Here is a 115,343-nt window from a genome sequence, read left to right as displayed (position 1 = left end):
CGCCGGCTGCTGATGGACACCGACTCGGTGGCCGGCGAGATCATCTTCACCTTCGACGGCGACGCCGCCGGGCAGAAGGCGGCGCTGCGGGCCTTCGAGGACGACCAGCGGTTCGTCGGGCGTACCTTCATCGCGATCAGCCCGGACAACATGGACCCGTGCGAGCTGCGGCTGGCAAAGGGCGACCTGGCGGTGCGGGACCTGGTCGCCCGCCGCGAACCGCTCGTCGACTTCGCGCTGCGCCAGATCCTCGACCGGTACGACCTGGACACCGTCGACGGCCGGGTGGAGGCGATGCGCCGGGCCGCGCCGTTGGTGGCCCGGCTCAAGGACCGGGAGAAGCGCCCGGAGTACGTCCGCAAGCTCGCCGGTGACCTCGGCATGGAGATCGAGCCGGTGCAGCGGGCGGTGCTGAACGCCGCCGCCGCAGGGCAGGGGACCGGGCAGTCCCGTCGGGGCACCGAGCCGACCCGGCCGCAGCGACCGGTCGCCGAGCCGGTGATCGACAACCCGCAGTCGCTCGTGGAACGGGAGGCGCTCAAACTCGCCCTCCAGGTGCCGGTGCTGGCCGGCCCGATGTTCGACGCGCTGGCCGCCGAGGTCTACCTGCACCCCGTACACCGGGTGGTGCGGGCCGCGGTCGAGGAGGCCGGCGGCGCGGCGTCGGCGACCGGCGGCGCGGTCTGGATCGAACGGGTCCGGGACGCCTGCGGCGACCTGGCCGCGGCGGCGCTCGTCGGCGAGCTGGCCGTGGAGCCGCTGCGACTGGACGGCGAACCCGATCCCCGGTACGTCTCGATCACCCTGGCCCGGCTGGAGTGGGGGTCGGTGACCAGCCGGATCCGGGACCTGAAGTCGAAGGTGCAGCGGGTCAACCCGACCGCCAACAAGGACGAGTACTTCGCGCTCTTCGGCGAGTTGCTCTCCCTGGAACAGCACGCGCGAGCCCTGCGGGAGCAGGCGATGGGGGGTCTGTGACCGTGCAGGGGTTCAACCTGTTCCGGCGGGGCCGGAAGCTGCCGCCCGATCGGCGTCCCCGGCTGGAGCCCGCCGAGCGGGTGCTCGACTGGGCCCGGGCGGCCGACGGCGAGGAAATCGTGGTGGTCACCGACCGTGGGCTCTGGCTGCCCGGCGAGGTGGCCCGGCTCGGCTGGCACGACGTGCACAAGGCGGTCTGGTCGGGGCGGGATCTGGCGGTCACCCCGGCCGAGCTGGTCGAGGAACGCGCCGACTACCGGGTGGTGGCGGACGGCGCGGTCCGGACGTACCTGCTCCTCGATCCGGGTGACGTGCCGCACCAGGTGCGGGCCAGGGTGACCCGGTCGGTGGGGTACACGGCGCACCACCGGTTGCCCGGTGGCGGCCTGCGGATAGCGGCCCGGCAGGTGCGCGGCGTCGACGGGCTGACCTGGACGGTCCGCTACGACCCGGGTACCCCGGCCGACGATCCCGCCGTGCTGGCCGAGACCGACCGCCTGGTGGCGGCGGCCCGCTCCGGGACCGACCCGGACCTCTGAGCCGGCGCGGTCGCATCGCTCCCGGCCGCCGTCGGTGGCCCGACGAGCCGGCGCGGTCGGACCGCGACCTCCGGGCTGCCGTCGGTGATCCGACCCGGGGTGCGCCCGCCGCTGGTGGCCGGGTGACCTGGGCCGCTGTGTGGCCGAAACTCGGTGGGGCATGTCGGACCCGGCGGTTATGGTCGAGCCCGTGGCTAGGGACGGGATTCTCATCCAGGCGCGAGGACTGGTCAAACGGTTCGGGGACTTCACCGCCGTCGATGGGATCGACGTCGAGGTGCGGTCGGGGGAGGCGTTCGGCTTCCTCGGTCCGAACGGTGCCGGCAAGAGCTCGACGATGCGGATGATCGGCTGTGTCTCGCCGCCGACCGACGGCGAGTTGCAGATCATGGGGATGGACCCCCGGCGGAACGGGCCGGAGATCCGGGCCCGGCTCGGCGTCTGCCCGCAGTCGGACAACCTCGACCAGGAGCTGACCGTCCGGGAAAACCTGACCACCTATGCCCGCTACTTCGGCATCCCGCGCCGGGTGGCCCGGGAGCGCGCCGCCGAGCTGCTCGACTTCGTGCAGCTCGCCGAGCGGGCCGGCAGCAAGGTGGAGCCGCTCTCCGGCGGCATGAAGCGGCGGTTGACGATCGCCCGCGCGCTTGTCAACGAGCCGGACATCGTGCTGCTGGACGAGCCGACCACCGGGCTGGACCCGCAGGCCCGGCACCTGGTCTGGGAGCGGCTGTTCCGGCTCAAGCAGCAGGGGGTCACGCTCGTGCTGACCACCCACTACATGGACGAGGCCGAGCAGCTCTGCGACCGGCTGGTGGTGATGGACGGCGGCCGGATCGTCGCCGAGGGTTCGCCCCGGGCGCTGATCGAGCGCTACTCGACCCGTGAGGTGGTCGAGCTGCGGTTCGCCGGTGAGAGCCAGGAGGCCTTCGCCGGCAAGCTGGACGGGCTCGCCGAGCGGATCGAGGTGCTGCCGGACCGGATCCTGCTCTACGTCACCGACGGCGATGCCGCGGTGGCCGAGGTGCACGCCCGGGCGCTGTCCCCGGCCAGCGTGCTGGTCCGGCGAAGCAGCCTGGAGGACGTCTTCCTGCACCTGACCGGCCGGACGTTGGTGGACTGAGATGGCCCTGCTGGAGACCCCGCCGGTGACCCGGCCGCCGGCCGGTGTGGTCGGCCGGTTCCGCGCGCTGGCGGTGCTCGAATACCACCTGGTGGCATACCGGCGCACCTGGCGGGCCGGCGTCTTCTCGTCGTTCCTGCTGCCGCTGCTCACCATGCTCGGCTTCGGGGTGGGCGTCGGGGCGTACGTCGAGGCGCCGGTGGCCGGGGTGAGCTACCTCGACTTCCTGGTGCCGGGCCTGATCGCCTCGACAGTGCTCCAGGTGGCGATCGGCGAGTCCACCTGGCCGGTGCTCGGCAACTTCGAGTGGATCAGGATCTACTTCGCGCAGGCGGCCACCCCGCTGCGGGTCGCGGACATCCTCGGCGGCCAGCTCAGCTTCGTGCTCTTCCGGGTGCTCAGCAGCAGCCTCGGCTTCCTGCTGGTGGCGGCGGCGTTCGGCACGCTGCACTCGCCGTGGGCGCTGGCGACCCTGCCGCTGGTGGCGCTGGTCGGGGCGGCGGTGGCGGCACCGGTCTTCGCGTACAGTTCCTCGATCCGCAGCGACAGCTACCTGGCGCTGCTGTTCCGGTTCGCGGTGATCCCGATGACCCTCTTCGCCGGGGTGTTCTTCCCGGTCGAGTCGCTGCCGGCGGTGCTGCGCTGGCTGGCGTACGCCTCGCCGCTCTGGCACGGCGTCGACCTGTGCCGGGCCGCCACCCTCGGCGTCGCGCCGGCCTGGTCGGTCGCCGGTCACCTGCTCTACCTCGCCGCCTGGGCCGCCGTCGGCTGGTGGCTGGCGCACGCGGCGTTCCGTCGTCGGCTGGTGGTCTGAGTCGTCGTCGGCCGCCGTCCGCCCCGTCCGGTCTTCCGGCCGTTCCGAGCAGCAGAGAGGCTTGTCGTGGTCAGCATCGTCCTGCCCCGGCTGATCAGTTTCGAGGGTGCGCCCCGGCGGGCGGCCTCGGTGACCGAACGCAACGTCGCCGCACTGAAGTCCGCGTACTGGGTGGTGCTGATCTCGGGCTTCTTCGAGCCGCTGCTCTATCTGCTCTCCATCGGCGTCGGGGTGGGGGAGCTGGTCGGCGACCTGACGCTGCCGGGCGGCACCGTGGTGTCGTACGCGGCCTTCGTGGCGCCGGCGATGCTGGCAGCCTCGGCGATGAGCGGGGCGCTGGCCGAAACGACGTTCAACTTCTTCGGCAAGATGAAGTACATGAAGCTGTACGACGGGATCCTCGCCACCCCGGTGCAGCCGTTCGAGATCGCCCTCGGCGAGCTGGGCTGGGCGATGCTCCGGGGCAGCCTCTACTCGGCGGCGTTCCTGGCCGTGATGGTGGGGCTGGACCTGACCAGCCCGGTACGCGCACTCGTCGCCTTCCCGGCCGCCGTGCTCGTCGGCTTCGCGTTCGGCGGGCTGGGCATGGCGCTCTCCACCTTCATGCGCAGCTGGCAGGACTTCGACCTGATGGGCTCGGCCCAGTTCGCCCTCTTCCTCTTCTCCGGGACGTTCGTGCCGGCCGAGGCGTACCCGGCGGTGCTGCGCTGGCTGGTGGAGGTGACGCCGCTCTACCGCGCGGTGCACCTGGTCCGGGGCATCACGGTGCAGGGCGGCGGCTGGGCCGAACTCCTCGACGTCGGCTACCTGCTCGGAGTGACCGCGCTCGGCCTCTTCGTCGCCGGCCGCCGGATGGGCCGGCTGCTCTGCAAGTGAACCCGGGCGGCGGTCGGGACGGGGAAAGGGCGCGCCGGGGCGGGACGGGACAGGGCGTGCCGGCCCGAGCCTGACCGATAAGCCGGACGCGACCATCCCGGATGACTACTTTGAGTAGTTAGGCGACAGCGCCGACTGCCGGAGTGGTCGGCGGCGGGGTGCCGGCGAGGAGGGCGGGATGACCGGCAAGCGGACGTCCGGGTCGCCGTGGCGGCTGCCCCGGGGCGCCTGGGCCGCGGTGCTGCGCCGGACCCTCCGGGAGGCGCAGGCGGACAACCTCACCGACTGGGCGGCGGCGCTCACCTACTACGGCGTGCTCTCGCTCTTTCCGGTCCTGCTGGTCCTGGTGGCGGTGCTGGGCCTGCTCGGCGACGCGGCGGTGCGCGGGGTGCGCAACGTGGTCCGGGACGTCGTACCGGCAGCGTCGGCCCGGGACATCCTGCTGACCGGGATCGACCAGGTGCAGGGGAGCACCGGGACCGCCGGTGTGGTGGCGGTGCTCGGCATCCTCGGTGCGTTCTGGACCGCCTCGGGTTATCTCGGCGCCTTCACCCGGGCGGCCAACGTGATCTACGACGTGCCGGAGGGTCGTCCGCTGGCCCGGACCCTGCTGCTGCGGGTCGGCCTGACCGCCCTGGTCGGGCTGCTGGTGCTGGTCAGCCTGGTGCTGCTGGTGTTCAGCGGGCGGCTCTCCGCGCAGCTGGGCCGGCGGCTGGGCGTCGGCGAGGCCGGCGTGACGGCCTGGGACATCGGCAAGTGGCCGGTACTCGTGCTGCTGGTCAGTCTGATCTTCGCCGTGCTCTACTGGGCCGCGCCCAACGTGCGCCAGCGGTTCCGCTGGATCAGTCCCGGCGGCGTCTTCGCGGTGCTGGTCTGGGCGGTGGTCTCGGCCGGCTTCGCGCTCTACGTGAGCTACTTCGCCTCGTACAACCGGACCTACGGCTCGCTGGCCGGTGTGATCGTCTTCCTGGTCTGGCTCTGGCTCTCCAACGTCGCCATCCTGCTCGGTGCCGAACTCAGCGCGGAACTGGAACGGGAGCGGACGATCCGGTCGGGCGGGCCGGCGGACCGCGAACCGTACGTCTCGCTCCGGGACGACCGCAAGCTCAGGAAACGGGATCGCGACTGATCGGCGAGAGCGCTCCCTCGGTCAGGCAGCCCTTCCCTTGATCAACAACTAACTTTCGTCCGTTAGGACAAAAGTTAGCGTCATCTTGGATGAAGCTCTAGACACGCCCTTCCGAAGACTCCTACTGTGTCGAGCACAACGCGCTGACGTTGCGTCGACGTGAACGGATGCCTGACGGAGGTGAGTCCCTGTGCGCACCCCCGAAGCGCTGCATCTGCGGCTGCTCAGGCTGTTGCGCGACGAGGGCGCGGTGTCCCGGGCCGAACTCGCCGACCGGTTGCAGATCCCCCGGCCCCGGTTGCTGGCCGAGCTGGAACGGCTGGTCGGCCTGGGCTACGTGGCGGAGGCCGGACTCGCCGCCTCCCGGGGCGGGCGCCGCTCCACACTCGTCGAACTCAGCCCCGACCTGCGGTTCGCCGCCGTCGACCTGGGCGCCAGCTCGATCGACGTCGAGGTGGTCAACGGCCGGCTCGAACCCGTCGCCGCGTACGCCGAGCCGACCGACATCCGGATCGGCCCCAAGGCGATCCTGCAACGGGTGAACGAGCTGCTGCACAAGGCCCAGGTCGACGGGGCGTACGAGCGGCTGCACGCCGTCGGCATCGGCGTACCCGGGCCGGTGAGCTTCCGGGACGGCGTACCGGTCTCGCCGCCGATCATGCCCGGCTGGGACCGGTTCCCCGTCCGGGAACTGCTGACCCGCGAGCACGGCTGCCCGGCGGTGGTGGACAACGACGTCAACATCATGGCCATCGGCGAGCGGCATGGCGGGGTGGCGCACTCGGTCGACGACTTCCTGTTCGTCAAGATCGGCACCGGCATCGGCTGCGGGATCTACCTCTCCGGCGAGGTCTACCGGGGCACCGACGGCTGTGCCGGCGACATCGGGCACATCCAGGTCGACTCGCACGGGCCGATGTGCTCGTGCGGCAACGTCGGCTGCCTGGAGGCGCTGTTCAGCGGTGCCGCGCTGGCCAAGGAGGCGACCACGGCGGCCCGCAGCGGCGCCTCGCCGGCGCTGGCCGAGCGGCTCACCGCCACCGGTACGGTCACCGCGCTGGACGTCGCCGAGGGCGCCATCGAGGGGGACGTCACCTGCATCCGGCTGATCCGCGACGGCGGTCGCCGGGTCGGCGGCGTACTGGCCGGCCTGGTCAGTTTCGCCAACCCGTCGATGATCGTCATCGGCGGCGGGCTGGCCCAGCTCGGCCACATCCTGCTGGCGGAGATCCGCAGCGTGGTCTACCGGCGCTCGTTGCCGCTGGCCACCGGCAACCTGCCGGTGGTGCTCTCCGAACTCGGTCCCCGGGCCGGGGTCGCCGGGGCGGCCGTGCTCGCCACCGACGTCGCGTTCGGGGAGGCGTCGTGACCGGCCGGAGCGCGGGCGACGGCCGGGGGTGGGGGCCGCGACACGCACCGGGCAGCCGAGCCGACGTCGTGACCGGCCGGAGCGCGGGCGACGGCCGGACCGGCCGGCACCGACCGGTGAAAGCCGCCGGGCGCGTCTTTCGACCCCGGCCACCGGCCCGGCCGGGGGGCCGGGCCGGCGACGAGCAGACCGAGGGGACGTCATGACCGCAGCCGACGAGCGACCCACCCCGGACGGGCGAGCCGCCGCCGAGCAGGCCGCCGACGAGCAGTCCGCCGCCGCCGGAGCCACCGTCCCCGCGCAGCGGACGGCTGCCGGCGAGCGGAGCGGACCCGCCGCGGAAGGCACGGCCGGCGCGGAGGGTGCGGACCCGACCGCCCCGGCCGGCGACCCGCCGCCGCTGGTGAGCGCGCCCGCCGACACCGTTCCCGGCGAGGTCGTGCTGAGGCTCACCGACGTGGTGAAGACCTTCCCCGGCGTACGCGCCCTGGACGGGGTGCAGCTGGAGGTGCGGGCCGGCGAGGTGCACTGCCTGCTCGGCCAGAACGGCGCCGGCAAGTCGACGCTGATCAAGGTGCTCTCCGGTGCCCACCAGCCCGACTCCGGTCAGGTGGAGTGGCTCGGCGAGCCGGCCTCCTTCGGCAACCCGCAGGCCGCGATGAAGGCCGGGATCGCCACCATCTACCAGGAACTCGACCTGGTCGACGACCTCTCGGTGGCGGAGAACGCCTTCCTCGGGCACGAGCCGCGCCAGCTCGGCTTCGTCCGCCGTGGCTACATGGCCCGGCAGACCCGGCAGATCCTGGCCCGGCTCGGGCACCCGGAGATCCCGCCCCGCCGGATGGTCCGCTCGCTGCCGTCGGCCGGCAAGCAGATCGTCAGCATGGCCCGGGCACTCTCGCACGAGGCACGACTGATCATCATGGACGAGCCGAGCGCGGTGCTGGCACACGACGAGGTCGGCAACCTGTTCCGGATCATCCGGGAGCTGACCGCACAGGGCATCGCGGTCATCTACATCTCGCACCGGCTGGAGGAGATCCGCGAGATCGGCGACCGGGTCACCGTACTCAAGGACGGCCGGACCACGGCGGCGAACCTGCCGGCCCGGACCACGCCGACCCGCGACCTGGTCAGCCGGATGACCGGCCGGACCATCGAGTACGTCTTCCCGGACCGCCCCGCCGAGGTGCCGGCCGCCGACGAGTTGCTCCAGGTGCGCGACCTCGGCCGCGAGGGCGAGTTCGCCGACGTGTCGCTCACCGTGCGGGCCGGCGAGATCGTCGGGATCGCCGGGCTTGTCGGCTCGGGCCGGTCCGAGCTGCTGGAGACCATCTTCGGGGCCCGCCGGCCCACCGCCGGCACGGTCACGATGGCCGGCCGGCCGGTCCGGCCGGGCAGTGTCGGCGCAGCCGTGCGGGCCGGGATGGGGATGGCACCGGAGGAGCGCAAGAGCCAGGCACTGCTGCTCGGCGAGCCGATCTACCGCAACGTCACGCTCGCCACCTTCAGCCGCTGGGCCCGGCTCGGCTTCACCGACGCGGGTCGGGAGCGGGCCGAGGCGGAGGAGGTCGCGCAGCGGCTGGAGCTGCGGCCCCGGGACGTGCGACGACCGGTACGCACCCTCTCCGGCGGCAACCAGCAGAAGGTCGTGGTCGGCCGCTGGCTGCTCGGCGGCACCCGGCTGCTGCTGCTCGACGAGCCGACCCGGGGCGTCGACGTCGGCGCCCGGGCCGAGCTGTACCAGGTGATCCGGGCGCTGGCCGCCCAGGGCGTCGGCGTACTGCTGGTCTCCAGCGAGGTGCCGGAGGTGCTCGGCCTGGCCGACCGCGTACTGGTGATGCGGGAGGGCCGGGTGGTGCACGAGGCACCGGCCGGAGAACTCGACGAAGACACCGTGCTCGACCTCGTGATGGCGGGGTCGCTTATGGAGGGGGCGCCAGCGTGACCGAACGTACCGAGACCGCCGCGCCGGCGGGAACGGCGCCGCCCGTGGACCGGCCCGCGCCGGTGTCACCGGCGCCGGCCGGAGCGCCGGCGCCACACGGAGCCGGTGCGGCCGCGAACGGGAACGGCCGGTGGGCCGGCGACGCGGGTGAGACGTTCCGGCGCAACCTGGGCCTGGTCGGGGTACTCGTGGTGCTGATCGTGATCGGCATCGTCACCCGGCCCGACCTCTACGGCGACCCGGCCTGGGTGCGGTCCAACATCTTCTCCATCCTCACCCTGGCCTCGGTGGTCGGCGTGGTGACGGTGGGCATGACCTTCGTGATCATCGGTGGTGGGATCGACCTCTCGGTCGGCGCGATCGTGGCGCTGGCCGGGGTCTGGAGCACCACCGTCGCGACCCAGAGCTACGGCGCCGGAGGGATGATCTTCACGGCGGTCGTGGTGGCGGTCTGCGTCGGGCTGGTGAACGGCTTCCTGATCTCGTACGGCCGGCTGGTGCCGTTCATCGCCACCCTGGCCATGCTGGTCGCCGCCCGGGGGCTCGCCGCGGAGATCTCCGACAAGCAGACCCAGGTCTCCAACAACGCCACGATCAACGGCATCGCGAGCACCGACGTCCTCGGCATCCCGGTGCTGGTCTTCATCCTCGCCGCGGTGGTCGCGGCCGGCTGGGTACTGCTCAACCGCACCACCTTCGGCCGGCGTACGGTCGCGGTCGGCGGCAACCCGGAGGCGGCCCGGCTGGCCGGCATCAACGTACGCCGGCACAGCATGCTGCTCTACGCCCTCTCCGGCCTCTGCTGCGGGATCGCCGCGATCATGCTCACCGCGCAGGCCAACTCCGCGCAGGCGGCGATGGCGAACCTCTACGAACTCGACGCGATCGCCGCGGCGATCATCGGTGGCACGCTGCTCAGCGGTGGCCGGGGCACCATCGTCGGCTCCCTGCTCGGCGTGATCATCTTTGCCACCATCACCAACCTGTTCGCGATCAACGGCCTCTCCACCGAGGCGCAGAACATGGTCAAGGGCGGCATCATCGTCGCCGCCGTACTGGTCCAGCAGTTCCGGTTCAAGTCGGTCACCCAGCTCCTCTCCCGCAACAAACTCACCTCGACGAACTGACACACCGCAACAGATCCGGTGGCGGACACCGCCGGTGGCCGTCCCCGGCCAGCGGCATGCACCCCCACCCATCCCTCACCCCACCCCGAGTCGACATAAACCAGGAGGTCGTCATGACCCAGCACGATCCGCTCCGGCCGGTGCGCGACCTGTCCCGCCGCCGGCTGCTGCTCGGCGGAGCGGCGGCGGGCGCCGGCGCCCTGCTGCTCAGCGCCTGCACCAGCAACGACACCGGCACCGGTGGCGGCGGGAACGAGCAGGTCAAGGAGGCGGACGACGCGGCCAACCCGAACAGCGCGCCGGGTCAGAAGGTGGTCATCGGCTTCTCCGCCCCGGCCGCCGACCACGGCTGGCTCGCCGCCATCACCAAGAACGCCGAGGCGCAGGCGAAGGTCTTCTCCGACGTGGAGTTCAAGACGGTGGCCGCCGGTGCGGACGCCGCCGCCCAGCGGGCCGCGCTGAGCACGCTGATCTCGCAGAAGCCGAACGTGATCGTCATGCTGCCGCACGACGGCAAGGAGCTGAACGCCGCCGGACTGGAGGCGATGAAGGCCGGCATCCCGGTGGTCAACCTGGACCGGGCCTTCCCGGACGCGCTGGCGTACCGGCTCCAGATCAAGGGCGACAACTACGGCATGGGTGTGGCGGCCGGCCGCTACATCGGCGAGCAGATGAAGGCCAAGGGCATCGCCAACCCGATCATCGGCGAGATCGCCGGCATGGACGAACTGGAGCTGACCAAGGAGCGGACCGCCGGCTTCAACGCCGAGCTCGCCGTCTACGGCTTCAAGGTCGCCAACCGGCGGGCCGCCCGGTTCACCGCCGACACCGGCCAGGCCGAAGCCTCCCAGCTGCTCCAGGCACTGCCCAAGATGGACGCGGTGTGGAACCACGACGACGACCAGGGCATCGGGGTACTGGCCGCGATCAAGCAGGCCAACCGCTCCGAGTTCATCATGGTCGGCGGCGCCGGCTCCCTGGCCGCCATCCAGGCCATCGCGGCCGACAACAGCGTCCTGAAGGCAACCGTCACCTACAGCCCGTCGATGGCCTCGTCCGCGATCTCGCTGGCCCGGCTCATCGGTCAGGGGAAGGGCATGTCCGACCTCGTCGAGCTGCAGGTGCCGAAGGAGATCACCTTGGCCTCCGAGACGATCACGAAAGAGAACGCGAGCGAGTACACCAAGCTCGGGTTCTGACACACCGGGGGGAGACCCACCTTGTCCACGAACGAGAAAGAACTGCGGGTCGGCATGGTCGGCTACGCGTTCATGGGCGCCGCGCACTCACAGGCGTGGCGCACCGTGAACCGCGTCTTCGACCTACCGGTACGCGCCCGGATGGCCCTGATCTGCGGCCGTGACGAGTCGAAGGTCGCCGACGCGGCCGGCCGGCTCGGCTGGGACGGGCACACCACCGACTGGCGCGAGCTGATCGCCCGGGACGACATCGACATCGTCGACGTCTGCACACCCGGGGACAGCCACGCCGAGATCACCATCGCGGCCCTGGAGGCGGGCAAGCACGTACTGTGCGAGAAGCCGCTCGCCAACACGGTCGAGGAGGCCCGGGCCATGGTCGCCGCGGCGGCCAAGGCCCAGACGGTGGGCGTACGGGCGATGTGCGGGTTCAACTACCGCCGGGTGCCCGCGGTCAGCCTGATGCGCGAACTGGTCGCATCCGGCCGGCTCGGCGCCATCCGGCACGTCCGCGCGGTCTACCTGCAGGACTGGATCACCGACCCGCAGTTCCCGCTGGTCTGGCGGCTCCAGAAGGACAAGGCCGGGTCAGGTGCGCTCGGCGACATCGGGGCGCACATCATCGACCTGACCCAGTTCGTGACCGGTCAGCGGATCAGCGGGGTCAGCGCGATCACCGAGACCTTCGTGAAGGAGCGGCCGCTGCCGGCCTCCTCCAGCGGGCTGGCGGCGTCGGCCGACGGTGCCGGTGCCACCATGGGCCAGGTCACCGTCGACGACGCGGCGGTCTTCGTGGCCCGGCTCGACGGCGGCGCGATCGCCACCTACGAGGCGACCCGGTTCGCCACCGGCCGGCGCAACGGGCTGCGGGTCGAGATCAACGGCTCGCTCGGCTCGGTGGCGTTCGACCTGGAGCGCCTCAACGAGCTGGAGTTCTACGACGCCTCCGAGCCCGGGGTCGAGCAGGGCTTCCGGCGGATCCTGGTGACCGAGGGCGACCACCCGTACATGGCGGCCTGGTGGCCGCCGGGGCACATCATCGGGTACGAGCACTCGTTCACGCACGAGCTGCGGGACTTCCTCGAGGCGATCGCCAGCGGCTCGGACCCGACCCCGTCCTTCGCCGACGCGCTCCAGGTCCAGCTCGTGCTGGACGCCGTGGAGCGCTCCTCGGAACAGGGTTCCTCCTGGACCGAGGTGGCGGCGGTGCCCGCCGCGGTCACCGCGTAACGCGTCCGTCCGGCGTACCCGGCCGCCCGCATGTCGTGGCGAGCGGCCGGCACCGCCGGAGACGAAGTCGTCCACCCCGTCGGGTGGGCCGGCCCGGCAGAGCGGGCCGGCGGACCCGACCCGAGAGCTTTCCGGAACGGCCGGCGAGGGTCCGGTCGCGGTTGCGCCCCGCGACCGGAGCAGGTCGAACCGGAAGGAGTACGCACACGCCCGGCGGAGTCCGCTCCACACCGGGGGTGTGCGGCAGGTGACACGGCCGTCCGGTGCGGCCGGACCGGGATTCCCCGGCCACACCGGACGCCGGAACCACCCCGGCCACCCGAGCCGGCGGCAGCAGCACACCGGCCACCCCCGGCTGGTGGTAAGACCGCACCGGCCACCCCCGGCCGGTAGGGCACCACCCCGCACCACCGCAGCAGCACACCGGACGGCCCCCGCCCGGTGGCACCACCACACCGGACGACCCCCGGCCGGTGGGCGGCGCCGCACCGTCGCGGCCCCCGCACCGTCGACCATGGACCGTCCCGCACCGTCGACCATGGACCGCACCGCACCGCACCGGACCGCACCGACCGCACCGCACCGCGACCACGCCCGCCGTCCGGGCTGGCCCGCGCCGACGACCTCACCCCGCCGTCGTTCCGGCGGGGCACCACAACTGCACAGGGAACTCGCGACCGGAGCCGGCAACCCCCGCCGCCCGGTCGCCTGGACCGGGGGAGGCAGGACCGCGACGCCGACCGGCCCTGCCTACCAAGCCCCGTCCGCCCGCACGGTCACGGACCCGAGCAGTGTCGTTGCCGCCGACTCCGGCGCTGCCGACGGGATGTTCCACCGCGACGGTCGGGCGGGCGGGGCGCTCTTTTCAGATCCGAGGCAAGATGTCCCGATAGGCGGACTCGGCGGCAACGTCGGGCATATGCACTGGTTCGTCGTCGTACGCCCCCGGTGGACCCAGGGTCGTGCCGGCACCGGAGGGAGGAGTACTGATGCGTACGGGTGTCTGGCTGGTGGGCGGGCGTGGTTCGGTCGCCGTCACCAGCACGATCGGGGCGTTGGCCCTGCGGGCCGGGCTGGCCGAGCCGACGGGCTGCGTGACCGAGCTGCCGGCGCTGCGCAGCGCAGCCCTGCCGGCCCTGGCCGACCTGGTCTTCGGTGGGCACGACGTGGCCACCACGCCACTGGTGAAGAAGGCCGAGGCACTGGCCGAGGCGGGCGTACTGCCGGCGCGGCTGGTGCCGGCGCTGACCGAGGAACTGGGCGGGGTCGAGGCGGAGCTGCGTCCGGCACCGACCGGTGACCCGCAGGCGGCGGTGATCGAGGCGGTCGTCGCCGACCTGACCGCATTCCGCGAGCGGAACCGGCTGGACCGGGTGGTGGTGGTGAACGTCTCCTCGACCGAGCCGGCCCCGGCGGCCCGTCCGGCGTACGCCCGGCTCGCCGACCTGGACGCCGCGCTCGCCGAGGGCAGCCCGCTGCCGGCCAGCTCCGCGTACGCGTACGCCGCCTTCGCCGCCGGCTGCTCCTATGTGGACTTCACCCCGTCGACGGGTGCCCGGCTGCCCGCCCTGGCCGAGCTGTCGGCGCGGGCCGGCGTGCCGTACGCCGGGCACGACGGCAAGACCGGGGAGACCCTGGTCAAGTCGGTCCTCGCCCCGATGTTCGCCATGCGCCACCTGCGGGTGCGCAGCTGGTCCGGGACGAATCTGCTCGGCGGCGGGGACGGCGCCAACCTGGCCGAGCCGGCGGCGAACGCGGCCAAGTCCGCCAGCAAGCAGCGGGTACTCGGCGAGACCCTGGGCTACGTCCCGCAGGGCAACACCCGGATCGAGTACGTCGACGACATCGGCGACTTCAAGACCGCCTGGGACCTGGTCACCTTCGCCGGCTTCCTCGGCACCCCGATGCGGATGGAGTTCACCTGGCACGGCTGCGACTCCTCGCTCGCCGCACCGCTGGTGCTGGACCTGGCCCGGCTGACCGCCGCCGCGCACGCCGCCGGCCGGACCGGTGCACTTCCCGAACTCGCCTTCTTCTTCAAGGACCCGCTCGGCGAGGTGCCGCACGCCCTCGCCGAACAGTGGGCCACGCTGCGCGCCTTCGTCCGCGAGTTGGACCGCCGGCCGACCTTGGGGGGCGCCGATGCCGTCCCTGCGTGACCTGGCCGAGCTGGTCCGGGCCCCGGCCGCGCTCTCGGTGCCCGGGGACGTGGTGGCCGGGGCGGCCGCTGCCGACGCGCTCGACGCCCGGGTACCCGGGCTGGCCGGCGCCTCGGTGCTGCTCTACTGGGCCGGGATGGCGGCCAACGACTGGGCCGACCGGGAACTCGACGCGCGGGAGCGGCCGGAGCGGCCGATCCCCAGTGGACGGGTCTCGCCGGGTCTCGCCCTCGGCCTCTCCGCCGGGCTGACCGCCGCCGGGATCGGGCTCGCCGGGCTGGCCGGTGGCCGCCGGGCGCTGGCCGTGGCGGTGCCGCTGGCCGGCGCGGTCTGGGCGTACGACCTGCGGGCCAAGAACACCGCCGCCGGGCCGGCGGTGATGGCCGCCTGCCGGGGGCTGGACGTGCTGCTCGGCGCCAGCCGGGGGCGGGTGGTCCGGGCGGTGCCGGCGGCGTTGACGGTGGCCGCGCACACGTACACGGTCACCGAGCTGTCCCGGCGGGAGGTCTCCGGCGCCACCCGGGCGCTGCCGGCGGCGACCCTGGCCGGTACCGCCGCGGTGGCCGCCGCCGCGGTTGCCCGGCCGAGGCGCCGGCCCTCGCCGCCGGCTGGCGGGTCGCTGCCGGCCGACGACGCCGCCGGGTCCGTCCGGCCCGGCTGGCGGGCCCTGGTCCCGGCCGCCCTCGTCGGCTGGTACGGCCTCCGCTACGGCGGTGCGCAGGCCCGGGTCGCGGCCGACCCGCAGGCGTCCCGGGTCCGGGCCGCCGTCGGCGCCGGCATCACCGGGCTGCCGGCGTTGCAGGGCGCGCTTGTCGCCCGGGCCGGCGCCGCGCCGCTCGGCGTCGCGGTGGCCGCCGCCGCCCCGCTGGCCCGCCGGCTCGCCCGCTGGGTGTCGCCGACATGACCGCCGCCCCGTCGTTGCGCTTCGGGTACGGCACGAACGGCTTCGCCAACCACCGACTCGACGACGCGCTGCGGGTGATCGCCGACCTCGGCTACCAGGGTGTGGCGCTGACCCTGGACCACGACCACCTGGACCCGTTCGGGCCGAACCTCGCGGCCCGGGTGGCGGCGGTCGGCCGCAGCCTCGCCGCGCACGGCCTCGGGGTGGTGGTCGAGACCGGCGCCCGCTACCTGCTCGATCCCTGGCACAAGCACGCCCCGACGCTGCTGCACGCCGACAACGCGCTGCGGGTCGAGTTCCTGCGCCGGGCCGTCGCGATCGGGGCCGACCTGGGTGCCGAGGCGGTCTCCTTCTGGTCCGGGGTACGACCGGCCGACGTCGACCCGGCGACCGCCTGGGACCGGCTCGTCGCCGGCTGCGCCGAGCTGGTCGAGGCCGCCGACGCGGCCGGGATGCCGCTCGGCTTCGAACCGGAGCCGGGGATGCTGGTCGCCGAGATCGCCGACTGGTGGCGGTTGCGGGACGCCCTCGGTGCTCCGCCCGGCCTCGGCATCACCCTCGACATCGGACACTGCCGGTGCCTGGAGCCGTCGCCGGTGCCGGACTGCGTGGCGCAGGTGGCACCGCACCTGGTCAACGTGCAGATCGACGACATGCGTCGGGGCGTGCACGAGCACCTGGAGTTCGGCACCGGCGAGATCGACTTCCCGCCCGTACTGCGGGCCCTGGCCGAGGCCGGGTACGCCGGGCTGGTCGCCGTGGAACTGCCCCGGCACTCGCACGCCGCACCGTCGGTGGCGGCGCACTCGATCGGCTTCCTCCGCACCGCCGCCGCCGAGGCGGGCCTCGGTACCGCCGGCCCGACCGGGTTCGGGGCGGCGGAGGGCCGGGGGACGCCGGTGCGGGCTACCGGCGGCGCACCGGACCGGGGCGGTGACCGGCAGGGCTGAGGAGAAACGCGCACGACCGGGGGGACGTCCGGGGGGACCGCGACCACCATCCACACCGGAAAGACTGGGGAGGACCGGATGGAACCGGAACCGGAACTGGAACGACTGCGGGCGGCGCTGCTGGCCGTACCCGACGGACCGCCGCCCGACCGGGACCGGCTGCCCGACCGGGACTGGCTGGCCGAGGCGGTCCGCCGGGTCGGCGCCGAACCGGCCGCGCTCGGCCGGCTCTTCGCGGCGGCCGGCCGCAGGTGCGGCCGGGCACCCCTGCCCGGCCTGCCGGACTGGACCGCCGACGACGCCGCCCGGGTGCTGCTGCTCGGTGCGCTGCCCCCGGCCGAGCTGCCCGGCCAGGTCGAGGCCCGCTACCGCGAAGGCGACGCGGCCGAGAAGCGGGCGGTGCTGCGGGCGCTGCCGCTGCTGCCGGTCAGCGACGCCGGGGTGCCGCTGCTGCACGACGCGATCCGGACCAACGACACCCGGCTGGTCGCCGCCGCCCTCGGCCGGTACGCCGACCGGCTCGACCAGGCCGGCTGGCGGCAGGCGGTGCTCAAGTGCGTCTTCACCGGCATCCCGCTGGCCGTGGTGCACCGGCTCGACGAGCGGGCCGACGTCGAGCTGGCGGTGATGCTGGCCGGCCTGGCCGACGAGCGGCGGGCGGCCGGCCGGGAGATGCCGGCGGACGCGACCGCGCTGCTGGACCGACTGAGCACGCCCGACCGGTCGGGGACCCCGAGCCGGTCCGGCGTGGAGGAGGCGTGATGAGGATCTTCGACCCGCACATCCACATGACCTCGCGGACCACCGACGACTACGAACGGATGGCCGCCGCCGGGGTACGCGCCCTGGTGGAGCCGGCGTTCTGGCTCGGCCAGCCGCGGACCAGCGCCGCCTCCTTCGTCGACTACTTCGACGCGCTGGTCGGCTGGGAGCCGTTCCGGGCCGGCCAGTTCGGCATCCGGCACCACGCCACGATCGCGCTGAACCCGAAGGAGGCCAACGACCCGCGCTGCCGGGAGGTGCTCGACCTGCTGCCCCGCTATCTGGACAAGGACGGCGTGGTGGCGGTCGGCGAGGTCGGCTACGACTCGATGACGCCGGAGGAGGACGAGGTCTTCGCCGCCCAGCTCGCCCTGGCGGTCGAGCACGAGCTGCCGGCGCTGGTGCACACCCCGCACCGGGACAAGGCCCGGGGCACCGAGCGGAGCCTGGCGGTGGTCGCCGAGTCCGGCCTCGACCCGGGGCGGGTGGTGATCGACCACCTGAACGAGGTGACCGTGCCGCTGGTCCGGGACAGCGGCTGCTGGCTCGGCTTCTCCATCTATCCGGAGACCAAGATGTCGCCGCCGCGGATGGTCGAGCTGCTCCGGAGGTACGGCACCGAGCGGATGCTCGTCAACTCGGCCGCCGACTGGGGCCGGTCGGATCCGCTGCTGACCCGGGCCACCGGGGAGGCGATGCTGGCCGCCGGCTTCGACGACGACGACGTCGACCGGGTGCTCTGGCGCAACCCGGTCGAGTTCTACGGCCAGTCCGGCCGGCTGGAACTCGACGCGGACGCCCCGGCCGACGGCGACGCCCCGGCCGGCGGGAACGGTCCGGCCGGCGGGGCGGCCGGCACCTTCGAGGGGAACTCGATCCTGCGGGGCGGCAGCTGATGCGGCTGCGGCACGCCGACGGGCAGACGGTGCACCTGAGCTACTGCACGAACGTGCACCCGGCCGAGGACCTGGCCGGGGTGCTGGGGCAGCTCGACACGTACGCGGTGCCGATCCGGGAGCGGTTGGGTGCCGGGGTACTCGGGTTGGGGCTGTGGCTGGCCGCGCCGGTGGCGGCCGGGCTCGCCGCCGACCCGCAGACCCGGCGGAAGCTCCGCGCCGAACTGGTTGCCCGGGGGCTGGAGGTGGTGACCCTGAACGGCTTTCCCTACCAGTCCTTCCACGCCCCGGTGGTGAAGCAGGCCGTCTACCATCCCGACTGGACCACCCGGGAGCGGCTGGTCTACACCCTCAACCTGGCCACCGTACTCGTCGACCTGCTTCCCGACGACGCCGTCCGGGGTTCGGTCTCGACCCTGCCGCTGGCCTGGCGCGAGCCGTGGGAGCGGCGCCAGGCCGACCGGGCGGCCCGGGTGCTGGACGAGCTGGCCGCCGGGCTGACCCAGGTCGCCTGGCGTACCGGCCGGGCGGTGCGGGTCGGCTTCGAGCCGGAGCCCGGCTGCGTGGTCGAGTCGACCGGCCAGGCGGTCGAGGCGCTGTCCCGGGTGGACACCGACCGGCTCGGCATCTGCCTCGACCTGGCCCACCTCGCCTGCGCCTGGGAGGACCCGGCCGAGGCGCTGGGCCGGCTGCGCGCCGCCGGGCTGCCGGTGGTGAAGGTGCAGGTCTCGGCCGCGCTGGCCGCCGCCGACCCGGTCGCCGCCGCCGAGGACCTGCGCGGGTACGTCGAGCCGCGCTTCCTGCACCAGACCCGTACCGAAGCCTGCGCGCACGCCGCCGACCCGGCCGACCCGGCGCACGCCGCCGACGACCTGGACGCGGCGCTGGCCGCCGGCCTGCCCGGCGCCTGGCGGGTGCACTACCACGTGCCGCTGCACGCCGTGCCCGCCGCACCGCTGGAGTCGACGGTCCCGGTACTCCGGGCGGCGCTGCGGGAGTTGTTCGCCGGGCCGGCCGCCGGCTGTGACCACCTGGACGTCGAGACGTACACCTGGGGGGTGTTGCCGGCCGGGCAGCGCCCGGGATCGGAGCCGGAGCTGGCCGGCGGGATCGCCGCCGAGCTGGCCTTCGCCCGCGACGAACTGGTCGCGCTCGGGCTGACCGAGGTCCCCGGCGAACCGACCGGGATCACCGGCGCCCTGTCCGACCCGGCGGGCGCTGATCCGGCGATCGCCGACCCGGCCGACCCGACCGGTCCGGCCACCCCCGAATCCGCGCCGAGGAGGCACGATGGCTAGTCAGCTTGTGGTTGTCGACGTGGTCGGGCTGACCCCCCGGCTGCTGGCCCGGATGCCCCGGCTGCGCGCCCTGGCCGAAGCCGGCTGCCAGACCGAACTCGGCACCGTGCTGCCGGCGGTGACCTGCTCGGCGCAGGCGACCCTGCTCACCGGGGTACTTCCGGCCGAGCACGGCATCGTCGGCAACGGCTGGTACTTCCGGGACCTGGGCGAGGTGTTCCTGTGGCGCCAGCACCACGCGCTGATGGGCGGGGAGAAGGTCTGGCAGGCGGCCCGCCGGCAGCGCCCGGACTACACGGTCGCCAACGTCTGCTGGTGGTACGCGATGGGCGCCGACGTGAACTGGACGGTGACGCCCCGGCCGATCTACTACGCCGACGGTCGCAAGGAACCGGACTGCTACACCGACCCGCCGGAGCTGCACGACGAGCTGACCGGGAAGCTGGGCGGGTTCCCGCTGTTCACGTACTGGGGTCCGGGGGCGGGGCTGCCGTCGTCGGAGTGGATCTGCCGGGCCGCCGTGCAGGTGATGACCGAGAAGAATCCCGACCTGACCCTGGTCTACGTTCCGCACCTCGACTACGACCTGCAACGCTTCGGCCCGTCGTCGGAGCAGGCGGCGGCTGCCGCGACCAAACTCGACGGGGTGCTCGGCCCGCTGCTGGACGCGGCCGCCGCCCGGAACGCGACGGTGGTGGTGCTGTCGGAGTACGGCATCACCGAGGCGAGCCGGCCGGTGGACGTGAACCGGCTGCTCCGGGCCGAGGGGCTGCTCCGGGTCTACACCCAGGACGGGATGGAGTACCTGGATCCGTGGACCTCCCGGGCGTTCGCGGTCGCCGACCACCAGATCGCGCACGTCTACGTCAGGGACCCGGCCGACGTGCCGGCGGTGGCGAAGCTCTGCGCCGGGCTGCCCGGGGTGGCCGAGGTGCTGGACGCCGCCGGCAAGGCCGAGCACGGGCTCGACCACGAGCGCGCCGGTGAGCTGGTGCTGGTCGCCGAGCCGGACGCCTGGTTCACCTACTACTACTGGCTCGACGACGCCCGCGCCCCGGACTTCGCCCGGCTGGTGGAGATCCACCGGAAGCCCGGGTACGACCCGGCGGAGCTGTTCTTCGATCCGGCCGCGCCGGGCGCGGCGAAGCGCCGGGCGGCGGTGGCGCTGGCCCGCAAGAAGCTCGGGATGCGCTATCTGATGAGCGTGGTGGGGTTGGACGCGGGCGCGCGGGCGGTACGCGGCTCGCACGGCCGGCTGCCCGCCGACCCGGCGGACGCCCCGGTGTTGCTCTGCTCGGATCCCTCGGCGGCCCGGGACCGCTACCGGGCCACCGAGGTCAAGGACCTGCTGCTCCGCCTCGCCGGCACCGGTTCCACCGCTGCCGCTGCCCCGGCGACGGGGGAGCGGCCATGACGGCGACCGTGCCGGAGGCGGACCTCGGCGAGTTGCGGAAACGCTTCGACGCCCAGCTCGTCGCGTTCCTCGACCGGCAGGACCCGGACTGGCCGGACGGCGCGCCCCGGGGTGTCTTCACCACGCTGCACCGGTTCGTGCTGGCCGGCGGCAAGCGGCTGCGTCCGCTCTTCTGCTATTGGGGCTGGCGGGCGGCCGGCGGCGCCGACGGTACCCCGATCGTGGCCGCCGCCGCCGCGCTGGAGCTGTTCCACGCCTTCGCGCTGATCCACGACGACATCATGGACGGCAGTGACCGGCGCCGGGGCGAGCCCTCGGTGCACCGGCTCTTCGCCGACCTGCACGCCCGGTCGGCCTGGCGCGGCGACCCGGCCTCGTACGGGCGCAGCACCGCGCTGCTCTGCGGCGACCTCTGCGCCGCCTGGGCCGACCAGCTCTTCCACGAGTGCGGCCTGCCCCCGGCGGAGGTGCACCAGGGGTACGGCGTCTTCGCGACGATGCGTACCGAGGTGATCGCCGGGCAGTACCTCGACCTGGTCTCCGGGGTCGGGGACGGCTCGGTGGCGAGCGCGCTGACCGTGGTGCGGATGAAGGCGGCCCGTTACACGGTGACCCGGCCGTTGCAGATCGGCGCCGCGCTGGCCGGCGGGTCGGCGGAGCTGCTCGCCGCGCTTGCCGCGTTCGGCGACCCGCTCGGCGACGCCTTCCAGCTCCGCGACGACGTGTTGGGGGTCTTCGGCGACCCGGCGTTGACCGGCAAGTCCATCCTGGACGACCTGCGGGAGGGGAAGCCGACGGTGATGATGGCGCTGGCCCGGGGGAGTGCGGACCGGGCACAGGCGCGGCGGCTGAAGGCGCTCTTCGGCAACCCGGAGTTGGATCCGGACGGTGCCGCCGAGCTGCGTTCGATAATCGTCGAGACCGGCGCCCTGGACCGGATCGAGCAGATGATCAAGGTACGTACCGATGCCGCGCTGGCGGCGCTGGCGGAGGCGCCGGTCTCGGCCGAGGCCGCCGCCGTGCTCGCCGCCCTGACGGCCGAGGCGGTCCAGCGGCGCGGATAGCGCTGTCCCGGCGGCTCGGCACGGAGAGCGCTGCCCGGCGTCCCGGCGCGGACGGTGCTGCCCCGGCGGCTCGGTACGGCCGGCGGCGGCCCGGACGACCGTCCGGAGCGGCGCGGACCACAGAAATCTGATCACCAAGTCGCAACTTTTTGCCATCGCGACAGAAGTTCATGTTGGTGTGGCAGAAGGTATGGACACATCAACACATCGAAATTAGTGTGTCGAGCACAGCTCATTCGTATTACGTCGAGGTTACCGGCGGCGCGGTCAGCCCACGACGGCAATCGGCGTACCGGTGTGTCCACATCGGTCGACGGTCGCGGCGGCTTGGCGGGAACGGCGACCCCCGGGCAGAGAACCACCCCGACGGCATCTGGCGCAACGGCGAGCGCCCTGCCTGTACGCACCTGTTCAGGACGGGAGTGCACGACCATGTCTCCACACCAATCCCCACCACGCAGCGGCCGCCAGGCCGGTCGGGCCCGCGCGACGAGGCGCCGGGCCTGGGTCACCGGGGTCGCGCTGCTGGCGGCGACCGCCGTACCAGCGGTAGTCGCCCAGCCCACCCCGGCGCTCGCACACACGATCAACCCGGCCGACTTCCAGCAGGTCACCCTGGCCCGCGGCGTCGCCGAACTGGGCGAGCCGATGTCCCTGGCGGTACTGCCGGACCGCTCGGTCCTGCACACCGCCCGCAACGGCACGCTGCGCCGGACCGACGCCGCCGGGAACACCTCGGTGATCGCGAACATCCCGGTCTACACCCACGACGAGGAGGGGTTGCAGGGCGTCGGGGTGGACCCGAACTTCGCCAGCAACCGGCACATCTACCTCTACTTCGCCCCGCCGCTGTCCACCCCGGGCGGCGACGCGCCGGGCACCGGCACGGCGGCGCAGTTCGCGCCGTTCAGCGGCGTCAACCGGCTGGCCCGGTTCACCCTGAACTCCGACTTCACCGTCAACATGGGCAGCCAGGTGGCGGTGCTCGACGTGGCCGCGGACCGGGGGATGTGCTGCCACGTCGGCGGGGACATCGACTTCGACGCCGCCGGCAACCTCTATCTCTCCACCGGCGACGACAGCAACCCGTTCGAGTCGTCCGGCTACTCCCCGCTCGACGAGCGGACCAACCGCTACCCGGCCTACGACGCGCAGCGGTCGGCCGGCAACACCAACGACCTGCGGGGCAAGATCCTGCGGATCAAGGTGAACGCCAACGGGACGTACTCGATCCCGAGCGGGAACATGTTCGCACCGGGCACCCCGAACACCCGGCCGGAGATCTACGCGATGGGTTTCCGCAACCCGTTCCGGCTTAGCGTCGACCGGGCCACCGGGGTCGTCTACATCTCCGACTACGGCCCGGACGCCGGCTCGACCAACTCCAGCCGTGGGCCCAGCGGCCAGGTCGAGTTCAACCGGGTCCCCGCGCCCGGCAACTACGGCTGGCCGTACTGCACCGGAACGAACACCAGCGCCGAGACCTACAACGAGTACACCTTCCCGAGCGGACCGAGCGCGGCGAAGTACAACTGCACCGGCGGCCCGACGAACAACTCGTTCCGGAACACCGGCCAGGGCACCCTGCCGCCGGCCCAGCCGGCCTGGATCAAGTACGCCGGTGACTCCGGCAGCCCGTCCGAGTTCGGCAGCGGCTCCGAGTCGCCGCACGCCGGCCCGGTCTACCGGTACGACGCCAACAACCCGTCGGCCACCAAGTTCCCGGCCACCTTCGACGGCCAGTTCTTCGCCACCGAGTTCGGCCGGGGCTGGATCAAGCCCATCCACGTGAACGCCGACGGCTCCCGGGGGACCATCGACACCTTCCCGTGGTCCGGCAAGCAGGTGATGGACTCGGCGTTCGGCCCGGACGGCGCCTACTACGTGCTCGACTACGGCGCCGGCTGGGGCAGCGGCGACGCCAACTCGGCGGTCTACCGGTTCGACTACGTCGGCGGCGGCAACCGGGCCCCGATCGCGATGGCCAGCGCCAACCGGACCTCCGGGGCGGCACCGCTGAGCGTGACCTTCTCCTCGGCCGGCTCGACCGACCCGGAGGGCGGCGCGCTCACCTACTCCTGGAACTTCGGCGACGGCACCACCTCGACGGCGGCCAACCCGACGAAGACGTACAACACGAACGGGCAGTACGTCGCGACGCTGACCGTGCGGGATCCGGCCGGCGCGACCGGAACCGCGAGCGTGCCGATCAACGTCGGCAACACCGCGCCGACGGTCACCATCACCGCCCCGGCTCCCGGCCAGGTGGTCGGCTTCGGCGAGGCGGTGCCGTTCCAGATCACCGTCACCGACCCCGAGGACGGCACGGTCGACTGCTCCAAGGTCAAGATGACCTACCTGCTCGGGCACGACAACCACGCCCACGAGATCACCTCGGCCAACGGCTGCACCGGCAGCATCACCATCCCGGTGGACGGCGAACACGACGACGCGGCGAACATCTTCCCGGTCTTCGACGCCCAGTACACCGACAACGGCGGGCTGACCAGCCGTAGCCAGAGCGAGTTGGCGCCGAAGCACCGGCAGGCGGAGCACTACGAAACCTCCTCCGGGGTCGCCAAGTACGCCAAGACGCCCGCCGAGGGCGGCTACACCGTCGGCGACATCAACAACGGCGACTGGATCGCGTTCCAGCCGTACCGGTTGAACAACGTCAACGGGTTCACCGCCCGGGTCTCGTCGGCCGGCGCCGGCGGCACCCTCCAGGTCCGGGCCGGCTCGGCCACCGGCACGGTGCTCGGCAGCGCCGCGGTCCCGGTCACCGGGGCCTGGGACACCTTCACCAACGTCTCCGGCACGATCAGCAACCCGCCGTCCGGCACCACCACGCTCTACCTGACCTTCGCCGGCTCCGGCACCGGCCACCTCTACGACCTCGACGCCTTCACCCTGAACACCGGCACCTCCACCCCGTCGGGCAGCGGGCCGGTCGTCGGGCTGGCCGGCAAGTGCCTGGAGATCGACGGCGGCAACACCGCCGACGGCGCGCAGGCACAGATCTGGAGCTGTACGGGTTCGGCCCACCAGACCTGGACCCGCAACGGACAGACCCTGCGTACGCTCGGCAAGTGCCTGGACGTCAACGGCAACGGCACCGCCAACGGCACCAAGATCCAGCTGTGGACCTGTAACGGCAGTGCCGCCCAGAACTGGGCTCCGCAGTCCGACGGCACGGTCCGCAACCCGAACTCGGGCAAGTGCCTGGACGTCTCCAGCAACAGCTCCACCGACGGCCAGGACGTGCACCTCTGGGAGTGCATAGCCGGCGCCGCCAACCAGCGCTGGACCCTGCCCTGACGTGACCGGTCGGGCCCCCGCGCCGACGCGGGGGCCCTTCCCCCCCACCGCCCTCGTGAGGAGAGCGACGATGCGTAGACGACCGTTCCGCCCCGACCGGAGACCGACCCGTACCCTGCTCGGTCTCGCCACCACCGCGTTCGTGGCCCTGGCCTGCACCACCGTGCCGGCAGCCCCGGCCAGCGCCGCCGACGCCCCCTACGACGTGCTGGTCTTCTCCAAGACCGCCGGGTTCCGGCACGACGCCATCCCGGCCGGGATCCAGGCGATCCGGGAACTCGGCTCGGCGAACAGCTTCACCGTGACCGCCACCGAGGACTCGGCCACGTTCACCACCGCCAACCTGGCCCAGTACGAGGCGGTGATCTTCCTCAACACCACCGGCGACGTACTCAACGCCAGCCAACAGAGCGCCTTCGAGTCGTACATCCGGGCCGGCGGGGGATACGTCGGGGTGCACTCCGCCGCCGACACCGAGTACGACTGGTCCTTCTACGGCAACCTGGTCGGGGCGTACTTCGCCTCGCACCCGGCGATCCAGCAGGCGAACGTGAAGGTGGAGAACCGGGCGCACGCGGCGACGGCCCACCTGCCGCAGACCTGGACCCGCACCGACGAGTGGTACAACTACCGCACCAACGCCCGGTCCACCGCCCGGGTGCTGGCCACCCTCGACGAGTCGTCGTACTCCGGCGGCGGGATGGGTGCGGACCACCCGCACGCCTGGTGCAAGACGTACGAGGGCGGCCGGTCCTTCTACACCGGCGGCGGCCACACCCAGGCCTCGTACACCGAGTCGAACTTCCGGGCGCACCTGCTCGGCGGCATCCGGTACGCGGCCGCCCGGACCAAGGCGGACTGCCGGCCCGAGTCCGGCTATACCGCCCTCTACAACGGCTCGACCACCGGCTGGTCCCAGGCCGGGCCGGGCAGCTTCACCAACTCCGACGCCACGCTCACCTCGACCGGCGGCATGGGCCTGTACTGGTACAGCGCCAAGCAGTACACGTCGTACTCGCTGAAGCTGGACTGGCGGATGCCCGGCGACGACAACTCGGGGGTGTTCGTCGGCTTCCCGTCGTCGACCGACCCGCAGTCGGCGATCGACAACGGCTACGAGGTGCAGATCGACGCCACCGACACCGCCGACCGGACCACCGGGGCGATCTACGGCTTCAAGTCGGCGGACATCGCCGCCCGGGACGCCGCGCTGAACCCGCCGGGAGAGTGGAACAGCTACGAGATCCTGGTCGAGGGGGAGCGGCTGCGGGTCTACCTGAACGGTGCACTGGTGAACGACTTCACCAACACCGACCCGGTGCGGTCACTGGCCGGCTACGTCGGGATCCAGAACCACGGCACCGGCGACGACGTCTCGTTCCGGAACATCCGGATCAAGGAACTCGGCGGCAACCCCGACCCGGACCCGGGCACCAACACCACCGTGCAGGCCGAGGCGTTCAGCGCGCAGAGCGGGGTCACCGTGGTCGGCAAGGCCAGCGCCGTCGGCGGCTCGGTGATCGGGTACCTGGACCCGGGCGACTGGGCGGCGTACAACGGGCAGAACCTGACCGGGGTCACCTCGCTGCGGGCCCGGATCGCCTCCGGCGGTGCCGGCGGCACCCTCCAGGTCCGGAGCGGTTCACAGACCGGTTCGGTGCTCGGCACGGCGACGATCGCCAACACCGGCGGCTGGGACAACTTCACCACGGTGAACGCCGCGCTGAACGGTGTGCCGAGCGGCACCCAGAACCTCTACCTGACCGTCGCCGGCTCCGGCAGCGGGCTCTACGACGTCGACGAGTTCACCCTGGTCCGGTCGACCACCCCCACCCCCTCGGGCACCGGGCCGGTGGTCGGGCTCGCCGGCAAGTGCCTGGAGATCGACGGCGGCAACACCGCCGACGGCGCCCAGGCGCAGATCAACACCTGCGTCTCCGGTTCGGCCCGGCAGACCTGGACCCGCAACGGGCAGACCCTGCGGGCCCTGGGCAAGTGCCTCGACGTCTCCGGGTCCGGTACGGCGAACGGCACGAAGATCCAGCTCTGGACCTGCAACTCCGGCGCGGCGCAGAACTGGACCGCCCAGTCGGACGGCACCCTGCGCCACCCCGGCTCCGGCAAGTGCCTGGACGTGTCGAACAACAGCTCGGCGGACGGCCAGGACGTGCACCTGTGGCAGTGCATCAGCGGAGCGGCCAACCAGAGGTGGACCCTGCCATGACGTGACCAGGCGCTCTGCCGGCCCGTCCCGCCCCGCCTCCCGGTCCGCTTCGGCCGGGGGGCGGGGCTTCCTAGGCCCGGCCGGCACGGCCTAGAGTGGTCGTGGCGATCCCCGGCGTCGGCCGGCGACCGGGCGGGAGGCGCAACCCGCCCGGCCCAGGTGCGGGTGCGCACCTGCCGACCGTCCGCCGGGGGAGGTTCCGCCACCGTCCCGGACGGCCACCCTCGCCCCGGTCCACCGGCGCCGAGCCGGCGCAGTCGCGAATCCCGCGTGTGATCATCAACAGGGAGACAGACCATGGCGCGACCCATCACGCTCTTCACCGGCCAGTGGGCCGACCTACCGTTCGAGGAGGTGTGCCGGCTCGCCTCGGAGTGGGGCTACGACGGGCTGGAGATCGCCTGCTGGGGTGACCACTTCGAGGTCGACAAGGCCCTCGCCGACGACTCGTACGTCGACCGTAAGCGCCAGACGCTGGCCAAGTACAACCTCAAGGTCTGGACGATCTCCAACCACCTCGTCGGGCAGGCGGTCTGCGACCACCCGATCGACGAGCGGCACCAGGACATCCTGCCGGCCCGGATCTGGGGCGACGGGGAGCCGGAGGGGGTCCGGCAGCGGGCCGCCGAGGAGATCAAGGACACCGCCCGGGCGGCGGCGAAGCTCGGCGTCAAGACCGTCGTCGGGTTCACCGGCTCGTCGATCTGGCACACCCTGGCGATGTTCCCGCCGGTCCCGCCGTCGATGATCGAGAAGGGCTACCAGGACTTCGCCGACCGGTGGAACCCGATCCTCGACGTCTTCGACGAGGTGGGGGTGCGGTTCGCCCACGAGGTGCACCCGAGCGAGATCGCGTACGACTACTGGACCACCCGGCGGACCCTGGAGGCGATCGGGCACCGGCCGGCGTTCGGGCTGAACTGGGATCCGTCGCACTTCGTCTGGCAGGAACTCGACCCGGTGAACTTCATCTTCGACTTCGCCGACCGGATCTACCACGTCGACTGCAAGGACGCGAAGGTGCGTACCGGGGACGGGCGGCGGGGACGCCTCGCCTCCCACCTGCCCTGGGCCGACCTGCGCCGGGGCTGGGACTTCGTCTCCACCGGGCACGGCGACGTGCCATGGGAGGACTCGTTCCGGGCGCTGAACGCGATCGGCTACGACGGCCCGATCTCGATCGAGTGGGAGGACGCCGGGATGGACCGCCTGGTCGGTGCGCCCGAGGCGTTGCAGTTCGTCCGCCGGCTCGCCTTCGACGCGCCGAGCGCGGCCTTCGACGCCGCGTTCAGCAGCAAGGAGTGACCGGAGGCGCCCCGCCGGGGTAGCCGCCCCGGCCCCGCCGCGGTAGCCGACCGGTGCCGGAGACGGCGAACGGTGTGGGGCCGGCCCGATCCCGGGCCGGCCCCACACCGTGCATGCGAATGGTGCGACTGCGACTGCTCAGAAGCTGGTGCCGTTCGCTCCCGACGCCGCCCGGGAGGTGGGGGCGGTCGTCGAGGACTTGGTGCCCGTACCCGAGCCGGCCTTGGCGCTTGTCCCGGAGGTCGTGCCGGAGCCGGACGTACCCGATCCGACGGTCGTCTCCGGGTGGCCGCCGCTGCCGGTGCCCGACCCGGACTCGCTGCCGTCACCCAGGGCGAACTTCTCGCCCAGCCGACTGTGGCTGAGTCGATCCTTGCCCTCGGAGTACAGCCGGGACGCCTGAGCCTGCGCCACCCCGGCGGCCTCCTGCACCGTCGGGTGGTCCAGGACCTGCCGACCCTTGAGAACCAATTCCTCGTACCTCTCCCGGCCCGCGCGGGCGCCCAGGACGAAGCCCACAGCCAGCCCGCCGACGAACCACAGCTTTCCGCGCATGACGGCTCCTTTCCATGTTGTGACGCGGTCAGCGCCCCCGGTATCCGCGGTGAGCGACCGTGTCGCGCCTGCGTCGTCTGTCCACAGGTCGGTACCCATCCTCCACCGATGTCATTCCTGCTGGAGGCTCCCGTGCCGTTTTGTCCAGATAGCGGCCTCCGGGACGCCTGTTCGGCCGCCGGCCGGTACGCCCCCGGCGATAACCCGGTAGCCCCACACCCCCGACCGTCCTGTACTCTTGTGCCGTCGCACGGCGCCGGAGAGATCCAGTGCCGGAGAACGCGATCCCCCGTAGCTCAATTGGCAGAGCAGCCGGCTGTTAACCGGCAGGTTTTTGGTTCGAGTCCAAACGGGGGAGCTTTCCCAACATCCCGCCCGTCGGCCCCGCCGACGGGCATCGTCATATCTGGGGCCCCGTCCGGACTCCGGCGACCCCGGCCCCCGCCCTCGGCGGCCCCGCCCGGTCCGGTCCGGTTTGGCCCGGTGCCGGTGCCGGTGCCGGTGGCTCGGTCGTCGGGGCGGTGCGGAGACGGCACGGAACGGATGGGTGGGAGATGGCTGGATCGCGACGCCGCGCCGCCATGCTGCTCGCCGCCCTGGCCGTGGTCGGCTGGCTGGCGGTGGGCGCGGTGTCGATCCGCTACCCGGGCCGGCTCGGCGAGGTCGCCACCAACGACAACGCCGCGTTCCTACCGGCGGACGCCGAAGCCACCCGGGCCGAGCGACTGGCCGCCGGATTCGTCGAACGGCAGACCCTGCCGGCCCTGGTCGTCTACGTCCGGGACGCCGGGGTCACCGACGCCGACCGGCAGCGGGCCAGTGCGGACGCGGCCCGGTTCGCCGCCGTACCAGGGGTGGTCGCACCGCTGCCGCCGCCGATGCCGAGCACCGACGGCAAGGCCCTCCAGGTGATCGTGCCGGTGGACAACGCCGAGGGCGACCGGACCCGCGAGGTGGTCGCCGAACTGCGCCGGATCGCCGGGAAGGGCGACGCCGGCCAGGTCGTCGTGGTCGGCGGCCCGGCCGGACTGCTCGGCGACCTGATCGAGGTCTTCTCGTCGATCGACGGCCCGCTGCTGCTGGTCACCCTCGTCGTGGTACTCGTAATCCTGCTGATCGTCTATCGCAGCCCGGTGCTCTGGATCATCCCGCTGCTCGCCGCCGGCCTCTCCTACGCGCTCGCCACCCTGGCGGTCTACTTCCTGGCCAGGTCCGACGTGATCACCCTGAACGGGCAGGCCCAGGGCATCCTCACCGTGCTGGTCTTCGGCGCCGGCACCGACTACGCGCTGCTGCTGATCGCCCGCTACCGCGAGGAGCTGTGCCGGCACCACGACACCGTCAGCGCGATGCTCGCCGCCTGGCGGGGTGCCGCGCCGGCCATCTTCGCCTCCGGCGGCACGGTGATCGCCGGGCTGCTCACCCTGCTGCTGTCCAGCCTCAGCTCCAACCAGGCGCTCGGGCCGGTCGCTGCGGTCGGCATCGGCGCCACCCTGGTGGTGATGCTCACCTTCCTGCCCGCGCTGCTGCTGCTCGGCGGGCGGTGGGCATTCTGGCCCCGGTCGCCGTACGTCCAGCACGCCGCCTCGGTCGGTCGGCTGTGGAAACCGGTCGCGCACTTCGTTGCCCGGCGGGCCAGGCTGGTCTGGGTGGTCACCACCCTGGCCCTGATCGCGCTCGGCTTCGGCCTGACCCAGCTCGGCGCCACCCGGCTCGACCAGTCGGAGCTGTTCACCAACCGGACCGACTCGGTGATCGCCGAGGAGGTGATCGAACAGCACTATCCCGGCGGGCTGGGCAGCCCGGTCACCATCTTCCCGCTGGCCGGCGCGGCCGAGCGGGTGGCGGAGGCGGCCGGCGGCGTCCCGGGGATCGCGCAGGTGCGCACCGTCCCGGCCGGCGACCCCAACGCGACCGGCTCGGAAGTCACGCCGGGCGGTCCGGGCGCGCCGGGTGCACCGGGCGGTCCAGGTGCGCCGGGTGCGTCCGGCGGGCCGCCGAAGGTGGTGGACGGACGGGTCCAGCTCCAGGCCACCCTGACCGCGCCGGCCGACAGCGCCGAGGCGGAGCAGACGGTACGCGAGCTGCGGATCGCCGTACACGCCGTGCCGGGCGCCGACGCGGTGGTCGGCGGGTCGACGGCGGTCGGGGTGGACACCGCCGACGCCTCCACCCGGGACCGGAACGTGATCATCCCGGTGGTACTCGGGGTGATCGCGGTGATCCTGGCCCTGCTGCTCCGCGCCCTGCTCGCCCCGGTCCTGCTGATCCTCACCGTGGTGCTGTCGTTCCTGGCCACCCTCGGGCTCTGCGCGTTCCTCTTCCGGTACGCCTTCGGCTTCCCCGGCGTCGACGCGTCGTTCCCGCTCTTCGCCTTCGTCTTCCTGGTGGCGCTCGGCATCGACTACAACATCTTCCTGATGAGCCGGGTCCGGGAGGAGTCCGTGCGCCAGGGCACCCGGTCCGGGGTGCTGCGCGGGCTGGTGGTCACCGGTGGGGTGATCACCTCCGCCGGGTTCGTACTGGCGGCCACCTTCTCGGCCCTGGCCGTACTGCCGCTGGTGATCCTGATCGAACTCGGGCTGGCGGTCGCGCTCGGCGTACTGCTGGACACCATCGTCGTACGCTCGCTGCTGGTGCCGGCGCTGACCTACGACATCGGGCCGGCGGTCTGGTGGCCGTCCCGGCTCTCCCGGGTCACCGGCCACCCGGACCGGGCCCCGGTCACCGGCCACCCGGACCGGGAATGACGGCCGGGCCCGACCTGCCGGCGGCCACCGACGTGGTGATCGTCGGCGGCGGCCTAGCCGGGCTGGCCGCCGCCCGCCGGCTGCACCGGGCCGGCACGCCCTGGCTGCTGGTCGAGTCGGCCGACCGGCTCGGCGGCCGGGTCGGCACCGACGCGGTGGACGGTTACCTGATCGACCGCGGGTTCCAGGTGGTGAACACCGGCTACCCCCGGCTGTCGGCCCTGGCCGACCTGACCTCGCTCGGACTCGGCTACTTCACCCAGGGCGTCCTGGTGCGCCGGGGCGGGGCCCTGCACCGGCTGGCGCACCCGCTGCGGGACCCGCTCGGCGCCGCCCGTACGGTGCTGACCGACCTCACGGACGGCGGTGTGGGGCGGGCGGGCAGTGGCGTCGGGCGGCTCGGTGACCGGCTCCGGCTCGCCGCCCTGGCGGCCCGCTGTGCGGGCCACCCGGTGGACCGGCTGCTCGCGGCGCCGGAGACCAGCACCGAGACGGCGCTGCGCCGGGCCGGGCTCTCCGACCGGATCGTCGAGGAACTCGTCCGGCCGTTCCTCTCCGGCGTCTTCGGGGAGCGGGAGCTGGCCACCTCCAGCCGGGTCTCCGCGCTGATCGTCCGGTCGTTCGTCCGGGGCCGGCTCGGGCTGCCGGCGGCCGGTATCGGGGCCGTACCGGCGGCGGTCGCCGCACCGCTGCCGGAGTCGCTGATCGCGCTCGGCGTCGCCGCCACCTCGGTACGCCCCGGGCAGGTGTCCAGCACAGCCGGCCCGGTCCGCTGCCGGGCGGTACTCGTCGGCACCGACCCGGCCACCGCGACCACCCTGCTGCCGTCCCTCGACCGCGTGCGCATGCACACCCTGACCACCTACTACCACTCGACGGCCGAGCCGCCGCTGGACGAGCCGATCCTGCTGCTCGACGGGGACCGGCGGGAGCTGGTGGCGAACACGGTGGTGGTCAGTCGCGCCGCGCCGACCTACGCCCCGGCCGGGCGGCACCTGGTGGCGACCTCGGTGGCCGGCCCGATGGTCCCACCCGAACCGGTGGTACGGGTCGAACTGGCTCGGCTCTACGGCCGCCCGGTCGACGACTGGGCGCACCTGACCACCGTCACGGTGCCGGCGGCGCTGCCGGCCGCGCCGCCACCGCAGGGGCGGCTGCGCAGACCGGTGGTGATCGGGGACGGGGTGTTCGTGGCCGGGGACCACCGGGCGAGCCCGTCCGTGCAGGGTGCCCTGGCCAGCGGCTGGCGGGCGGCCGGGGCGGTTCTGGACTACCTGGGTCGCTGACGCCGCGGATGGCCCGGCGGCCGGTTGCCCGGATCTCCCCGGCGCCGCTGTATCCGCACGAACTCTCCGGCGGGATGCGCTGTCACCCTCCCCGGCGGGCTGCGCTGTCGCCGCCGAGCGGGGGCGAAGCCTGGCCGCCAGCTCGGCGTCACCTCGAAGTCGATGCCGGTTGGTATCCTCGCCGTGCCGGAAACCGCTCAGGGCGGTGCCGAACCGGTGGGCGATCCGGTGGGCCGAGCGCGGCCGACTCGATCTTCACCGGTGGGCTCCGCATGTCGGTGGTCGGTCGACGCCGTGTCGGGTTACTATCCCGGCGCCCGTTTCGGGGCGGTAGCTCAGCAGGTTAGAGCAGGGGACTCATAATCCCTCGGTCGCGGGTTCGAGTCCCGCCCGCCCCACCAACATCGCCATCGTGCGAACCGTCGGTGTGAACAATGGTGCCGGTGTCGTCGGTGATGACGCTGCCCGCGCGTGGTCCTGCTTGCGCGGACTCTGGTATAGCATCCTTGCTATGGCCTGGGGTACCGTTGAGCTTGAGCCGGAGGTGGAGAAGTGGCTGGAGAGCCTGCCGACCGCTCAGTTCGCCCACGCGGCGTTCTACATCGACCTGCTCGCTGAACAAGGGCCGCTGCTGGGCGAGCCCTACACGAAGCAGCTCGATCGGAAGCTGCGCGAGTTGCGGTTCCACCTCGAGCGGCGGGCAGTCCGGATCACCTACTGGATCGCGACCGACAGGAGGATCATCCTGCTGACGGTTTTTCACAAGACGCGGATGCGGGACGAGCGGGAGATTGACCGGGCACGCCGGGCGTTGGCGCGGTGCACCGACGAGGCGCACGAGATTGTGGACGAGGAAGGCTAGGTCATGAGCGAAGGTGTCGGTTGGGCCGCGATGCGGGACCGGCGGATGGCTGAGCCGGGTGCCGCTGAGGCGTACGACGCGGCGCGGCTGGCGTTTGAGCTCGGTCGTTCCGTTCGGGAGCTTCGTGAGCGCCGGGGCTGGAGCCAGACACAGCTGGCTAAGGCGTCGGGGATGACGCAGTCCGCGGTTGCCCGGTTCGAGGCCGGTGGGACCGTTCCGACCCTGACGGTGCTGGAGCGGTTGGCGGCGGCGCTGGATGTGAGTCTCAAGGTGGGTTTCGAGCCGCGCGGCGAGGCGGCTTGAGTTGCGGGCAATCGCCGTTGTGCCACTCATCGTTCACCGCCGCGAGCCTGTGACCTGGTCAAACCTGCCGGCAGTGGGTTACCTACGACGGTGATGTGCGGTTCGCGCAGCGACGCGCCCGCCCCACGGACCTCGCTGAACTGAGGTTCTTGGCCGTGTCGCAGTCGTCATGCGAACTGGTTGATCGAAGCCTCGAGTCTTCCTGGCGAGCGGGTAACGCTGCATGCATAATGAATGCATGGTTGCTCTCCAGATTCGGGACGTGCCGGAAGAAGTACGAGACGCCCTGGCGGCGCAGGCCAAGGCGCGCGGGCAGTCACTCCAGGCGTACCTGTTGGATCTGGTGGAGACCCAGGCTCGGCGGCTGCGCAACACTGCGGCCCTTGATTGTTTCGCCGGCCGATCGGACGGTGCTCGTTCCCTGCCGGGGGAGAGCGTCGCCGAGTTGAATGACCAGCGGGAGCAGCGCGGACCATGGGGAAGCGCCGCATGATCGTCGTAGATGCGTCGGTTCTGGCCGACGCCCTGGTCGACGACGGGCCGGTCGGCGACGCGGCGCGGGCGGAGCTGACCGGTGATCCGCACTGGGCGGCACCGAGCCATCTTCTGGTCGAGGTCATGTCGGTGATCAGAGGCAAGGTCCTCGGTGGGAAGCTGGGCCTTGCCCGGGCTCAGGAGGCGATCGGCACCCTGCCCTCGTTGGTCATCGATGAGGTTGCCATCGCTATGCTGCTCGACCGGATGTGGCAGTTGCGGGGCAATGTCGCGGCGTACGACGCGGCTTACGTCGCGGCGGCGGAGTTGATGGCCTGCCCACTCGTGACCGGTGATGGTCGGCTCGCCAAGGCCAGCGGCGTCCGCTGCGAGTTCCGACTGCTCGCGGTGTCCTGACGGTGGCCGCCCGAGGATCGTCGGCCTGACGCCCTAGGGCCGGACAACCTGAGTTCCGCAAGGGTGACCGTACCCCGGTGGGCGTAGGTTCACATCGCAAGACCGAGGCGGTCATGGTTCCGGTCGAGATGTTCGACGAACTCACCGCCGAGCGCACTCGGTCGCTGGGGCAGGCAGTGGCATCGGTGCGGGCAGAAGGCGATCGGTCCGTGTCGGCGCGTCCATGGCCTGGATTTTCGACGCTTCCAGCGGCCGATCGCGCTCAACGTACCGGGGGGAAGCCTCGAGCCCAGGGCGCCATCCCGCCGCACTGCGCTGGTACGACCGAGAACGGGGTCCTCGGGCTGACGCACGCGCGGTTCGGCTGGGATCTGCTGCCCGGTGAGCGCCACCTGGCGCGCCTGCTCAAGGAGCAGGGGTACGCCACCTCGCTCGTCGGCGTACAGCACGAGTCGCGGGTCCTTCCCGACGAGGCGGTCGCCGGTCGGCTCGGCTTCGACGACGTGCGGACCGGTGGCCGGGGCGAGGTGGTGGCGGACCGGGCGATCGACCGGCTGGCCCGGTTCGCCGAGGTCGACCGGCCGTTCTACCTACAGGTCGGCTTCCGGGAGCCGCACCGGCTGCCCGGGCACCGGGACCCGTGGGCGTCATGGGCTTCGTCGGCGACCACATGTCGCCGTACGACGAGCGCGGGGTCACCGTGCCCGGCTATCTCGTCGACGACGCGAGCGCGCGGGAGGAACTCGCGGAACTCCAGGGCGCGGTGAGCTACCTGGACGACTGTGTGGGCCGGGTTCTGACCAAGTTCGACGACCTGGGGCTGACCGACGACACGATCGTGCTCTTCGTCACCGACCACGGGCTCGCGCTGCCGAGGGCGAAATGCACCCTCTACGACCCGGGACTCGAAATCGCGCTGCTGGTTCGGGCGCCGGGGCTCGGCTGGCAGGGCGGCCGGACCGTCACCGACCTCGTCTCCGGGGTCGATCTGGTGCCGACGCTGCTCGACGCGCTCGGACTGCCCATCCCGACCGACGTCGCGGGCATCAGCCAGGTGCCGGCGATCAGGGGGACGGCACGCCGGCCGCACCCGGCGATCTTCGGTCAGCTCACCTTCCACGACTACTACGACCCGCGCCGGTGTGTGCGGACCGGCTCGCGGAAGCTCATCGTGAACTTCAGCTCCGCGCCGTCGATCATGGATGCCAGCCAGTCGTGGCACCGGCGGTGTACGCCGCGCCTGGCGCCAGGCACCGTCACCGCCAGCCATCCGCTCGCCGAACTCTACGACCTCGACGCCGACCCGTACGAGATGTCGAATGTGCTGGACGACCCGCGCCATGCCGACGACCGGGTGACGCTGCTCGCCACCCTGTACGACTGGCTGGCACAGGTCGACGATCCGCTGCTCGCCGGCCCGGTGCGTTCTCCCGCGCATACTGGGGCGATGCACGCGCTCCAGCCCGGAACGGAACGGCCGTGACGCGGCCGACGACCGCGAAACCGGAAGAAGTCACGACGAGGACGACCGCAACCCGGCCCGGGATGGTCTGGATCCCCGGCGGGCAGTTCGGCATGGGCTCGGACGACCACTATCCGGAGGAACGGCCCGCCCACCCCGTCCAGGTCGACGGCTTCCTCGTCGACGTCCACGCGGTCACCAACCGGCAGTTCTCCGAGTTCGTCGCCGACACCGGACACGTCACCGTGGCCGAACGCGCGCCGCACCCGGCGAGCTACCCCGGCGCCGACCCGGCCGACCTGGTGCCCGGAGCACTCGTCTTCCAGGGCACGGACGGGCCGGTCGACCTGACCGACCACCGGCTGTGGTGGCGGTTCGTGCCGGGCGCGTGCTGGCGGCACCCCGAGGGGCCGGGCAGTTCCGTCGAGGACCGGCAGGACCATCCCGTGGTCCAGGTCGGCTACGCCGACGCGCTCGGGTACGCACGGTGGGCGGGGAAGAGCCTGCCGACCGAGGCGCAGTGGGAGTACGCGGCACGCGGCGGGCTCGACGGCGCGCCCTACGCCTGGGGCGACGAGTTCACCCCGGACGGGCAGGTCCTGGCCAACACCTGGCACGGGCGCTTCCCCTGGGAGAACCTGGCACCCGCCGGCTTCCGCGGCACCGCACCGGTGCGGTCCTTCCCGCCCAACGGATTCGGGCTGTACGAGGTGTGCGGCAACGTGTGGGAGTGGACCCGCGACCTCTACACGGCCCGCCACCCGGCGCCCGCGCAGTCCTGCTGCGCGCCCCCGGACCCGCGGCGCAACCCCCGGGGCGGTGACCTCCGGGGCAGCCTCGACAGCGGCACCGGACTTCCCCGCCGGGTCGTCAAGGGCGGCTCCTGGCTCTGCGCGCCGTCGTACTGCCGGCGCTACCGGCCGGCGGCCCGGCAGCCCCAGTCGGTCGACACCGCCAGCAACCACATGGGATTCCGTTGCGTGGGCAAGCCGTGACCGAGCCACCGCAGGCCGTCCGGTTGGGGCCGGACGCCGCCGGCGTCTGGCGGGGAAGCCTGGCCTGGACCGAGGAGGACGGGGACTGGCAGCCGTGGCGGCTGCCACCGGACCGGGTGGCGACCGCGCACGCACCCGAGCTGGTCGAGCGGGCCCGGATGGCGGCCGGGGTCCGGGCGGCCGTCCGGACCGATGCGACCGCGCTGGAGCTGCGGATCGTCGCCTCGACCGACGAGGTCGGTGCGCTGGACGTTGTCGTGGACGGCGCGCTGTGGCGGCGGGAGCCGCTGACCGGCGGAACGAACACCCGGCACGTCCCGTTGCCACCCGGGACGAAACTCGTCGAGGCATGGCTCCCGCAGTACGGCAGGACCCGGATCGGTCCGTTGCACCTGCACGGCGCCGCCGTCGCCGAACCCGCCGGCAGGAACGACGAGATCCGCTGGGTCACGTACGGCAGCTCGATCACCCAGTGCCGAACGGCCGCGGGGCCGAGCGAGACCTGGCCGGCCCTGGTGGCCCGGGGTCTGGGGTGGGACCTGACCTGCCTGGGATTCGGCGGGGAGTGCCACCTCGACCCGATCGCCGCAAGGGCGATCGCGGGACGTCCCGCGGACCTGATCTCGCTGTGTCTCGGCATCAACGTGTACGGGCGCGGGAGCTTCGGCCCTCGTACCCTGGCCGGCCAGGTGTCCGGGTTCGTCCAGACGATCCGCGACGCCCATCCCTCGGTACCCGTCGTGGTGATCTCGCCGATCATCTCGCCGAGCCGGGAGACGCGGCCCAACCCGGCGGAGATGACCCTCGCAGCTGTCCGGGAGGCGGTCACCTGCGCGGTGACCACGCTCCAGCGGTACGGGGACACCCGGCTGCACCTCGTCGACGGCCCGAGCGTCCTGGGCCCGGACGACGCGCACCTGCTGTCGGACGGCCTGCACCCGGACGCGGACGGCTACCGGCTGATGGCCGAGCGGCTCGCCCCGCGCCTGGCCGCCGCGAGCCGTGGCTGATGCTCCGGTAGACCGCGACCCGCACCCACGGGCACTCCGCCGCGCTGCCGATGTCGTGCTGCTCGGATCGTCTCGGGCCGCTTGACGAGTACATCGATGTCCGTTAGACCGTGTGGGGGAACTTCACCGGCAAATGGAGGACATCGTGGTCCCACGTCGCATCGCTGTCACGGCGCTCACCGCCGGCCTGCTGCTCGGCGCCGGAGCCGCTCCGGCGCACGCCGCCGGGCCGCCGGAGGTGACGAAGGGGCCCTGCCAGTACACCGAGACTCCGGACGAGCCGGCGGCGCGCCCGGTGCCGCTGCCGCGCGATCCAAGGCACACGCCGGACCGTGGCACGGTGACCACCACCCTGGTCACCAACCTCGGCCTGATCCCGCTGACCCTCGACCGCGCCCAGGCGCCGTGCACCGTGCAGAGTTTCCTGCACCTGGTGCGACACAGGTTCTACAACCGGACCATCTGCCACCGGCTCACCACCTACCCGACGCTGAAGGTGTTGCAGTGCGGCGACCCGTCGGGTACGGGCTCGGGCGGCCCCGGATACCGGTACCGGGACGAGCTGCCGACCGACCTGCCGCCCGCGCCCACCGACCCGACCGGCGAGCGGAAGGTCTACGCCCGCGGCGTGCTGGCGATGGCCAACGCCGGGCCGGACACCAACGGCAGCCAGTTCTTCCTGGTCTTCGCCGACTCGGCGCTGCGGCCGAACTACACGATCTTCGGCAGCGTACGGCCACTCGGCCTGCACACCCTCGACCGGATCGCGGCGGGCGGTGTGGCGCCGACAGCCGACGACCCGGCCCCGGTCGACGGCGCTCCGGCGCTGCGCACGAAGATCCACCTGGCGATCTAGTGGTCGTCCAGGCCCGCGCCGGCGCTCGCTCCAGGGCCGGCGTCGCCGGGTCCGATCCCTCGCAGTCCCTCGCCGGCATGCCGGTGTGGCACCGCTGGTGCGTGCCGGGCCGGGTCCGGGTGGTCAGCGGCCGAGCGCGCCCACCTGTGGCCGGCCGAGCACTGACGGTCCGAAGCCGCCCCGTGGCGGACTCAGGACCTCCGTAGCGGCCCGAATGCGGCCCGCAGCTCGCTCGCGAACAGGTCGGGTTCCTCCCAGGCGGCGAAGTGGCCGCCGGCGCCGACCTCGTTGAAGTACGCGAGGCTGGGGTAGACCGTCTCGACCCAGCTGCGCGGAGCCGCCCAGATCTCGCCGGGGAACGTCGTGAAGGCGACCGGCACCGAGACCGGCGGCGGAGCCTGGCCGGCTGCCCGGGCCGCCGCCTGGAACCGTGCGAACTCCCAGTACCACCGGGCGGACGACGCGCCGGTGCCGGTCAGCCAGTACAGGGTGATGTTGTCGACGATGGTCTCCCGGGTGAGGTTGCCGACGGGCTCGCCGTCGACGAACGCGCGGGAGATCTTGTAGTAGCTGTCAGTGTCGAGGTCCAGCATCCAGGCGGCCAGCCCGACGGGTGAGTCCAGCAGGGAGTAGCCGATCGTCTGCGGCCGGGTGGCCTGCTCCAGGAAGTAGCCGAAGCCGTCCGTCATGAACCTGTCGACCGCGTCGCGCGCCGCGCGTTCCTGCTCGGACTCCGCCGGCAACTGGTCCTTGATGTCGAGCGCCGCGGCGAGCAAATTCAGGTGGATGCCGAGCAGACCTTCGGGTCCCTGCCGGCCCATGGCGTCGGTGACCGCGGCGCCCACGTCACCGCCCTGGGCGACGTAACGGGGGTAGTCGAGCCGAGCCATCAAGGTCGCCCAGGCCAGCGCGATACGGCCGGAGTCCCAGCCGAGTTCGGTCGGCTCACCCGAGAACCCGTAGCCGGGAAGTGACGGCAGGACGAGGTGGAAAGCGTCCTCGGCGCGCCCGCCGTGCGCGGTCGGATCGGTGAGCGGACCGATGGTGTCGAGCAACTCGACGACCGAACCCGGCCAGCCGTGCGTCATGACCAGCGGCAGGGCATTTTCGTGCCGCGACCGTACGTGGATGAAGTGAATCTCGACGCCGTCGATTTCGGTCGTGTACTGCGGCAGGGCGTTCAGCCTCGCCTCGAAGGCGCGCCAGTCGTGACCGGTCATCCAGTAGCGGGCCAGTTCCTGGACCGTCGCCAGCTGCACGCCCTGGGAGCGGTCGGTGACCAGCTCCCGGCCGGGCCAGCGGGTGGCGGCGATCCGGCGGTGCAGGTCGGTGACGGCTTCTTCCGGCGTGTCGAGCCGGAACGGGCGGATCTCGCTGTCGTCGGGCACGTACCCACCTCCTGTGCAGGTCGACCGGTCGGTACGACGGACGGATCGGCCACTCGCCGCTCATGGTCGCACGACAGTTCGGCATTCAACCGCAAAAGCGGGCATAACTGGAGTGCGGCCGGGCGCCCCTGCCTACGAACCGCAGAGCTCGGTCTCGTCGACGACCGGGTTGCCGTGGTCGGAGCGTCCCAGCCGGGCCGCCGAGCCGAACATGGGTCCGCGAGCGCCCTGGACCCCGGCGAACCGGCCGAACCCGAGCGGCCAGAACCACAGCTACGCCCTCGATAATCGCTTGTCCGGCCAGAACCTGTCGGTCGGCGCAGTGACGACGAACGGCAGGTGCGGCCCCCGATCAGAGGCCGCACCTGCCGTGTTCGATCCCTACCCGCGCGGGCGGGTCAGCGGCGTACCGTCCGGCGCCGCCGGCTCAGGAAGAGGAAGGCCGCACCGGCGATCAGCAGCGCGACACCGACGCCGAGGAAGGCGATCGTGTTCGCACCGGTCAGCGCCAGCCCGCCACCGCCACCCGCCGTCTCGGCGTTGCCGCCGCCCGGCGGAGCCTGGGCGACGTTGGTCCCGCCCTCCGGCGACTCCTCGGCCACCGGCTCGGTGGCCGGGGTGGTCGGCCGGGCCGCGTCGCCCGCCGGCTTCTGCGGGGTCGGCTTCTGTCCGGTCGGCGCCTGGTCGTTGTCGGACTGGTCGTCCCGGCCCGGCTGCTGACCTGGGGCGTCGTCACCGGGCTGCTCGGCCGGTGGCTGCTGGCCGCCGGGGTTGCCGGCCGGCGGTTGCTCGTTGCCGGGCTGCTCGGCCGGCGGCTGGCCACCGCCGGGGTTGCCGCCGGCCGGCCCCTGGTCACCCGGCTCGCCGGCCGGTGGCTGCTCGTTGCCGGGCTGCTCGGCCGGTGGCTGCTCGTTGCCGGGTTCCTCGGCCGGCGGTTGCTCGTTGCCCGGCTCCTCCGCCGGTGGCTGCTCCTGAGGCGCCGGCTGGACCAGGATGCGGACCGAGTCGAGCGCCGGGATCTGGTTGGCCCGGACCATCATCGGGATCCGGTGCGAACCGTCGCCGGCCCACGACGAGCACTGCGCAAGACCGGCGGGCAGCCCCGGCACCTCGACGATCACGGAGTCGGGGTCCTCGCCGCCCTTGCCGTCCTCGGTCGCGACGAAGAACGCCGGCACCGGAGCCGGGTCGGCCGCCTCGCTGGTGCTGGTCAGCATCCGGCACGCGGTGTGGAAGTGCCCCCGGACCAGGCCGTCCTCGTTGAGCAGCGAGGACTCCAGGTAGTAGCCGCCCCGGGCGGCGGGCAGGAACCGGTCCCGGACCAGGTTGCGGGTACTCACGACCAGCCGGAACGGCTGCCCCTCCCGAACCCGCCGCGGAGCCTCGCTGATCAGCAGTGTCGGATTCTGCTCGGCGGAGCCCACCTCACCGAATGCGGTCGGGACGCACCTGCCGCCGTCCTGGAAACCGGTGTGCGCCTGAAGGTCGCTGCCCTTGCAGTCGTTGCCGAGCGCGTCCAGGCCACCGCCGGCCGGCGGGTTGCCGCCGGGGGTGGCGGTTGCCGTCGCGGGCGGCCGCGTGCCGCCCTCCTGTTCCGCGCACTCCTCGTCGGACCCGGGCGGGGTGGCCGTCTCCGTCGCGCCGGGGCTGGCGGCGTCACCGTCACCGCCCGTGCCGGGCCGTTCCGCGGCACCGGCCGACGGCGGCGACGAGGTGGGCTCGCAGCCGGGGGCGGCCTGCTGGCTCTCCGCGTTGGATATCTGGGTGACACCGACCAGACCACCGAAAACAGCGAGGGCGGCAGCCACGGCGAGGAGGCGGCGGCGCTGGCCGTTGTCGGTGGAGGAGCGACCGCGGTGCGACCGTCGCATGTGTATGAACCTCCTGAAGTCTGTGCGCTGCGGCTCGGACCGGTGGGGGTTCCGGCTGCCGTGACGAACGACCGTCTTCGGTGGCTGCGACCTCGACGACGCCTACGAGTCGAGGTCGGTGCCACGCGGGTCAGCCCGTACGCCGCACGCACACCGTATGGACCGGTCCGTTCCCGGGCCAAACCCAGCAGGCGGAAATGCGGGTTTCTTGAACCAGACCTAATGGAAACTTATGTTGAGCGCCCGGGCTGAGGGCTTCGCCGGCTGGGCTGCGCCGAGGCGAGGCTCGCAGACAGCGGCATCAGACGTTCAACCGACGAAGCTGTGGAACAAGCAAGTCGTACCGTCGGGACCGCCAGGCCGCTTGTCGAGGCCGAACATGCGGATCCGACAAGTGTCGCTGCCACCGGGCGGCCAGTAGTGGCAGAGGCGATGCGAGTCAGTCGATGAGGCCCCGAACAGTTGCCGCCAGCTCGGCAAGGTGCTCGTCAGCCCGTCGCCGCTGCCCGGCCGTCACCACCATCGACAGCGGCTTCTGGCCCTGCTCACACGCCAGGTGCGGTTTCGTGGTCAGCCCGCCGCCCACTGCACGTCGGTCAGGTCGTGCCGCCTCGTCACCGTCATGGTGGCCACGAGGTCTCCGGACTGATGGTCTTCTTCGTCGATGAACCATCTACCGGAGACCTCACTGCTTATCGATCACCGACACGCCCACAGGCCACGACCAGCCAACCCACCTCTGAAACACCGGCTAGCGCGCGGAACCCTGTTGCCGATATACGCCCAACACGTATATAGTTCCGGCATGACCAATCGGCGGGCGCCGTTGAGCGCCCCGAGTTACTTCGTCCTGGCCGCGCTTCTGGACGGTCCACTGCATGGCTACGTGATCATCAAGCGTGTCGACGCACTGTCCGACGCCACGGTTCGGCTTGCCGCCGGCACCCTGTATGCGATGCTTGACCGGCTTACCAATGCCGCGCTCATCGAGGTCGTCGACGAGGAGGTCGTCAACGGGCGCTCGCGGCGCTATTACGGGCTGACGCCGCAGGGGCACGATGCGGTACGGGCCGAGGCGGAGCGGCTTGCGGCCGCCGCGAAGATGGTGACCCACCCGGCGGTTCGGCGTCGCGTGTTCGCCGCCGGTGCGGTGAGTTTCGCGTGAGCGACAGCCTTGTCCGGGGATACCGCCTCGCGCTCTACGCCTACCCCCGGGCCGACCGGTCCCGCTTGGGTGACGAGATTCTCGGCACCCTGATGGACGACGCCCGGCCCGGACAGCGCTGGCCGAGCTTCCGGGAAACGGCGATCCTGATCATCGAGGGGGTCCGCGCGCGACTTGACCACAGTATGCGGCGCACGCCCCGAGAGACCTGGATCGACGGCCTGCACTTCGCAGTCGTCCTGCTGCTCGCGTACTCCTTGAGCGCCGACGTGATCTATCTGGCGTCGGACCACCTGTCTGTTCGTGGCGGGCTTGTCATGCTCGTCCTGGCGACGGTCAGCCTCGTCGCCGTGCTGGGCGGCCGGTGGATCGCCGCCCTCGCCTCCGCCTGCGTGTGGCTGGCCGTTGGGCTATGGGCAGGGGAGGTGTCATGGCCTCTCCTGATCGCAGTGGCCCTGCTCGCCCTCTTGGTCTTCCGGCTTCGACCCGAGCGGCGGGAGCGGCCGGTTTCGTGGCTGCTCGCGGTGCCGGCGGTGCTCGCGTTGAAGAGCGTCCCGTACCTGCCGGACGGACCCGTCTACCTGTACGACTACGAGCAGGCCGCCCTCGTGGTGGCGCTGGTCGCGGGACTCGCGGGCACGTTGCTTGACCCGCGTCTGTCGATCGTGGTGGCCAGTCTGGTGTTCGCCGAGGTTGGCTCTGCCAGCGCCTGGCTCTCTTCGGGCGACAAACCCCGGGGTGTCCACATCGCGGTCGGTGACTTCTGGACCGCCACTGTGTTCGAATCCGGTCCGTTTCCCGATGTATGGATCATGCTCGACGGATCCTGGTGGACGCTCTGCCTCGCCGGGGCGGCGTTGCTGCTGATCATCTTCGGTTCGCTCAGGATCCGGCGATTCGCCGAACTCTGAATCACCGCCGAGGCGTTACAGGTTCCGCTGCGCGCTGAAGCGTGGCCAAACCCGTCGAGGGCCTGCCGTCTCCTCCGATGGCCGACTCTCAAGATCAACTTGTGCCCCGGTGGCTCTCGCGGGCTTGTCCAGGCGTTGATGGCTCCTCGGGCTTAAGGGCTTAAGCAGGGGTTGAGGTGCCCGCGGTGGCGTTCGAGTGGTGGCGGTGCGGGTGCGTAGCCGCTGTGGAGTATCGGGATCCGCAGGCGTAACGGTTTTATGCCGCAATCTTTTGTCCTGATTGCGTCAGTTGACACAAATGGCATTAATCGATGCAGTTAATCACGACAAGCGAATGGAGTAAACAATGGTCACGTCCCGGCGAGTGGAGTTCTCGGCAGATGGAACCTGGATCTCTGGAGAACTTTGGGTACCGCCTGGATCTGCAGGTACACCACTCACCGTCATGGTGATTACCGATGCTGACAGCGACGGGAGCTTGCTTCGTCAAAATGCGCGGCGCCTCGCGGAAGCGGGTTACCTCGCATTGACGATCGACGGCATTTCGCTGCGTCAGGCGAGTGACAGAACGTCGCTGCTTGTCGCGGTGATCAATTCGATGGCTAGCGAGCGCGCGGTTTGCAGCGACCGTATCGGCGTGCTGGAGTTCCACTCCAATCCGGTCGGCCTATCAAGGGCCGGGATTATGCGGCGGCAACCAGCGCATCCAGACGCCACAACCTGGTGAGCGACTATCGCGCACTTCACCAGCCGAGATGGTGAAGAATAAGAACGGGCGGCATTGCCTACTCCTGTAGGGCCTCATGTTCGTCGCAGCGATGGTGCGGTCCAGGCGCTCGCGCAGCATTTCCGACGTGCCGTGCGCAGCCCGGTCAGCAGGGTGGCGGCCACGGTGCCCTCGGCGATGAATCGCTCGACGGCGGGTCAGGCCCATGCCGTCGGCCAGGTTCAGCAGGTGGGTCACGGCTGGCTCGTCGCCGGAGGCGGCGAGCCGGATCCGGGTGTCGCGGCGGCGGCGCGGCCGTAGTCGATGGCCACGTTCGCCGAGTTCCATTGGTCGACGACCTGTAACCCCTTCGTGGATCTCGCGGCGCAGTGCCGGGTCGGCGAGGTAGTCGGCGACGAACGCCGTACGGGTGGCGCAAGCGGTGGCGGGCTGGTGGTGAGCAGGCTTCGGCGTCGAAGGGGCCGGGTGGGTCTCGGTGTCGTCTGGATGAGGGTCGGCTGCGGCGGCTGCGCTGACGTCTTGGACGAGGGGCCGGCGGCGCACGGGTTCGGTGATGATCAGCGGTGGACCCTGGCTTGGGTGTCGGACCTGATCGCCCGGATGTTCCGTATCCGGTACACGCTGCGTGCACGGCGAACATCATGTACCGGTTGGCTGGTCGGTGCGGGTCCCCGGCGTCGTGCGGTCGAGCGGGACGAGGCCGCGATCACCACCTGGCGCGAGGAGACGTGGCCGGCGGGAAAACGGTAGCGGCGCGGCGGCGGGCGTGGCTGGTCTTCGAGGACGAGGCTGGTCAGACGTTGCGCCCACCGAAGGCCCGGACCTGGGGACGGCGCGGCCGCACCCCGGTGGTTCCGGTGTCGGGCAAGGGCTCGGGTCGGGTATCGATCGCTGGGCTGACCTGTTACCGGCCCGGGCAGCGGTCCCGACTGATCTACCGAACGATCGAACCCGACACAACCTGACATTCAAGCTCTGTGGGCGTGTTTCAGAAGTGGTGAGCCCCCGCGCGGTCTGCGACCGCCAGCGGTTGGGGGGACAGAGGATCACCTGACCGACCAGGCGGTCACCATGACCCGCACGATGATCAAGGTGGCGGCCGCCGCGTTGAGGACGATCCAGAGGGTCCCGACCGCCGGATTCCAGACCATGAGATGGTCCTTGACCAGGCTCCAGGCGTCCGGGTCGCCGCTCCAGTTACAGGTTACGGGATTGAACCGGTATTCGAACCAGGCCAGGCCGGTGACGAGGAACGCCGTGATGACCGCGCGGACGAGAGTGCCGGTCCGTCCCTCGCGCAGCTGCCGATCCGTCGGCAGCAGGACCGTGAGCAGCAGCAGATTGAGGAATGCGAAGAGGCCCGCCATGGTCAGCCCGACGCTGCGGTAGTTGGATACGAAGTACGGGAGGGTCGCGTCGCCGGGCGGAAGAGCGGCATGGGTGGCGGACACGGTGCCGGCCACGCCCGCCCACCACAGCAGCGGACCGACCAGCACCATCAAGACCAGCAGTATCCATCGGCCGACGGCCATCGCAGGAGCCTACGGCATCCCGGCGCTACGGTTTAGATGTGTCGTAGCCACTCGTTGATCGCCATGCGGCGGGTGGCTTGGCAGCGGACGGCGAGTTTTTCGTACCGGTGGCCATGGCGCGGTGGCGTTTGAGCCGGTTGATGCCGCACTCCACCGCGTGACGCTGCTTGTAGACCTCGGGGTCGAATGTCGGGGGCCGGCCGCCCTTCGACCCCTTCTTCCACCGGTTGGCCGCCTGATCCTCCTTGATCGGGATCGTCGCCTGGATCCCCGCCGACGCAGGTGTTCACGATTGGCCCGAGACGAATAGGCCTTGTCGGCCAAACCCGATCCGGACGGGTACGCGGCCTGCCGGCACCCAGACGCGGAACCCGGATCCCGGCCAGCACCGGCACGAACCGCGGGCTGTCGCCCCGCTGCCGGGGATCAGCACCATGGACAACGGCTTCTGCCCTGCTCACACGCCGGATGCGGCTTCGTGGTCCACCTGCCCCGCGAACGACCCAACCCGCGACCGGCCCCGTCAGCCAGCGGTCGGATCGTCCGACCGGGACGCCGAGCGGGGCATCCGATCCAGCAGGAAGTCCTCCAGTCGGTCCCACGCGGACTGGAGCAGCTGCGCCGGGTCCTCGGCCGCCATCATGTCCCGGCCCGGCACGAAGGCGCTGCGGGTGAAGTACTCGCCGTTGGCGAAGTAGCTCAGCTTGAGTACGGTGTGCCGGCCGTGCGACTGAAGAGTCGGGACCAGCACCGGTCCCGGGTACGGCGTCCGGCAGTGCGCGCAGAGCTGGCAGGCTTCGCCGTCGCGCCGCCCCTCCAGCGGTACGCCGTGCCGCTCACATCGCCGGCACAGTCGCCGCCACTCCTGACCCGGCCTGCTGGCGAGTCGGGCCGGTCCGGCGATCCCGGCAGTCGGAGACGGACCGCCGCCGGTGGGCGCGGTCGGCTGCCACGGGCCGGGGTACGGCATGGTGCGCCGGGGATCGGTCAGTTCGCGTTCCAGCCGTCGCCAGAGCTGCCGAATCCGTCCGACCAGCTGCTCCGGCGCTGCGCCCGGCTCGTCGTCGCCGTGCTCGCCCGCGCCCAGTTCGTCGTTGCCGTGCTCGACGGTGCCCAGTTCGTCGTCGCCGCGATCGGTGGCCGGCTCGTCGTTGCCGCGATCGGTGGCCGGCTCGTCGTTGCCGCGCCCGGCGGCTTCAAGGTCACGGCCGACGTAGCGGTGGCCGTCGTCGAGCCGCAGGTGCCAGCTGCCGGGCCGGCCGGCCCGCTGGAAGATCTGGGCGCGGTAGGGGCCCTCGTACCAGGTCGGTCCGCCCGAGACGACCAGGTCGTGATCATCGGTGGCGGTCACCAGGTCGGGGCGCCAGCGCATCGGCGTGGCCAGGTGACCGGTCTCCCGGGTGTCCGTGTCGCCGCCGAGGTGGCTGGGGCGGCAGTCGTCCGAGCAGTACGCCGAGCCGGCTGCGGGGGCGGCACCGCAGGGGCAGAGGCCGGACGTGGCCCGGTCGATCCGGTCGAGCAGGTTGGCCATCACATCGCCGCCTCGGTGCAGGTGGGAGCGTCCGGCGCGTCGCCGGTCACGCAGTCGACACATCCAACGATATCGCTCGATGTGTCGATCATCGTGACCCACCCGCCGCAACGACGTCTCGCGCCATGCGTGCTATTCCGCGCGGTCCTGTGGATACCAGCGCAGCTCGACAGTGTTGCCGTCCGGGTCGGCGACGTAGATCGAGACCGCGTCGCCGCGCGCACCGAAGCGGTCGACCGGACCCTCCAGGACGGTGAAGACCCCCGACTCGATCACGTCGGTCCAGTCGAGTGGCTCCACGACGAGGCAGATGTGGTCCACGTTCGAGCCGCCCCGCTCGCCGCGTACCAGGTCGATGATGGTTTCCCGGGTGATCCGCGCCGACGGGAACGGGACCTTGCCGGCCCGCCACTCGTCGACCCGGACCGGCGCCAGGCCGAGGGTGCCGCAGTAGAACGCGAGCGAGCGTTCCACGTCCTGCACGGTGAGTACGAGATGGTCGAACTCCTTCACCCGGAGCATCGCCGTCACGTCGCCGCCCGGTCACCGGTCCGGCCGACCGGGCAGGGCCGCTCGGGAAGCTTGCCCGGCGCCACTCCGGCGCCGCGCGAGTTGTCGACGGTCTCGGTGTTGCCCACGTCTTCTCCTTCTCCTCCTCGGGCCACGCCGGACGGCCGTGCCCTCCGGCGTACTGGCCGAAGTCCGGCCCGATGGTGCCGCTGCCCATCATCCGGCACCGAGACCGGCAGGGTTCACGGGGCGAGCAGAAATACCCGGTCCGGGTCGCCGGGCAGGGCGGCGACGGTGCCGTCGGCGTTGACCAGCCGGTAGCGCTCGCCGTCGACCGCCTCGATCCGCCACAGCGCCGCCGGCCCGGCGCCATCTCGCGGATTGAGGCCGAGGCGTGCCGCGCCGTCCGGGCCGGCGGAGGCGGTCAACGGCCGGTCCGCGCCCAGGTTGACGATCCGGAAGTACCCGTCCCGGATCTGGACGAATCGCCAGAGCTGGCAGTCTCCGGCCCGGGGCCGGTCCGCGACGACCGGACCGCCCGACCCCGTCGCCGGTCGCGTGCCCACCGGGCACATCCGGGTACGCCCCAGACCCGCTGCCCCGTCGCGTCCGCGATCAGCACGTCGCCGACCGATTCGAGGCGGAACCGCTGGCAAGCATTGTCCAACCAGGTGTACGCCTGCACCGGCGCGCCTGTCCCGCCGCAGCCGGCCGCCTCCAGCACCCGCCCGGCCAGCCGGTTCTCGATCCGCGACCAGCCGCCCGCTGCCTCGATGCCGGCCGGCACGCTCACCCTGGACGAGCCGTCCACGGCCTGCGGTGGCACGCCGTCCACGGCCTGCGGTGGCACGCCGTCCACGGCCTGCGGTGGCACGCCGTCCACGGCCGGCAGCAGCCGGAACCGCTGGCAGTCGTTGGCCAGCCAACCCCAGAGGGCCACCCGGCGCCGTCGGCGTTCACGCAGCCGGCGATCTCGGCGACCTTGTTGCTCGACCGGTTCAGCAGGCTGACGTACCCGTCGCCGTGGTACTCCGGCCGCCACTGCTGGCAGGTACTCGTCGGCGGCTCGGTGATCCGGACGTCGGCACCCTCGTACCCGCAGTCCGGTACCCCCACCGTGCCGCCGCTGGCCTGGTTGACCAGGCGGAACCAGGCGCTGCCGGCTGGCCGAGCGGCCGACCACGGTCCGGTATTCGGCGTCGACGCCCCGGCAGCAGTAGTCGAGGCTGGCGAAGAGGTAGTAGTACCCGCCCCGGTGGACGATCGACGGATTCTCGATCGAGGCGCCGCCGCGTGAGGCGATCTGGTGCAGCGTCCCGTCCGCCGGTAGGCCGGTGCCCCGGTCCAGCCGTCGGATCCGCAGACCGTTCCAGAACGAACCGAAGGCGAGCCAGGGCTGCCCGTCGGCGTCGACGATTACGTCGGGGTCGATGGCGTGGAAGCTGTCGGTGTCGCGCGAGCGCATCACCATGCCGTGGTCGATCCAGCCGTACGCCGGGCTGGCCGGGTCGAGCGTCGGCTGGTGGCCAGCCCGATCACCGAGTTGTTCGTGCCGAACGACGAGGTGGCGCTGGCCGGTCCGCCAGTTACCGCTTTTCGTCCGGATGACGGTCGACGAAGGCCATCCACGGGTCGGCCTCCGGCGCCGCGCCGCCTGGTGTCGGCCCGGCCGCTGGCGCTGCCAGAGCTGCGCCGGCCGCTGTCGATGCGGTCGCTGGCGCTGGCCGCCCCGCCTCCGCTCCGGTCGCGATCTCCGCTCCGGCCAGGTCACGCCGGTCCGCCGGAGCCGGAACAGCGCCAGGGACCGGTGTCGCGCCGGGTGCGGGCGTGGCCCGGGTCGGTGGTACCGCACCCGCCTCCGCCCCGGGGCCACCCCTGGCGGCGAGCAGGGCCGCCAGTGCGGTGGTGATCGGTACGGCGGCGATCAGCCCGATGGTGCCGACGGCGCTGCGGACCAGTTCCTGGGCGATCAGTTGACTGGTGAGCAGCTCGCCGACCGGGGTTGCGGTGTCGGCGGCGAAGAGCAGCATCAGTGGCAGGGAGGCACCGGCGTACGCCAGCACGATCGTGTTGATCACCGATGCGATGTGTGCCCGGCCGATCCGGGTGGCGGCCGAGTAGAGCCGGCGGAAGCCGTACCCGGGGTTGGCCAGGGCGAGTTCGCTGACCGTGGCCGACTGGGTGACTGTGACGTCGTCGAGTACTCCGAGGGAACCGATCACGATGCCGGCCAGCAGCAGGCCGCGCATGTTCACCTCGCCCTGGGTGATGGATAGGTAGTTCGAGGTCTCGTCGGCGATCCCGGAGAGGTGCGCGGCGGCGGTGGCGACCGCGGAGAGCGCCGCGGTGATGGTCAGGCTGACCAGGGTGCCGGCCACCGCGACCGTGGTGGTCATGCTGAACCCGTGCGTCAGGTAGAGCACGGTGAGCATGATCGCCGCCGCGCCGACGATGGCGACCAGCAGCGGCGACCGCCCGTCGAGGATGGCCGGCACGATGAACATCAGCAACACCGCGAAGGTGACCCCGAGACCGGCCAGGGCGCTCAGGCCGCGCCACCGGCCGAAGGCGAGGACCGCGAGCGCGAAGACCGCCCCGAGCAGCCACAACTGGGTCGACCGCTGGTGGTCGATGATCGAGTACTGCCGCTCCGGGCTCTCCTGGAGGTAGAGCAGCGCCACGTCGTCCCCGGGGGCCACCCGGACCGCGCCCGGCCCGGACGGCACGTCGGTGCTGACCCGCTGCCCGGCCCCGACGCCCTCGGTCAGGTCCACCGTGACGGTCCCGCAGTCGGTCGGGGCACCGGCCGGCCGTTCCTCCCCGGCGGGCGGGGCGGGGCAGGGCACCGATTCGACCGCGACCACCGTGCCGAGTACCCGGATCGGCCCGTCGCCCTCGGTTGTCGGCGTCGGCGCGTCCCGGGGCCACAGCAGCACCATCGACACCAGGGTGAGCAGCGCCGCCGGAATCAGCAGAGCCAGACTCAACCGGCGTGCGGCGCGGCTGGCCGGGGCGGGGCGGGGCAGGTGGCTGTGCGCGTGTTCGGAACTCATCGGCTCGGCTGCCGGCCTTCCTGCTCGGGTCGGACAACGGGCTTCCGGCTGAGCGCGGCGGCCGGAACTCCCGACGGGCCAGCATGACACGTCGGTGAGCGGCCGGACGAGGCGTCAGGCGTGCCGTCACGCAAGGTGGTTGCTGAGTTGCGGTCGGTCGGGTCGGGTCAGTGGATCAGTGCGTCGGTCAGCAGGTCGGGTCAGTGGATCAGTGCGTCGGTCAGCCGGTCGGCGGTCTCCTGGTTCAACGGCCCGTGTCCGAGCAGGAAGCGGTACCAGAACAACCCGTACGCCTGGTCGACCACAAGTTCGAGATCCAGTTCCGACCCGAGTTCGCCACGCTCCCGGCCTCGCCGGACGATGGTGTGCAGGGCGTCCCGGCGGCTCCGGGTGAACTGCCGGAACACCTCGGCGGTACTCGGATCTCGGGCCGCCTCGGCGGCGAGGGTACGCAGCACGGCCGCCGTCGCCGGCTCGCCCGCCCTTCGGAACGTGTGCGCGAGGTAGTTGCAGAAATCTTCTCGGAGTGATCCGGTGTCCGGCACCGGCACCAGCGAGTCGCTCCAGTCGGTCAGCGCCTCCAGCAGCACCGTGCCCTTCGACTGCCACCAGCGGTAGATCGTCTGCTTGCCGACCCCGGCCTCGGTCGCGATGAGGTCGACGGTCAGCCCGCCGTCGTGCCGGGTGGTGAGCAGCCGGAGTGCCGCGTCGAGGATTGCCTGCCGGGCCTCCTCGTTACGGCGCCGACCGGTGTGTGCGCGGCGGTGGCCGTCGGAGCCGCTGGTCGTCACCGTCCCAGCATATGATTTGTCGGAACTGTCGGTCTCGATAACGCCAGGGTCGGCTGCCTGGTCAGCCGCGCCCGGTGGTGGCTGCGCGACCTGGCCCGGCTCTGCCCCGTCGGGACTTCGACCCGGCGGACGGGTGGTCACGGCAGGCTCGGTGCGCTCCTCGACCCGGCGGACGCTCTTCGACGCCGATATCACCTTCGACGGTTACGGAAGGCCGGCCGAGGTCGCCGCGCCCCCCCCCGAGGCCGAGGTCGCCGCGCCGCCGAGACCGAGGTCAGGAGACCCCGACGGTCGGGAACCCCGCGCCACGATCGGGTAGCTTCCCGGCTGTCCCGCCTGGACAGGTTTCGACCACCATGGGCGGTGGGGAGAGACTGTCGACATGGGCGAAGTGAAGGTGGGCACCTCCTCCTGGGCCGACCGGTCGCTGCTCGCGTCCGGCTGGTATCCCAGGTCGGTCAACACCCCGGCCGGGCGACTGGCCTACTACGCCGAGCGGTTCGGCCTGGTCGAAGTGGACACCACCTACTACGCCGTACCGGCACCGGAGGTCACCTCGGCCTGGGTGGACCGTACCCCGCTGGACTTCACCTTCAACGTCAAGGCGTTCGGCCTGTTCACCGGGCACGGGGCAGAGGTGTCCGCGCTACCCCGCGACCTGCGGCCGGACGGCCGGGACTCGGGTCGGGTACGCCGCCGCGACCTTCCGGAGCCGACCTACGACAAGCTGTGGCAGCGGTTCCGGGAGGCCGTCGAGCCGATCGCCGGAGCCGGCAAGCTGGGGGTACTGCTCTTCCAGTTCCCACCATGGCTGGTGCACGGCGAGCGGGCCAAGCAGCGGATCCTCGACACCGTCGAGCGCTGCCGGCCCTGGCGGGTCGCGGTCGAGCTGCGCAACGCCTCCTGGTTCGACGGCGACAACGGGCCGGACACCGTCGGCTTCCTCGCCCGGCACGACCTCAGCATGGTCAGTGTCGACATGCCGCAGGGACACGAGTCGTCTGTCCCACCGCTGCTGCTCGCCACCGCCGAACCGGCGGTGATGCGCTTCCACGGACGCAGTCCGGAGTGGACCACCGGTGACAAGGAGTCCCGGTTCCGCTACGCGTACGGCGACGACGAGCTGGCGGACTGGGCGAAGCGGCTACGTGGGCTGGCCGACGAGACCGACGAGCTGCACATCCTGCTCAACAACTGCTGCGCGGGCCAGGCACAGCGGGACGCGGCCACCCTCGCCGCCCTGCTCGGTCCGGAGGCGGACTGGCCGGGCCGACACACCCGCCGCCGCGCCGCCCTGCGGGTGGTGCGCTGACCTCCCGACCGTCAGCCGGCCCCAGCGGCCGGGCCAGCGCCGGGTGCCGGCCCGCAGCGGCCAGCCGGCAGAGGCCGGCGGCGGTGGCCGGCCGGCAGTGGTCAGCCGGCAGTGGTCAGCCGGCCAGGTCGGCGGGGTCGGTGTTCGCACCGCAGAGCAGTACGGCCAGCCGCTCACCGGCGACCGGTCGGTACGCCCCGGCGGTCAGCGCGGCCAGCGCGGCGGCGGTGCCGTGCTCGACGGCGACCCGGTAGTGGCTCCAGAGCAGTCTCCGCGCCTCGACGATCTGCGCGTCGGTGACCAGCACGCTGCGCACCCCGGCCCGGACCGCCACCTGGTAGGCGATCGAGCCGACCCGGCGGGCGCCGAGCGAGTCGGCGGCCACCCCGGCGACCGGTACGTCCACCGGCCCGCCGGCGGCCAGTGCGGCGTGCAGCGCCGAGGCGCCCTCCGGCTCGACCGCCACCACCCCGGCCCGGCCATCCAGCGCGGTGGCCACCCCGGCCATCAGCCCGCCGCCGCCGACCGCGACCAGCACGGTGTCCAGGTCACCGGCCTGGGCGAGCAGTTCCAGCCCCAGGGTGCCCTGACCGGCGCAGATCTCCGGCTGGTCGTAGGCGTGGCAGAACAGCGCCCCGGTGTCGGCGGCCCGCTTCACCGCCGCGTCGTACGCCTCGGCGTACTCGGTGCCGTGCCGGGCCACGGTGGCGCCGAGCTGGCGCAGCTTGTCGACCTTGACGGCGGGGGCGGCGGTCGGCACGTACACCTCGGCCGGCACGCCGAGCGACCTGGCCGCGTACGCCACGGCGGCACCGGCGTTGCCACCGGACGCGGTGACCACCCCGGCGGGCGGCAGTTCGCCGCGCTCGGCGGCGGCCAGCATCCGGTTGAACGCGCCCCGCGCCTTGAACGAGCCCGAGTGTTGCAGGAACTCCAGCTTCAGCCAGAGCGCTCCGGCCGGCCCGGCGAGGTCGGGCTCCACCCGGGCCGCCGGGGTGGTCCGGACATGCCCGGCGATCCGGGTCGCCGCGTCCTGTACGTCGGTACGGGTGATCACCGTCGTCCCCTTCCCTGGTCCGCCGCCGTACCGTATCTCCGGGACCCCGGCGGCGCGGATAGGGTGTGTGCCAACCCACCCGGTCCGCCCCGGACCCGCCCGCGGAGGTCAGGTCACCATCGACGGCATCGTCGTCCGGCAGCTCAGCGGCCGGGTCTGGCTCTCACCCGGCGACCCGGACCCGGCGAACGTACAGGCGGCGGTGGCGGTCGTCGCGGACGAGCGGGGCAGCGTCGTCGTCGACGCCGGGCACAGTCCGACACACGCCCGGGCGGTCCAGGCGGCGATCCGGGCCGCCGGGCTGCCCCCGGCCCGCTGGCTCGTCTACACCCACCACCACTGGGACCACGTGTGGGGCGCGTGCGCCTGGCCGGACGTGGAGATCGTCGGGCACGTCGCCGGGCGGGAGCTGCTCCGCCGGGAGGCGGCCCGGCCGTGGAGCCACCGCTACCTGCGTGACCAGGTACGCGAGAACCCGCGACTCGGCCCGAGCTTCCGGGCCCGGGCGCTGGCCATGGACGACTGGACCGACTTCACGATCCTTCCGCCGACGGTGACCTTCACCGACGAGTTGACCCTGCCGACCGGCGTACGGCTGCGGCACGTCGGCGGCGCGCACGCCCCCGACTCCACGGTCGTGCTCGTCCCGGACGCACGCGTCGCCCTGCTCGGCGACTGCTTCTATCCGCCGCCGGCCCACCTGCGCGGTCCCGACGACGGCCCCGACCTGGTGATGCTGCGTGGCCTGCTCGACGACGACTACCAGTGGTACGTCGACAGCCACGGCGAGCCGACCACCCTGACTGAGGCGCGGCAGCTCTCGACCTGAGCCGCCGCCCGCCGCTCGCCCACCCGCTTCTCGCCCGCCGCCCGCCCGTGGCCGGACCGCTGGCGGATCGTCGGTGGATCACACGCGGATCGCAGGGGACCAGAGGCAACCTTTCCGGGAGTCGCACCGTGGAAGGACCGTGACAGACCGAGCAGGGCCGCCCTCGGCGGCCGACGCCTCATTCGTGGCCTTCGTGGAGTCGGCCTGGCAACGCCACCTGCGGCTGGCGCTGCTGCTCACCGGCGACCGCTGGCAGGCCGAGGAGCTGTTGCAGGAGAGCCTGGTCAGCATGTACGCCCGCTGGCGCAGGCTGTCCCGGCACCACGACCTGCACGCCTACCTGAGACGGGCGCTGACGAACAACCACATCTCGGTGTGGCGGCGGCGACGCCGGGAGCTGCTCTTCGCCGACGTACCCGACCGGCCGGCGGCGGCCGGACCGGAACCGGACGTCGGGGAACTCCGCGAGGCGCTGCGGGCGCTGCCGCCGAGACAGCGGGCGGTGGTGGTGCTGCGGCACTACGAGGACCTGTCCGAGCGGCAGGTCGCCGAGGTGCTCGGCTGCTCGGTCGGCACGGTCAAGAGTCAGTACTCGCGTGCCCTGGCCAAACTTCGCGGCCTGGTACCCGAGCCGGTCCTCGAACGGAACAGGTGATCTGGGATGAACTCTCTCGACTCGCGGCTGGCGAGCGGACTGCGTGACCTGGTCGACCACGAGCCGCTGACGGCCGCACCGACCGGGCAGCTCCTCCGGCGTGGCGTACGGGCCCGACGGCGCCGGGCGGTCGCCGTCGTCGGCGCGTCCTGTGCGGTACTCGCGGTCGGGTTGGCCGCGGGGACCCTGCTGGTCCAGCCGGTGACCGCGCCGGACCGACCGGCTGCCGTCGCCGAGGCCCCGTCACCCCGGCTGGAACTGGTCGCGGCCATCACCGCCAGCGAGAACGTCAGCTACCGGGTGAGGGCGAGCACGACGTTCAGCAAGTCGTCCGGCAAGACTCGGGCTCCCGAGGCGTCGTACACCGCCGAGGGGGCGTTCGACCCGGCCGCCGCCACCGGATACCTGCGGATCGACGGCGTCGACCAGCAGCGGCTGGTCGCCGGGGTGCTCTACACGCACACCAGGGGCGGGCAGTACGTCCGGGAACCGGGCCGGGTCGACCGGCTGGGGTACGACGCGCACGTGCTGGACGGCGCGCTGAGCGGGTCGGCGGACCGGGAGCGGCTCTTCGAGGTGCTGCGGCAGGCCGACGCGGAGATCACCAAGAAGGGCGACCGGGCGTACCACTTCGAGGCGACCACGAGGTCGGACGACGGCTCCGGGCCGGCGACCGTCCGGTTCGTCGGGGACGTGACCGTCGACGCCGACGGTCGGGTGGCGACGGTGCGGTACGAGTGGCGGCTGACGGGTCGGACCGCGGCCGAGCCGTCGACCGAGTTCACCCGCGACGTGCGGGTGGCGATGGAGTTCTCCGGCTACGGCAGGCCGGTGACGGTCGAGCCACCGGCCGACGTCGTCGCCGGCTGATCCCCGCCGGCCCTGGTGGTCGGGGTCGAGTACGTCCGCCACTCGACCCCGACCTGTGAACCCGGCTTACCTCCCGGGTGATCCGACCGTGAAGCCGCTCGACTCCGAGCAGCCCTGATGGGAAAGTCGGGCTACCCGCATACCTCGACGCGGATGAACGGCACGTGGGACGGATGGTTGGCGGCGCCGTCGACGAGCGTGTCGCCGTCGAAGACGACCGTCGCTGTCGCGGTCGCCGATCGCTGCATGAGCCACGACCCCGGCCCGGAGTCCTCGGTCACGATCGGTCCGGTGGCGGTCCAGCGGCCGTCGACCGAAACCGTGTGCAGCCTACCTCTGTTGTCTCGCACGTTCGCCCACGCGCCGCTGACACTCACGTGCCGGAGGTCCGGGTCGAACTGCTCGTCGGCAACTGCGACCGGGTCGCCCCGCCGACGCCCCAGCTGAGGGTGCCGTCCGGGCACTGGCCCACGAACGCGATCCCGATGGGCGGGTTGGGGTCAGGCGTCGCGCCCTCCTCGAAGGAGTTGACCGACTCGACGACGAGGCGGCCGGCGGAGGCGGTGGAGCCGTCCGGGCACTGGAACGAGGTCGACCACCGAGCGGCGGCAACCTGCTCTGTGACGGCAACCGAGGCGGCGGCGACAGACGGTACGGTCAGCACCACCACCAGGGCGGCGAGCAGGGGACGGCGTACCTGTACGGCACTGGGGGCCGGTGAACGGACCGGTTCTGCGGCGATCGCAGACCACGCATGGCGGCTCCATCTCTGTAGGTTCGACCAGATGGGCTCCGGTCGATCTGCTGATCCGAATCACCTCAGGGCATCCATCAAGGTTTACCGGGGGGCGCCGCATCGAGATCTGCCGTTAACAAGTATTTACAACGCGCGATGAATGCGACGATTCGATGCGGTTGCTTCGCGATCGGCCTCGGCCGGGCGACCTGCGGGGGCGCCGGACCGGTCGGTCAGCGCACGTACGCCGAGATAGAGGAAGGGCAGCAGCAGGAGCAGGTCGGCCAGGTGCGCGATCGTCACCTCCCGGGTGATCCGGCTCAGCGGGAACGCCAGCGCACCCAGGCAGAGGAGTACGCCGACCGGCAGCGGCGCGGCGCGCAGCCGGAGCAGCAGCACGCCCAGTCCGAACACGACGAGCGGGAAGAGCGGGCCGGCGGTCCAGTAGAGCGACCAGGCGGCGAACGGGTGCTGGTCGAGCAGCTCGATCGTGGTGGCGTGCGAGGCGTCGAAGAGCCCCTCGTGGATGCTCTGCACCCCGAACGCCACCCCGCCGACGGATGCGAAGACGGTGAGCGGCATCGCCACCGCCGGATAGCGCGGCGCGACGACGCGGAGCCGTTCGTAGAGGCCGATCAGACCGATCAGCCAGCAGGTGCAGGAGAGCGCGACGAGGGTACCCGCGGTTATGCCCTGCCGGTCGGGCTCCCAGAAGAAGCCGGAGACGAGATTCAGCAACGGTCCCAGGATCAGAAACATGCTCCGAACGCTACGAACGGCCGGCGGTCGCCGGATCCGCCGCGCGCCACCGCCGGGCTACCGCGGCCGTCGTATCCCGGCGAGTCCGCTGCGGTAGGCGAAGACCACGAGCTGGGCCCGGTCCCGGGCACCGAGCTTGGCCATCGCCCGGTTGGCGTGCGTCTTCGCGGTGGCGGTGCTCGTGCCCAGCCGGGTGCCCACCTCCGCGTTGGACAGCCCCTCCGCGACCAGCGTCACCACCTCGCGCTCGCGGGCGGTGAGCGTGTGCAGACCGGGTACCTCCGGACCGTCGACGTAGGCGGCGATCAGCCGGCGGGTCACCTCGGGCGCCAGCAGCGCGTCGCCGGCCGCCACCACCCGGACCGCCCGGCGCAGCTCGTCCGGCTCCAGGTTCTTCAGCAGGAAGCCGCTCGCCCCGGCGCGCAGGGCCGCGTAGACGTACTCGTCGAGTTCGAAGGTGGTCAGCACGACCACCCGGACCCCGGGCAGCCGGTCGTCGGCCACGATCCGCCGGGTCGCGGTCAGCCCGTCCGTGCCCGGCATCCGGATGTCCATCAGCACGACGTCCGGCCGGTGCGCCCGGGTCAGCGCGATCGCCTCCTCGCCGTCGGTCGCCTCGCCGACCACCTCGATCTCCGGCGCCCGCTCCAGCAGCACCCGGAAGCCGGCCCGGACCAGCCGCTGGTCGTCGGCGAGCAGGACCCGGATCCGCCCCGTCCCGCCGGCCGTGCACTCCGTCGCCGTCATCCTGGCAACCATCCCCGGACCTGGAAGCCGCCACCGTCCGCCGGGCCCGTACGCAGCCAGCCGCCCAGTCCGGCGGCCCGCTCCGCCATCCCGCGCAGACCGTTGCCGGGCGGCCCGCCCGGACCCCGGCCGTCGTCGCAGACGGTCAGGTCGAGCCCGTCGGGGCGGTAACCGAGCCGTACCTCGATCCGGCCCGCGTCCGCGTGCCGGACGGCGTTGGCCACCGCCTCCTGCACGATCCGGTACGCGGTCGCCTCCACCGCCCCGGACAGCGGGCGCGGCGTACCGTCCTGCCGGAGTACCGCCCCGGTGGTCGCGGCCAGCGCCGGCAGCCGGTCGAGACCGGGGACCGGCGGTTCCGGTCCGTCGGCACGGGTGCCGTCCCGGAGTACGCCGACCGCCGCCCGCAGCTCCGTCAGCGCCTCCCGGCTGGCCCGCCGGACCGCCTCCAACGCGGCTCGGGCCTGGGCCGGGTCGTCGTCCAGCACCTCGGCGGCGACCCCGGCCTGCACACCGACCACCGCCAGGGTGTGTGCGGTGACGTCGTGCAGCTCCCGGGCTATCCGGATCCGTTCCTCGACCACCTGCCGGCGGGCCGCGTCGTCGCGCTCGGCGGTGAGCAGGGCGAGCCGGATCCGTCGGCCGCGCACCGTCTCGCCGAGCAGCAGCGTGGCCACGAACACCACTGTCGAACTGTCCAGGGTGGCGTCCAGCGGCTCCACCCCGGCCACCATGGTCCGGCCGTGCGCGTCCAGCAGGACGAAGAGTCCGGCGAGCAGCAGGCCGAGCCGCCGGCGACGGGCCACCGCGACCGAGTAGAGCGCGACCCAGACCGGGGCGGCCGGCGCACCGCCCGGGTACCGGGAGACGTGGTAGAGCAGGAAGAGGCCGCCGACCACCGCCAGCACCGCCGCCGGCCAGCGCCGCCGGGCGAGCAGGGCCACCGCCATCGCGGTGCCGAGTGCGTACGCCCAGAGGTCGGGCGTCCGGTCGCCGGGCAGCACCGCCACGACCGCGATCCGGTACGCGGTGATCGTGCCGGCCGCTGCCGCGATCCCGACGTCCACCGCCCAGCGCCGCCCCCGGGCACCGCCCAGCGCCCGCCAGCCCCGGTCGGCGCCGGGCCCTCGCCGCCTCCGGTCGCCCCCGGGCGCCGTTCCGGCTCCGGTCCAGCCCTTCATGCGGCCACTCTACGAATCCGGGCCCCGGGGCACGTACCACGAACGTGGTAGCAGCCCGGGTGCGGCACGGGCTTGACCCTCGACCTCGTCGAGCCACCAGCATCGGCAGCGGCAGAGAACGGCCGCGAGCCGCCAGCATCGGCAGCGGCACAGGCCGGCCGACACAGGGGAGTGGACGATGGGGCAGGGCGGCGACGAGATGATGGCACGGATCGTCGAGGCGGTCGGGTGGGGGCAGGCCGGGCGTACCGGGCCGGCACGGGAGCGGCTGACCGAGCTGTGGGACCGGATCGGGCCGGCCGGCGACCCGCTGCACCGTTGCACACTGGCGCACTATCTGGCCGACCTCCAGGACGATCCGGCCGAGGAGCTGCGCTGGGACCTGCGGGCGCTCGAAGCCGCCGACACGTTGACCGACGAGCGGGCCCAGCGCTACGACGCCACCTTTCAGGTCCAGGCGTTCCGGCCGTCGTTGCAGCTCAACCTCGCCGAGGACTATCGCAAGCTGGGCCGGCCGGACCGGGCCCGGGAGCATCTGGCCCTGGCCCGGGAGAGCCTGCCGGTGCTCGCCGACGACCCGTACGGCCAGCTGATCCGGGACGCCGTCGAGCGGCTCGGGACCGAGCTGGCCGGCAGCACCCCCGGCCCCGACATCCCCGGCCCCGACGCGCGACGTCCGGACGTGGTGCGGTCGACCGGAGACTGACCCGGAGACGGTGAGAGGGCCAGCCCCTGTTGCGGGGCTGGCCCTCTCGGTGCTGCTGTGTTGCTGTGCTGTTGGTGCTTATGCGGAGTAGCCGCGTTCGGTGGCCCAGTTGGCGAGGTTGATGGTGCTCATCCAGTACTGGGCCTGGTCCGGGTTGGCCGGGTCGGCGATCTTGACCTTGCGGCCGTGGTCGTCGTAGCCGACGACGGTCAGGTAGTGCCCGCCGGGGTAGGAGTGCGACATGCCGTCGACGTCGGTGGCGGTGCCCTTGATGTTCATCACGACCGGACGCTTGGCGTCGATGGCGTTGACGATGTCGACCTGGAGTCGGTCCATCTGTTCGGGCTTGGCGGTGCTGTCCGGGATCGCGACGGTGCGGTAGTTCTTACCGCCGGTGGTGTTCAGGACCCGGGTGGTGTCCTCGGCCGAGTTGGTGCCGGCCTCGGTGGTGCCGAGCCGCTTGGCGACGTCGTCCTGGCTGGGGGTCTGGCCCTGCGCGGACAGCGCGATCCGGGTCGCGGCGGGGGCGCAGTAGTAGAAGTTTTCCTGCGCCTTGTACTGGTAGTCGAGGGTCTTCGACGGTGCCCGCTTGTCGATGTCGCGGATGTCGTTGGTGACCGCGGCGGCGGTCGGGTTGCCGCCGGTGGGCGGGGTGTCGGTCGAGATGGCGGGGGCGGCGAACGCGCCGCCGACGACGGCGAGGCCGGCGATGCCGAGCGCGGTCTTACGGATCGGGGTGTCGGTGATGGCCGGGAGCCACCGCTTGACGTTGGTCATGATGGTCACCTTCCATTTCCGGGGGTACGACACCACCACCCGCGGGTGCGCGGTGGCGGGTCGAAAGAGGGAAAGAAACCCGAAGCTCAGAAGTTCTCAGGGGGATGCCCGGGGGGATGTAACGACGCCCGCCGGCTGCCCATTCCCCGGGCACCCGGGGGGTGGCCAGGGCTGCGGGGTGCTGCTGCGGACGTACGCCGGGTATAACCATGGCCACCGGCCCGATGTTCCGCGACCCGGCCCGACCAGCCACCCGATCATGACCAAAAACCGGACATCGGGTCGACCACGGGACGATCGTCCCGGTCGGGCCTCCGGTGAAATGTCCCGCCCTTCGACCCGTGCGTCCGACGGTGTGGCCTGCGAGACTTCCTGGGGCCGGCGGATCGTGATCGAGATCTTGAGGAGGCAGCGTGAGCCAGGAAGTACGCGGGGTCATCGCCAGGGCCAAGGGCGCACCGGTGGAGGTGACCACCATCGTCGTACCGGACCCCGGCCCGGGTGAGGCAGTGGTACGGGTGCAGGCCTGCGGCGTCTGCCACACCGACCTGCACTACCGGGAGGGCGGCATCAACGACGACTTCCCGTTCCTGCTCGGGCACGAGGCAGCCGGGATCGTGGAGCAGGTCGGCGCCGGGGTGACCGACGTCGAGCCGGGCGACTTCGTGGTGCTCAACTGGCGGGCCGTCTGCGGCGACTGCCGGGCCTGCCGGCGTGGCAGGCCGTGGTACTGCTTCGCCACCCACAACGCCGGGCAGAAGATGACGCTTACCGACGGTACCGAACTCTCCCCGGCGCTCGGCATCGGCGCGTTCGTGGAGAAGACCCTGGTACACGCCGGGCAGTGCACCAAGGTCGATCCGGCGGCCCGGCCCGCCGCCGTCGGGCTGCTCGGCTGCGGCGTGATGGCCGGGCTCGGCGCGGCGGTGAACACCGGCGGCGTCACCCGGGGTGACTCGGTCGCGGTGATCGGCTGCGGCGGGGTCGGCGACGGCGCGGTGGCCGGCGCGGCCCTGGCCGGCGCGACCACGATCATCGCGGTCGACACCGACCCCCGGAAGCTGGAGTGGGCCAGGGGGTTCGGCGCGACGCACACCGTCGACGCCCGCCTGAACGACCCGGTCGAGGCGATCCGCGAGCTGACCGGCGGACACGGCGCGGACGTGGTGATCGAGGCGGTCGGCCGGCCGGAGACCTGGAAGCAGGCGTTCTACGCCCGCGACCTGGCCGGCACCGTCGTGCTGGTCGGGGTACCCACCCCGGAGATGAGGGTTCCCGACCTGCCGCTGCTCGACGTCTTCGGCCGGGGTGGCGCGCTGAAGTCGAGCTGGTACGGCGACTGCCTGCCGGACCGGGACTTCCCGATGCTCACCTCGCTCTACCTCCAGGGCCGGCTGGACCTCGACGCCTTCGTCACCGAGGAGATCGGTCTGGACCAGGTGGAGGCGGCGTTCGACAAGATGCACCAAGGCGACGTACTGCGATCAGTGGTGATCTTCTGATGCCGGCCCGCAGCGGCCACCTGCCGGCCCGCATCGACCACGCGGTCACCTCGGGCACCTTCTCGCTCGACGGCCAGACCTTCGAGGTGGACAACAACGTCTGGGTGGTCGGCGACGACGCCGAGTGCGTGGTGGTCGACGCGCCGCACGACGTGGACGCGATCCTGGCCGCGGTCGGTGGCCGGCGGGTGGTCGCGATCCTGGCCACGCACGCGCACGACGACCACGTACGGGTCGCACCGGCGCTGGCCGGGGCGACCGGTGCCCGGGTACTGCTGCACCCGGCCGACCGGGTGCTCTGGGACCTGGTGCACCCGGACGTGCCGCCCGGTGGCGACCTGGCCGACGGGCAGTCGGTCGAGGTGGCCGGCACCAGGCTGGAGGTCCGGCACACGCCCGGACACAGCCCGGGGGCGTGTTCGCTGTACGGGCCCGAACTCGGGGCGGTCTTCACCGGTGACACCCTGTTCCAGGGCGGCCCGGGGGCGACCGGCCGGTCGTTCAGCGACTTCGGCACCATCGTCGAGTCGATCAGGCAGCGGTTGCTGACCCTGCCGCCGGAGACCGTGGTGCACACCGGGCACGGCCCGAGCACCACGATCGGCGACGAGGCACCGCACCTGGACGAGTGGCTGGCCCGGGGGCACTGAGTTCCGGCTGCCGGGGGCCTTGAGTCCCGGCTTGCCTGGAAGCAGCGAGCCGCGGCAGCCAGGGCACCGTCGCGAGCCCGCGGCCGGGGTTGCCCGCGCCGGCCGCGAACCGCGGCCGGCGCGGGCCGGCGGCCGGCGCCGGGGAGGGTGGGCGGCCGCCGGGGGTGGTGGCCAGCTCCGGCACTGCGTCACGTGAAGTACCGCAGCCAGACGTAGAGCCAGGCGAGCAGGGTGCTCAGGATCGTGACGAGGATGCCGTACTTGGTGAACTGCCAGAACGAGATCCGGTGGCCGGTCCGGGCGGCGATGCCGATCGCCACCACGTTGGCGCTGGCGGCCACCGCCGTGCCGTTGCCGCTGAAGTCGGCGCCGAGGGCGAAGGACCACCAGAGCGCCTGTCCGGTCTGCGGATCCGGCGCCTGGGCCACCAGCCCCTCGACCACCGGGGCCATGGTGGCGGTGTAGGGGATGTTGTCGAAGAAGGCGCCGAGTACCGCCGAGCCGAAGAGCAGCGCGGTCGCGGCGGCGAAGAAGTCCCCGTCCACGAGGCCGATCACCCACTCGCCGAAGGTGTTGATCACGCCGGTGTGCACCAGGCCGGCGACCATCACGAAGAGGCCCACGAAGAAGACCAGGGTGGGCCACTCGACCTCGTCGAGCACGTCGGAGACGTCCAGCCGGGACACCATCACCATCACCCCGGCGCCGACCATCGCCACCACCGACGGGTCGACGTGCAGCACCGAGTGCAGCCCGAAGGCGACCACCACCAGGGCGAGTACGACCAGGCAGCGGACCAGCAGCCGGACGTCGGTGATCGCCCGCCGCTCCTGTAGCGCCAGCACCGACTCGACGTGCTCCGGGTTGTACCGGAACGACCTGCGGAACAGCACCCGGCTGAAGAGTACGAAGATCGCGAAGATCACCACGACGGGCGGGGCCATGTGCACCAGGAAGTCCGTGAAGGTCAACCCGGCCCGGCTGCCGATGATGATGTTCGGCGGGTCGCCGATCAGCGTCGCCGCGCCGCCGATGTTGCTGGCCAGGATCTCGGCGATCAGGTAGGGCTGGGCCGGGATGTGCAGCCGGTTGCAGACCACCACGGTGACCGGGGCGACAAGCATGATCGTGGTTACGTTGTCCAGGAACGGCGAGGCGATGGCGGTGATCAGCATCAGCATCACCATCAGCCGGTACGGCCGGCCGGACGACTTCTTCGCGGCCCAGATCGCCAGATAGTCGAAGAGACCCGTCTGCTTCAGCACGCCGACGATGATCATCATCCCGAGCAGCAGGAGGATGACCTTCCAGTCGATCCCCTCGTGTTCGGAGAAGTAGACCTCGGCGCCGGGCGCGAAGCCGAAGACCAGCATCGCGGCGGCCGCGACGAGCACCACCTTGACCTTGTCGACCTTCTCGGTGGCGATGAAGAAGAACGCCACCACGAAGATGCCGAGCGCGGCGACGGCGCTCATCGGCGGTACTCCGGTCGGCTCCGGTCACCCGGCCGGCACCCCGCCGGGGCGCCGCCGGGGGGCCGGCCGGCCGCCGCACGACGCGCGGCGGCCGGCCGGGGAGGGGTCAGGCGTCCGGTTCGGCCACCGCGAACTCGGCGAGTACCCGTTCCAGGGTGATCGCCCCGACCAGGACCCCGGTGCCGTCGACCACCGCCACCAGCGGGCTGCGCTGTCGAGCCATCAGCGCGGCCACCTCCAGCAGCGTTCCGGAAAGGCCCACGGTGGTCACCCGGGGCGGCTCCCGGAGCAGGCAGTCGCCCACGGTCAGGTCCCCCAACTCCTCCCAGAACACGTCGGCGTGCGCCTCGTCGATGGTCCGACTCAGCACCGGGTCCTGCCGGTAGGCGTCCGGCACCGCCATCCGGAGCACCTGGGTGCCGGGGAGCACGGTCTTCGGCCGGCCCCTGTCGTCCACCACGATCATTCCTGGCAGCCGGCGCAGCGCCATCAGCCGGACCGCCCTGGCCACCGAGTCCCGGACGGTCACCGTCGGTACCACCACGGCGATCTGCTGCGCCTGCATTCCACCAGCTCTCCCGGCGCCGGCTGGTGTCGGCCGGGGCGCCGCAACGGTTGGGCCTGAGGTGTTTCCCGACAACGTAACCTCCCGAGAACGACGGGGTCTCCGGCCGGCGGGGCGGCCGGCCGGCGAGACGGCCGGGTCTGCGTACCGTGGTCACGCGGGTCCGCGGTGCAGCTCGGCGAGACGGCGCTCCAGGCTGGCCAGCCGGTCGGCCATCGGCGTGCTGTGCAGCACCTCGGCGATCTGGTCGGCCTCGTCGTGGTCCAGCGCGATCCGCTGCGCCGGCACGTCCGGATCGTCCGTGCCGTAGAGCAGCAGGGACCGCAGGCCGGAGTGGTCGAGCAGTACGCCGAACCGCTGCCCGCCCCGGGTCAGGAAATGGTGTAGGACGCCGACGCCGGGAACCGTGGTCCTGGTGATGTCCACTGTGGCCTCGCTCGGGTAGGGGCGGCAGGTGGCGCGTAGCACCCGTACGCCGGGCGTGCGGCACGGCTCGGTCGGCCGTGCCGGCAGGCTCGGTCGCGGGGCTCGGATGCCGGTTCCGGTCTCGGTCTCGGGTTGGCCGCCGGTTCCGCTGTCAAGGATTCGCCGAGCGTGACCGACCGACCATCGGGTCCGACACCCATCTGTGCTGACGCGGAACATGCAGCTGACCCGGCCGGGTGACCCGCACTCCCCACCGGGGGTGGGTGGCCGACCAGATGGACAAACCGGCAGCTCCCGGGCGAGGCTGGCAGGGTGACCGATGCCACCGACCGGGCAGCCGACCGGGCAGCCGACCGGGCAGCCGACCCCGGGCCGGCCGCCCCGGGGCGATCCGGCGCTGCCGGCCGCCCCGGCCGCCGCAACCGCCGCAGCCCGGCCCGCGCGTTGTTCCGCCGGTTGTTCCTGGTCAACGGGCTGGTCTTCGCGGTCGGCACGCTGGTGCTCGCGCTCGCCCCGGTCACCGTGTCGTCGCCGGTGCTGCTGACCGAGATCCCGGTACTGGCCATCGGGCTGGCGCTGATCGTGACGGTGAACGGCCTGCTGCTGCGGGCCAGCCTGGCCCCGCTGGACGCGCTGACCACACTGATGCGCCGGGTCGACCTGCTGCAGACCGGGGACCGGCTGGAGGACGCCGGCAACGGTGACCTGACCAACCTGATCGAGACCTTCAACGCCATGCTCGACCGGCTGGAGAGCGAGCGCAGCGCCAGCAGTGCGCACGCGCTCGCCGCCCAGGAGGGTGAGCGGCAACGGATCGCCCGGGAGCTGCACGACGAGATCGGGCAGAGCCTGACCGTGGTGCTGCTCGGACTCAAGCGGGCGGTGGACCGGGCCCCGGCCGAACTGCGCGAGGAGCTGCACGCGGTGCAGGAGACGCTGCGGGAGAGCCTCGACGACGTGGGGCGGGTGGCCCGGCGACTCCGGCCGGACGTGTTGACCGACCTCGGGCTGCTCAGCGCGCTCAACGCGCTCGCCACGGAGTTCTCGCAGGTCAGCGGAGTACCGGTGGTGCGGCGGCTGACCCCCGACCTGCCGGTCCTGAGCGCGGAGAAGGAACTGGTGATCTACCGGATCGCCCAGGAGAGCCTGACCAACGTGGCCCGGCACGCCCGGGCCGACCGGGTGGAGCTGTCACTGCGGGCCGAGGACGGCGCGGTGCTGCTCCGCGTCGCCGACGACGGCCTCGGCGAGGTACGCCGGGAGGGCGCGGGCATCCGGGGGATGCGGGAGCGGGCACTGTTGATCGGGGCCCGGCTGGGCATCGCCGCCGAGCCGGGCACCGGCACCGAGATCCGGCTGGCGGTACCCGCCGACGGGCCGGGGCAGAGGGAGACCTGAGCATGTCCACGACCGAGACCAGGATCCTGCTGGCGGACGACCACGCGCTGGTCCGCCGGGGGCTGCGGCTGATCCTGGACGCCGAGCCCGACCTGCGGGTGGTCGCCGAGGCGGCCGACGGGGCGGAGGCGGTGGAGTCGGTCCGGCGCACCGAGATCGACCTGGTGATCCTGGACATCGCGATGCCGAGGATGACCGGCCTACAGGCGGCCCGGGAGATCTCCCGGCGGGCCCCCGGGGTACGCATCCTGATGCTCTCGATGCACGACAACGAGCAGTACTTCTTCGAGGCGCTCCGGGCCGGAGCCTCCGGCTACGTGCTCAAGTCGGTCGCCGACCGGGACCTGCTGGAGGCGTGCCGGGCGGCGATGCGCGGCGAGCCGTTCCTCTATCCCGGGGCGATCACCGCCCTGATCCGGGACTACCTGCACCGGGCCCGGCAGGGCGAGAAACTGCCGGAGAGCATCCTGACCCCCCGGGAGGAGGAGATCATCAAGTTGATCGCCGAGGGCAACTCGGCGAAGGAGATCGCCGAGGCGCTGGTGATAAGCGTGAAGACGGTCGACCGGCACCGGGCCAACATCCTGGCCAAACTCGGCATGCGGGACCGGATCGACCTCACCCGGTACGCCATCCGGGCCGGCCTGGTCGAGCCCTGAGCCCGGTGGCCCGTGCCCGCCGTTCCGGCGCCCTGAGCCGGCCGGCCGCCCGCCGCCGTCCTGAGCCAGGTGGCCGGTGGTCAGCGCACCTGGACGACCGTCCGCACCGTCGCCTGGTCGATCTCCGAGGTACGCACCGTGAACCGCAGCTCCCAGTCGCCGGGGATCGGGAAGTTCACCGCCCCGACCCCGTGGTGCGGCTCGACCCCCAGCATCGGCACGTCGGTCGGCTCGACGCCCTGGGCCGGCAGGGCGGTGGTGAGCGTCCACTCCACCGCCGGCAGCGGTTTGCCCCCGGCGGTGTAGACGTACGCGTGCACGGTGTTGTTCGGCCCGAGCTGCACCGGATAGATGTCGAACTGGAGGGTGTAGAGCGGTGAACTGAGGGTCTGGGCGAAGGTGTCCGAGGCGGCGATCTCGGCCTCGATCCCGGCGTTGCGGCCCGGGGTGGTCTGCACGAGTACCGCGCTGACCCCGAGCACGACCAGTCCGACCAGCACCTCCAGGCCGACCGTACGGCGCAACCGCCGCCGCCCGGCGACCGCCGTACCCCCGTCCCCGTCCCCGTTCCCGTTCCCGTTTCCGGCTCCGCTCAGGCGGTGCTGGACGAGGCGGCGGGCGTACCAGGCGGCGGCCAGCAGTAGGGCCAGCAGGGTCAGCTTGGCCAGCACCAGCCGGCCGTAGGTGGTGCCGAAGAGGGCTCCCGGTGCGCCGACCTCGATCACCGCCTGCACCACCCCGCCGGCGACCAGCCAGAGCACCGCGATGCCCGCCCAGCGGGACCAGACCGGCAGTACGACCGCCAGCACGCGCGGATGGGCGGCCCGCAGCGGGAACGCGAGCAGTGTCACCAGCCCGCCGAGCCAGACCGACATCGCGGCCAGGTGCACCAGGCTGGCGATGCCGCTGGCCAGCGGCGTCGGCGAGGCGGCGGCGTGCCCGGCCAGCGGCCAAGTGGCCAGCCCGGCCAGCCCGAGCACGACCAGCAGCCCGACCCGGACCCGCCCGGCCATCCCGACCTGCCCGGCCCGGCCGGCCAGCACCGGCGGCAGCAGGGCGGCGACCAGCGCCAGGATGCCCAGCCTGGCGGCGAGCGCCAGCCCGAAGTCCGAGCCGAGCAGCTGCCACAGCTCGGTGCCGGAGACGTCCAGCAAGCCGGCACCGCTGGTATAGGGGGCCTGCGCCCAGAACCCGGCCAGAGTGCCGACCGCGATCAGCGCCAGCCCGGCCCGGACCAGCCGGACGGCGCCCCGGCGCGGCAGCCGGCCCGGCCAGAGCAGCCCGAGCAGCAGCGCCGGGCCGATCAGCAGGACCAGTCCGGCGTACCCGAGATATCTGGTCACCGGCACCGCGACCTGGACGTCCCGGCGTACCGTCTCGTCGGCCGGCTCCGGCGGGGTGGCCGAGGCGGCGCCGACCGCGAAGGTGAAGCTGCCGGCGACCGGGTGGCTGTCGGCGGAGATCACCCGGTAGCTGACCAGGTACGTGCCGAGCGGCCGGTCGGCGACCCGGACCGGGATCCGCAGCGTGGCGTCCCGGACGCTGGCGTCCCCGTCGTTGATCCGCTTGCCGTCCGGGGCCAGCACCTGCGCCCGGCCCGGTACCAGGGCCACCGGTTCGCTGAAGGTGATGGTCACCTCGGTGGGTGAGTAGCCGAGTACGGCCTGCTGCTGCGGCACCGTGCCGACCACCGCCGCGTGCGCCGCCGCCGGCCCCGCCGGACCGGCCAGCACCGCCAGGCCGGCCAGCAGCAGCACCGCCAGCAGCGCACCGACCGACGCGATCGCCCCGGCGACACGGCCTCCCGGTGCCGAGTAGCCGGCCGGTACGGAGTCGAGGCGTGAACGTCCCACCTCAGTTAGATCGTTTTTCGGCGTCCGGAAGTTCAATCCGCCATCCGACTGAGTGGCAACGTGTTTCACGTTCTGTGGTAGGAACCCTGGGTGTCCCCGGATCTCGACGACGAATTCCGCTGGCTCGAGGCGCTCGCCGACCCGGAGGTGACCGCCTGGGTGCGGGCCCGCAACGCGGAGACCCACGGGGCGCTCGCCGACGACCCCTCGTTCGCGCCGCTGGTCACGGAGCTGCGCGGGGTGCTGGACGCCGCGGACCGGGTGCCGTTCGTGCATTGGGACGGAACCTACCTCTACAACCTCTGGAAGGACGAGGCGCACCCCCGGGGGTTGTGGCGGCGTACCACGCTCGACGAGTACCGCCGGGCGGAGCCGGACTGGGAGACGCTGCTCGACGTCGACGCGCTGGCCGCCGCCGAGGGGGAGCCGTGGACCTGGCAGGGCGCGATCGTGCAGCGCCCCGGGCACCGGCGCTGCCTGGTCCGGCTGGCCCGGGGCGGCTCGGACGCCAGCGTGGTCCGCGAGTTCGACCTGGGCACCCGGGACTTCGTGCCGGACGGGTTCACCCTGCCGGAGGCGAAGAGCGACGTCGGCTGGATCGACGCCGACCACATCTACGTGGGCACCGACTTCGGCCCCGGCTCGCTGACCGCCTCCGGCTATCCCCGGATCGTCAAGCGCTGGCGCCGGGGCACCCCGCTGGCCGAGGCCACCGTCGTGCACCAGGGCCGCGACGACGACGTCTCGGTGTACGCGGTGCACGACCCCACCCCCGGTTTCGTCCGCGACTTCCTCGGCCGCCGGCTGGACTTCTTCCGTCGGGAGGAGTTCCTGCGCACCGGCGACGGCGAGCTGCACCGGATCGACGTGCCGGAGGACGCCGAGACCGACGTACACCGGGAGTGGCTGCTGATCGCGCTCCGCTCCGACTGGACGGTGGGCGACCGGACGTACCCCCCGGGATCGGTCCTGGTCACCCGGCTGGACCGGTACCTCGCCGGTGAGCGCGAGCTGACCGTGCTCTTCGCCCCCGGCCCGGACAGCGCACCCGGCCGGCACGCCTGGACCCGGGGCCACCTGATCCTGAGCAGCCTGGTCGACGTGCGGGGCCGGATCGAGGTGCTCACCCCCGGCGAGGACGGCTGGCAGCGGCGCCCGCTGCTGGAGACCGCCGGCCCGGTGGAGGAGCGGCACGTCGTCATCGTCGACACGAACCCGGAGGAGAGCGACGAATACCTGCTGGCCAGCACCGGATTCCTCGCGCCCACCGCGCTGCACCACGGCACGGTCGGCGGGCCGGTCGAGACGCTGAAGCGGGACCCGGTGTTCTTCGACCCGGCCGGGATGACCGTCCGGCAGCTGCACGCCCGCTCCGCCGACGGGACCCGGGTGCCGTACTTCCTGGTGCGGCCGGCCGGGACACCGACCGGTCCGACCCTGCTGACCGGGTACGGCGGCTTCGAGATGGCCTGGACGCCGAGCTACAGCGGGATCATCGGCCGGGGCTGGCTGGCGAGGGGCGGCAGTTACGTGGTCGCCAACATCCGGGGCGGCGGCGAGTTCGGGCCGCGCTGGCACCGGGCGGCGCTGCGGGAGAACCGGTCGCGGGCGTACGAGGACTTCGCCGCCGTCGCCACCGACCTGGTCGACCGGGGAATCACCGTGCCGGCCCGGCTCGGCATCGAGGGCGGCAGCAACGGCGGGTTGCTGATGGGGGTGATGCTGACCCGGTTCCCGGAGCTGTTCGGCGCGGTGGTGGCCCGGGTGCCGCTGCTCGACATGCGCCGCTACCACCTGCTGCTGGCCGGCGCCTCCTGGATGGCCGAGTACGGCGACCCGGACGACGAGGCCGACTGGGCGTTCCTGCGCGAGTACTCGCCTTACCACAACGTCCGGCCGGGGCAGTCGTACCCGCCGGTCCTCTTCGTCACCTCGTCCCGGGACGACCGGGTGCATCCCGGGCACGCCCGCAAGATGGCGGCCCTGCTGCGCGCCTGCGGCTACGACGTCTCCTACTACGAGAACATCGAGGGCGGGCACGGGGCCGCCGCCGACAACGCCCAGATGGCCTTCAAGTGGGCGCTGATGCTGCGCTTCCTCTGGCGCCGGCTGACCGACGCCGATCCCGACGCGGACGCCGACCCCGACGCCGCTGTCGCAGCCTGACCGCTGTTCCGCGTCGACCGCTCGGACTCAGCTCTCCGGGTTCGTGGGCTGCCGGTCGTGGTGATCGAGGAGCCGGGTCAGCAGCCGGGTGAGCTGGTCGCGTTCGTCCGGAGCGAGCGGGGCGAGCAGGTCCTCCTGGACCCGGGCGAGCCGCTGCTCCAGCCGGCGGAGCTGGCGCCGCCCGGCCGGGGTGATGGTGATGACGTTGCGCCGCCGGTCGGTCGGGTCGGGGGAACGCTCGACCAGTTGCCGGTCGGCGAGGTCGTTGACCGCGGCCACCACGTCGCTGAGGTGGATGCCGCTGCGCCGACCGAGGTCCGCCTGGCTGGTCGGACCAACCTCGTGCAGGGTGAGCAGCAGCCGGTAGTGGTAGCCCCGGGAGCCGACGTCGGCGAAGCCGTCGCCGACCAGCCGGTGGGCGTGCCGGGCGGTCTGGGTGAGCAGCCAGCTCGGCAGTCCGGCCAGCCGGGCGGGCGGGGTCTCTTTCTGCGGCACGCTCTGCACGAACACGAGCCTAACAACATCGTTCGCCGTGCTAACGGTTCCGGCCGGCCCGGCCGACGTGTCGCCGGGCTAACGGTTTCGGTCGGCCTGGCCGACGTGTCGCCGGGCCGGCTCAACTGTGTCGAGCCATTCCCGGCAGCTGCTCCGGCCGTGCCGGGTCAGCCGCCTCCTCCGCCGCCGCAACCCCCGCCGCCGCCGCAACTACTTCCGCCGCCGCTGCTGCCACAACCGTGGCTGCCGCCGGAGTCGGAGCCACCGGAGTCCGAGCCGTAGCCGCCCGCGCAGGCGAAGCCGCCGCTACCGGTTGCCGAGGTGCCGCCCACGGCCCCGGAGGCGACCCCGAGCTGCTGCTGGAGGCCGGCCTCGGCGGCGAACTCCGGATCGGCCGCCCAGAACGCCGCCGGGCCGAAGAGCGCGACCGCCAGCGCCGCGCCGTGCGGGCCGTAGGTGCTCCAGGCCGGCTGCTGGGACGGGGCCAGGTGGGCGTGTTCGGTACGCAGGGCGGCCAGCGCCCAGCCGCCGGCCCGGGTCCGCGCCGGCGGTCGCCGTCCCAGCACCACGGTCGCCACCCCCGTGGCGACCAGGACGAGGATCAGCGGCGGCCACACATCGCCGGCCGACGCCTCGGCGAACAGCCGGAGAACGCCGAGCAGTAGCACGCCGGCCAGCAGCCAGGTCGATCCGCGCAGTGCCCGGCGGGTCTGCTCGCCCGGCATCAGCCCGGCCTCGACCAGCCCGGTGTGCATCCGGCCCAGCTCCACCGAGACGCCCGAGTCGTAGTCGAGTTCCCGGGGTGGCCGGCGATGCCCCGCGAACTGGTAGACCGCCGCCTCCAGCCCGCCCGCCCCGACCGGCCGGTCCCCGGTGACCACCAGGTGCCGGTCCGGGGCGGGACCGATCCCGACCGCACCGGCGTTGCGCAGCGCGGCGAGGGCGGTGCAGATCGCCAGCCTGCTGCCGCCGTTCAGGTATCCGACCTGGGTGGCGGTCAGCGTCGAGGTGCGTACGCTCTCCGACCCGGCCAGCAACCGTCGGCGCCGTACGGCGGCGTACCCGACGGTCACCACGACCAGCAGGAGATAGCCCGACAGGAAGGTCGGTGCGCTGATTCCCCAGATCACGTTGCCCGCAGCAAGAGCCATCGCCGTGTCCCCGTCCACTTAGGCCGAACGTCCCTCGATTGTGCGGCCGGAGGCGGCGGGAATTGCCGTTGATCACGGTTTCTTGACCGAAGCTTGCGGCTGGAGGTGCCAGGCAGCGCCGAGCACGTCGGCTTCGGTCTGCTGCCGGACTTCGGTCTGCTGCCGGGCTTCAGCCTGCTGGACTTCGGTCTGCTGCCGGGCTTCAGCCTGCTGGACTTCGGTCTGCTGCCGGGCTTCGGTCAGCCGCGGACGAGGGGGCAGTCGAAGTCGATGCTGAACTCGACCTCCTGGCCGGTGGTGGCCCGCTTGGCCGTACCGCCGAGCTTGCCGGAGGTGCGGTCGCCGTCCTCGGTGCGCTGCCCGGTGAACGCCACCGTCTGGTACGTCTCGTCGGCGCCGCCGAGCGTCAGCGGCACGGTCGTCCCGTCGCTGTCCTGGTCGAACGGGCCCGGGTCGTGCGGCAGGGACAGCTCGATCGTGGCGTCGGTGGTGCTGAGCGAGAAGATCTTCGCTGGCACCTCGACGGTCGAGCAGTCGTCGGTGCTGAACTCGTACTTCTTGCCGTCGGCGGTCACCGTGACGGTGCCGGTACCACCGGCCGGGGCTCCGGCGGCCGGTGCGCTGCCGGTCGGCGTGGCACCGCTGCCCGTACCGTCCGATCCGGTGCTCGGCGCCGGATCGGCGCCGCAGGCCGTCACCCCCGACAGCAGGGCCAGGCCCAGTACCGCGCTCACCAGCGGCACCGGCCGGCCGGAAATCCACTCGCGCATCCACCCTCCCAGGTCGTCTCCGTGCGGAACCCGCCCATCGTCGTCGCACGGATTCGGGCCGGATTCAGGAATCGTTCGGGACGGTGGGACGGTGTGTCGGTGGGCGGTGTCGGTAAGTCGGTCAGCGGTTGATCGGTGGGTTCCGGTGCCGCGCCGATGTCGATTCGGGGCGGCGGTGGCCCGGTGCTCAGCTCACCGCAGTACGGAGACCCAGCCCGACCAGGATCACCCCGGTCACCCGGTCGAGCGCCCGGCGGACCCGTGCGGTGCGCAGCAGCCGGACGGCCGCACCCGAGATCGCGGTCCAGCCGGCGAGCCAGCAGCCGACGAGCAGCGCGTGTGCGGTGCCGAGAACCAGCATCGGGACCAGTACCGGACCGTGCGCGTCGAGGAACTGCGGGGCGAGGGTCAGGTAGACGGCCGCCGCTTTCGGGTTCAGCACGTTGCCGAGGAACCCCTGGAGGTAGGGGTGGTGGCCGCGCCACGGCAGCCGGCGTACCCGATGGCTGGTCCGCGCGTCCGATGCCGCCGCGCCCACCGGCTCGGTCGGTCTGGCCGGTCCGGTCGGCTCGGTCGGCTCGGGATGCGGGCGGTGGCGACGGGTGGCCGACCAGAGCAGCCACAGCCCGAGCCCGGCCAGGTAGCCGGCGCCGAGCAGTTTGACGAGCAGGAACGCCTGCGACGAGCGGAGTACCAGCGCGGCCAGCCCGACGGCGGCGAGCAGGGCGTGCACGTAGAGGCCGGTGACCGTACCCAGGATCACCCACCAGCCCTGCCGGCGCCCACCTGCGGCGACCCGCGAGACGACCAGGGTCAGGCTGGCCCCCGGCGTCGCGGTGATCGGCGCGACGGCCGCCAGGAAACCGAGTACTGCGATGCCGCGCACCGCTCAGACCACCACCCGGTAGTGCGTGGTCAGCAGCCCCGCGTCGTCGTAGACGTGGAACGCCACCCCGGGCGGCTGGGTCAGGTCGACAAGCGGCCCGTCGCCCTCCCACGGCATCCGCAGGGTGGAGACCACGCCGGGGGCGATCCGCAGTGGCCGGCCGGCGAAGGTGCTCGCGGCGGCGGTGTGGAAGTGCCCGGTCAGCACCGCGACGACCTGCGGGTGGTCGGCGAGCAGTTCGGCCAGCGGCTCGGTCGGCAGCAGCCGCATCGTGTCGATGACCGGATGGTGCAGGGTGACCGGCGGGTGGTGGAAGGCGACGAAGACGGGCGCGCCGGCCGGTGTGGACGCCAGTTCGCCGGCCAGCCAGGCCATCGTCTCGGCGTCGAGGTGCCCGTCGTTCCGGCCGGGCACCGTCGAGTCGGCGAGCAGGAAGACCGCGCCGGCCACGTCGTGCCGGGCGTTCACCGGGCCGTCGCCGCCCTGCCCGTCGCCGAGCAACCCCTTCCGGTACGCGTCCCGCACGTCGTGGTTACCGGGACAGGTCAGCACCGGCAGCGGCGAGGCGAGGAGCTTGGCTGCGGTCTCGTACTCGGTCAGCTCGCCGTGGTCGGCGATGTCCCCGGTGACCAGGATCGCGTCGACCGGCCGGGGCAGCGCGTGCAGGTGGTCCATCACCCGGGCGGTCCGCTCGGCCGAGCGGGGTGATCCGTCGAGGTGGGTGTCGCTGAGGTGGGCGATGACGAGCACTGGCGTCCCCCTAATGCTTGCTCGCGCTTCAACCATTAGGCTGGGACGGTACCGTGCGTCGAGCCGCCCGGACAAGCCGATACCGGAGGAGCAGTGATGGCCCAGCAACTCATGCTCGCCCTCACCGGCACGATCCGGCACGACGGCAACGGTGGCGTCGCGGACGACCTCGCCGACGTCGCCGGGCTGACCGCATGGCTCGAAGCGCAAGCGGAAGCGCTGACCGAGTACGCCGGCGGTCTCGGGGCGGTTGCCGAGTGGGTCGACGAGCCGCTCCGACTCGACGTGGTCGCGCTGCGCCGCGCCGTGCGTACCCTCTTCGCCCGGGCGGTCCGGCCCGCACCGCCGAGCCGGGCCGACTCGTCCACGCTGCTCGACCCGCGCGACGCCGTCGACCAGCTCAACCGGGCCGCCGGGCGGTGGCCGGTTCGGCCGGTGCTGAGCTGGCCGGACGGGGCCGGCCCGGTGGTCGGCTGGTCCGGCGGCCCGGCCGACGCCCGGATCCGGCTGCTCGCCGGGCTGGCCCGGGCGGCGATCGAGTTCCTCGCCGGCCCGGACCGGGAGCGGTTGGCCGCCTGCCCGGCGCCGCGCTGCGTCCGCTACTTCCTGAAGGGGCACCCGAGGCAGGAGTGGTGCAAGGCATCCTGCGGCAACCGTGCCCGGGTCTCGCGGCACTACCGGCGCCGGACAGCCGACCAGCCAGGCTGACCCGGCCGTTCGTGACTTCCATCCAGAGCTGGCCGCCGGGCGGGCCGGCAGGTTCGGGGCCGGTGCGCGTTCTGCCGGTTGTGCCGGTGCTCGGGCCGCTCGGTGGGACTTCGGCCCAGCCCAGCCAGGCTGTGTCCAGCCCAGGTCTGGTCGCGGCCCGATACCCGATTCGCGCCAGTCGCCGGCCATAGCGTTGACGCTCATCGAAGTCTTAACGATGGGAGCAGGAGAATGCGTCGGATTCTCGCCCTGCTGGCCGCCGCCGTCATCCCGGTCGTGCTGCTCGCGCCGCCGGCCCCGGCCCAGGCCGCGCCCGGCGACCAGCAGTGGTCCTGCGGCAGTACGCCGCCCGGTTGGGTGGTGCCGGCCTACGCCGGCATCTGCAACCCGAGCACCCGGGCCAGTTACCTCTTCATCCAGCACGCCGAGGGGATGCCGGCCGGCTCGTCGCTCACCGTGTGCCAGTTCTCGCCGATCCCGAGCGGTTGGCGGGTCGTCTACGGACCGGTCCACGTGGGCAGTTGCGCCGTCAACTGGGGCAGCTCGTCGCCGAACGCGTACATCATCTCCAACTCCTGACCGGGCAACTGCTGCCGGAGCACCCGCAGGTACGCGGCCCGGAGTTCCGCTCCGGGCGCCACTCCCAGCTCGTCGGCGAGCCGGTCGCGTACCTCGGTGAAGAGTCGCAGCGCCCTGGCCTGCTGCCCGGTGCAGGCCAGGGCGAGCATCAGCCGGGCGTGCAGCCGCTCGTGCAGCGGCTCCACCTCGGCGACCTGGGCCAGCGGCGTGGTGACCCGGGCGGCCGTACCGGTCTGGAAGGCGAGGTCGGCCAGGGCGAGTACGCAGTCCAGCCGCAGCCGGGCCAGCCCGGCCGCCGCCGGATGCCGGAGTAGCCCGGTACCGCCGGCGAGCAGCGGCCCGCCCCAGCAGGCCAGCCCGGCGGCGAAGAGTTCGGCCGCCCGATGTGGCTCGCCCCGGTCCCGCGCCCGGGCGGCTCGCTCGGCAAGCGTCCGGAAGCGGGCCGCGTCGACCTGGTCGGGCGGCAGGGCCAGCCGGTAGCCGTGCCGGTCCCGCACGACCACCGGCGAGACCGGTCGGGGGTCGACCGGGCCGGCCCCGCGCACCGGGGCCCCTCCGTCGACGCCGACCCTGCGGCGGAGCCGGGTCAGATAGGTGTGCACCAGCCCCGGAGCGCTGCGCGGCGGCCGGTCCTCCCACAACACGTCGACGATCTCGGGGATCGGGACCGCCTGGTCCGGCTGGATGGCGAGCAGGGCGAGCAGCAGCCGCTGCTTCGCGGGCCCCACGTCGACCGGCTGGTCCCCGCGGCGGATCCGCAGTGGACCCAGTACGTCGACGCGCAACCGCTGACTCCGGCCGGACCGCCGGCCCGCCGTACGGGAGTGCAGCCGCGCCTGCTCCGTACCGGACAGCCCGAGGGCGGCCGAGAGCCGGCTGACCACCCGCTGCTGCGGCGTCGACACCCGGTCGTGCTCCAGGTCGCGTACGGTCCGTACGCCCACCCCGGCGCGGGCGGCCAGGGCTGCCTGGGTCAACCCGGCCGCCGCCCGGTGACCGCGCAGCAGCTCGCCGAAGGTCTCCGATTCCTCGCTCACCGGTGTCGAGAGTTCCAGGGCTGACTGAACCGCCACTGGACCTCGACTGGATCGCCGGACCGGCCGCGTCAGGCGAGCGAGAGCGGATAGCGCGCGTCGGTCGGGCGCGCCGATGACCGTCAGGTGACTTCCTGCCTACTCTCGGTGCTGAGCTGCTGCCTACGACATTTGTCCGCCGGGTAGTGGCACGATGGGTAAACGACTTACACAACGCGTTGGGGGAAGGTCGGGTGCGTCAGGACTCACCGCGCTGGGAGCAGATCAACTCCAGTCCTCACCTGCACGAGCAGGAGGGCCTCCGCGAGCTCGCCAGCTATCTGCCGGACATGGACCCCTACCACGTCTGGGCGAATGTCGAGTTCGTCGGCAGCGACGGCTCGATTAACGAGGTCGACGCTCTGGTGCTCACGCCGAGTGGTCTCTACGTGCTGGAACTCAAGCACTGGCTGGGTGAGGTCCGGGGAGACGGCGGCCAGTGGTTGCGGCGGGCCCCCAACTCGCGGCTGATCCCCGAGGACAACCCCTACGTTCTGGCGAACCGGAAGGCCAAGAGGCTCGCCAGCCTGATCCGCTACTACGCCCGGCAACAGGGCCGGGAGTACCAGGCGCCGTATGTCGGCGCGGCGGTGTTCCTGCATGCCCGAGCGATGCGTGCCGCGTTGGATCCGATCGGTGCCCAGCACGTCTACGGGCTGGACGGCCACGACTCGGGCCTGCCAAGTGTCAAGGAGATGCTGCTCGCCCGACCGCGGAATCCGGCGCACCTGGTCGATGCGACGCGGGGACGGCAGATCGTCGATCTGGTGAGGGGGGCGAAGATTCGCCCTTCGGTTGCGGACCGCAAGGTCGGCCAGTTGCTGCTGATGCCCCGGCCTTTCGCCGAAGGGCTTGGGTGGCAGGACTTCCTGGCCGGACATGCGATGGACACCTCACTGGTGCGCCGAGTCCGGTTCTATCTGACCAGCCGGGCGGCCGAGGACGAGGTGCCGGATATCCGTCGGGCCGCCGAACGCGAGTTCCGGCTGTTGCAGGGCATCCACCACCCGGGGATCGCCCGGGCGCACGATCTGGTCGACCACGCGTGGGGACCGGCGGTCGTCTTCGACCACGACCAGGACTGGACGCGTCTCGACCAGTGGCTGGTGCAGCGCGCCACATTTACCCTGGCGCAGAAGTTGCAGGTCGTGCAGGATCTCGCCGAGATCATCAGCTATGCCCACTCGCGTCGGCTCGCACACCGCGCGCTGTCGCCCCGGGCGGTCTTCGTCGGCGAGCCGGACGGCCCGCGCCCGTCACTGGTGGTGACCGATTGGCAGACGGGTGGCCGGATGGCTGCCAACACCCAGCTGACCCGGCTCGGCCCGTCGACCGATTCGGCAAACCTGGGGCTGTTCTTCGACGACGAGGTGCGCAGATACCAGGCGCCAGAGGCAGCGGGCGCGGCTCGACTTCCCGGACACCAGCTCGACGTCTTCGCCCTCGGCGCGTTGACCTATCGAATCGTCGTGGGCGAGGCGCCGGCCGCGAGCCCGGAGGAACTGGCCTCCGCCGTGCGTGACAGTGGCCTGCGTCTCGATGCCGCCTTGGACGGGATGCCGCACTCGCTTGTCACCCTCGTCTACGACGCGACCCGCGGTGACCCGGCGCACCGGCTGCCGAGCGTGACGGCGTTCCGGATGGGGCTGGAGAAGGTCTGGGAGGAGTTGACCCAGCCCGAGCCCGAGCCGGTACTCGATCCACTGCTGGCGCATCGGAATGACGAACTCGACGGCGGCCTGGTGGTGCGGGATCGGCTCGGTGCCGGGGCGACCGCGGTGGCGCTGCTGGTGACGATGAAAAACGAAAATGGCGGCTCCCGGGATCTGGTGTTGAAAGTCGCCCGGGACGAGCAGCACGAGGAGCGGCTGAAGGCGGAGGCGCGTACCCTCGCCGGGCTGAAACATCCCCAGGTGGCTGCACTGGTCAAGGGACCGGTGACCGTCGGCAACCGGACGGCGATCCTGATGGAGAGCGCCGGCCCGCGCACCCTGGCCGAGGACCTGCGTGGCGGCCGGTTGGTGCTGGATCTGCTGGAACGTTATGGCCGGGACCTGCTCGACATCCTCAGATATCTGGACGGGATGGGGGTGTGGCACCGCGACCTGAAGCCGGCCAACCTGGCTGCCCGACCCCGCCCCAGCGACCGGCAGCCGCACCTGTGTGTCTTCGACTTCTCGCTCTCCTCGACGCCGGCGACCGAGCTGGGCGCGGGCACCGTGGCGTACCTCGATCCGTTCCTCGGCCCGCCGCGGCGGCTGCGCTACGACGCGGCGGCCGAGCGGTTCGCTGCCGCCGTCACTCTCTACGAGATGGCTACCGGCACGTTGCCGCGCTGGAGCGACAACGCCAACCCGGCGGTGGTCAGCGACGAAGTCAGCCTCGATCCGGCGGTGTTCGATCCGGCGGTGGCCGACCGGTTGGTCGAGTTTTTCGCGAAGGCGCTGGCCAGGGACGCGGCCCGGCGGTTCGAGACCGTGGACGAGATGACCGACGCGTGGCGGGCCATCTTCCAGCACGTTCCGGCCTCGGATCCGGAGCCGTCGGCCCTTTCCGCCACGGTCGTCGGATTGACCCGGAAGTCTCCACTGGAGGCCGCCGAACTGACCGCGCGGGCCCGCTCGGCGCTGGAACGGCTCGGCGTGCACACGGTCGGAGAGCTGCTTGACGCGGAGCCGTCGGAGCTGACCCGGGCCAAGGGGGTGCCGGACGCCACCCGGAAGGAGATCCTGGCTCAGGCACGGGCACTGCGAGCGCTGTTGCCGGCGGAGCCAGCGACGGACGACCGGCCGCTGGCGCACGGGATCGAGGCGGCCTGCGCGACCCTGCTGCCGGCAGCGAACAGCCGCAACCGGAAGATCCGGGAGACCTTGGCGGTGATGCTCGGCCAGGCGACCACGACCGAGGGCGGTTTCCTGCGCTGGCCGGCACAGAGTGAGGCGGCGCGGGCAACCGGGCAGACACAGCCACAAATCTCGGCTCTGTTGCGCGGGCAGGTCAAGAAGTGGCTCGCCGAGCCGGCCGTGACGGCGGTACGGGACGAGATCGTGTCGTTGCTAGATGCGCGCGGCGGGGTGATGTCGGCAGAGGAACTGGCCGAGGCGCTGATCATGGCCCGCGGGTCGTACACGGTCGGAGCGAAGCGGCTACCGCAGGCGATCGGCCTGGTCCGGGCCGCGGTGGAGGCGGAGCTGTCCCGAGGCGGCGATGCCCGGCTCGACATCCAGCGGTTCCGCGGCTCCGACCAGGTGTTGATCGGGCGGGAGCCGGACGACCCGGCGGCGCTTGTCACCGCCGCCGACCTGCTGGGGTACGTCGTCCGGCTCGGCCGTCGGGCCAGGGAACTGGTCGACGGCGATCCGCTGCCCACCCGGCAACGGGCGGTCGAGGAGTTGCGCCGGGTCGCCGAGCCGGTGGGCGTACCGGGCGGGGGGAGCGCGGGGGCGCCGCGTGGGCCGGCGCTTGCGGAGCTGCGGCTGTTGCAGCTCGCCGCCGCCGGCAGCAACGGTGAGGTGGACGTCAACGCCCAAGGGCAGTTGTATCCGGTGGGGATGCCGGCGGAGCGGGCGCTGCGGCTGGCGGCGGGTAGCCTGATCGGCCAGCGGCTGGGTGTCGACGATCTGCGAGCCCGGGTGCGGCGCCGCTTTCCCCGGGCCGAGGAGCTGCCCGACCGGCCGGCACTGGGCGAACTGCTGGCCGCCGCCCGGGTGCCGCTGACCTGGCATCCGGCCCAGCGGGCGTACGGCCCGGTCACCGTGTCGTCAGCACTCTCCGGCACCCGGACGGGCACCCGGACCACGCACGGTCCGCTGTTCGGCCTGGACGCGGCGGACGAGACGGCGCGGAAGCTGGCCGGGGCGATCGAGCGGCATTCCTTTCTGGCGGTGCTGGCGCCGTTCCGCCGGCTTGGCGCGGCGCGGCGTGCGTTGCTGACCCGGCTGCCGCTGACCGAGGTCGACGTCACCGAGATCCTGCTGAACCGGCTGCGGTCGCTCGGCTTCCCGTGGGAGGCGATCCTCGCCGCAGACAACGGCGTGCCGACCGACGCCGACTTCCGCAGCCTGACCGATCTGGTACGCCATCATGTGGTGCCGGCGGTCAGCGAAGCGCTGGCGGCGGCCGACGGCCCGGTCCTGATCACCGAGGCGGCGCCACTGGCCCGGTATGGCCAGCTCGGACTTTTCCAGGAGTTGGCCGACCCGGCTCGACCCCGGCCGGCGGCCCGGCTGCTGCTGGTGCCGGCCCGCAAGCAGGAGCCGGTGTTGCTGGACGAGGTGCAGGTGCCGCTGACTTCGCCGTCGAGCCAGTCGGTCTATCTCGCCCCCGGCTGGCTGGACCCGGTCAGTGTGGCCGTGCGGGACGGCTGACCGTAGGTTCTCAGCCGACCGGGGCCCGCTGTGCGGAAAGCCGAGTGAGCAGGTCGATTGCCTCGGGGGCCGAGTAGTTCGACAGCCACAGGCTCACCGTGAACGTCGAGCGTGCGGCCGTGCGCTGGTCGGGTGGACGTAGCGTGGCGGGGAGGTCCTTGACCCGGACGTGACTGATCAGGTGCTCGTCGGCGGGTTGGCTTGACCTGGGCTGGTCTGGGTGGATCATGGTCGGGTGTCCGGAACGCCGTCCATCGTGGAGCTGCTTGAGCGGCTTGCCCGGCTGGAGGCCCGGGTTCTTGAGCTTGAGCGGGACAACGCCGGGTTGCGGCGGGAGAACGCGGTGTTGCGGGCCGAGAACGCGGATCTGCGGGCCCGGCTTGGGCAGGACTCGTCGAACTCGTCGCGGCCGCCGTCGTCAGACGGGTTGGCCAAGCCGGCGCCGAAGTCGTTGCGAACCCGGTCGGGTCGGCGTGCCGGCGGTCAGCCGGGCCATCAGGGGCGCACGTTGCGGCAGGTGGATGACCCACACGAGTGGGTGGAGCACGAACCTGCTGGCTGTGGCGAATGTGGTGGGGATCTGACCGGTGCCAGGGTTGCCGGGGTCGTCGCGCGGCAGGTGTTCGACCTGCCGGAGGTTGGTGTGCGGGTGACCGAGCATCGGATCGTGTCCCGCCGGTGCGGGTGCGGGCACGTCACCGCCGGCCGGTCTCCGGACGGGGTGGACGCCCCGGTTCAGTACGGGCCGAGGGCTCAGGCCGCGGCGGTGTATCTGCAGCAGGCGTTGTTCGGGGCGCAGGCACGGACGGCGCAGGCCATGAGTGATTTGTTCGGCGTGCCGATGTCGGCGGGCGCGGTCGCCGCCGCTCACGCCCGCGCCGGGGATGCTCTGACCGATTCGGAGTTCGTGGATCAGGTCCGCGACGCGCTGGCCAGCGCGGGCGTGGTGCACGTCGACGAGTCCGGGCTGCGGGTCGCCGGCAAGCTGCACTGGGTGCATGTGGCTACCACCGGCAAGTACACCCTCGTCTGGGTGCACCCGAAACGCGGCCGGGCCGGGATCGACGCCGGCCAGGTGATGGCCTCGATCACCGGGATCGCCGTGCACGACGCGTGGGCCCCATACGACACCTACACCCCGGCCGCCCACCAGCTGTGCTGCGCCCACCTGCTGCGGGAACTGACCGCCGCCGCCGAACTGGCACCGCGGGCGGTATGGCCCGGGCAGGCAGCCGACGCGATCCTACGACTCAAGACCGCCGCGGACACCGCACGCGTCCACAAGGCGTCCGGTATCAACCCAGACCTGCTGGCCGAGCAGACCGGCCTGTTCCACCAGGCCGCTCTGATCGCGGTCAAGGACCACCAGCACGAGAAGTCGAAGACCGGCCGGAAACTGACCGCGCTCGGCCGCCGGATGCGTGACCGCATCGACGACTACCTGCGTTTCACGGTCGACCTGCGGTCCCCGTTCGACAACAACGCCGCCGAGCAGCAGATCCGCATGGTCAAGATCCGACAGAAAGTATCCGGGAGCTTACGCACCCTCGACGGAGCCCAGCAGTTCGCGCTGATCCGCTCCTACCTCGCCACCACCACCGCACACGGCCGCAACATCATGAACGCCCTCACCGAACTCATCGCCGGCCGCCCCTGGCTACCCACCGCCACAGCGACCACCTGATCAGTCACACCCGGACGACAAGCGTCCACGGGCCGCCGGAGATTCCCGTCCGGCTCGTCTGGATCGCGAAGACGGACTCGATCTGGTCCCAGGGCACCCGGACCGCGAAGGCGTCACCGCCGGCCCGCCCGCGCGCCCGCAACCAGACTCCGTCCGCGTCGGCGGCGAGCCAGATGCCGGTCACCTTCGACATGGCCCGGAGGATCGCGAAGAGCATCACGACGAGAAAGGGCAGGACCAGCACCAGCAGGGTCCACGGTGCTCCGGACGGGTTAAGGGCTGGGACGCACAACAGCGACAGGATGCCCAGCCACAGCACTGGTTGCAGGGCCAGCACCCAGACGAGCCCCCGGCGGCGCAGGACGAATGGTTGGCCCTGGTCCGGGATGCTCGGCGCGCTCTGGATGGCCTGCTCAGCCACCGAACAGCTCGCGGGAGAGCCGGCCGAGCACGGCAGGGCCGTCGAGGGCGGAGGGGTCGAGGTGGAGACCGGTGATCCGCTGGTAGTCCTCCTGAGCGGTCCGGCTGAACTCGGCCTGCGCCTGGGCGATGAGCGACAGGACGGTATCGGCTATGGCGCGACCGTCACTCCTTCGTAGCGCCGAATCGGCGATCTGGAGATCAACCACTTCCCGGTCGTGGCCAACCGTGACCTCGATCGACCGGTCGTCGCTCTGTCGGGTCACCTGGATCCGCGACACGGCTTCGCCGGCCTCCAGGATGCGGGCCCGGGTCGCCTCGAAGCTGTGCACCATCTCGTCGAGCCGGGCTCCTTGAGCATCTTGACCGGGTCGTCGACGCCGGTCAGTCGGGCCACCCCGCTGAGGACGTAGGCCGCCTCGGGTAGTGGGAGGCTCATCGGCCAGCCGCCCCGGTGCGGCCGGCGGCGTCCCGATCACTCCGGTCGTATTCGTCCGCCGCCTCGCCGAGCAGCCGCCCGGCCTCCCGGATGGCATCCCGAATCCGGCGCAGTCGCCACTCCGTGCCGGACTGCGCGTCCACATAGGTCTCGCGGAATGCGCGAAGCTCCTCGGCCATCAGGTGAAGCCATCCGGTACGGCTGCCGAGTGCGTCGATCGAGATCGTCGCCGGACCGTTTACAGCGAACCGTTCCTGTAGCGGCTTGAGATCATCCGCAACCTGATCAAGGTGGCCGGCGTAGTTTCGCAGCACGTCCGTGTCGGTTACAAGTCCGTCTGGATTCAGCACGTCAGGCCCTCCCCGCTGTCCCGGCCCGACGATAGCAGCCGAATTTTGATCATTTCTGACCGTGTTGGCGGGGATGCCAGGAGTCGGGTTGCGGACACCCGACGGTCCACTTCGGTAGCTCCGACTGTGGTAGGAATTCCCGAATGCCCCTCCGCAAACTCGTGCTGGAAAACTATCGCTGCTTCCGGGACCGGCAGGAGGTCGAGCTCGCCCCGGTCACGGTGGTGCTCGGCAAGAACAACTCGGGCAAGAGCGTGCTCACCCGGGCGCCACTGGTCCTCGCCACCGGCTTCGACACCAGCTCCAGCGCACCGCTGGACCTGGATCGACTCGGCCCGGACGCGGTCGACGACTTCCGCGAGCTTTACCACGACCACCTGACGCTGCGGCCGATCACGATCGGCCTCGAACTCGACGGGCCAGCTCGATTCCGGCTGAGCGCCGACCTGGAGTACGTGGAAAGCATCCGCGGCGCTTTGATTTCCACCCTGGAGGTCGGCGCGTACGGCACGACCGCGCGGCTCGTCTCGACCAGGTTGAGCGGTGCCGGAGAGCGTGAGGAAACGCCCGACATCGACGGGATCCCGGTCCGACCGATGCCGCCGGTGCGGCGTGGCGAGCCGCAGCAGTACGAAATCCGGCTGCCGGGGCATGAGCCGGTGATCCGGACAGTGAGCTTCACCGGCCTGCTGCCCAGGCTCAGCGATGCGCCTGAGCTGCACTGGCTCGACACGACACACTTCAAGCCGAGCCCGGGGCCGATCCGCTACCTGAGCCCCTACCGGGAACGGGTGGCACGGCAGCACCGGCTGCCGCTCGGCGACCCGGGCCAGCTCGGCGTGCAGGGCGAGGGCGTGCCGGGGATCCTCGCCGACGACGTCGAGCGAGCCGACGGCAAGCTGGTCCGCCTGGTCAACGACAAGCTGGCGGCGATCGTGCCGGACTGGCGGATCGCGGAGATCCAGGCCGGCCCGCTCTTCTCGACGGTGCTGACCCGACGGGACAGCTCGGTCCGGGTCAACCTCGCCGACGCCGGCACCGGGCTGGCCCAGGTGTTGCCGATCCTGGTGCAGTGCGTGCTTGACGAGCTGCGTGGCGTCGACGGTGAGCAGCCGTTGCAGATCATCGAAGAGCCGGAAATGCACCTGCACCCGGCCGCGCACGCCGAACTGGCTGACCTCTATCTGTACACCGCGAAGGCGACCGGCACCCGCTTCCTGATCGAGACGCACAGCGAGACACTGCTGCTGCGGCTGCGCCGCCGGATCGCGGAGGTGGGCAACGGCATCGACGCCGACATGGTCCGGGTCTACGTGGTCGAGCAGCGCGATGGCGCCTCGGTGGTGCGTCGGGTCGACATCGACGAGCTGGGCAATCTCGACGAGGACTGGCCGGAGGGCTATTTCTCGCAGGACTACCACGAGGTGCGGGCGCTCGCTGCCGCCCAGGCGGATCGGATGGACCATGCTTCTTGACATCGACAGCCAGGTCTTCGACGCCGACGACCACCAACCGGTGATCAGCTTGCTCAGCATGGTCGCTAAATATCGGCACGACTGGCGGCCGATGCTCCCGGCCGCAGTCAAGGCCGAGAGGTTCGTCCATAAGCTGCGTGCGGCCGAGGTGAAGCTGCCGGCGTTGAGTCTGTGGGCGGAGAAGGCGGTCGAGGAGGCGGCGCACCGGAGCCGACCGGCGCCGGACACCAAAGTCAAGGTGACGCTGGGCAACCTGGAGCCGGTGGTCGACGACTTGGAGAAGCCCGCAGTCCTGGTGGTAGAGAACCGGATCGGCGATGGTGGATTCATCCGGGCGGTGGCGGTGGCGCTGGACGACGAACGGATGGCACATGCGATCAACCGTCGGTGGCTGGAGTTCTGCAACGGAGGCGGCAGTGGGCAGATGCCGGCGCTCGGTGCCGACGAGTGCAAGAAGTTTGCCGTGTTGATCCGGGTCGCCATGCTTTTCGACGGAGACCGGGACGCTCCGGAGCAGCCGAGTCGTAACAAGGGCAAGGCGCGCAAGGCCCGGGAAGCCGGGGTGCCGCACGTCCACGTCTTCCACTGGCGGGAGGTGGAGAACTACGTCCCGTTCGCGGTGTGGGATTACCACTTTCCGGAGAAGTCGGAGGTCGTCGGGCGGCTGCGGGGCCTGATCCCACGGCAGCGCGGCTATCTCGACATCAAGGAGGAGTTCCGCGACGGTGGCCGGCGCTGGCGGATGCCCAGCCCGTTGATGCCGGTCGAGGTGGCCCTGAGCGAGCAGGACTTCGCGGAGCTCGGTGAGGACGTCGTCGCCGAGTTGCGGCGATTGCTCGCGATGATCCACGAGATCCTGTAGGACACTGACGTCATGCTGAGCGACCGGGGCGAGAGCCGGCTGGAGCCCGTCGTCGTCCATCTCGACAACGTGCTGGAGGACATTGCCACAGGTGCGATCCGGGTGCCGCAGTTTCAGCGACCCTTCGTGTGGCGCCCGGAGCAGATGCTCGAACTCTTCGACAGCATCGAACGCGGTTATCCGATCGGCAGCATCCTGCTCTGGGAGACCACCACCCCGGTGCCTTCACTCGACAACATCGGCGAGGTGGAGGTGCCGGACGCGCCGGCCGGGCGGGCGGTGTCGTACATCCTGGACGGGCACCAGCGGCTCTCCACCCTCTTCGGGGTGCTGCGCCGGCTGGGCCGGCCGCCGAAGGCCGACGACCAGCGGGAATGGAAATGGCGGATCTACCGGGACCTGACGCCGAAGGTCGACTCGGAGCGCTATCGGCACCACAAGGGCGGCGGCACCCCGCCGAAGCCTCCGCCGGACAACTTCATGCCGGTGCGTGCAGTGGCCAGCACCCTCGACTTCCTCAACTTCTCCCGCAACCTTGAACTGCGGGCCGGGCGGGATCGGGAGCGGGTCGAGCGGCTCATCCGGGAGGCGGACCGGGTCGCCAACCGGCTCAAGAACTGCAAGCTGACGCTCATCCGGTTGCAGGGTGGTGACCTGGACCAGGCGGTCGAGGTCTACACCCGGCTCAACCGCAAGGGCGTCCGGATGGACGCCGACCAGATGGTCTCCGCGCTGACCCACCGGCCGGGCCAGCGGACGTTGGCGCAGCGGATCGACGACATCGTGGAGTCGGTGGCGAGTAGCGGCTTCGGCGAACTGCCCCGGCTGGCGGTCTTCCGGTCGGTGCTGGCGGTGGCCGACGAGCCGGACGTGATGACCCCGCGCTGGGAGGCGGTCGCGCGGCGACTCCAGGACAAGCTGGTCGACGCGGTCCCAGACGCCGAACACGCTGTCCACTCGGCCGTCGATTTCCTCCGCAAGGCCGGGATGCCGCTGGCCCGACTCATCCCGTACGCGCACCAGCTGGTGGTGCTGGTCAAGTTCTTCCACCACAGCCGGGGTATGAACGAGGAGCAGTTCTTCGAGCTGCGACGCTGGTTCTGGGTGACCTCCTGGGCCGGTTCGTTCGCCGGAGCCAACTCGACCACGCTGCGGACGGCGCTGCGGGAGATGCGCGAGTTCGCCGCCGGGCACGGCAAGCTCACCCTTGATCCGGACGAGGTGCAGCCGATGCCGGACGCGTTCAACTTCAACAGCGCCCGCACCCTCGCCTATGTCGCCTGGGAGGCGATGGAGTGGCGGAAACGCCGCGATGTTTTCGGCCAGGAGTTCGACGTGCTGGACCGGTTGGCGGCGGGGGCGAGCCAGGCGTACCGGCCGGTGGTGACCAGCGGGGCCGATCGGCTGTCCCGGCCGGCGAATCGACTTGTCCTCCCGACCGTCGCGGGGCGCGGGGTCAAGGACTCGCTGCTGGAGCTGGACATCGGGGGCAGCGGCCTCTTCGGTGGCGAAATCCTCGGGCGGGAGATCCTGGAGAGCCACGGCATCCCGGCGTCCGCCTGGTATCGGTTGCGCGACGGCCGAGGTGACCTCTTCATCGACGACCGGATGGTCCTGCTGGAGGGTCGGCTGCGGAACTTCGCCGCCCAGATCGGGGTGCAGCTCGGCGATCGGCTGGAAGGCGTCGCCGACGACGACTCAGAGTAGGGGAAAGCGTGAGAGCGGACCGTAGGATCTGCGTGTGATCGAGCTGAAGGCCCTTCAGGACCGGGTCAAAGACCTGACGGACGACCTGCGCCGGCAGGTCGGATCGCTGGTCAACGACCTGCGCGGGCAGGTCGCGGACGAGCCGGCGCTGCGGGCCGAACTGCGTCAGGAGTACGCGCAGGCGAAGACCGCCGAGCGCGTCGCCGCCAGCTTCGAAACCTGGCTGGAGGACATCCTCGACCAGGCGGCCGTGGCCTGGGTACTCGGTTGCGTGTTCGTGCGATTCTGCGAGGACAACGAGCTGGTCAACGGGCTGTGGATCGGTGGCGCGGAGCCGGCGGCCTTGGCCGAGCGGGCGATGCAGCACCGGCAGGCGCATCTGATCGCGAACCCGCGGCACAACGACCGGGAGTGGCTGCGGGAGGCGTTCGGCTATCTGCGCGGACTGCGGGCCACCGGGAAGATCTTCGACCAGCACAACCCAGTGTGGCGGTTCCCGATCTCCGGTCCGGCGGCCGAAGAGCTGAGCGACTTTTTCCGACGAGGCGCCGGCCGGACCTCACTGCGCGATCCAGAGCTGAACACCCGGTTTCTCGGCGATCTCTATCAGGACCTGTCGGCGCACGCGAAGAAGACGTACGCGCTGTTGCAGACGCCGGAGTTCGTGGAGGAGTTCATCCTCGACCGGACGTTCGAGCCGGCGGTGAAGGAGTTCGGCCTGCCGGCCACCAGCGTGATCGACCCGACCTGTGGGTCGGGGCACTTCCTGCTCGGGGCCTTCCACCGGCTGGTGCGGAAGTGGCAGGAGCGGGAGCCGGCAACTGACATCGGGGTGTTGGTCGAACGGGCGCTCGGCCAGGTGACCGGAGTGGACATTAACCCGTTCGCGGTGGCGATCGCCCGGTTCCGGCTGCTGGTGGCGGGGATGAAGCTGCGCGGCGTGCCGAGTTTGGAGCGTACGCCGGCCTGGCAGATCCGGGTGGCCACCGGAGACTCCCTGCTGCCGTGGGGCGAGACCTCCCGCGCCCAAGGCGACATGTTGGCACTGCTCGAAGACCGCCCGGTCTTCGCATACGAGAGTGAAGACGGAGATCTGCTCGCGGACTATCTGCGGCCAGGTCAGTACACCGTAGTGGTGGGCAATCCGCCTTACATCGTCGTTGCCGACGCTGCCCGGAATCAGCTCTACCGCAGGCTGTACGACGCATGCTCGGGTAAGTACGCCCTCACCGTGCCGTTCGCGCAGCGGTTCTTTGCGTTGGCGAAGCGGGGCGACCACGATGGCCACGGCGCTGGCCACGTCGGCCAGATCACCGGTAACGCTTTCATGAAGCGAGAGTTTGGTAGAAAGATCATCAATGAGTTCTTCGCGGGCCAGGTCGAACTGACCGAGGTGATCGATGCGTCCGGCGCATACATTCCGGGCCATGGCACTCCGACAGTGATTCTGATCGGATCAAACCGATTTCCAAGTCCTCGCTACAGTGGCCCCATCCGGGCCGTCCTTGGCGTTCGAGGCGAGCCAACCACCCCGGAGTTGGCCTCCGAGGGCAAGGTTTGGGGCTCCATTATCGACCTTGTCGATCAGCCTGGCGCAGAATCGGAGTGGGTGAGCATTGTCGACTTCGAGCGCGCTCAACTCGCTACCCATCCCTGGAGCCTCAGCGGTGGCGGCGCCGGAGCGTTGATGGCGACTATCGAAGACGGCAGGGAAGCGCTCCATCGGTATCTTAATGGTCAAATTGGATTCGCAAGCTTTCCGGGTCAGGATGACGCCTTCTTCGCGTCTCCCGGATGGTTTCGTCGCCAATCCATTGATCGCACAATGAGCCGTCCACTCGTTATTGGCGAAGTAGTGCGCGATTGGGGTGAACACTGCCAGATTGAGGCGTTGACTCCGTATGATGCAAGCCAGGAGGTCGTTGAGTACGATCCTAGCTCTGCGTGGGGGCGACATCTTTGGACATGTCGCCGAGTGTTGGGCTCGACAACGGGGTTCGGTGGTGAAACTCGGGCCGATTCGGGCGAGCCATGGTGGACATGGTACCGATGGGTGCCGTCCCGGTACCGAACTCCGATGTCGGTTTCCTTTGCATTCGTGGCTACGCATAACCACTTCGTTTTAGGCCGGGGTGGGAAGGTATTTAATAGGTCAGCTCCGGTGATCAAGTTGCCGGAGGGTGCGACAGAGGACGATCACCTGCGGCTGCTGGGCGTGCTGAACAGTTCGACGGCCTGCTTCTGGCTCAAGCAGGTGAGCCAGCCCAAGGGAGGGACTGCGAACTCTAGCGGGGGCGGCAATCGACTAAGTCCAGAACCTTGGTATGAGCGGTACGAGTTCACTGGGACGAAGCTGGAGCAGTTTTCGCTGCCGCAGGTGTACCCGTTGGAGTTGGCGCGGGATTTGGATGGGTTGGCGCAGCGGCTTGGCGCGGTGGCCCCGGCGGCGGTAGCCGCTTCGGGGGTGCCAAGTCGGCAGCGATTCGCGGAGGCCAAGGCAGAGTACGACTCGATCCGGGCGCAGATGATCGCGCGGCAGGAGGAGTTGGACTGGGAGGTCTACCGGCTCTACGGGCTGATCGACGAGGAGTTGACGCATCCGGACCCGCCGGAGTTGCGGCTAGGCGAGCGGGCCTTCGAAATCGTGATGGCGGCCAACAAGGTGCAGACCGAGTGGTTCAACCGGCACGGGTCGACGCCGATGGAGAAGCCACGCGACGACTGGCCGGCGGACTACCGGGCGTTGGTGGAACGCCGGATCGCGGTGATCGGCTCGAATCGGCACATCGGGCTGCTCGAGCGGCCCGAGTGCAAGCGGCGGTGGGCAACCAAAAGCTGGAACGAGATGCAGAAGGCCGCGCTAGAAGACTGGCTGCTTGACCAGCTCGAAGCACCGGAGCTGTGGGGACTGCGGCCGGAGCCGCTGTCCGTGGCCCAGCTTGCTGATCGGGTACGACACGACGAGGACTTTCGGGCGGTGCTCGACCTGTGGATGGAGCGCGACGACTACGACCTGGTGAAGGCGCTGGGCAGCCTGGTCGCTGACGAGCACGTGCCCTATCTGCCTGCGCAGCGCTACAAGCCGGCCGGGCTACGGAAGCGCGCCGAGTGGGAGCGCACCTGGGCGTTGCAGCGCCGGGAGGACGCGGGGGAGAAGGTCGAGATTCCGGTACCGCCGAAGTACATCTCGGCGGACTTCGTACGGCCGTCGTACTGGGAGGCGCGGGGGAAGCTGGACGTGCCGAAGGAGCGGTTCATTTCGTACCCGAAGGTGGGGCGGGATGGCGATGACAGCGAGTTGCTGGGCTGGGCCGGGTGGGACCGTCTGGCGCAGGCGCAGGCGCTCGCGATGCTCTACCTGGACCGGAAGACGCAGGCGGCATGGCCGGCGCACCGGTTGTTGCCGCTGCTCGCGGGCTTGGTCGAGTTGGAGCCGTGGCTGCACCAGTGGTACGCCGCAGAGGCCCCCGGGTTTCCCGGCTCACCGGCCGAGTTCTTCACCGACTTCATCAACGGAGAGTTGGCTCAGCTCAGCTCGGATCGGTCGGCGTTGGCGCTGCTCCGAGGCGTCCCGGAGCTGTCCTGACGGGCGTCCGCGACGAACTGTTTCCACCTGGCTGCATGGTCGTTCGGTGCTCATAGCTATGCCGGAAAGTCGAGCTGACCCGCCGCCCGGGCGACTCGCGGATCCCATCGGGGGGACTCTGGCGTCGACCGGTCTCACAAAGTGTCACCGCTCGACCACTGTGGATGATCTAGTGGCAGGTCAAGACTGCTGCGGTGACCTATCAAGCGCAGGAACCATCCGGATATCGGCAGGGACCGCAGCAGCCAACAAACCGTCCGGCCGTCGGAGCGCCCTCGGCCGGTGGGGGACGATCGCGAGCTGGGTTCCTCGGCGGCCTCGGCCCCGGTCAGAAGGCCGCGCTGTTCGTTGGTGGGCCGGTGCTCTCGCTCCTGCTCTGCTGCGGTGGTCTGGCGGCGATCGGGAACGCCGCTGACCCCGACGGCGGATCGCCGAACACCTCGTCGGCGGCCCACGCCACTCCTTCGGCAGCGCCAACGTCGTCGCCGCCTACGGCGGCAAGCGACATGCCGGCGGTCCCGAGTCCGGTGCCGACCTCGGCAAGTCCGACGACCGAGAAGCGGCGGGTAACCGAAGTTCGGAGCATCCCCTTTGGCGAGCGGATCGTCAGGGACTCGTCTCTCGCGAAGGGCAAGCGCAAGGTTCGGACGGCAGGAGCCAAAGGCTTGAAGACACTCACCTACGAGGTGACGTACGTCAACGGTGTGCCGACCAGCAAGCAGCTCGTCAGCGAGGTGGTGACCAAGAAGCCAGTGACGCGGGTTGTCGCGATCGGCACCAAGGAGACCCGGAGGTGCGATCCGAACTACAGCGGCTGCGTGCCGATCGCCAGCGATGTGGACTGCGCGGGCGGTAGCGGCAACGGTCCGGCGTACGTCAGCGGCCCGGTTCGAGTTATCGGTGACGACATCTACGACTTGGATCGTGACGGCGACGGTTACGGATGTGACGACTGAGATCGAGGTTTCCCTTCTACCGTATCCCCTAACGTCCTAAGCTCGCTTGTTCCTTCGATTGCCTTACAGAATTAGTTGCGTGAGAGGCAGGTATGAGCGGTAGAAGAGCGCGCGTATCCGGGAGAGGTCCAGCACCCACCCGAGGTAGCAAGACTGCCTGGAGTAGGGTATTGAAGATCGCCAAGGAGCCCTGGTGGCAAGCGGCTGGAGCGATTGTATCTGTGGTCGGAGTGGTCATCGCCGTTGTTGCCCTGCCTGACGGCGATGCGGCGTCGAAGGAGGATATGGTCCGGACGCCAACTAGCTCCCCGTTGCCTACGTCGCCTGCCCCAATGGCAGACCTACTAGCCTCGCCGACGCCTTCTGTCACTCCGGCGCCATTGCCCGGGATCGTCTGTCAGAATGGCCCGGGTAACAATAATACGAACAACTGCGGACTTCTGCCCCCGCAGTCCATAGGTAAGATCTCTTACGAGTTCGGCTACACGCTGTTTGCATGGTTCGATGGCAGTCGCGAACGTGTGCCCACCCCTCGACGCGGAGAGATTCGGACATCAGACTGCGACGATTGGGACGATTGGCTTACCCATACTCCTCGACTGTATGTGGTTGATCCGGTTATCGACTTCGGGCTTGAGGGAAACTACGCCGACAATGTGGTGATCTCGAAAGTCGAGGCTAAGATATTTGAGCGCAGCAGGCTTCCGGCTTCGGCTGGCACGCTTGTCAAATGTCTGTTCGGTGGTGGATCTAACGAGTTCTACAACGTGTCCGTGGATACGCTTACGCGCAAGACCACCGTTGAGGAGCTTGAGGCAGGTTCTTCCACTGGTCGTAGGCCGTACTCGATGCCGCCGGGCTCGATAAGTCTTAGCGATGGGGGACACTCTGGGGTTCGTATCCTGGTGGAATCGCCGATGGGCTTTATGTATGAAGGTTCCGTTATTGTCACGGCCTCCATTAATGGAAAATCTCAAAACTACGAAATTGGGTCACGGGAAGAGCCCTTCCGCTGGGCAACGCCCCCGCAGGCGGAGGAGATGGAGCCGGATTTCGTGGCATGGAATGGCACGAAGAAGTCTTGGGTTAAAAACTACTACCCATATGATTGAATCGCCCCCCATGCGCTGTGTTCGCCATTGAAGCTCGGAGCCTCGGGCGGAACTATGTGGAACCCGGGGTCACCGAGCAAATCAGGCCGAGCCATCGAAGTCGAACTCGCCGTCCTTGACTCCGGCGACGAAGGCGTCCCACTCGGCTCGGGTGTAGACGATCGTCGCCGCGTCCGGTGCCTTGCTGTGCCGCAGCGCCACGCGTCCCGAGCCGTCGAGCACCGGGCCGGCTTCGACGCAGCTACCACCTGTGTCGGCGCTGCGGGTGCTGATGTGCCAGGCCACGGCCGGCGGAATGTCACTCATGCCAGATCCTCCGCGATCGTCCTGATCAGATGGGCCGACTCGCGTGGGCCGAGTGCGGCCTCCCGCAGGCGATCGTACGCGCTGACGAACTTCGCTGCTTTGGGCGACTCAAAGTACATCTGGCCCGCCAGGCTCTCCAGGTACGCCACTTCGGGATAGAGCTTGGGCATCCTGAACAGCCAGAACGATCCATCGAGCCCGGGATGTAGCCAGGTGTTGGACGGTAGGACGCGAATGTCCACCCGATTATGTTGGTTGATCTTGTCGAGATGGATCAACTGAGCCCGAAGAAGCGCGCTTCCCCCGATCTGTCGGCGCAGGGCTGACTCGTCAATGATCGTTTCAAACTTCGTCGTGCCCGGCTCGTCGAGCACTCTCTGGCGTTCCATCCGTAACTCTATCCACCGGCCCATGTTCGCCTCTGTGGCGTTCGGACCCTCAACACACCTGATGACCTGGCTCGCGTACTCCCGTAGTTGGAAGAGCCCTGGGATGACCATCGCGTGGTACGAGCAGACGGTGTTGGCGCGGGACTCCAGCCACGGGAAGTCGATGAACGAGGCGTCGACCAGGTCGCCGTAGTTGTCGGTCCAGCGGTCGGTGCGCCACACCTCGTCGGCGAGGTTGAGCAGCTCGGCGCGCTCGGTGGCCCGGTGGAAGCCGTATAGGTCGAGCAGGGCGAGCACGTCGTGGCGCTGGATCGGCCACTCGGCCCGCTCGTAGCGGCCGAGCGCCGACCGGTCCCGGTTCAGGTGCTCGGCGACCAGCTCCAGGCTCATGCCGCGCTGCTCGCGCAGGTCCCGGAGTCGCTGGCCGAGCCACTGTGCCCGGAGCGTACGGATGAAGGGCCGGTGTTGCGTCACCACCATGATCTTTTCTCCTCTGCCTGAACGAGGGCGGGGACAGTCGCGGAAAGGTCGAGCGGGAAGGGTTACTCCCGCCCGGCGGCCCCTGACAACCTGTCCATAGAGGAGGTGATATTGAGTCGTCTTTTCAGGTTGGACCGCTGAGTCGTCACGACTTACCGGAGTTGTCTATCACGCGCGCGCGTAGCTCCGCGACCCCGCACCATCACAGAACCGCGGTCGGCCCACCAACCGAGTGGGCATGGTGAAGAGCGCGTTCAGTCCAGCACGCCCTGCTGCCGTACTCGCCGAATGGCTGCGGTGGTAGGTGCGCGAGGGGCGGCCCGTACCCGAATCGGCTTCCCGGCGGGCCGCCCCTCTCAATTTCGCGAAGCGCTCGTGTCAGGAACGAAGAAAGGAGCATCAGTGCCCATTGTCGATCATGATTTGTTTTCCGCCAGGTGGCCGATGACGGGCGAGCAGCCGAGATTCGTCCTGCATCTGCCGTTCACCGCGAGCAGCCTGGAGGCGGCGAAGCGCTTCGCCCGCACCGCCGGCCGGTCGCTGGCCTTCCTCACCCAGCTCGACGTGCCGGAGACCACCGTCTCCGAGGAGGACAACCAGGGCGTACGGCACCGCATCTACTGCGACCGGCTCCTCACCGGTGGCAGGCGCTGCGCGCTGCGGGCCGAGCATCCGAACGACTGCACGACGGTGCCAGGATGACCGCGACACCGCTGGTGCTGCGCTGCCCCGACTGCCGGACGGCCAGCCACTACCCCTGCTCCGCCTGCGGCAACTACCGGGCACGCCGCGCCCAGCTCGTCCTCACCGTGGCAAACCTGGACACCGGAGCGGTCGCCTCGACCGAGGTCGTACCCGGAACGATCGAACCTCGCCCGGCGCCCGAGGGCGGCTGGCACCTGGCGCTGACCCCGCTGCTGCACGACCTGGCCGCCTCGGTCGGCGTCGGCAGCCTCCACCACGTCACCACCCCGACCGAGCCGGTCGGCCAACGGCTGGTGCCACTGCCTGCCGACTGGCGGCCCGAGCTGCCCGCCGAGCAGCGCCACGACCTGGAAGCGGCGGCGATCGCCGGCTGGACGCGTACCCCGTGGCAGGTCTTCCTCGGCCGGGCCACCGCGCGGCCGGCACCGGACCCGGCGCGGCAGCTCGCCCGGCTCTGCGCGGTCGCCGGCCTGCTCTGCCTCGACCTGGTGGTCGAGGTCCGCCGCCTCCCCGGCACAGCCGGCGGCACCTTCGGCTGGGAGGTCCGCTACGAGCTGCCCGGCACCGCGCCACCAGACCGACCGGGCACCCGCCCGGACCTGACGGCGGCGATCGTCGCCACCACGGTGGAACAGGCGATTGTCCTGCTGGCCGCCCGCCAGCTCGCCGCGCCGGCACACTTCGTCCGCTGCGCCGGCCCGGCCGGGGTAGCCCGACCGGTGACCATCGACCGCATCCCGGCACCCGACGTTGCCCGGCTCGAACGTCGGACCCTCGCCGCATGCGGCACCCCAGCCACCGGCGCGGAACTGCCGGGCGCGCAGGCGATCTGGCGCGACGGACGATGGTTCCACACCGGCTTGCGTCCGGACGACGCATCCGAGCCGCACACCGGGCAGCCCGTTTCGCGGCCCACCGGCACGGTGCGGCGCGACCGAGAGCCGCCGGCCCCGCACTGGCAGGGCACCCCCATCCCATACGTCGACTGCCCCGACTGCGACCCGGCCACCGACCGGCGGCCCTGCGACTGCACCCTCGGCGGCCGGCCCGCCGAGCCCGGCTGCCCCCGTTGCCGGGGCGCCGGCCGGTGTGTCTCGGCGCTGTCCTGTCACGCCTGCGGCGGCACCCGTCGCCGCTACCTCGGCGCCGTCGTCACCGTCAGCAACCTGCGCGACAAGGTCCTCCATCTGAACTGGGGAGCCGGGCAGCAGCCGTCGGTCCTGCCGGTTGGCGGTGCGGACCCCAGGCGGTCGGTGGTCCAGCTTCCCGGCCACTACCGGCTGGCACGCTGGGCCAACGCCTTCCGGGTACGCCCCGACGACCTCGCCGAGCTGGACGGTGCCGGCGGCCTCGACCAGTACCTCCGCGACGGCATCGTCCAGCTCCCCGACCCGGCCGCCGACCCGCTCAGGCAGTATGTCGATCATGTCAGTCGCGGCCACCCGGGAGCGCGCCGGTTCGTCCGGGCCGGCCGTCCCGACGTGCCGCCGCTGGCCGACCTGATCCGGCTCGCCCTCGGTCTCGGCCTGGTCGCCACGGTGACCGTGCAGGACCATCGGCTCGACGAGGGTGATCCGCTCCGGCTGCACGGTGTGGGCTGGCACGTCGAACTCAACGCGCCGGCCCTGCCGGTGGACGTCCCCGAACTGCCCACCCATCCCACCGTCGAGACGGCGATCGCCGACTGCCTCGGCTGCCTCGACCTCGCCCTGGCCGAGCTAGTCCCGGCCGATCCCGGATATCCGATCCCGGTCCCATCGGCACCGGAGCCCGTGCGGATGGACGATCCGCTGCCGCTGCTGACCCAACTCGGCCACCGATATGCCGGCCAGTCGATCGCGGTCCGGTTCGACCCGTTCAACTGCCAGCTCTACCTGCGACGACACGACTCCGCTCTACACCTGGCCACTGCCGACACTCTCGCCGCCGTTGCTGGCACCCTCGACTGCGACTGAGACAATGCTGCCGACGGAGCTGACCGACTGGGTCTGCTCACACTCTGGAGGTGCCGGCCATGCCCGAGTGGCTGCTGCTGTTGGCGACGCAGGCGGGGACGGCCCTGGCCCAGGCGGCAGCGTCGGACGGCTGGCAGCACGCCCGGAACGGGATCGTGCGGCTGTTCGGTCGGGGCGGCCAACGCCGGCAGGTTGCTGCACAACGGTGGGTGGACCAGACCGCCGCCGAGATCGAGCAGGCGCCGACGGAGCAGCAGGCGCAGCTCCGCGAACGGCTCGCTTCGACCTGGCAGCAACGGCTGGCAGATCTGATCGAGGAATATCCGGAACTCGGCCCCGAGCTGCGTGCCTGGGTGCAGGAGGTTCACCGGCAACTGCCCACGGCACAGCAGATCCACTCGAACACGTTCATCGCTCGCGACGACGCGACCCAGTACATCTCGCAGGGTGGCTCGATCACGGTGACCCATCAGTACGGTCCCGCCGGCCCGACGGCCTGAGCACCACTGCGGTCGCCGGGTGTCGATTCGAGGTGGGCGGTGGCGATGACGCGTCGCGGGCGGACCAGACAGGCGGAGACCGTAGGATCGCCGGATGGACGCCCGGGCGCTCTGGGACGAGTTGGAAGCATCACTGCCGCCGCTGCTGCTCGGGTTCCGGGCACGCCTCGACACGTTGGACGTGTCGGAGAAGGCTGACGAGACCCTTCTCTCCGAGGCGGACATCGCGGTGCAGGAGCACATCGTGGCCCGAATTAAGGCGTACGACCCCGGCGCGAGCATCGTCGCCGAAGAGACCGGGGAACACCTGCGGGAGCCGGCCAGCTCGGGGCGGATATGGATCGTGGACCCCATCGACGGCACCGCCGAGTTCGTCCGCCCTGGTCGGCGTGAGTACTGCAGCGTGGTGTGCCTGCTGGCGGACCGTCGCCCGGTCGGGGCCCTGGTGGTGGCCCCGGAGATCGGCACCGGCGGGATCGGACTGTCCGTTCGGGTCGACGGGATCGGTGCACCGATGCAGGTCAATGGTCGCCCGGCACGGCACAGCGCTGCCGCCGCTCCGCGCCGGGTGTCGGTGACCCGGAGTTCGTCGGTCGCCGCCCGGCCCTGGGAACGGTTGATGGCCGACGCCGGTTTCGAACTCAAGACCCGCACCACCTCGCAGACTCTCGACATGGTCCGGACCTGTGTCGACCTCTCCGAGGAGACCGGCGGTGAGCTACCGCCGTTCGCGCTCTTCTATCGGGAGGCGCAGAAGGTGTGGGACGGCGCGGCGGGAATGTGCCTGGCGCAGAGCGCCAACCTCCGCGTCTGCGACCGGCACGGCGTGCAGCGTGATCTTGTAAACCTGGACCTCACCGTCGACGAACCCACCTTCGCCAGCACCGTGGTCGCGGCGCCTCCGCTCGCCGCTCAGTTCCTCGCCTGGTCCTCCGGCTGACCACCGGGCAGGCGATCAGCGAATGGGTGATCGGCGGAGCCGACGCCCGTGCCAAGCCGCAGCTCGGCAACCCGTCGCAGCCACTCGTTGACCGTCACGACCTCCTCCGGCAGGCGGGCGAGAAGTTCCGCGGCCTGGCGCAATGACTCGTCCGCCCGGTCGAGGGCTGTCCGGCCTCCGGCCTCGTCTGCCCGCCCGACCATGGCGTGGCCCTGTTCCCACCTGATCTGACCGAGCTGGTGCAGGGCACGACCCTGACTGATGGTGTCGTTCGCCTCGTCGAACGTGGCGATCGACTGTTCGTAGTAGGAAATCGCCTGGACCTGGTCGCCGCGCCGACGGCACAGGTCGCCGAGATGTCGTAGCGCGTATCCCTGCAATCGAGGATGCCGTGGATTGCCATGCTCGTTGACCTGTCGGCTGTAGTCGAGACTGGCCCGGGTGTAGTCCTCCGCCCGGTCCAGATCGCCCGGCTCACCGCTGAGGGCGTAGGCCATTCCGAGTGCCAACCGTAGGGAGGCGAGACCGTTGTCGTTACCGAGGTCCGCATAGACGACCTCAGTAGTCCGGTACGCCTCGATGGCCTTGCTGACCGTGTCCGGCCGTCCGGTCTCGGCAACGAGCCGGTGGAGGTCGGCCAGTTCCCGCAACGTGGTGGCTTCGCCCGCCCGATCCCGCCGGTGACCGTGGGCGGTGTATTCGGCGCGGTAGAGGCCTCGGCTCTGCTCCAACATCGTTACCGCCTCGGAGTACCGGTCGGTGTCGGCGTCCGGGGCATCGCCCTCCGCCGCGTCGCCAACTCGGTGGCGCTCGTGCAGGAGCTTCACCAGGATGATACGGGCGCGGTTGCGGAGCGATCGTGCCTGGTCATGGCGGCTGCCAGAGTCGGTCGCGACCCGCTCGGCGATTGCCTCCACCTCGGCCCAGTCGGTCAGGTGCCCACCGGTCTCCAGGAAGTAGAAGAGGCCGGAGACCAGGCGCGGCGTGAGGGTCAACGGTGGCTCGGCGGCACCCGCCATCCGGACCAGCGCGAGCAGGTTGGCCCGCTCGGCTGCGAACCAGACGGCAGGTTTCGGGCTGTCGTCGACGGCCTCGACGCCTTCAGGATCCTCACGTCGCCAGTCGGCCAGGAACTCGGCGTCGACCATCGGATTGCCGTGGTTCACCCGGTCGAAGGCGTGGTTGACGCAGCCGTAGTAGGCGTGAGCGAGCTGTTCCAGCGCCGTACGTCGCTCGGCCGCGTGCTCCGGCCGGTTGCTGAGCTCGCGCGCGTACAGGCGGTGCAGGTCGTGCAGACCGCCGAACCGGTCGCCGACTCTGCCGATCAGGCTTCGTCCTTCGAGCAGGTCGAGCAGATCCTCGGTGCTGGCGAGGTCCAGGCCGGCGAGCCGGGCGATCGAATACAGCCCGGCAGATCCACCAACGATCGGATGGAGACCCAGCAGCCGGAACATTCGCTGGGCCTCGGCCGGCAGAGAGCGGTAGGAATCGGAGATCACAGCCTCGATATCGGTTCTCTGGTCGTCGGGGTGACCGAGCCGGTGCAGGCGACGGCGTTCGTCCTTCAGCCGTCGGACCTGGCCGGCAACGGAGGCGCGCGGCTCGTTGACCAGACGCGCGGCGGTGTTATGCAGCGTCAGCGGCAGGTAGGCGCAGTATCCGGCAAGCTGTTCGGCTGCGGAGAGATCGGCATCTACCCGGGACCCAACTCGAACGCGGAGGAGCTCGACGGAAACAGCGCGGGACAGTTCAGTCACCCGTATCGGCCTGGCGCCCTCGCTGATCAGACCGTACAACTGGTGGCGACTCGTCACGATCACCAACGCCGAGCCGGCGGACGGCAGCAGCGGGCGCACCTGATCCGCGCTGGCGGCGTCATCCAGGAGCATCAGAACGCGCTGGCCGGCTGTCCTGGTGCGGAACAGGTCGGACCGACCAGGCAGCGAGATCGGGATCTCAGCGCTCTTGAGCCCCCAGCCGTCGTAGAGCCAGTCCGCCAGTACGTCGTCCGGCGCGTCCGGCACATCACCTGGGCTGGGCCCGAAACCGCGGAGTTGCCGATAGAACTGGCCGTCCGGATAGTCGGAACTGATCATGTTGGCCCAGTGCAGAGCGAGGCCGGTCTTACCGACTCCGGGCGGGCCGGACAGCACGATCACTGAGGTGGGCGGAGTGGCAGCGGAGTTGTTGTCCGATATCTGACGGAGGGCCTCCAGTTCTGTCTCGCGATTCACGAACTGCGGCGGCGGTGCGGGAAGCTGACGCGGAACCGGCCAACTCTGGCCGCTGGCCGCAGGAATCACCTGATAGACGTTTATCGCGCCACCGGGCGCAGCGATGTACTGGCTGGAGCGGTCATTCGCCGTATAGCTCGACCGGTCGTCAGGCATGCGCAGCCTCCGCAGTCCCACTGGCCGCCGACCCTACCGGGCAATTGGCCGCCGATGGAATGCGCGCTCTCACGATGGAAGCCACCTCGACGGTCTCGCCAGCCGAACCGGCTACTTCGGCCGGGCGGATCGGCTGGGCGCTCGATAGCCCTAGCGTTCTGACCCAATAGGATCGTCGGGCTGGCGGCGACCCGGCCACTACGCGGCGCAGACGAAGGAGCGGTGATGACCCTGCTACGGGACGTGATCGACATCCCGACCTCGGTCGGGGACGGCGACTTCGTGGTCCGCGCCGCCGAGGGCGCCGACCTGCGCCGGTACGTCGTCACCGACCAACTCCGGGAGAACTTCGCGGAAGCACTGCGCCGGATCGGTCACGCGGTCACCACGGGCCGCTCTCAGGCGCTCTTCCTGCACGGGTCGTTCGGCTCCGGAAAGTCACACTTCATGGCCGTGTTGCGGGAAGTGCTCCAGCACAACCCGGCGGCCCGGGAGGTACGCGGCCTGGCCGATCCGGTGCTCGCTGCCGACGGGTGGCTGCGCGGCAAGCGCATCCTGACCCTCACCTTCCACATGCTCGATGCCCGATCCGTCGAGCAGGCGGTCCTGGAGGGCTACCTCAGCCAGATCACGGCACTGCACCCCGATGCGCCCGTGCCGCCCGTGCACCGGTCCGACGCGATGCTCGACGACGCCGCCCGGCTGCGGGAGCGGATGGGCGACGACGCCTTCTTCGCCGCGCTCCGCGACGGCGGCGGCAGTCCGACGCAGGCCGGCGGTGGGCTGGCCGCGCACGTCGCCCGCGCGGCCGGCTGGACCCCGCAGACCTACGCGGACGCCGCCGCGGCGCCGCCCGGCACCGCCGGACGGGACGCCCTGGTCAGTGCGCTGACCAGCGCGTTCTTCACCGGTGCGGTGCGCAGCGGGGAATACCTCGACCTGGACACCGGCCTTGCGGTGATCACCCGGCACGCCGTCTCGCTCGGCTACGACGCGATGGTGCTCTTCCTGGACGAGCTGATCCTCTGGCTCTCCACCCACATCAGCGACCACACCTTCGTCAACACCGAGGGTGCCAAGCTCAACAAGCTCGTCGAGTCGGCGGACGCAGCCCGGCCGATGCCACTGGTCTCCTTCGTCGCCCGGCAGCGCAACCTGGAGGAGTTCCTCGGCCCGCAGGTCGGTGGCACCGAGCGGGAGGCGCTGGCGCACGTCATGCGCAGCGTGCAGGGCCGGTTCGGCGAGATCGTGCTCGCCGACACCAACCTGCCGGAGATCACCGAACGGCGGTTGCTCCGACCGGTCGACGAGGCTGCTCGGGCCACCATCGACAATGCTTTCGGCGCCGTACGCGGCAACCGCGAAGTGTGGGACACTCTGCTGCTCGGCGCCCAGTACGGCGACGCCGGCATCGGCTCGGACGCCGCCGCCTTCCGCCGGCTCTATCCGTTCTCGCCGGCTCTGGTGGCGACCCTGGTCGCCCTTTCTCAGGCGTTGCAGCGGGAGCGGACGGCACTGAAGGTGATGACCGAGCTGCTGGTGGAACGCCGGGACACCCTGCGGGTCAACGACCTGATCGGGGTCGCGGCCCTCTTCGAGCCACTGGTGCTGCGCGGCGAACTGCCCGACCGGCCCAAGCTCCGGCAGCTCTTCTCCACCGCCCGCACGCTCTATCTGAGCAAGCTTCGGCCGATCCTGCTCACCCTGAACGGCATCACCGATGAGCAGGCGGCCGGGCACACCCAGTTCCAGCTCGACGACAAGCTGATCAAGACCGTGCTGCTCGGCGCACTTGTGCCCGAGGTGCCGGCGCTGCACAATCTCACCGCCGCCAAGCTGCATGCGCTCAACTTCGGCAGCATCGCCTCACCCATCCCAGGCTACGAAAACCAGGTCGTGCTGAACCGGCTCAACAAGATCGCCAACGATGCCGGAGAGCTGCACCTCACTGACGGTCCTGACCCAGTGATCACCCTCAAGCTGCACGCCGTCGACTACGACAAACTGCTTGACCTGGTGCCGGATCGTGAAACCACCACCACCGGAGTGCGCCAGCAGATCGTCCGGGATCTGGTCACCACCGAGATGGGGTTGACCGGCACCGAGGGGCAGTTGGGGGAGTTGGGGCATCCCCGGGACTGGCGAGGGCGGCGACACATCGTCCAGGTCAAGTTCGGCAACGTCCGTGACCCCGACACGATGCCGGTCGCGGCACTGCTGGCCACCGGCGAGGGCTGGCGAGTCGTCATCGACTATCCATTCGACCCGGAGGATGTGCCTCGTAATGCCGACCGGGCCCGGATCGAACAGCTCGAACAGGGGTCACACACCGTATTCTGGCTGCCGCTCTATTTCACCGACGAAATGATGGGCCGGGTCGCCCAGCTCGCGAAAATCAACTACCTGCTCGGCAGGAGTGGCACCGGTGATCGGCTCAACGCTCTCGCCGTCGACTGGACGGCTGCCGATCGGCAGCAGGGCCGGATCTATCTCCAGCAGCGCCAGTCCCAACTGCGTGGCACCCTGCTCAACGCGCTCAAACAGGCGTACGGGATCGTCCGGCCGCAGCCAGCGGAGGTGCAGGACGACAGTGTCGGAGTGCTGCACACCCTCGCCGAGGGACTGCACCTCGGCGACCCGCGCGGCGGAACGCTCCGGGAAGCGTTCGACAACCTCACCGGCGAAATGCTCGCCTGGGCGTACCCCGGCCGACCGGCGATGCCCGAGGATGAGAAGCCGGTCACCCGCAGCGAGCTGCACAGGATCCTCGAGTACGCGCGTAAGGCCGTCGCCGACCCGACCCGTGGCGTGACCGTGCCAGCCGGCGACCAGCGTACGATCCGCCGAGTCTGCAACAACCTCCGCCTCGGCGAGCTGGTCGACCATCGTTACGTACTGACCACCAGTACCTGTCGGTGGAGCCAGCACCTCTTACAGGCAGCGGCGAACGAGGGCTACACCGAGCACTTTCCGGTGCACATGCTGCGCCAGCTCATCGAAGAACCGGCCCGGTTCGGCTTCGACCGTGAACTGCAGAATCTGATCATCGCGGTCTTCGCGCTGGAACAGCAGCTCGCCTGGTACCTGCACGGAGACAAGGTCGATGTCAGTGCCCTGGCGGGAGTGCGGGACGAGTACGAACTGCGCCACCCGCCGATGCCGAGCGAGGAGGCCTGGGCCGAAGCGGTCCGCCGCGGCTCCGCCCTGTTCGGGGCAGTGCTGCCGGTCTGGCGTACCCCGGCTAATCTGGGTGAGCTGGCCGGGACGTTGCGCACCGCAGCAGGCCAGCACCGGAACGCGACCAGCAGCCTGGTTCGGGCGTTGACCGAACACGCAGACGTGCTAGGGCTCGACATCTCGGCCGACAACGGTCGGTTGGCCACCGCCCGACGGTTGGCGAAGCTCACCGAGCAGCTCGGCGGTGAATCCGACGACGTGGTCCTGGTCGAACTGGCAGCCAGGGTGGACGTCGGCGACATCGACGACAAGGCGGCCGGCAAGGCGCTCACCGAAGCCGGCGACGTCGCCAGGGCCCTCGCCCGGTCGCACCAGTGGCCGCTGCTGACCGCGATGGTCGCCCGAGCCGAAACCGACGGCCGGGCCCGGGTCATCATCGAGCAACTCCGCGCGGTCGCCCGGCACGAGCAGCACGGCGTCGAACTCGGCGACGCCCTGCGAACCGCCGCGGACGCCGCAACGGCCCTGCTCGCCACCGAACGCCGCGTCCCGCCACCGCCTCCGACCACCCCGCCGAAGCCGACGGACCCCGCCGCGCCGCCTGACCCCGCGCCGGGCGGCCAGGTTCCGCAGGATCCAAGAGGTGAGGACCCCGGGGGCAGGATCCCAGCCTTCCGGATGAACCCGGATGACCAACCGGGCGGCGCGACCAACCCGGGGAGGGTCCGTACCGCACAGCGGCGTACGGTCGAGACCTCGACCGCCTGGCGGAAGGTCGCCGCCGAGATCGAGGCCGAGGTGGCGCGAGGCAGGCGGGTCACCGTTGTCTGGGAGGTCGAATGACGGCACGGGCCGGACTCGACCGTCGGCCTGGCGAGAACGACAGGCCAAAATGGTAAGCCAGGAAACGGACAGCAACGCCGAGGTTCGACACAGTGCGATTCGGCCGGATGCGGTGCGGCGCAAGGTCCAGGCTTGGCTGGCAGAGCGTGACGGTGCCATGGCCATCGCCCTGGCGGCCCGCCCGGAATGGCCGGTCGACCCGCGGCTGACGGTCGACGGTGTGCCGATCCGGGTCGTACCCTGCGCGACGCCGCTGGCCGCCCGGGCCGCCCTGCACGACAGGGCCGAGCACGAGCGGCTCGTACTGCTCACCGAGCTGGGCGAGCGCGAACTGGGAGACGGGCTGCTTGCCCACCTCAGCATGCAGACGGTCCGCAAAGTCAAGCCGTGGGACCTGGTCCGGCAGATGTTCGGCGTCGTCGACCTCGACCCCAGCCTGGTGCGGACCGGACGCTGGGTCGCCGATGCCTTGAGCGATCACGCCCCGGCGGGAGGATGGCCGGCTCCGCCCGGCACAATCCTCACGCGTGATCATGCTATGCGGTGTCTGGCCGCCGAACTTCTCGAGCTACCCCGGGACGAACTCGACACGCCGGGCCTGTTGCAGTGGAGCACCAACGCACCGGCTCAACTTCGGTTCGGTGCCCTCCCTGCAAAGGTGATCGACGGCGTCGAGCGGTATCTGACAGAGACGGCCGGCTCCGCCGCCATACCCATGATGTCCGCCGTCCGTGCCGGTCACGGTGTCGACGCCATCCCGATCGGACTGCTGGCTGGCGTGCTCTGGCCCGAAGCCGGCACCGAGCCGCCGAGCGTGACGGTGGCAGTCGCCCGGGCCCGACTCGAGCCGCGCTTCGGCGGCACCCGGATCACGTCCTCGCAGGCTGCGGCGTTCCACCGGGCTGTGGAGGCCTGGGTCTACCGAGCGGTTGACTCTGGCGGCTCCGCGCGCAGGGAAGCGGGGCAGATGCTTCGCCGAGCCGAAGCTATCGCCGCCGAGCTGGACATCGTTGGACTGCTCGGGGGGTCAGCGGTGCTGCCGAGCGGTTTCACCCAACGGCTTCGGGCGTTTGCCGCGGCCGTCCGGTTTGCGGTGCCGGCCGCTGGCCCCGCCCTGCCGGAGCTGGTGGCCCGGGCACAGCAACTCCTCGGGCTGGTTGAGACCCACCGGGCAGCCGACCCGATCCGGGTGGAGACAGCACGGATGGCGCTCCGGCTACTACGCTGGCTTGCCAGCCCGGAGGAGGCCGCTCCGGCGACACTGTTCGACGCCGTAGATCGGCACGTCTGGCAGGACGGCTGGGTCGACCGGGCACGGCTCGACATCTTCGCCGGAGACCCCGACCCGGAGGTTGCGGAAGGGTACCGCTCGCTGCACCGCGTCGTGGACGTCCGCCGCAGCCGGCATGATCAGCAGTTCGCCGCGATGCTCGCCGAGGTGACCGTTGCCGGATCCGCGCCTGGCGCGCTGCTCTTCGTCGAGGACCTGCTCGACCGTATCGTCGTGCCGATCGTCGAGCACGGCCGGCGGGTTTTGCTGCTGGTGATGGACGGTATGGGCGTCGCTGCCGCCACTGAACTCGCGGAATCGGTAACTCGCAGCGGCGTCTGGGTCGAGCTGACCCCGAACGGTGGACCCCGGATCGGATCCGTCGCAGTTCTGCCCACGGTCACCGAGACGAGTCGATGCAGTCTGCTCGCCGGCCGGGTCCGCAGTGGTGGTCGGCCGGCCGAACTCGCGAGCTTCGCCCAACGCTTTCCGGACGGGCGGCTTCTGCACAAGAAGGCTCTCCGGGCCGGTGCCGGTGCCGCTTTCGAACCCGACGTGCTGGCTGCTCTGGCCGATCCGGAGCTACCGGTTGTCGCCGCGGTGGTCAACACGATCGATGACGCGCTCGACCGCAGCGAGCCAGGCACCACGGTCTGGGGAGAGGACACCATCCCGGCCGTACGAGATTTGCTGGCCGCCAATCAGGATCGGGTCGTCGTGGTGGTCTCCGATCACGGACATGTGGTCGACCGTGGACCCGAGGCGGTGATCCGGCCTGGAGACGCTGGCGGAAACCGCTGGCGGACTGCGGATCGACCACCCGGCGACGGTGAAGTACTGATCACCGGTGACCGGGTCGTTCTGGCGGGTGGCCGGGCGGTGTTGCCGTGGCGGGAAGAGTTGCGATACGGCCCCCGCAAGGCTGGCTATCACGGCGGCGCGGCACCGGCCGAGGTCGTGGTACCTGCGTTGGTGTTCAGCGCTGGTGACGAACGCGCCGTACCAGGCTGGGCCGGTGCGCCGGTGGCAAGTCCCGAGTGGTGGCGGGAGCCAGTGCCGGAGGAGAAACCAGAGGGTAGGCGTGCCGGCATGCTTGGCGGACGTGCGAACGCGGCAGAACGTCGGCGCCGGTCTGGCAGCCGGTCGGTCGGGCAGCCCGAGAGCTTGTTCGACCTCGTAGCGGTGACACCGATGCCGAGCCAAGCGGGACCGGGCAGAATCGAGGAGGAGACTCCGGTCGAGCGGTCGACATCAGCCTCGGCAGTACTGAGGAGCGGCCGGTCGACACCCGGAATGGGCGATGTGGTTGATGCCCTGTTGGCGAGCGAGCGGTATGTCCAGCGCCGTGGAACCCGGCCTCCGCTGTCGGACGAGCGCGTCGCCGGGCTGCTGAGGACCCTGCTTGCGAACGGAGACCGGGCTACCCTGGAGACGCTTGCCGCGAGGGCGCGGATCCCCGCCCACCGGATCAGCGGCGCTGTTGCCGCCCTGCGACGGTTACTCCAGGTCGAGGGCTATCCAGTGCTGACACTTCATCGTGACGGGCGGACAGTACATCTGCATCGTGACCTCTTGATTGAACAGTTCGATCTGCTGGCGTAAAGGCTCCTGAGGCACTGCCGTCATCCGGGCGTCGATGGCTCCCAGTACGCCTCCACCCGGTGTCCGTCCGGGTCGAGACATTTGAAGGCGACGTACGAAGGATCGTCGTAGTCCTCGACGATCGGTACGTCGTCGGCCCTCAACCGGCGCAGCAGGGCGCGGACGTCGTCGGCGTCCGGCAGCCGGAACCCGAAGTGCAGGAACGGAGCCGGTTCCTCGACGGCGTCGACTGCGTGCAGGGCGAGGTCGAAGCCGTCGGCGTTCCGGACGATAAGGGTGCCGTCATTCGTGATGTCGCGGCTGTCGCGTGATGTCGCGGCTACTCCGATCGGCGTAGGTGTAATCGCGGGGAGTGGGAGCGGATGTCCGCACCGGGACGACGCGCCACCGGTCGGGCCGTCCGTAGCGTGCGGGCAGGACCAGCGAGGAGGACCCGATGTCCCGCACCGAACCCCGGAGCAGTCCGCACCGAACCGCCGATGTGGGAGGTCTGCCCCGCCCGCCCCGCGGCGGCAGGACCGGTACGGCATCGGCGGCAAGCCGTACCCGTGCCGCCGATGCCACGGCGGTCGGGTTGGCGCTGCCGTTCGTCGGTTTCGCGGTGGCCGATCTCGGCACCGCGGGCTGGAGTCCGGTCGAGCGGATGGTCAGCCACTACGTCCACGCCCCGAGGGTCGGTTGGCTTGTTCCGGCCGGGCTGCTGGTGCTGGCTGCCGCCTCGGCGGGACTGCTTCACCTGGCCGCCGGCCGGACCCGGGGTGGCCGGGTCGGGCTCGGGCTGCTCGGGGTCTGGACCGTCGCCGTAGGAGTCGGAGCAATCTTCCCGGCCGACCCGTACGGCCGGTGGGACCGGCCGCCGTCACCGGCCGGGCTGGTGCACGGCACGGCCGGCCTGGTCGCCTTCGCCGTGCTGCCGGTGGCGGCGGTCCTGCTGCTCCGGGTCTGGTGGCGGGATCCCCGGTGGCGGCGGGCGCGTCCGGCGCTGGCCGTCTCGACCGCACCTGTGGTGGCGGCGTTCCTGGGCTTCGTGGTGATCGGTGGGGACGTGATGGCCGGCGGGCCGTCGTTCACAGTCGCCGGCTACGCGAGTGTGGCCGGGATCGTCGAGCGGGTGCTGCTCTGGTCGTACGCCGGTTGGCTCGGCACCGTCGCGATCAGCCTGCGCCGGATGCCGGCCAGCCAGGTCACTCCCGGCCCACCGCGGCCCGGAATATCGCTGGTCGATCGTCGGCCGGGCCGGAAGGATGACGCGATGCGAATCCAACCCGCCCGGCCGACGGACCTGCCGGTGCTGAGGGACCTGGAGCGGGCCGCCGGGCGGGTCTTCCGGGAAATCGGGATGCCGGAGATCGCCGACGACGAACCACCACCGGTCGAGGAACTGGCCCGTCACCAGCGCGCCGGTCTGGCCTGGGTCACGGTCGACGCCGACGACCTGCCGGCCGGCTATCTGGTCGCCGAGCCGGTCGATGACAACCTGCACGTCGAGCAGGTCTCGGTGCATCCCCGGGTCGCTCGCCATGGGGTGGGACGCAGCCTGATCGAGCACCTGGCCAGGCACGCGATGGCGAACGGTGTACCGGCGCTGACCCTGACCACCTTCACCCACGTGCCCTGGAACGCCCCGTACTACTCCCGGTGCGGCTTCGTCGTCCTCGGCGAGGCGGAGCTGACTCCGGGGCTGGTCGCGATCCGGGCCCGCAAGGCGGCGCACGGCCTGGACCGGTGGCCCCGGGTCTGCATGCGCCGGGACCTGTAGCCGGGGCCTGTCGGAACCTGTGGGGACGACCTGTAGGGACCTGCCGGGATCTGTAGCGGGAAGCCGCAACCGGTCCGGGCGGTCGACGGGCGGAGCGGCCACCGCAGCCGGATCCGGTCAGCGACGAACGGCCTGCGGGGGCGGGCCGGTGTCGGTGAGCTGTTGCGGTGCGGAGAACCGGTCGAGTACCAGGAGTTCGGTGCCGGGCAGCAACTCGGCGAGCAGCAACTCCTGGGCCTTCCGGCCGATCCGGATGCAGCCGTTGCTGTTGCTCCGGCCCAGTTGCCGGCTGTCGTACCAGGCGTGCAGTCCGATGTGCGCGCCACGCAGCGCCGATGGTACCGAGCCCGGGTCGTCGGGTACGGCGCCGAGCGCGAGGACCTCGACACCCGCGTACACCCGACCGGGTAGGAGAGACCTGCCGAGGACGAAGGTCCGGCCCAGCGGGGTCGGCGTGGCCGGGCTCCCGACGCTTACCGGCCAGGACCGGACCAGCCGGTCGTCGCGGTACCAGTGCAGCCGGTGTGCCTGCCGGACCACCACCAGCAGGTCGCGCAGTGCCACGGTGCTCCACGGTCCCGGCGGCACCCAGCCGACGCTCCGGTTCGCCGACGGAAGCAGGACGGCGGCCCAACCTGCCCGCCGGGCCACGATCGGCAGGGTCACCGGCACACCGCTGATCGTGGGCGCGAGGAAGGCGCGCGGGCGGCCACCGGCCGCGTCGTACACGGCGAGCCGGCGGACCGGCCGCAGGCCCTCGCCGAGCCGTACCGTCGACATCGCGGCCGGGTCCCCGGGGAAGCCGCGCGGCGCGGGACGGTAGTCGAGCACCGGCAGGTCCGCCGGGGGTGGTGCGGCGGGCAGGGTCGGTTCGGCGTGCGGTGGCGTTGCCGGGGCGACGTCGCCCGGGGCTGCCGTTGCCGGCGGCGGTCGTTCCGCCGTCGACTGCCGGTCGGCGGTCCGCCGCGGCCCGGCCGGCCCGTCGACCGCCACCACCGTCACCACCAGCACCCCACCGAGTACGGCAAGCGCGGCGCCGGTCCGCCGAAGTGCCCGCCCCGAGGCTATCGGGCTGAATCGGACAAAAGCCATCTGACTACTGTAGGTTATCGACTCTCTCCACCCGGCCGTACGGGTCGTGCCGCGTGTCCCGATCGCGTGCCAGCCTGACCGTGAGGTGTGGGCGGCTCAGATCCGTACCGGCATCAGGATGGAGAAGGCACGGTCGTCGTCGGGCCGGCGTAGCGCCAGCGGGCGGATCGGCCCGTCGAGTTCGAGGACCAGTTGACCCGGCCCGGCCGCGTCCAGGGCGTCGAGCAGGAACTCGCGGTCGACTCCGACCCGCACCACCGGACCATCCGGCAGCGCCGCGGCGTCGGCGGAGGAGACGGTGAGCCGGTCCGCCGCGTCGACGGCGAGGACACTTACCGCACAGCGGGTGCCGTCGTCGGGGCGTACCACCGTCCGGGTCTCACCGGCGGTCAGCCGCTCGCGCAACCCGGCCACGTCGACGGTCACCCGGCGCCGGCCCGGGCCGGCGGTCGCGGTCCGCAGCAGCCGGCGGTAGTCCGGGAAGTCCTGCTCCAACGGCGTGCCGGTGACGTGCCGGTCCCGTACCCGTAGAGCGACGGCGGCGGATCCGAGGGTGAGGGTCGCCGGCCAGCCGCCGGTCAGCAGCGCCCGGGCCGCGTCGACGAACGAGACCGGAGCCGTAACCCGGCGACTCCCGGGCGCGGTGGCGTCCCCGAGTCCGGTGGCGTCCCCGGTCGCGGTGGAGTTTCCGGTCGCCGGGCCGGTGTCGGACGGCACCGCGGAGACGGCCATCCGGTACCGATCGGTGGCGACCAGCCGGAGCATGCCCTGGTCGATCTCGAAGTGAATGCCGCCGAGCATCGGCAGCCCGGGGTCGGTCCCGACCGCGAACCGGACAGCGTCGACCGCGGCCGCCAGCTTCGGTCCGGGTACGGTCAGCCGGATCTCCGGCTCGGCGGCCGGCTCGGCGGCGGTGCAGAGTACCCGGAGCCGGGCCGCCTCCCGGCGGGCGTCGGCGAGACCCTCCTCCAGCCGGAGCAGGTGCGCGTCCAGCAGCCGCGACACGGCGGCCGGATCCGAGCCGCGCAGTTCGAGCACCCGGGTGATCTCCGCCAGCGGCATCCCGATCCGGCGCAGCCCGGCCAGCAGCCGTGCGGCCGGCAACTGCCGCTCGGCGTACCGGCGGTAACCGGTGCCGGGGTCGACCGAGGCGGGCGCCAGCACGCC

101 protein-coding genes and 2 tRNA genes (2 of these 103 only partly in view) are annotated in these 115,343 nt (G+C 71.4%); 67 read left to right on the top strand and 36 right to left on the bottom strand.

From position 1 onward, the window contains the following. The 22 genes from dnaG to O7626_RS24985 all read left to right on the top strand — a co-directional run. A protein-coding gene (gene dnaG / locus O7626_RS25090; protein WP_278063557.1) for a DNA primase crosses the window boundary here: on the top strand, nucleotides 1-978 show its 3' portion. It extends 903 nt beyond the left edge of the window; 978 of the gene's 1,881 nt are visible here — the last part of the coding sequence; its start codon lies off the left edge, out of view; the stop codon is at nucleotides 976-978. A 17-nt stretch (nucleotides 979-995) separates the two neighbouring features. After that, entirely contained in the window at nucleotides 996-1,517 is a 522-nt protein-coding gene (locus O7626_RS25085; protein ID WP_278066304.1) for a hypothetical protein, read from the top strand. A gap of 190 nt (nucleotides 1,518-1,707) precedes the next feature. After that, nucleotides 1,708-2,640, top strand: coding sequence for an ABC transporter ATP-binding protein (locus O7626_RS25080; RefSeq protein ID WP_278063556.1), 933 nt, complete (start codon nucleotides 1,708-1,710; stop codon nucleotides 2,638-2,640). Nucleotide 2,641: 1 nt separating this feature from the next. Next, a complete protein-coding gene (locus tag O7626_RS25075) occupies nucleotides 2,642-3,454 on the top strand; it encodes an ABC transporter permease (protein ID WP_278063555.1) in 813 nt (270 codons plus the stop codon). 66 nt (nucleotides 3,455-3,520) lie between these two features. After that, nucleotides 3,521-4,330 (top strand): ABC transporter permease, encoded by an 810-nt coding sequence (locus O7626_RS25070; protein ID WP_278063554.1) that lies wholly within the window; start codon nucleotides 3,521-3,523, stop codon nucleotides 4,328-4,330. A 178-nt stretch (nucleotides 4,331-4,508) separates the two neighbouring features. Next, nucleotides 4,509-5,459, top strand: coding sequence for a YihY/virulence factor BrkB family protein (locus O7626_RS25065; RefSeq protein WP_278063553.1), 951 nt, complete (start codon nucleotides 4,509-4,511; stop codon nucleotides 5,457-5,459). A 190-nt stretch (nucleotides 5,460-5,649) separates the two neighbouring features. Then, nucleotides 5,650-6,828, top strand: a complete 1,179-nt coding sequence (locus tag O7626_RS25060; protein ID WP_278063552.1) for an ROK family transcriptional regulator — start codon at nucleotides 5,650-5,652, stop codon at nucleotides 6,826-6,828. Nucleotides 6,829-7,030: 202 nt separating this feature from the next. Continuing rightward, nucleotides 7,031-8,776 carry a sugar ABC transporter ATP-binding protein gene (locus O7626_RS25055; protein ID WP_278063551.1) on the top strand — a complete coding sequence of 582 codons (1,746 nt, stop codon included), beginning with the start codon at nucleotides 7,031-7,033 and terminating at the stop codon, nucleotides 8,774-8,776. Continuing rightward, on the top strand, nucleotides 8,773-9,903 hold the full coding sequence (locus tag O7626_RS25050) for an ABC transporter permease (protein WP_278063550.1): 1,131 nt from the start codon (nucleotides 8,773-8,775) through the stop codon (nucleotides 9,901-9,903). The genes O7626_RS25055 and O7626_RS25050 overlap by 4 nt, the downstream gene beginning before the upstream one ends. 113 nt (nucleotides 9,904-10,016) lie before the next feature. Further along, nucleotides 10,017-11,102 carry a substrate-binding domain-containing protein gene (locus O7626_RS25045; protein ID WP_278063549.1) on the top strand — a complete coding sequence of 362 codons (1,086 nt, stop codon included), beginning with the start codon at nucleotides 10,017-10,019 and terminating at the stop codon, nucleotides 11,100-11,102. A 21-nt stretch (nucleotides 11,103-11,123) separates the two neighbouring features. Next, the gene (locus tag O7626_RS25040) at nucleotides 11,124-12,332 is read left to right on the top strand and encodes a Gfo/Idh/MocA family oxidoreductase (RefSeq protein ID WP_278063548.1); all 1,209 of its coding nucleotides are present in this window, start codon (nucleotides 11,124-11,126) and stop codon (nucleotides 12,330-12,332) included. 989 nt (nucleotides 12,333-13,321) lie between these two features. Next, nucleotides 13,322-14,491, top strand: a complete 1,170-nt coding sequence (locus O7626_RS25035; RefSeq protein ID WP_278063547.1) for an inositol-3-phosphate synthase — start codon at nucleotides 13,322-13,324, stop codon at nucleotides 14,489-14,491. Further along, a complete protein-coding gene (locus tag O7626_RS25030) occupies nucleotides 14,475-15,395 on the top strand; it encodes an SCO3242 family prenyltransferase (protein ID WP_278063546.1) in 921 nt (306 codons plus the stop codon). Before O7626_RS25035 ends, O7626_RS25030 begins: the two co-directional genes overlap by 17 nt. After that, nucleotides 15,392-16,345: a sugar phosphate isomerase/epimerase family protein gene (locus tag O7626_RS25025; protein ID WP_278063545.1), complete on the top strand. Its 954-nt coding sequence runs from the start codon at nucleotides 15,392-15,394 to the stop codon at nucleotides 16,343-16,345. Before O7626_RS25030 ends, O7626_RS25025 begins: the two co-directional genes overlap by 4 nt. A gap of 78 nt (nucleotides 16,346-16,423) precedes the next feature. Continuing rightward, nucleotides 16,424-17,107, top strand: a complete 684-nt coding sequence (locus O7626_RS25020) for an EboA domain-containing protein (protein ID WP_278063544.1) — start codon at nucleotides 16,424-16,426, stop codon at nucleotides 17,105-17,107. Further along, nucleotides 17,107-18,003 (top strand): TatD family hydrolase, encoded by an 897-nt coding sequence (locus O7626_RS25015; protein ID WP_278063543.1) that lies wholly within the window; start codon nucleotides 17,107-17,109, stop codon nucleotides 18,001-18,003. The genes O7626_RS25020 and O7626_RS25015 overlap by 1 nt, the downstream gene beginning before the upstream one ends. Then, complete coding sequence (gene eboE / locus O7626_RS25010) at nucleotides 18,003-19,301, top strand: metabolite traffic protein EboE (RefSeq protein ID WP_278063542.1); 1,299 nt, start codon at nucleotides 18,003-18,005, stop codon at nucleotides 19,299-19,301. The genes O7626_RS25015 and eboE overlap by 1 nt, the downstream gene beginning before the upstream one ends. Next, a complete protein-coding gene (locus tag O7626_RS25005) occupies nucleotides 19,294-20,715 on the top strand; it encodes a nucleotide pyrophosphatase/phosphodiesterase family protein (protein WP_278063541.1) in 1,422 nt (473 codons plus the stop codon). Before eboE ends, O7626_RS25005 begins: the two co-directional genes overlap by 8 nt. Then, a complete protein-coding gene (locus O7626_RS25000) occupies nucleotides 20,712-21,779 on the top strand; it encodes a polyprenyl synthetase family protein (protein ID WP_278063540.1) in 1,068 nt (355 codons plus the stop codon). The genes O7626_RS25005 and O7626_RS25000 overlap by 4 nt, the downstream gene beginning before the upstream one ends. Nucleotides 21,780-22,211: 432 nt before the next feature. After that, nucleotides 22,212-25,097 carry a PQQ-dependent sugar dehydrogenase gene (locus tag O7626_RS24995; protein WP_278063539.1) on the top strand — a complete coding sequence of 962 codons (2,886 nt, stop codon included), beginning with the start codon at nucleotides 22,212-22,214 and terminating at the stop codon, nucleotides 25,095-25,097. Nucleotides 25,098-25,167: 70 nt separating this feature from the next. Beyond that, nucleotides 25,168-27,321 carry a ThuA domain-containing protein gene (locus O7626_RS24990; RefSeq protein ID WP_278063538.1) on the top strand — a complete coding sequence of 718 codons (2,154 nt, stop codon included), beginning with the start codon at nucleotides 25,168-25,170 and terminating at the stop codon, nucleotides 27,319-27,321. A 297-nt stretch (nucleotides 27,322-27,618) separates the two neighbouring features. Beyond that, on the top strand, nucleotides 27,619-28,626 hold the full coding sequence (locus O7626_RS24985; RefSeq protein WP_278063537.1) for a sugar phosphate isomerase/epimerase family protein: 1,008 nt from the start codon (nucleotides 27,619-27,621) through the stop codon (nucleotides 28,624-28,626). 138 nt (nucleotides 28,627-28,764) lie between these two features. On the opposite strand, the gene O7626_RS24980 is transcribed toward O7626_RS24985, so the two are convergent. Then, nucleotides 28,765-29,181, bottom strand: a complete 417-nt coding sequence (locus O7626_RS24980) for a hypothetical protein (RefSeq protein ID WP_278063536.1) — start codon at nucleotides 29,179-29,181, stop codon at nucleotides 28,765-28,767. Between the two features lie 285 nt (nucleotides 29,182-29,466). On the opposite strand from O7626_RS24980, the gene O7626_RS24975 reads away from it, so the two are divergent. The 13 genes from O7626_RS24975 to O7626_RS24915 all read left to right on the top strand — a co-directional run bounded on the left by O7626_RS24975 (nucleotide 29,467) and on the right by O7626_RS24915 (nucleotide 39,596). After that, nucleotides 29,467-29,539 (top strand) — tRNA-Asn (locus tag O7626_RS24975). 196 nt (nucleotides 29,540-29,735) lie between these two features. After that, nucleotides 29,736-31,931 (top strand): MMPL family transporter, encoded by a 2,196-nt coding sequence (locus O7626_RS24970; RefSeq protein ID WP_278063535.1) that lies wholly within the window; start codon nucleotides 29,736-29,738, stop codon nucleotides 31,929-31,931. 14 nt (nucleotides 31,932-31,945) lie between these two features. Continuing rightward, entirely contained in the window at nucleotides 31,946-33,217 is a 1,272-nt protein-coding gene (locus tag O7626_RS24965) for an FAD-dependent oxidoreductase (protein ID WP_278066303.1), read from the top strand. Nucleotides 33,218-33,541: 324 nt separating this feature from the next. After that, nucleotides 33,542-33,618 (top strand) — tRNA-Ile (locus O7626_RS24960). A gap of 110 nt (nucleotides 33,619-33,728) precedes the next feature. After that, complete coding sequence (locus O7626_RS24955) at nucleotides 33,729-34,079, top strand: type II toxin-antitoxin system RelE/ParE family toxin (RefSeq protein ID WP_278063534.1); 351 nt, start codon at nucleotides 33,729-33,731, stop codon at nucleotides 34,077-34,079. Nucleotides 34,080-34,082: 3 nt separating this feature from the next. After that, entirely contained in the window at nucleotides 34,083-34,382 is a 300-nt protein-coding gene (locus O7626_RS24950; RefSeq protein ID WP_278063533.1) for a helix-turn-helix transcriptional regulator, read from the top strand. Between the two features lie 238 nt (nucleotides 34,383-34,620). Next, nucleotides 34,621-34,875 carry a hypothetical protein gene (locus O7626_RS24945; RefSeq protein WP_278063532.1) on the top strand — a complete coding sequence of 85 codons (255 nt, stop codon included), beginning with the start codon at nucleotides 34,621-34,623 and terminating at the stop codon, nucleotides 34,873-34,875. After that, nucleotides 34,857-35,273, top strand: a complete 417-nt coding sequence (locus O7626_RS24940) for a type II toxin-antitoxin system VapC family toxin (protein ID WP_278063531.1) — start codon at nucleotides 34,857-34,859, stop codon at nucleotides 35,271-35,273. Before O7626_RS24945 ends, O7626_RS24940 begins: the two co-directional genes overlap by 19 nt. Nucleotides 35,274-35,482: 209 nt before the next feature. Then, on the top strand, nucleotides 35,483-36,040 hold the full coding sequence (locus tag O7626_RS24935; protein ID WP_278063530.1) for a sulfatase-like hydrolase/transferase: 558 nt from the start codon (nucleotides 35,483-35,485) through the stop codon (nucleotides 36,038-36,040). After that, the gene (locus O7626_RS24930) at nucleotides 35,923-36,756 is read left to right on the top strand and encodes a sulfatase-like hydrolase/transferase (RefSeq protein ID WP_278063529.1); all 834 of its coding nucleotides are present in this window, start codon (nucleotides 35,923-35,925) and stop codon (nucleotides 36,754-36,756) included. The genes O7626_RS24935 and O7626_RS24930 overlap by 118 nt, the downstream gene beginning before the upstream one ends. Before the next feature lie 62 nt (nucleotides 36,757-36,818). Continuing rightward, nucleotides 36,819-37,730, top strand: coding sequence for a formylglycine-generating enzyme family protein (locus O7626_RS24925; RefSeq protein ID WP_278063528.1), 912 nt, complete (start codon nucleotides 36,819-36,821; stop codon nucleotides 37,728-37,730). Next, nucleotides 37,727-38,740, top strand: coding sequence for a GDSL-type esterase/lipase family protein (locus tag O7626_RS24920; RefSeq protein ID WP_278063527.1), 1,014 nt, complete (start codon nucleotides 37,727-37,729; stop codon nucleotides 38,738-38,740). Before O7626_RS24925 ends, O7626_RS24920 begins: the two co-directional genes overlap by 4 nt. 187 nt (nucleotides 38,741-38,927) lie before the next feature. Next, nucleotides 38,928-39,596, top strand: coding sequence for a peptidylprolyl isomerase (locus O7626_RS24915; RefSeq protein WP_278066302.1), 669 nt, complete (start codon nucleotides 38,928-38,930; stop codon nucleotides 39,594-39,596). 191 nt (nucleotides 39,597-39,787) lie between these two features. Here O7626_RS24915 and O7626_RS24910 read toward each other — a convergent pair whose 3' ends face one another. After that, nucleotides 39,788-40,984 carry an epoxide hydrolase family protein gene (locus O7626_RS24910; protein ID WP_278063526.1) on the bottom strand — a complete coding sequence of 399 codons (1,197 nt, stop codon included), beginning with the start codon at nucleotides 40,982-40,984 and terminating at the stop codon, nucleotides 39,788-39,790. Between the two features lie 398 nt (nucleotides 40,985-41,382). Then, entirely contained in the window at nucleotides 41,383-42,855 is a 1,473-nt protein-coding gene (locus O7626_RS24905; RefSeq protein WP_278063525.1) for an LPXTG cell wall anchor domain-containing protein, read from the bottom strand. Nucleotides 42,856-43,660: 805 nt separating this feature from the next. On the opposite strand from O7626_RS24905, the gene O7626_RS24900 reads away from it, so the two are divergent. From O7626_RS24900 to O7626_RS24885, 4 genes are all read left to right on the top strand, one after another. Next, nucleotides 43,661-44,020, top strand: coding sequence for a PadR family transcriptional regulator (locus O7626_RS24900; protein WP_278063524.1), 360 nt, complete (start codon nucleotides 43,661-43,663; stop codon nucleotides 44,018-44,020). Then, a complete protein-coding gene (locus O7626_RS24895) occupies nucleotides 44,017-44,931 on the top strand; it encodes a hypothetical protein (protein ID WP_278063523.1) in 915 nt (304 codons plus the stop codon). The genes O7626_RS24900 and O7626_RS24895 overlap by 4 nt, the downstream gene beginning before the upstream one ends. Nucleotides 44,932-45,376: 445 nt before the next feature. Further along, nucleotides 45,377-45,658: a hypothetical protein gene (locus O7626_RS24890; protein WP_278063522.1), complete on the top strand. Its 282-nt coding sequence runs from the start codon at nucleotides 45,377-45,379 to the stop codon at nucleotides 45,656-45,658. Nucleotides 45,659-46,237: 579 nt separating this feature from the next. After that, complete coding sequence (locus O7626_RS24885; protein WP_278063521.1) at nucleotides 46,238-46,408, top strand: hypothetical protein; 171 nt, start codon at nucleotides 46,238-46,240, stop codon at nucleotides 46,406-46,408. Nucleotides 46,409-46,704: 296 nt separating this feature from the next. Here the strand turns inward: O7626_RS24885 and O7626_RS24880 are convergent, their stop codons facing one another. From O7626_RS24880 to O7626_RS24850, 7 genes are all read right to left on the bottom strand, one after another. After that, nucleotides 46,705-47,190 carry a hypothetical protein gene (locus O7626_RS24880; RefSeq protein ID WP_278063520.1) on the bottom strand — a complete coding sequence of 162 codons (486 nt, stop codon included), beginning with the start codon at nucleotides 47,188-47,190 and terminating at the stop codon, nucleotides 46,705-46,707. A gap of 523 nt (nucleotides 47,191-47,713) precedes the next feature. Further along, nucleotides 47,714-48,721, bottom strand: coding sequence for a hypothetical protein (locus O7626_RS24875; protein WP_278063519.1), 1,008 nt, complete (start codon nucleotides 48,719-48,721; stop codon nucleotides 47,714-47,716). 132 nt (nucleotides 48,722-48,853) lie between these two features. Further along, nucleotides 48,854-49,243 (bottom strand): VOC family protein, encoded by a 390-nt coding sequence (locus O7626_RS24870; protein WP_278063518.1) that lies wholly within the window; start codon nucleotides 49,241-49,243, stop codon nucleotides 48,854-48,856. A gap of 230 nt (nucleotides 49,244-49,473) precedes the next feature. Beyond that, nucleotides 49,474-49,677, bottom strand: a complete 204-nt coding sequence (locus O7626_RS24865; RefSeq protein WP_278066301.1) for a hypothetical protein — start codon at nucleotides 49,675-49,677, stop codon at nucleotides 49,474-49,476. Beyond that, nucleotides 49,656-50,837 carry a family 43 glycosylhydrolase gene (locus tag O7626_RS24860; RefSeq protein WP_278066300.1) on the bottom strand — a complete coding sequence of 394 codons (1,182 nt, stop codon included), beginning with the start codon at nucleotides 50,835-50,837 and terminating at the stop codon, nucleotides 49,656-49,658. The genes O7626_RS24865 and O7626_RS24860 overlap by 22 nt, the downstream gene beginning before the upstream one ends. After that, nucleotides 50,818-52,284 (bottom strand): YibE/F family protein, encoded by a 1,467-nt coding sequence (locus O7626_RS24855; RefSeq protein WP_278063517.1) that lies wholly within the window; start codon nucleotides 52,282-52,284, stop codon nucleotides 50,818-50,820. Before O7626_RS24855 ends, O7626_RS24860 begins: the two co-directional genes overlap by 20 nt. A gap of 200 nt (nucleotides 52,285-52,484) precedes the next feature. Beyond that, entirely contained in the window at nucleotides 52,485-53,075 is a 591-nt protein-coding gene (locus O7626_RS24850; RefSeq protein ID WP_278063516.1) for a TetR/AcrR family transcriptional regulator, read from the bottom strand. 382 nt (nucleotides 53,076-53,457) lie between these two features. Here O7626_RS24850 and O7626_RS24845 point away from each other — a divergent pair, with 382 nt between their 5' ends. After that, nucleotides 53,458-54,387, top strand: a complete 930-nt coding sequence (locus O7626_RS24845; protein WP_278063515.1) for a DUF72 domain-containing protein — start codon at nucleotides 53,458-53,460, stop codon at nucleotides 54,385-54,387. 115 nt (nucleotides 54,388-54,502) lie between these two features. On the opposite strand, the gene O7626_RS24840 is transcribed toward O7626_RS24845, so the two are convergent. Next, nucleotides 54,503-55,444, bottom strand: coding sequence for a threonine/serine dehydratase (locus O7626_RS24840; protein WP_278063514.1), 942 nt, complete (start codon nucleotides 55,442-55,444; stop codon nucleotides 54,503-54,505). A 67-nt stretch (nucleotides 55,445-55,511) separates the two neighbouring features. Here O7626_RS24840 and O7626_RS24835 point away from each other — a divergent pair, with 67 nt between their 5' ends. The 3 genes from O7626_RS24835 (at nucleotide 55,512) to O7626_RS24825 (ending at nucleotide 57,798) form a co-directional block, all read left to right on the top strand. Further along, on the top strand, nucleotides 55,512-56,273 hold the full coding sequence (locus tag O7626_RS24835) for an MBL fold metallo-hydrolase (RefSeq protein ID WP_278063513.1): 762 nt from the start codon (nucleotides 55,512-55,514) through the stop codon (nucleotides 56,271-56,273). Between the two features lie 139 nt (nucleotides 56,274-56,412). Then, nucleotides 56,413-56,928, top strand: a complete 516-nt coding sequence (locus tag O7626_RS24830; protein ID WP_278063512.1) for a SigE family RNA polymerase sigma factor — start codon at nucleotides 56,413-56,415, stop codon at nucleotides 56,926-56,928. Nucleotides 56,929-56,934: 6 nt separating this feature from the next. Continuing rightward, entirely contained in the window at nucleotides 56,935-57,798 is an 864-nt protein-coding gene (locus tag O7626_RS24825; RefSeq protein WP_278063511.1) for a hypothetical protein, read from the top strand. Between the two features lie 131 nt (nucleotides 57,799-57,929). Here the strand turns inward: O7626_RS24825 and O7626_RS24820 are convergent, their stop codons facing one another. From O7626_RS24820 to O7626_RS24800, 5 genes are all read right to left on the bottom strand, one after another. Then, a complete protein-coding gene (locus O7626_RS24820) occupies nucleotides 57,930-58,079 on the bottom strand; it encodes a hypothetical protein (protein WP_278063510.1) in 150 nt (49 codons plus the stop codon). Between the two features lie 92 nt (nucleotides 58,080-58,171). Further along, a complete protein-coding gene (locus tag O7626_RS24815) occupies nucleotides 58,172-58,462 on the bottom strand; it encodes a hypothetical protein (protein WP_278063509.1) in 291 nt (96 codons plus the stop codon). A 216-nt stretch (nucleotides 58,463-58,678) separates the two neighbouring features. Further along, nucleotides 58,679-59,293: a hypothetical protein gene (locus tag O7626_RS24810; RefSeq protein WP_278063508.1), complete on the bottom strand. Its 615-nt coding sequence runs from the start codon at nucleotides 59,291-59,293 to the stop codon at nucleotides 58,679-58,681. Nucleotides 59,294-59,350: 57 nt separating this feature from the next. Continuing rightward, nucleotides 59,351-60,040, bottom strand: a complete 690-nt coding sequence (locus O7626_RS24805) for a response regulator transcription factor (RefSeq protein WP_278063507.1) — start codon at nucleotides 60,038-60,040, stop codon at nucleotides 59,351-59,353. Further along, entirely contained in the window at nucleotides 60,037-61,221 is a 1,185-nt protein-coding gene (locus tag O7626_RS24800) for a histidine kinase (protein ID WP_278063506.1), read from the bottom strand. The genes O7626_RS24805 and O7626_RS24800 overlap by 4 nt, the downstream gene beginning before the upstream one ends. Before the next feature lie 178 nt (nucleotides 61,222-61,399). On the opposite strand from O7626_RS24800, the gene O7626_RS24795 reads away from it, so the two are divergent. Beyond that, nucleotides 61,400-61,927: a hypothetical protein gene (locus tag O7626_RS24795; RefSeq protein WP_278063505.1), complete on the top strand. Its 528-nt coding sequence runs from the start codon at nucleotides 61,400-61,402 to the stop codon at nucleotides 61,925-61,927. Between the two features lie 78 nt (nucleotides 61,928-62,005). On the opposite strand, the gene O7626_RS24790 is transcribed toward O7626_RS24795, so the two are convergent. Next, complete coding sequence (locus tag O7626_RS24790) at nucleotides 62,006-62,704, bottom strand: C39 family peptidase (RefSeq protein ID WP_278063504.1); 699 nt, start codon at nucleotides 62,702-62,704, stop codon at nucleotides 62,006-62,008. Nucleotides 62,705-63,117: 413 nt separating this feature from the next. Between O7626_RS24790 and O7626_RS24785 the strand changes: the two genes are divergently transcribed. Together O7626_RS24785 and O7626_RS24780 are read left to right on the top strand one after the other, a co-directional pair. Beyond that, nucleotides 63,118-64,206: an S-(hydroxymethyl)mycothiol dehydrogenase gene (locus tag O7626_RS24785; protein WP_278063503.1), complete on the top strand. Its 1,089-nt coding sequence runs from the start codon at nucleotides 63,118-63,120 to the stop codon at nucleotides 64,204-64,206. 20 nt (nucleotides 64,207-64,226) lie between these two features. Continuing rightward, nucleotides 64,227-64,856, top strand: a complete 630-nt coding sequence (locus O7626_RS24780) for an MBL fold metallo-hydrolase (protein WP_278066299.1) — start codon at nucleotides 64,227-64,229, stop codon at nucleotides 64,854-64,856. A 188-nt stretch (nucleotides 64,857-65,044) separates the two neighbouring features. Here the strand turns inward: O7626_RS24780 and O7626_RS24775 are convergent, their stop codons facing one another. The 3 genes from O7626_RS24775 to O7626_RS24765 form a co-directional block, all read right to left on the bottom strand. Then, nucleotides 65,045-66,331, bottom strand: a complete 1,287-nt coding sequence (locus tag O7626_RS24775; RefSeq protein WP_278063502.1) for an ArsB/NhaD family transporter — start codon at nucleotides 66,329-66,331, stop codon at nucleotides 65,045-65,047. Between the two features lie 106 nt (nucleotides 66,332-66,437). Next, nucleotides 66,438-66,896 (bottom strand): CBS domain-containing protein, encoded by a 459-nt coding sequence (locus tag O7626_RS24770; protein WP_278063501.1) that lies wholly within the window; start codon nucleotides 66,894-66,896, stop codon nucleotides 66,438-66,440. 153 nt (nucleotides 66,897-67,049) lie between these two features. Beyond that, complete coding sequence (locus O7626_RS24765) at nucleotides 67,050-67,322, bottom strand: hypothetical protein (protein ID WP_278063500.1); 273 nt, start codon at nucleotides 67,320-67,322, stop codon at nucleotides 67,050-67,052. Between the two features lie 312 nt (nucleotides 67,323-67,634). Between O7626_RS24765 and O7626_RS24760 the strand changes: the two genes are divergently transcribed. After that, the gene (locus O7626_RS24760; protein ID WP_278063499.1) at nucleotides 67,635-68,720 is read left to right on the top strand and encodes a sensor histidine kinase; all 1,086 of its coding nucleotides are present in this window, start codon (nucleotides 67,635-67,637) and stop codon (nucleotides 68,718-68,720) included. Between the two features lie 2 nt (nucleotides 68,721-68,722). Further along, nucleotides 68,723-69,379 carry a response regulator transcription factor gene (locus O7626_RS24755; protein WP_278063498.1) on the top strand — a complete coding sequence of 219 codons (657 nt, stop codon included), beginning with the start codon at nucleotides 68,723-68,725 and terminating at the stop codon, nucleotides 69,377-69,379. A gap of 80 nt (nucleotides 69,380-69,459) precedes the next feature. On the opposite strand, the gene O7626_RS24750 is transcribed toward O7626_RS24755, so the two are convergent. Further along, a complete protein-coding gene (locus tag O7626_RS24750) occupies nucleotides 69,460-71,232 on the bottom strand; it encodes a copper resistance protein CopC (RefSeq protein WP_347404810.1) in 1,773 nt (590 codons plus the stop codon). Nucleotides 71,233-71,322: 90 nt separating this feature from the next. Here O7626_RS24750 and O7626_RS24745 point away from each other — a divergent pair, with 90 nt between their 5' ends. Continuing rightward, complete coding sequence (locus O7626_RS24745; protein ID WP_278063497.1) at nucleotides 71,323-73,398, top strand: prolyl oligopeptidase family serine peptidase; 2,076 nt, start codon at nucleotides 71,323-71,325, stop codon at nucleotides 73,396-73,398. A gap of 27 nt (nucleotides 73,399-73,425) precedes the next feature. Here O7626_RS24745 and O7626_RS24740 read toward each other — a convergent pair whose 3' ends face one another. From O7626_RS24740 to O7626_RS24720, 5 genes are all read right to left on the bottom strand, one after another. Further along, a complete protein-coding gene (locus O7626_RS24740) occupies nucleotides 73,426-73,902 on the bottom strand; it encodes a MarR family winged helix-turn-helix transcriptional regulator (RefSeq protein ID WP_278063496.1) in 477 nt (158 codons plus the stop codon). 158 nt (nucleotides 73,903-74,060) lie between these two features. Next, nucleotides 74,061-75,044: a TIGR04222 domain-containing membrane protein gene (locus O7626_RS24735; RefSeq protein ID WP_278063495.1), complete on the bottom strand. Its 984-nt coding sequence runs from the start codon at nucleotides 75,042-75,044 to the stop codon at nucleotides 74,061-74,063. A 239-nt stretch (nucleotides 75,045-75,283) separates the two neighbouring features. Beyond that, nucleotides 75,284-75,814, bottom strand: a complete 531-nt coding sequence (locus O7626_RS24730; RefSeq protein WP_278063494.1) for a hypothetical protein — start codon at nucleotides 75,812-75,814, stop codon at nucleotides 75,284-75,286. Between the two features lie 187 nt (nucleotides 75,815-76,001). Then, complete coding sequence (locus tag O7626_RS24725) at nucleotides 76,002-76,700, bottom strand: LysE family translocator (RefSeq protein ID WP_278063493.1); 699 nt, start codon at nucleotides 76,698-76,700, stop codon at nucleotides 76,002-76,004. Between the two features lie 3 nt (nucleotides 76,701-76,703). Continuing rightward, nucleotides 76,704-77,450: a metallophosphoesterase gene (locus O7626_RS24720; RefSeq protein ID WP_278063492.1), complete on the bottom strand. Its 747-nt coding sequence runs from the start codon at nucleotides 77,448-77,450 to the stop codon at nucleotides 76,704-76,706. 96 nt (nucleotides 77,451-77,546) lie between these two features. On the opposite strand from O7626_RS24720, the gene O7626_RS24715 reads away from it, so the two are divergent. Continuing rightward, entirely contained in the window at nucleotides 77,547-78,158 is a 612-nt protein-coding gene (locus O7626_RS24715; RefSeq protein ID WP_278063491.1) for an ABATE domain-containing protein, read from the top strand. Nucleotides 78,159-78,389: 231 nt separating this feature from the next. Continuing rightward, entirely contained in the window at nucleotides 78,390-78,737 is a 348-nt protein-coding gene (locus O7626_RS24710; protein WP_278063490.1) for a hypothetical protein, read from the top strand. Here O7626_RS24710 and O7626_RS24705 read toward each other — a convergent pair. After that, nucleotides 78,656-79,774: a BTAD domain-containing putative transcriptional regulator gene (locus O7626_RS24705; protein ID WP_278063489.1), complete on the bottom strand. Its 1,119-nt coding sequence runs from the start codon at nucleotides 79,772-79,774 to the stop codon at nucleotides 78,656-78,658. The genes O7626_RS24710 and O7626_RS24705 overlap by 82 nt on opposite strands. Nucleotides 79,775-80,004: 230 nt before the next feature. Here O7626_RS24705 and pglW point away from each other — a divergent pair, with 230 nt between their 5' ends. Next, on the top strand, nucleotides 80,005-84,177 hold the full coding sequence (gene pglW / locus O7626_RS24700; RefSeq protein ID WP_278063488.1) for a BREX system serine/threonine kinase PglW: 4,173 nt from the start codon (nucleotides 80,005-80,007) through the stop codon (nucleotides 84,175-84,177). Nucleotides 84,178-84,187: 10 nt separating this feature from the next. Here pglW and O7626_RS24695 read toward each other — a convergent pair whose 3' ends face one another. Beyond that, nucleotides 84,188-84,406 carry a hypothetical protein gene (locus tag O7626_RS24695; RefSeq protein ID WP_278063487.1) on the bottom strand — a complete coding sequence of 73 codons (219 nt, stop codon included), beginning with the start codon at nucleotides 84,404-84,406 and terminating at the stop codon, nucleotides 84,188-84,190. 6 nt (nucleotides 84,407-84,412) lie between these two features. Between O7626_RS24695 and O7626_RS24690 the strand changes: the two genes are divergently transcribed. Further along, complete coding sequence (locus O7626_RS24690) at nucleotides 84,413-85,861, top strand: IS66 family transposase (RefSeq protein WP_278062193.1); 1,449 nt, start codon at nucleotides 84,413-84,415, stop codon at nucleotides 85,859-85,861. 4 nt (nucleotides 85,862-85,865) lie between these two features. On the opposite strand, the gene O7626_RS24685 is transcribed toward O7626_RS24690, so the two are convergent. The 3 genes from O7626_RS24685 to O7626_RS24675 form a co-directional block, all read right to left on the bottom strand. Further along, a complete protein-coding gene (locus tag O7626_RS24685) occupies nucleotides 85,866-86,282 on the bottom strand; it encodes a hypothetical protein (protein WP_278063486.1) in 417 nt (138 codons plus the stop codon). Further along, nucleotides 86,275-86,616 (bottom strand): YbaB/EbfC family nucleoid-associated protein, encoded by a 342-nt coding sequence (locus O7626_RS24680; RefSeq protein ID WP_278063485.1) that lies wholly within the window; start codon nucleotides 86,614-86,616, stop codon nucleotides 86,275-86,277. Before O7626_RS24680 ends, O7626_RS24685 begins: the two co-directional genes overlap by 8 nt. Before the next feature lie 100 nt (nucleotides 86,617-86,716). After that, nucleotides 86,717-87,070 (bottom strand): type VII secretion target, encoded by a 354-nt coding sequence (locus tag O7626_RS24675; protein WP_278063484.1) that lies wholly within the window; start codon nucleotides 87,068-87,070, stop codon nucleotides 86,717-86,719. Between the two features lie 143 nt (nucleotides 87,071-87,213). Between O7626_RS24675 and O7626_RS24670 the strand changes: the two genes are divergently transcribed. The 6 genes from O7626_RS24670 (at nucleotide 87,214) to O7626_RS24645 (ending at nucleotide 96,768) form a co-directional block, all read left to right on the top strand. Continuing rightward, complete coding sequence (locus O7626_RS24670) at nucleotides 87,214-88,545, top strand: DUF3696 domain-containing protein (RefSeq protein WP_278063483.1); 1,332 nt, start codon at nucleotides 87,214-87,216, stop codon at nucleotides 88,543-88,545. Beyond that, complete coding sequence (locus O7626_RS24665) at nucleotides 88,535-89,407, top strand: hypothetical protein (RefSeq protein ID WP_278063482.1); 873 nt, start codon at nucleotides 88,535-88,537, stop codon at nucleotides 89,405-89,407. The genes O7626_RS24670 and O7626_RS24665 overlap by 11 nt, the downstream gene beginning before the upstream one ends. A gap of 12 nt (nucleotides 89,408-89,419) precedes the next feature. Then, nucleotides 89,420-91,114 carry a DUF262 domain-containing protein gene (locus O7626_RS24660; RefSeq protein WP_278063481.1) on the top strand — a complete coding sequence of 565 codons (1,695 nt, stop codon included), beginning with the start codon at nucleotides 89,420-89,422 and terminating at the stop codon, nucleotides 91,112-91,114. Between the two features lie 34 nt (nucleotides 91,115-91,148). Beyond that, on the top strand, nucleotides 91,149-94,700 hold the full coding sequence (gene pglX, locus O7626_RS24655) for a BREX-2 system adenine-specific DNA-methyltransferase PglX (RefSeq protein ID WP_278063480.1): 3,552 nt from the start codon (nucleotides 91,149-91,151) through the stop codon (nucleotides 94,698-94,700). A 194-nt stretch (nucleotides 94,701-94,894) separates the two neighbouring features. After that, on the top strand, nucleotides 94,895-95,656 hold the full coding sequence (locus O7626_RS24650; RefSeq protein ID WP_278063479.1) for a G5 domain-containing protein: 762 nt from the start codon (nucleotides 94,895-94,897) through the stop codon (nucleotides 95,654-95,656). Nucleotides 95,657-95,826: 170 nt separating this feature from the next. Then, on the top strand, nucleotides 95,827-96,768 hold the full coding sequence (locus O7626_RS24645) for a hypothetical protein (protein ID WP_278063478.1): 942 nt from the start codon (nucleotides 95,827-95,829) through the stop codon (nucleotides 96,766-96,768). Nucleotides 96,769-96,849: 81 nt separating this feature from the next. Here O7626_RS24645 and O7626_RS24640 read toward each other — a convergent pair whose 3' ends face one another. Continuing rightward, complete coding sequence (locus tag O7626_RS24640) at nucleotides 96,850-97,074, bottom strand: DUF397 domain-containing protein (protein ID WP_278063477.1); 225 nt, start codon at nucleotides 97,072-97,074, stop codon at nucleotides 96,850-96,852. Continuing rightward, nucleotides 97,071-97,943 carry a helix-turn-helix transcriptional regulator gene (locus O7626_RS24635; RefSeq protein ID WP_278063476.1) on the bottom strand — a complete coding sequence of 291 codons (873 nt, stop codon included), beginning with the start codon at nucleotides 97,941-97,943 and terminating at the stop codon, nucleotides 97,071-97,073. Before O7626_RS24635 ends, O7626_RS24640 begins: the two co-directional genes overlap by 4 nt. Nucleotides 97,944-98,387: 444 nt before the next feature. Between O7626_RS24635 and O7626_RS24630 the strand changes: the two genes are divergently transcribed. From O7626_RS24630 to O7626_RS24615, 4 genes are all read left to right on the top strand, one after another. Next, complete coding sequence (locus tag O7626_RS24630; RefSeq protein WP_278063475.1) at nucleotides 98,388-98,645, top strand: hypothetical protein; 258 nt, start codon at nucleotides 98,388-98,390, stop codon at nucleotides 98,643-98,645. Beyond that, a complete protein-coding gene (locus O7626_RS24625; RefSeq protein WP_278063474.1) occupies nucleotides 98,642-100,603 on the top strand; it encodes a hypothetical protein in 1,962 nt (653 codons plus the stop codon). Before O7626_RS24630 ends, O7626_RS24625 begins: the two co-directional genes overlap by 4 nt. Before the next feature lie 59 nt (nucleotides 100,604-100,662). Beyond that, nucleotides 100,663-101,103, top strand: coding sequence for a hypothetical protein (locus tag O7626_RS24620; RefSeq protein WP_278063473.1), 441 nt, complete (start codon nucleotides 100,663-100,665; stop codon nucleotides 101,101-101,103). 94 nt (nucleotides 101,104-101,197) lie between these two features. Continuing rightward, nucleotides 101,198-102,043: an inositol monophosphatase family protein gene (locus O7626_RS24615; RefSeq protein WP_278063472.1), complete on the top strand. Its 846-nt coding sequence runs from the start codon at nucleotides 101,198-101,200 to the stop codon at nucleotides 102,041-102,043. Here O7626_RS24615 and O7626_RS24610 read toward each other — a convergent pair. Next, nucleotides 102,016-104,433: a hypothetical protein gene (locus O7626_RS24610; protein ID WP_278063471.1), complete on the bottom strand. Its 2,418-nt coding sequence runs from the start codon at nucleotides 104,431-104,433 to the stop codon at nucleotides 102,016-102,018. The genes O7626_RS24615 and O7626_RS24610 overlap by 28 nt on opposite strands. Nucleotides 104,434-104,658: 225 nt before the next feature. Between O7626_RS24610 and O7626_RS24605 the strand changes: the two genes are divergently transcribed. The 4 genes from O7626_RS24605 (at nucleotide 104,659) to O7626_RS24590 (ending at nucleotide 113,084) form a co-directional block, all read left to right on the top strand. After that, nucleotides 104,659-108,453 (top strand): phage resistance protein, encoded by a 3,795-nt coding sequence (locus O7626_RS24605; protein ID WP_278063470.1) that lies wholly within the window; start codon nucleotides 104,659-104,661, stop codon nucleotides 108,451-108,453. 49 nt (nucleotides 108,454-108,502) lie between these two features. Continuing rightward, entirely contained in the window at nucleotides 108,503-111,325 is a 2,823-nt protein-coding gene (pglZ, locus tag O7626_RS24600; protein ID WP_278063469.1) for a BREX-2 system phosphatase PglZ, read from the top strand. 59 nt (nucleotides 111,326-111,384) lie between these two features. Further along, nucleotides 111,385-111,636, top strand: a complete 252-nt coding sequence (locus tag O7626_RS24595) for a hypothetical protein (RefSeq protein ID WP_278063468.1) — start codon at nucleotides 111,385-111,387, stop codon at nucleotides 111,634-111,636. Nucleotides 111,637-111,761: 125 nt separating this feature from the next. Beyond that, a complete protein-coding gene (locus O7626_RS24590) occupies nucleotides 111,762-113,084 on the top strand; it encodes a GNAT family N-acetyltransferase (protein WP_278063467.1) in 1,323 nt (440 codons plus the stop codon). Nucleotides 113,085-113,201: 117 nt separating this feature from the next. Here O7626_RS24590 and O7626_RS24585 read toward each other — a convergent pair whose 3' ends face one another. Together O7626_RS24585 and O7626_RS24580 are read right to left on the bottom strand one after the other, a co-directional pair. After that, nucleotides 113,202-114,176 (bottom strand): L,D-transpeptidase, encoded by a 975-nt coding sequence (locus O7626_RS24585; protein WP_278063466.1) that lies wholly within the window; start codon nucleotides 114,174-114,176, stop codon nucleotides 113,202-113,204. Between the two features lie 96 nt (nucleotides 114,177-114,272). After that, on the bottom strand, nucleotides 114,273-115,343 hold the 3' portion of the coding sequence (locus O7626_RS24580) for a MerR family transcriptional regulator (protein WP_278066297.1). 72 nt of this gene lie beyond the right edge of the window; the window shows 1,071 of its 1,143 coding nt (coding positions 73-1,143); its start codon lies beyond the right edge, outside the window; its stop codon occupies nucleotides 114,273-114,275.

The organism is Micromonospora sp. WMMD1102 (assembly GCF_029626265.1).
Lineage (GTDB): Bacteria > Actinomycetota > Actinomycetes > Mycobacteriales > Micromonosporaceae > Plantactinospora.
Note: the sequence above shows the minus strand (reverse complement) of the source record. Positions and strands in the feature narration are given on the sequence as shown.

Bases quoted from the DNA above. Each gene is read 5' to 3' on its own strand.
- O7626_RS25075 (WP_278063555.1), top strand. From the start codon at position 2,642: ATGGCCCTGCTGGAGACCCCGCCGGTGACCCGGCCGCCGGCCGGTGTG.
- O7626_RS25065 (WP_278063553.1), top strand. From the start codon at position 4,509: ATGACCGGCAAGCGGACGTCCGGGTCGCCGTGGCGGCTGCCCCGGGGC.
- O7626_RS25055 (WP_278063551.1), top strand. From the start codon at position 7,031: ATGACCGCAGCCGACGAGCGACCCACCCCGGACGGGCGAGCCGCCGCC.
- O7626_RS25045 (WP_278063549.1), top strand. From the start codon at position 10,017: ATGACCCAGCACGATCCGCTCCGGCCGGTGCGCGACCTGTCCCGCCGC.
- O7626_RS25035 (WP_278063547.1), top strand. From the start codon at position 13,322: ATGCGTACGGGTGTCTGGCTGGTGGGCGGGCGTGGTTCGGTCGCCGTC.
- O7626_RS25030 (WP_278063546.1), top strand. From the start codon at position 14,475: ATGCCGTCCCTGCGTGACCTGGCCGAGCTGGTCCGGGCCCCGGCCGCG.
- O7626_RS25025 (WP_278063545.1), top strand. From the start codon at position 15,392: ATGACCGCCGCCCCGTCGTTGCGCTTCGGGTACGGCACGAACGGCTTC.
- O7626_RS25020 (WP_278063544.1), top strand. From the start codon at position 16,424: ATGGAACCGGAACCGGAACTGGAACGACTGCGGGCGGCGCTGCTGGCC.
- O7626_RS25015 (WP_278063543.1), top strand. From the start codon at position 17,107: ATGAGGATCTTCGACCCGCACATCCACATGACCTCGCGGACCACCGAC.
- eboE (WP_278063542.1), top strand. From the start codon at position 18,003: ATGCGGCTGCGGCACGCCGACGGGCAGACGGTGCACCTGAGCTACTGC.
- O7626_RS25005 (WP_278063541.1), top strand. From the start codon at position 19,294: ATGGCTAGTCAGCTTGTGGTTGTCGACGTGGTCGGGCTGACCCCCCGG.
- O7626_RS25000 (WP_278063540.1), top strand. From the start codon at position 20,712: ATGACGGCGACCGTGCCGGAGGCGGACCTCGGCGAGTTGCGGAAACGC.
- O7626_RS24995 (WP_278063539.1), top strand. From the start codon at position 22,212: ATGTCTCCACACCAATCCCCACCACGCAGCGGCCGCCAGGCCGGTCGG.
- O7626_RS24990 (WP_278063538.1), top strand. From the start codon at position 25,168: ATGCGTAGACGACCGTTCCGCCCCGACCGGAGACCGACCCGTACCCTG.
- O7626_RS24985 (WP_278063537.1), top strand. From the start codon at position 27,619: ATGGCGCGACCCATCACGCTCTTCACCGGCCAGTGGGCCGACCTACCG.
- O7626_RS24980 (WP_278063536.1), bottom strand. From the start codon at position 29,181: ATGCGCGGAAAGCTGTGGTTCGTCGGCGGGCTGGCTGTGGGCTTCGTC.
- O7626_RS24970 (WP_278063535.1), top strand. From the start codon at position 29,736: ATGGCTGGATCGCGACGCCGCGCCGCCATGCTGCTCGCCGCCCTGGCC.
- O7626_RS24955 (WP_278063534.1), top strand. From the start codon at position 33,729: ATGGCCTGGGGTACCGTTGAGCTTGAGCCGGAGGTGGAGAAGTGGCTG.
- O7626_RS24950 (WP_278063533.1), top strand. From the start codon at position 34,083: ATGAGCGAAGGTGTCGGTTGGGCCGCGATGCGGGACCGGCGGATGGCT.
- O7626_RS24945 (WP_278063532.1), top strand. From the start codon at position 34,621: ATGGTTGCTCTCCAGATTCGGGACGTGCCGGAAGAAGTACGAGACGCC.
- O7626_RS24940 (WP_278063531.1), top strand. From the start codon at position 34,857: ATGGGGAAGCGCCGCATGATCGTCGTAGATGCGTCGGTTCTGGCCGAC.
- O7626_RS24930 (WP_278063529.1), top strand. From the start codon at position 35,923: ATGGGCTTCGTCGGCGACCACATGTCGCCGTACGACGAGCGCGGGGTC.
- O7626_RS24925 (WP_278063528.1), top strand. From the start codon at position 36,819: ATGGTCTGGATCCCCGGCGGGCAGTTCGGCATGGGCTCGGACGACCAC.
- O7626_RS24905 (WP_278063525.1), bottom strand. From the start codon at position 42,855: ATGCGACGGTCGCACCGCGGTCGCTCCTCCACCGACAACGGCCAGCGC.
- O7626_RS24900 (WP_278063524.1), top strand. From the start codon at position 43,661: ATGACCAATCGGCGGGCGCCGTTGAGCGCCCCGAGTTACTTCGTCCTG.
- O7626_RS24890 (WP_278063522.1), top strand. From the start codon at position 45,377: ATGGTGATTACCGATGCTGACAGCGACGGGAGCTTGCTTCGTCAAAAT.
- O7626_RS24880 (WP_278063520.1), bottom strand. From the start codon at position 47,190: ATGGCCGTCGGCCGATGGATACTGCTGGTCTTGATGGTGCTGGTCGGT.
- O7626_RS24875 (WP_278063519.1), bottom strand. From the start codon at position 48,721: ATGGCCAACCTGCTCGACCGGATCGACCGGGCCACGTCCGGCCTCTGC.
- O7626_RS24870 (WP_278063518.1), bottom strand. From the start codon at position 49,243: ATGCTCCGGGTGAAGGAGTTCGACCATCTCGTACTCACCGTGCAGGAC.
- O7626_RS24855 (WP_278063517.1), bottom strand. From the start codon at position 52,284: ATGAGTTCCGAACACGCGCACAGCCACCTGCCCCGCCCCGCCCCGGCC.
- O7626_RS24845 (WP_278063515.1), top strand. From the start codon at position 53,458: ATGGGCGAAGTGAAGGTGGGCACCTCCTCCTGGGCCGACCGGTCGCTG.
- O7626_RS24825 (WP_278063511.1), top strand. From the start codon at position 56,935: ATGAACTCTCTCGACTCGCGGCTGGCGAGCGGACTGCGTGACCTGGTC.
- O7626_RS24810 (WP_278063508.1), bottom strand. From the start codon at position 59,293: ATGTTTCTGATCCTGGGACCGTTGCTGAATCTCGTCTCCGGCTTCTTC.
- O7626_RS24805 (WP_278063507.1), bottom strand. From the start codon at position 60,040: ATGACGGCGACGGAGTGCACGGCCGGCGGGACGGGGCGGATCCGGGTC.
- O7626_RS24800 (WP_278063506.1), bottom strand. From the start codon at position 61,221: ATGAAGGGCTGGACCGGAGCCGGAACGGCGCCCGGGGGCGACCGGAGG.
- O7626_RS24795 (WP_278063505.1), top strand. From the start codon at position 61,400: ATGGGGCAGGGCGGCGACGAGATGATGGCACGGATCGTCGAGGCGGTC.
- O7626_RS24790 (WP_278063504.1), bottom strand. From the start codon at position 62,704: ATGACCAACGTCAAGCGGTGGCTCCCGGCCATCACCGACACCCCGATC.
- O7626_RS24775 (WP_278063502.1), bottom strand. From the start codon at position 66,331: ATGAGCGCCGTCGCCGCGCTCGGCATCTTCGTGGTGGCGTTCTTCTTC.
- O7626_RS24770 (WP_278063501.1), bottom strand. From the start codon at position 66,896: ATGCAGGCGCAGCAGATCGCCGTGGTGGTACCGACGGTGACCGTCCGG.
- O7626_RS24755 (WP_278063498.1), top strand. From the start codon at position 68,723: ATGTCCACGACCGAGACCAGGATCCTGCTGGCGGACGACCACGCGCTG.
- O7626_RS24735 (WP_278063495.1), bottom strand. From the start codon at position 75,044: ATGGCTCTTGCTGCGGGCAACGTGATCTGGGGAATCAGCGCACCGACC.
- O7626_RS24730 (WP_278063494.1), bottom strand. From the start codon at position 75,814: ATGCGCGAGTGGATTTCCGGCCGGCCGGTGCCGCTGGTGAGCGCGGTA.
- O7626_RS24715 (WP_278063491.1), top strand. From the start codon at position 77,547: ATGGCCCAGCAACTCATGCTCGCCCTCACCGGCACGATCCGGCACGAC.
- O7626_RS24710 (WP_278063490.1), top strand. From the start codon at position 78,390: ATGCGTCGGATTCTCGCCCTGCTGGCCGCCGCCGTCATCCCGGTCGTG.
- O7626_RS24695 (WP_278063487.1), bottom strand. From the start codon at position 84,406: ATGATCCACCCAGACCAGCCCAGGTCAAGCCAACCCGCCGACGAGCAC.
- O7626_RS24680 (WP_278063485.1), bottom strand. From the start codon at position 86,616: ATGGTGCACAGCTTCGAGGCGACCCGGGCCCGCATCCTGGAGGCCGGC.
- O7626_RS24670 (WP_278063483.1), top strand. From the start codon at position 87,214: ATGCCCCTCCGCAAACTCGTGCTGGAAAACTATCGCTGCTTCCGGGAC.
- O7626_RS24665 (WP_278063482.1), top strand. From the start codon at position 88,535: ATGCTTCTTGACATCGACAGCCAGGTCTTCGACGCCGACGACCACCAA.
- O7626_RS24660 (WP_278063481.1), top strand. From the start codon at position 89,420: ATGCTGAGCGACCGGGGCGAGAGCCGGCTGGAGCCCGTCGTCGTCCAT.
- O7626_RS24640 (WP_278063477.1), bottom strand. From the start codon at position 97,074: ATGAGTGACATTCCGCCGGCCGTGGCCTGGCACATCAGCACCCGCAGC.
- O7626_RS24635 (WP_278063476.1), bottom strand. From the start codon at position 97,943: ATGGTGGTGACGCAACACCGGCCCTTCATCCGTACGCTCCGGGCACAG.
- O7626_RS24630 (WP_278063475.1), top strand. From the start codon at position 98,388: ATGACGGGCGAGCAGCCGAGATTCGTCCTGCATCTGCCGTTCACCGCG.
- O7626_RS24625 (WP_278063474.1), top strand. From the start codon at position 98,642: ATGACCGCGACACCGCTGGTGCTGCGCTGCCCCGACTGCCGGACGGCC.
- O7626_RS24620 (WP_278063473.1), top strand. From the start codon at position 100,663: ATGCCCGAGTGGCTGCTGCTGTTGGCGACGCAGGCGGGGACGGCCCTG.
- O7626_RS24615 (WP_278063472.1), top strand. From the start codon at position 101,198: ATGGACGCCCGGGCGCTCTGGGACGAGTTGGAAGCATCACTGCCGCCG.
- O7626_RS24610 (WP_278063471.1), bottom strand. From the start codon at position 104,433: ATGCCTGACGACCGGTCGAGCTATACGGCGAATGACCGCTCCAGCCAG.
- O7626_RS24605 (WP_278063470.1), top strand. From the start codon at position 104,659: ATGACCCTGCTACGGGACGTGATCGACATCCCGACCTCGGTCGGGGAC.
- pglZ (WP_278063469.1), top strand. From the start codon at position 108,503: ATGGTAAGCCAGGAAACGGACAGCAACGCCGAGGTTCGACACAGTGCG.
- O7626_RS24590 (WP_278063467.1), top strand. From the start codon at position 111,762: ATGTCCCGCACCGAACCCCGGAGCAGTCCGCACCGAACCGCCGATGTG.
- O7626_RS24585 (WP_278063466.1), bottom strand. From the start codon at position 114,176: ATGGCTTTTGTCCGATTCAGCCCGATAGCCTCGGGGCGGGCACTTCGG.